67 protein-coding genes, 1 tRNA gene and 1 other RNA gene (1 of these 69 cut by a window edge) are annotated in these 81,415 nt (G+C 40.5%); 33 read left to right on the top strand and 36 right to left on the bottom strand.

Translation table 11 applies throughout. From position 1 onward, the window contains the following. Window positions 1–1,451 precede the first annotated feature (1,451 nt). The 6 genes from BUA96_RS02530 to BUA96_RS02505 form a co-directional block, all read right to left on the bottom strand. Window positions 1,452–3,641: a xanthine dehydrogenase family protein molybdopterin-binding subunit gene (locus tag BUA96_RS02530; protein WP_072980017.1), complete on the bottom strand. Its 2,190-nt coding sequence runs from the start codon at window positions 3,639–3,641 to the stop codon at window positions 1,452–1,454. Further along, a complete protein-coding gene (locus BUA96_RS02525; protein ID WP_072980015.1) occupies window positions 3,641–4,618 on the bottom strand; it encodes an FAD binding domain-containing protein in 978 nt (325 codons plus the stop codon). Before BUA96_RS02525 ends, BUA96_RS02530 begins: the two co-directional genes overlap by 1 nt. Before the next feature lie 4 nt (window positions 4,619–4,622). Next, window positions 4,623–5,090 (bottom strand): (2Fe-2S)-binding protein, encoded by a 468-nt coding sequence (locus tag BUA96_RS02520; protein WP_072980013.1) that lies wholly within the window; start codon window positions 5,088–5,090, stop codon window positions 4,623–4,625. A gap of 147 nt (window positions 5,091–5,237) precedes the next feature. After that, window positions 5,238–7,700 carry a DNA ligase D gene (gene ligD, locus BUA96_RS02515; RefSeq protein ID WP_317041283.1) on the bottom strand — a complete coding sequence of 821 codons (2,463 nt, stop codon included), beginning with the start codon at window positions 7,698–7,700 and terminating at the stop codon, window positions 5,238–5,240. After that, complete coding sequence (gene ku / locus BUA96_RS02510; RefSeq protein WP_072980011.1) at window positions 7,669–8,445, bottom strand: non-homologous end joining protein Ku; 777 nt, start codon at window positions 8,443–8,445, stop codon at window positions 7,669–7,671. Before ku ends, ligD begins: the two co-directional genes overlap by 32 nt. 885 nt (window positions 8,446–9,330) lie before the next feature. After that, complete coding sequence (locus BUA96_RS02505; protein WP_072980009.1) at window positions 9,331–9,813, bottom strand: YqiA/YcfP family alpha/beta fold hydrolase; 483 nt, start codon at window positions 9,811–9,813, stop codon at window positions 9,331–9,333. 182 nt (window positions 9,814–9,995) lie between these two features. Between BUA96_RS02505 and BUA96_RS02500 the strand changes: the two genes are divergently transcribed. The 4 genes from BUA96_RS02500 to BUA96_RS02485 all read left to right on the top strand — a co-directional run bounded on the left by BUA96_RS02500 (window position 9,996) and on the right by BUA96_RS02485 (window position 18,331). Further along, on the top strand, window positions 9,996–10,946 hold the full coding sequence (locus BUA96_RS02500) for a glycoside hydrolase family 43 protein (protein WP_394365238.1): 951 nt from the start codon (window positions 9,996–9,998) through the stop codon (window positions 10,944–10,946). A 1,648-nt stretch (window positions 10,947–12,594) separates the two neighbouring features. Beyond that, complete coding sequence (locus BUA96_RS02495; RefSeq protein WP_084673030.1) at window positions 12,595–15,759, top strand: SusC/RagA family TonB-linked outer membrane protein; 3,165 nt, start codon at window positions 12,595–12,597, stop codon at window positions 15,757–15,759. Between the two features lie 11 nt (window positions 15,760–15,770). Next, on the top strand, window positions 15,771–17,615 hold the full coding sequence (locus BUA96_RS02490) for a RagB/SusD family nutrient uptake outer membrane protein (RefSeq protein ID WP_072980007.1): 1,845 nt from the start codon (window positions 15,771–15,773) through the stop codon (window positions 17,613–17,615). Between the two features lie 44 nt (window positions 17,616–17,659). After that, window positions 17,660–18,331 (top strand): DUF3823 domain-containing protein, encoded by a 672-nt coding sequence (locus tag BUA96_RS02485; RefSeq protein ID WP_072980005.1) that lies wholly within the window; start codon window positions 17,660–17,662, stop codon window positions 18,329–18,331. 1,138 nt (window positions 18,332–19,469) lie between these two features. Here BUA96_RS02485 and BUA96_RS02480 read toward each other — a convergent pair. Continuing rightward, the gene (locus BUA96_RS02480; protein ID WP_072980003.1) at window positions 19,470–20,474 is read right to left on the bottom strand and encodes an amidohydrolase family protein; all 1,005 of its coding nucleotides are present in this window, start codon (window positions 20,472–20,474) and stop codon (window positions 19,470–19,472) included. Between the two features lie 100 nt (window positions 20,475–20,574). Between BUA96_RS02480 and BUA96_RS02475 the strand changes: the two genes are divergently transcribed. The 6 genes from BUA96_RS02475 to BUA96_RS02450 all read left to right on the top strand — a co-directional run bounded on the left by BUA96_RS02475 (window position 20,575) and on the right by BUA96_RS02450 (window position 25,500). Continuing rightward, window positions 20,575–21,939, top strand: a complete 1,365-nt coding sequence (locus BUA96_RS02475; RefSeq protein ID WP_072980001.1) for a Gfo/Idh/MocA family oxidoreductase — start codon at window positions 20,575–20,577, stop codon at window positions 21,937–21,939. A 183-nt stretch (window positions 21,940–22,122) separates the two neighbouring features. Continuing rightward, on the top strand, window positions 22,123–22,686 hold the full coding sequence (locus tag BUA96_RS02470; RefSeq protein WP_072979999.1) for a TetR/AcrR family transcriptional regulator: 564 nt from the start codon (window positions 22,123–22,125) through the stop codon (window positions 22,684–22,686). A gap of 58 nt (window positions 22,687–22,744) precedes the next feature. After that, complete coding sequence (locus tag BUA96_RS02465; protein WP_072979997.1) at window positions 22,745–23,311, top strand: carboxymuconolactone decarboxylase family protein; 567 nt, start codon at window positions 22,745–22,747, stop codon at window positions 23,309–23,311. Between the two features lie 502 nt (window positions 23,312–23,813). Continuing rightward, window positions 23,814–24,377: a Crp/Fnr family transcriptional regulator gene (locus BUA96_RS02460; RefSeq protein ID WP_072979995.1), complete on the top strand. Its 564-nt coding sequence runs from the start codon at window positions 23,814–23,816 to the stop codon at window positions 24,375–24,377. A 71-nt stretch (window positions 24,378–24,448) separates the two neighbouring features. After that, window positions 24,449–24,778, top strand: a complete 330-nt coding sequence (locus BUA96_RS02455) for a DMT family transporter (protein WP_072979993.1) — start codon at window positions 24,449–24,451, stop codon at window positions 24,776–24,778. 194 nt (window positions 24,779–24,972) lie between these two features. Further along, a complete protein-coding gene (locus tag BUA96_RS02450; protein WP_072979991.1) occupies window positions 24,973–25,500 on the top strand; it encodes a GNAT family N-acetyltransferase in 528 nt (175 codons plus the stop codon). 141 nt (window positions 25,501–25,641) lie between these two features. On the opposite strand, the gene BUA96_RS02445 is transcribed toward BUA96_RS02450, so the two are convergent. Beyond that, window positions 25,642–29,328, bottom strand: coding sequence for a glycoside hydrolase family 2 TIM barrel-domain containing protein (locus BUA96_RS02445; RefSeq protein ID WP_072980453.1), 3,687 nt, complete (start codon window positions 29,326–29,328; stop codon window positions 25,642–25,644). Window positions 29,329–29,651: 323 nt separating this feature from the next. Here BUA96_RS02445 and BUA96_RS02440 point away from each other — a divergent pair, with 323 nt between their 5' ends. From BUA96_RS02440 to BUA96_RS02425, 4 genes are all read left to right on the top strand, one after another. Next, window positions 29,652–30,734 carry a sensor histidine kinase gene (locus BUA96_RS02440; RefSeq protein WP_233430593.1) on the top strand — a complete coding sequence of 361 codons (1,083 nt, stop codon included), beginning with the start codon at window positions 29,652–29,654 and terminating at the stop codon, window positions 30,732–30,734. Then, on the top strand, window positions 30,727–31,404 hold the full coding sequence (locus BUA96_RS02435) for a response regulator (protein WP_072979989.1): 678 nt from the start codon (window positions 30,727–30,729) through the stop codon (window positions 31,402–31,404). Before BUA96_RS02440 ends, BUA96_RS02435 begins: the two co-directional genes overlap by 8 nt. Before the next feature lie 242 nt (window positions 31,405–31,646). Continuing rightward, entirely contained in the window at window positions 31,647–32,000 is a 354-nt protein-coding gene (locus BUA96_RS02430; protein ID WP_072979987.1) for a hypothetical protein, read from the top strand. 4 nt (window positions 32,001–32,004) lie between these two features. Beyond that, window positions 32,005–33,342 (top strand): TrkH family potassium uptake protein, encoded by a 1,338-nt coding sequence (locus BUA96_RS02425; protein WP_072979985.1) that lies wholly within the window; start codon window positions 32,005–32,007, stop codon window positions 33,340–33,342. A 110-nt stretch (window positions 33,343–33,452) separates the two neighbouring features. Here BUA96_RS02425 and ssrA read toward each other — a convergent pair. Next, window positions 33,453–33,853: a transfer-messenger RNA gene (gene ssrA / locus BUA96_RS02420) on the bottom strand. A 39-nt stretch (window positions 33,854–33,892) separates the two neighbouring features. Next, window positions 33,893–34,720 (bottom strand): GIN domain-containing protein, encoded by an 828-nt coding sequence (locus BUA96_RS02415; protein ID WP_072979983.1) that lies wholly within the window; start codon window positions 34,718–34,720, stop codon window positions 33,893–33,895. Window positions 34,721–34,868: 148 nt separating this feature from the next. Between BUA96_RS02415 and BUA96_RS02410 the strand changes: the two genes are divergently transcribed. Then, window positions 34,869–36,083 carry an NAD(P)-dependent oxidoreductase gene (locus BUA96_RS02410; protein WP_072980449.1) on the top strand — a complete coding sequence of 405 codons (1,215 nt, stop codon included), beginning with the start codon at window positions 34,869–34,871 and terminating at the stop codon, window positions 36,081–36,083. Here BUA96_RS02410 and BUA96_RS02405 read toward each other — a convergent pair. The 9 genes from BUA96_RS02405 to BUA96_RS02365 all read right to left on the bottom strand — a co-directional run bounded on the left by BUA96_RS02405 (window position 36,062) and on the right by BUA96_RS02365 (window position 44,205). Continuing rightward, a complete protein-coding gene (locus BUA96_RS02405) occupies window positions 36,062–36,448 on the bottom strand; it encodes a ribosomal maturation YjgA family protein (RefSeq protein WP_072979981.1) in 387 nt (128 codons plus the stop codon). The two genes, BUA96_RS02410 and BUA96_RS02405, sit on opposite strands and share 22 nt — an antisense overlap. A 3-nt stretch (window positions 36,449–36,451) precedes the next feature. Then, window positions 36,452–37,129: a DUF1361 domain-containing protein gene (locus BUA96_RS02400; RefSeq protein WP_072979979.1), complete on the bottom strand. Its 678-nt coding sequence runs from the start codon at window positions 37,127–37,129 to the stop codon at window positions 36,452–36,454. A 9-nt stretch (window positions 37,130–37,138) separates the two neighbouring features. After that, window positions 37,139–37,960: a hypothetical protein gene (locus BUA96_RS02395; protein ID WP_072979977.1), complete on the bottom strand. Its 822-nt coding sequence runs from the start codon at window positions 37,958–37,960 to the stop codon at window positions 37,139–37,141. A gap of 66 nt (window positions 37,961–38,026) precedes the next feature. Further along, on the bottom strand, window positions 38,027–39,403 hold the full coding sequence (creD, locus tag BUA96_RS02390; RefSeq protein ID WP_072979975.1) for a cell envelope integrity protein CreD: 1,377 nt from the start codon (window positions 39,401–39,403) through the stop codon (window positions 38,027–38,029). A 53-nt stretch (window positions 39,404–39,456) separates the two neighbouring features. Then, on the bottom strand, window positions 39,457–39,750 hold the full coding sequence (locus BUA96_RS02385) for a winged helix-turn-helix domain-containing protein (protein ID WP_072979973.1): 294 nt from the start codon (window positions 39,748–39,750) through the stop codon (window positions 39,457–39,459). Between the two features lie 57 nt (window positions 39,751–39,807). Continuing rightward, window positions 39,808–40,446 carry a hypothetical protein gene (locus tag BUA96_RS02380; protein WP_072979970.1) on the bottom strand — a complete coding sequence of 213 codons (639 nt, stop codon included), beginning with the start codon at window positions 40,444–40,446 and terminating at the stop codon, window positions 39,808–39,810. A 139-nt stretch (window positions 40,447–40,585) separates the two neighbouring features. Further along, window positions 40,586–41,443, bottom strand: coding sequence for a universal stress protein (locus BUA96_RS02375; RefSeq protein ID WP_072979968.1), 858 nt, complete (start codon window positions 41,441–41,443; stop codon window positions 40,586–40,588). Between the two features lie 2 nt (window positions 41,444–41,445). Next, window positions 41,446–43,056, bottom strand: a complete 1,611-nt coding sequence (locus BUA96_RS02370; protein WP_072979966.1) for a BCCT family transporter — start codon at window positions 43,054–43,056, stop codon at window positions 41,446–41,448. Between the two features lie 12 nt (window positions 43,057–43,068). Next, the gene (locus tag BUA96_RS02365; RefSeq protein WP_072979964.1) at window positions 43,069–44,205 is read right to left on the bottom strand and encodes a hypothetical protein; all 1,137 of its coding nucleotides are present in this window, start codon (window positions 44,203–44,205) and stop codon (window positions 43,069–43,071) included. Window positions 44,206–44,350: 145 nt separating this feature from the next. Here BUA96_RS02365 and BUA96_RS02360 point away from each other — a divergent pair, with 145 nt between their 5' ends. The 3 genes from BUA96_RS02360 to BUA96_RS17345 all read left to right on the top strand — a co-directional run bounded on the left by BUA96_RS02360 (window position 44,351) and on the right by BUA96_RS17345 (window position 45,965). Then, a complete protein-coding gene (locus BUA96_RS02360) occupies window positions 44,351–44,695 on the top strand; it encodes a DUF1801 domain-containing protein (protein ID WP_072979962.1) in 345 nt (114 codons plus the stop codon). Window positions 44,696–44,807: 112 nt separating this feature from the next. Next, complete coding sequence (locus BUA96_RS17350) at window positions 44,808–45,494, top strand: acetyltransferase domain-containing protein (protein WP_206633735.1); 687 nt, start codon at window positions 44,808–44,810, stop codon at window positions 45,492–45,494. 30 nt (window positions 45,495–45,524) lie between these two features. Further along, entirely contained in the window at window positions 45,525–45,965 is a 441-nt protein-coding gene (locus tag BUA96_RS17345) for an acetyltransferase domain-containing protein (protein WP_206633736.1), read from the top strand. 106 nt (window positions 45,966–46,071) lie between these two features. Here BUA96_RS17345 and BUA96_RS02350 read toward each other — a convergent pair whose 3' ends face one another. Both BUA96_RS02350 and kdsA read right to left on the bottom strand, forming a co-directional pair. Next, window positions 46,072–47,976, bottom strand: coding sequence for a TlpA family protein disulfide reductase (locus tag BUA96_RS02350; protein ID WP_072979960.1), 1,905 nt, complete (start codon window positions 47,974–47,976; stop codon window positions 46,072–46,074). A gap of 208 nt (window positions 47,977–48,184) precedes the next feature. Next, on the bottom strand, window positions 48,185–49,000 hold the full coding sequence (gene kdsA / locus BUA96_RS02345; RefSeq protein WP_072979958.1) for a 3-deoxy-8-phosphooctulonate synthase: 816 nt from the start codon (window positions 48,998–49,000) through the stop codon (window positions 48,185–48,187). A 279-nt stretch (window positions 49,001–49,279) separates the two neighbouring features. Here kdsA and typA point away from each other — a divergent pair, with 279 nt between their 5' ends. The 6 genes from typA to BUA96_RS02315 all read left to right on the top strand — a co-directional run bounded on the left by typA (window position 49,280) and on the right by BUA96_RS02315 (window position 56,033). Beyond that, entirely contained in the window at window positions 49,280–51,076 is a 1,797-nt protein-coding gene (gene typA / locus BUA96_RS02340; protein WP_072979956.1) for a translational GTPase TypA, read from the top strand. A gap of 133 nt (window positions 51,077–51,209) precedes the next feature. Further along, window positions 51,210–51,551 (top strand): hypothetical protein, encoded by a 342-nt coding sequence (locus BUA96_RS02335; protein WP_072979954.1) that lies wholly within the window; start codon window positions 51,210–51,212, stop codon window positions 51,549–51,551. 97 nt (window positions 51,552–51,648) lie between these two features. Further along, window positions 51,649–52,650 (top strand): GNAT family N-acetyltransferase, encoded by a 1,002-nt coding sequence (locus BUA96_RS02330; RefSeq protein WP_072979952.1) that lies wholly within the window; start codon window positions 51,649–51,651, stop codon window positions 52,648–52,650. Continuing rightward, window positions 52,647–53,747, top strand: a complete 1,101-nt coding sequence (locus BUA96_RS02325) for a DegT/DnrJ/EryC1/StrS family aminotransferase (RefSeq protein WP_072979950.1) — start codon at window positions 52,647–52,649, stop codon at window positions 53,745–53,747. Before BUA96_RS02330 ends, BUA96_RS02325 begins: the two co-directional genes overlap by 4 nt. Beyond that, entirely contained in the window at window positions 53,740–55,032 is a 1,293-nt protein-coding gene (locus BUA96_RS02320) for an O-antigen translocase (RefSeq protein WP_072979948.1), read from the top strand. Before BUA96_RS02325 ends, BUA96_RS02320 begins: the two co-directional genes overlap by 8 nt. Beyond that, the gene (locus BUA96_RS02315; protein ID WP_084673028.1) at window positions 55,026–56,033 is read left to right on the top strand and encodes an acyltransferase family protein; all 1,008 of its coding nucleotides are present in this window, start codon (window positions 55,026–55,028) and stop codon (window positions 56,031–56,033) included. The genes BUA96_RS02320 and BUA96_RS02315 overlap by 7 nt, the downstream gene beginning before the upstream one ends. Here the strand turns inward: BUA96_RS02315 and BUA96_RS02310 are convergent. Next, entirely contained in the window at window positions 55,957–57,153 is a 1,197-nt protein-coding gene (locus BUA96_RS02310) for a glycosyltransferase (RefSeq protein ID WP_072979946.1), read from the bottom strand. The two genes, BUA96_RS02315 and BUA96_RS02310, sit on opposite strands and share 77 nt — an antisense overlap. Between BUA96_RS02310 and BUA96_RS02305 the strand changes: the two genes are divergently transcribed. Next, window positions 57,122–58,291 (top strand): glycosyltransferase, encoded by a 1,170-nt coding sequence (locus BUA96_RS02305; RefSeq protein WP_072979944.1) that lies wholly within the window; start codon window positions 57,122–57,124, stop codon window positions 58,289–58,291. The two genes, BUA96_RS02310 and BUA96_RS02305, sit on opposite strands and share 32 nt — an antisense overlap. Beyond that, window positions 58,284–58,673 carry a sugar 3,4-ketoisomerase gene (locus BUA96_RS02300; protein WP_084673025.1) on the top strand — a complete coding sequence of 130 codons (390 nt, stop codon included), beginning with the start codon at window positions 58,284–58,286 and terminating at the stop codon, window positions 58,671–58,673. Before BUA96_RS02305 ends, BUA96_RS02300 begins: the two co-directional genes overlap by 8 nt. Here BUA96_RS02300 and BUA96_RS02295 read toward each other — a convergent pair. Genes BUA96_RS02295 through BUA96_RS02280 form a run of 4 tightly spaced genes read right to left on the bottom strand, consistent with a single transcriptional unit; the run spans window position 58,663 to window position 61,783 of the window. Further along, window positions 58,663–59,592, bottom strand: coding sequence for a glycosyltransferase family 2 protein (locus BUA96_RS02295; RefSeq protein ID WP_072979940.1), 930 nt, complete (start codon window positions 59,590–59,592; stop codon window positions 58,663–58,665). The genes BUA96_RS02300 and BUA96_RS02295 overlap by 11 nt on opposite strands. Further along, the gene (locus tag BUA96_RS02290) at window positions 59,579–60,460 is read right to left on the bottom strand and encodes a glycosyltransferase family 2 protein (protein ID WP_262490496.1); all 882 of its coding nucleotides are present in this window, start codon (window positions 60,458–60,460) and stop codon (window positions 59,579–59,581) included. The genes BUA96_RS02295 and BUA96_RS02290 overlap by 14 nt, the downstream gene beginning before the upstream one ends. Before the next feature lie 22 nt (window positions 60,461–60,482). After that, window positions 60,483–61,094: a hypothetical protein gene (locus BUA96_RS02285; protein WP_128755711.1), complete on the bottom strand. Its 612-nt coding sequence runs from the start codon at window positions 61,092–61,094 to the stop codon at window positions 60,483–60,485. 5 nt (window positions 61,095–61,099) lie between these two features. Continuing rightward, window positions 61,100–61,783, bottom strand: a complete 684-nt coding sequence (locus BUA96_RS02280; protein WP_072979934.1) for a cell division ATP-binding protein FtsE — start codon at window positions 61,781–61,783, stop codon at window positions 61,100–61,102. A 233-nt stretch (window positions 61,784–62,016) separates the two neighbouring features. On the opposite strand from BUA96_RS02280, the gene BUA96_RS02275 reads away from it, so the two are divergent. The 3 genes from BUA96_RS02275 (at window position 62,017) to BUA96_RS02265 (ending at window position 68,563) form a co-directional block, all read left to right on the top strand. Beyond that, a complete protein-coding gene (locus tag BUA96_RS02275; protein ID WP_072980445.1) occupies window positions 62,017–65,037 on the top strand; it encodes a tetratricopeptide repeat protein in 3,021 nt (1,006 codons plus the stop codon). A 43-nt stretch (window positions 65,038–65,080) separates the two neighbouring features. After that, window positions 65,081–66,829 carry a TonB-dependent receptor gene (locus tag BUA96_RS02270; RefSeq protein ID WP_072979932.1) on the top strand — a complete coding sequence of 583 codons (1,749 nt, stop codon included), beginning with the start codon at window positions 65,081–65,083 and terminating at the stop codon, window positions 66,827–66,829. A gap of 99 nt (window positions 66,830–66,928) precedes the next feature. Continuing rightward, entirely contained in the window at window positions 66,929–68,563 is a 1,635-nt protein-coding gene (locus BUA96_RS02265) for an amidohydrolase (protein ID WP_072979930.1), read from the top strand. A 3-nt stretch (window positions 68,564–68,566) separates the two neighbouring features. Here BUA96_RS02265 and BUA96_RS02260 read toward each other — a convergent pair whose 3' ends face one another. From BUA96_RS02260 to BUA96_RS02230, 6 genes are all read right to left on the bottom strand, one after another. Further along, window positions 68,567–69,208: a hypothetical protein gene (locus BUA96_RS02260; RefSeq protein WP_072979928.1), complete on the bottom strand. Its 642-nt coding sequence runs from the start codon at window positions 69,206–69,208 to the stop codon at window positions 68,567–68,569. Window positions 69,209–69,365: 157 nt separating this feature from the next. Beyond that, window positions 69,366–70,286, bottom strand: coding sequence for a YeiH family protein (locus tag BUA96_RS02255; protein ID WP_072979926.1), 921 nt, complete (start codon window positions 70,284–70,286; stop codon window positions 69,366–69,368). Window positions 70,287–70,356: 70 nt separating this feature from the next. Then, window positions 70,357–71,241, bottom strand: coding sequence for a LysR family transcriptional regulator (locus tag BUA96_RS02250; protein WP_072979924.1), 885 nt, complete (start codon window positions 71,239–71,241; stop codon window positions 70,357–70,359). A gap of 287 nt (window positions 71,242–71,528) precedes the next feature. Beyond that, entirely contained in the window at window positions 71,529–72,653 is a 1,125-nt protein-coding gene (locus BUA96_RS02240; RefSeq protein WP_072979920.1) for a lactonase family protein, read from the bottom strand. A gap of 156 nt (window positions 72,654–72,809) precedes the next feature. Beyond that, a complete protein-coding gene (locus BUA96_RS02235) occupies window positions 72,810–73,610 on the bottom strand; it encodes an MBL fold metallo-hydrolase (protein ID WP_072979918.1) in 801 nt (266 codons plus the stop codon). A 72-nt stretch (window positions 73,611–73,682) separates the two neighbouring features. Beyond that, the gene (locus tag BUA96_RS02230) at window positions 73,683–74,144 is read right to left on the bottom strand and encodes a GNAT family N-acetyltransferase (protein ID WP_072979916.1); all 462 of its coding nucleotides are present in this window, start codon (window positions 74,142–74,144) and stop codon (window positions 73,683–73,685) included. 129 nt (window positions 74,145–74,273) lie between these two features. Between BUA96_RS02230 and BUA96_RS02225 the strand changes: the two genes are divergently transcribed. The 3 genes from BUA96_RS02225 (at window position 74,274) to BUA96_RS02215 (ending at window position 76,462) form a co-directional block, all read left to right on the top strand. Further along, window positions 74,274–75,449 (top strand): trans-sulfuration enzyme family protein, encoded by a 1,176-nt coding sequence (locus BUA96_RS02225; protein WP_072979914.1) that lies wholly within the window; start codon window positions 74,274–74,276, stop codon window positions 75,447–75,449. A gap of 56 nt (window positions 75,450–75,505) precedes the next feature. After that, window positions 75,506–76,222: a bacillithiol biosynthesis deacetylase BshB1 gene (bshB1, locus tag BUA96_RS02220; RefSeq protein WP_072979912.1), complete on the top strand. Its 717-nt coding sequence runs from the start codon at window positions 75,506–75,508 to the stop codon at window positions 76,220–76,222. A 164-nt stretch (window positions 76,223–76,386) separates the two neighbouring features. Continuing rightward, a tRNA-His gene (locus BUA96_RS02215) sits at window positions 76,387–76,462 on the top strand. Between the two features lie 59 nt (window positions 76,463–76,521). Here BUA96_RS02215 and BUA96_RS02210 read toward each other — a convergent pair. The 4 genes from BUA96_RS02210 to BUA96_RS02195 all read right to left on the bottom strand — a co-directional run bounded on the left by BUA96_RS02210 (window position 76,522) and on the right by BUA96_RS02195 (window position 79,608). Beyond that, window positions 76,522–77,061 carry a DUF1697 domain-containing protein gene (locus BUA96_RS02210; protein ID WP_072979910.1) on the bottom strand — a complete coding sequence of 180 codons (540 nt, stop codon included), beginning with the start codon at window positions 77,059–77,061 and terminating at the stop codon, window positions 76,522–76,524. Beyond that, complete coding sequence (locus BUA96_RS02205) at window positions 77,058–77,666, bottom strand: GNAT family N-acetyltransferase (protein WP_072979908.1); 609 nt, start codon at window positions 77,664–77,666, stop codon at window positions 77,058–77,060. Before BUA96_RS02205 ends, BUA96_RS02210 begins: the two co-directional genes overlap by 4 nt. A 93-nt stretch (window positions 77,667–77,759) precedes the next feature. Beyond that, window positions 77,760–78,806, bottom strand: a complete 1,047-nt coding sequence (locus tag BUA96_RS02200) for a M28 family metallopeptidase (RefSeq protein WP_072979906.1) — start codon at window positions 78,804–78,806, stop codon at window positions 77,760–77,762. A gap of 100 nt (window positions 78,807–78,906) precedes the next feature. Beyond that, complete coding sequence (locus tag BUA96_RS02195) at window positions 78,907–79,608, bottom strand: HAD family hydrolase (protein ID WP_072979904.1); 702 nt, start codon at window positions 79,606–79,608, stop codon at window positions 78,907–78,909. Window positions 79,609–79,775: 167 nt separating this feature from the next. On the opposite strand from BUA96_RS02195, the gene BUA96_RS02190 reads away from it, so the two are divergent. Then, window positions 79,776–81,415, top strand: partial view of a DUF7379 domain-containing protein gene (locus BUA96_RS02190; RefSeq protein ID WP_072979902.1) — the 5' portion only. The gene runs 3,640 nt beyond the window's last position; the window shows 1,640 of its 5,280 coding nt (coding positions 1–1,640); the start codon lies at window positions 79,776–79,778; its stop codon lies beyond the right edge, outside the window.

The raw sequence follows: 81,415 nt of genomic DNA, 5'->3' as shown, positions 1-81,415 counted from the left end.
GATACAATTCTTTCGCACGAGGGTGCTCCAGAATCACTCGAAGTGACCGTGCGTTGCGTATTTGTATTTTGTACTTCTGCCTTTGTACTTTAATATTGAATAACAAATCAGCAATAACAAACAGCAGAAATAACAACTGTCTACTGTTTCCTATTCCGTATTTCTCGTTTGTTATTCGTTGTTTAGGGTTTACTGCTAACTGCGACTGTATCCTGTTTACCGTTTACTGCCCACTGCTGAATGCCCACTCCTGAATTTAAGCCTTATGCTCCCACAGTGAATCCATAATGAATCTACACTGAGTCCACACTTGCCCACAGTATTTGTGGTTAAAAGTAGTTGGAGTATAGTTTGAAAAGGGGTGTAGTACGTTGAAGCATTGAATATGAAAGGCTTCAACGAGGTGGTCCATAGTCTCCTTAAATAAGGTGCTATGTCTAGACCTTGATTTCATACTCTATCATGGCCTTTGCCTGGGCTTTGAGTGGGGGATGCCTAGCCTTTGATTTTGAGGTGTTTTACTACTAATCGTGTTCTTTACTAGTACTAGTTCGACCAACAGTATTACATGGCACAAGCGCAGCGGTTTGCTATCCGCAGGCAAAGGTGTTTGCGTAGTTTTCAAGGATCTAAAAATAAGCCTAGTCCCGATAGCTATCGGGATTGTTTTTTTTTGGCGATGCAAAAAAGAAAGGAGTATGAATAAAAGTTTATTTTTAAATCCATGTTCTGTTCATTTTCTTTACTCGTCTAAAGAAAACGAACCAAAAGAAACGACGCCCTCGTTTAGGAATTTTTTGCCTTATCAGGCAAAAACCGTCTTGTCAGCTCCGCGTCGCTACCGCTCCTGTCCTTCGGAGCTTCCTTCATCTATTCTGAACCGAGGGAGTTTTCGTTTCGTTTAACCCTTCGGGTATGTATAAGAACCTTCTCAAAGGTGTTCAGTCATCTCGACTAGTCCCGAGAGCTATCGGGAAGATCCATAGGTTGCTAACTCTCTTCTCCTGCGGGAGAAGGGCTGGGGATGAGGGCTTTTAACAAAGCGCTCACCAGATGTGATTTCTCCCGATTGTCGAAATGATTGTGATTCCTCATTAACACGCGATACAATTCCCAATCTTAATTGGGACCGGCAGCGCGGTAACGTTGAAAAGAAGCAAACTGAAAACAACAAACTGCCAACCGGGACTACTGACTTCATATGACTTCTCGATACAATCCTCTCGCGCTTTGGCGCTCCAGAATCACTCGAAGTGACAATACGTTGTACTTCTTACTTTGTACTTCTTATACTTTCAAAAGTCTTAGCTCTTTTATCTAACTTTTCAATACTTTAGAAACAGAAAACTGCCAACTGAGACTGCCTATTACAGAAGCACTGGGGATGAGGGGGTATGAGGAAGCGCACACCAGATATGATTGCTCCCGACGTTCGTATACGAACGAGGTGGTTAGACTTCTAAAACATCATCCAAGAGCATAGGAAGCTTTCTCAGTCTTTTTCCGGTAGCGTCAAAAATAGCATTGCTTATTGCTGCGGCGAGGCCTACAATTCCAAGTTCTCCTACACCCTTGGCACCCAGCGGATTCACTTTGTCGTCATGCTCTTCCACAAACTCCGTGTGTATATCGTGTATATCTGCATTTACTGCAATATGATATTCAGCGAAGTTGGCATTCATGACCCGCCCATACCGGGAGTCTACCATTCCCTCCTCACGTAGGGCCATCCCCAAACCCCAGATCATCGATCCTAACAATTGATTTTCAGCAGTTTTAGGATTGATTATTTTACCCGCTGCAGAAACATTGACAAGGCGGGGCACTTTTATAATCCCTAATTCCTTATCAACTGTAACTTCAACCATCACACAACAGTGGGCATAACCCGAATGGGTGTCTTGACCATCCGCAGGTGCTTCACTATGAGCGATGCTTAATTCATCCTTGGAAGCCTGCTGCATAATTTCCGTGAAAGCAAAAGTTTTAGAACCATATTTTAGCTTAGCATCTTGAAACGAAATAGCTTCAAAAGCTACCGCTTGATATTCAGGATTATTTCGTTTCCATACATCAAAGATTCGGTATTGAAATTTTTCACAAATCGCGGCGACCGCCGATCCTACGGACGAAACCGTCCAAGAGCCACCTTCTATTGGGGAGTCTGGGAACGCCGTATCTCCCAGCTTAAATTTTATTTTGTCTAGAGATACCCCCAATTTGTCTGCGGCGATCTGAGACATGACGGTATAGGTTCCGGTGCCAATATCTGCAGTGGCACATTTAATGGTAAATGTACCCATCTCATTCATACTCAGAGCAACGGAAGCAGGTTGTTGCAATGCTTCCCAAGAACCTGTGGCCATCCCATAACCCAAAAGCAAGTGTGGGTCAGTTTTAGCTAGACTTTTTCTATTATTCCAGTTAAACACTTCCTCACATCGAGCATAACAAGCCTTCAGCTCTTTGCTGGTGAAGGGTTTGTTTTCATTCTGATCATAATCTACATAATTTTTACGACGAAATTCCAGCGGATCAATGCCCGCCTCGTGGGCAAGTTCATCTATAGCACATTCTAAGGCATAAACCCCAGAGACGCCACCAGGCGCGCGCATATCGAGAGGGGTATAACTTTGTACAGGTGTTAATTCATATTCTAAATTTACATTATCGCATTTGTATAGGAGTCCAGACCAGTCTACAATAGTCTCGTTAAAATCTTCAAATGTAGAGGTCTCTCCTACAGTTTTATGGGAAAGCGCTGTTAGTGTACCGTCTTTTGAACATCCCAATTTCATGGTGTGAATGACTTCTGGCCGATATCCAAAACTGAACATTTGCGCCCGTGTCATAACCATTTGCACATTGTGTTTTAATTCTAAAGCAGCAAGGGTTGCCATAAATAACTGGTACTGTGGGCGAAGACCGGAGCCGAACGCACCGCCTACAAAATCACTTTTTACCCGAACTGAATCTGCGCCAAGGCCAAACACACCCTTTAGATATTTTAGTGAACTAGCAACCCCTTGTATTTTATCATAGACCACGATGTTACCATCGCTATTATATTCAACGCTTGTGGCGTGAGGTTCCATCGGATTGTGGTAGTTGCGCGACTGTCGGTATTCGCGAATGATGGTATAGTCGGAATTTTTAAAAGCTTTTGTAAAATCCCCTCTGTTTTTTGCCGGTTCCGGAGCGCGATCGGCGCTGGCATTTTTGAGGTTCTCCGCTAAGCTGCCTTTAAATTTCTTCTCTTCGTAGGTCACTTTGATCAGCTTAGAAGCATAGCGTGCCTGTTCAAAGCTTTCAGCAACGACTAAGGCAATAGGTTGACCATTATAAAGTATTGTATTGTTATAAAAAGGTCGAAATGGCTTTCCGGGAGGGGCTAGCGGATCGGTATAGTCAACTTTATTCTTTAAACGCTCTGGAAGATTTAAGTGCGTAAAAATAGCTTTTACCCCTTCAAAAGCCTCTGCTGCCGTAGTGTCTATGGCGGTGATGCTTCCACAGGCAATGGTGCTTTGTAAAACGTAGGCATGGTAAAATGGAGCAGCGATATCCGCAGTATAGGTCGCTTTTCCGGTTACTTTTTGCGGACCGTCGACTCGGGTTTGTTTGTTACCTATATTGAGCATTATGATGGATTTAGAGCGCTGTTTAAAGCACGTACGATAGCACGTTTAACCAGCAAGATTTTAAAGTCATTGGTTCCGAAACTCTGGGCACCTTGAATTAATCGTTCTGCGAAGAATTGAAAGTTATCGGTAGAAGCCACTTTACCAATCATTTCTTTTTCTACTTTTTTTAGCTTCCAGGGTTTGTGAGCGACACCGCCTAAAGCGACACGGATGTCTTCAATTTTACCCTCGGAAACTTTTAAGCATGCGGCAACAGAGATGAGTGCAAACGCATACGACTCGCGGTCACGGATTTTTAAATATTCAAAATGGTCTGAGAACCCTTCCGTGGGTAATTGAATATGGGTTATGAGATCTCCGGGTTCCAGATTATGGTCTTTTTCTGGATGATCTCCCGGAAGTCTGTGTAGTTGGTCAAAGGGAATCACGAGGGTTGCTCCCTTTCGCAACACATGAACTTCAGCTTCCAAGGCGGCTAAGGCTACACACATATCTGAAGGGTGCGTGGCAATACACGACGCTGAAGTACCTAAAATAGCATGGATACGGTTAAAGCCGTTAATTGCGGCACATCCGCTTCCCGGTTCACGCTTATTACAGGGCATTGCGGTATCGTAAAAATAATAACAGCGTGTGCGTTGCAGGAGATTTCCCCCATTTGTAGCCCGGTTACGCAACTGAGCGGAAGCTGCGGAAAGGATGGCTTTGTGAAGCAGAGGATACGTCTTTTTTACGGCGGAATGATAAGCCGTATCTGCATTGGTAACCAATGCTCCTAGTAATAAACCCTCATCAGATTCTTCGATTTGAGCGTAAGGCAACTTTCCGATATCTGCAAGACGATCGGGTTTTTCCACTCCATATTTCATCAAGTCTATTAAGTTAGTTCCGCCGGCAAGAATCGTAGAATCTCGTAAGGTTGTACCTGAAGCGAGATCCTGGGTTGATAGTCGGGTGTATTGAAATGGTTTCATAGGTTTAGGATTCTTTGTAAATGCGGCGAGCGGCTTTCGTTAAATTCTTATAGGCGGCACAACGACAAAGGTTGCCACTCATCCAATCTTTGAGTTCTTCTTCAGAATTGATTTCCCCACGGTTTCGCATCGCAATGGTAGAGCAAATTTGTCCGGGAGTACAGAATCCACATTGGTACGCATCTTCTTCTATAAAAATCTGCTGTTCCACGCTTAAATTGTCGGCTGTTCCAATACCTTCAATGGTGGTGATGTCTTTGCCATCAAGACTCACCAAAAGGCAAAGGCAAGAATTTACACTATTACCGTCAACAAGAACAGTGCAAGCACCGCACTGGCCGTGGTCACACCCCTTTTTTGTGCCAACGAGTTTTTTATGATAGCGCAGATAGTCAAGTAGTGTGGTCCATGGTTCAATACTAATTTTAACGGGTTTTCCGTTTAAGGTAAAATGCACAGGATTTGTATTCATAAAAAAGCAGTTGGTTTGTCAGTAAAGTAATACCTTATATGGTAAGGCTAAGTATCCTCAATTTACCGGGATATCTCAGGATATACTGTTTAAGTATTCTTAAATAACAAATTATTAAGAGATGTAATATATTTCTAAAAATATAGGTTATGCCGTATCTAACTTTTTAAGGGCAGCAGCCATATCAATACCCATTCCTAAAACTCCAGCAAATAGATCGCCCTGTTCTGCTAGACGGTCGAGCATTGTTTTTATGGTAAACTGATTGATTTGTAGTCCCGCCTTGACTTCCTTCCACTCTAGAGGAGCAGAAACCGTTGCTCCGGGTTTGGGTCTGACACAATAGGGGGCGGCAAGTGTTTGCCCTTTTCTGTTTTGCAGATAGTCCAGATAAATTTTACCTTTTCGGTCTTTAATCGTACGGGCCATACTGCTAAGCTTAGGAACCTTTTCCTCCACATACATACACAGCAATTTGGTGAAATTACGAGCTTCGGCATAACTGTACTGTGCCGCCAACGGGATGTAGATGTGTAAACCACTCGAACCAGAGGTTTTGCAAAAACCTTGAATACCTGCCTGATCTAAAATTTCTTTAACCGCCTGCGCTACAGTGATAACTTCTTCAAAGGTATTGGTGTCTGAGGGATCAAGATCGATTATGGCATAATCGGGTTTCTCTAATTTACCTACTCGCGAATTCCAAGGGTTGATTTCAATACATCCCAGATTGGCCATATACAGCAATCCGGCTTCGTTTTGGCACAATAGGTAGTTAATCATGCGGTCAGAAGATTTAGAAAATACGGAAACCGTATCCATCCACGCCGGAAGATGATCATGGTCTTTATGGTAAAAACCTTTTTGGTCAATTCCGTCTGGATGCCGGTGTAAGCTCTGAGGCCTGTCTTTGAGGTAGGGCAACATATATTCGGAAACCTGAATATAGTAATCTATTAGGTCATACTTGGTGAAGCCGGAAGCAGGCCAATATATTTTTTCCAGATTGGTGAATTTAACTTGGTGTCCGCCTACGTCTAGACCTGTTTCAGCGCTGGATTGTGTTTGCTTAGCTGCGGAATGTGGTTTCTGAATATGAATCTCATGCGGAATCTTATCGTTCCGAAGACCTTTATAAACCGGATGGCGCATGATACGGTTTGACGTCCATTCGGAAAAGTGAACTTCACAAATTAACTGCGGACTTGTCCAGTTTGGCTTTCGGCCCTTCAGGTTTATCTTTTTACCAAAGGGGTTTTCAGCTACCCCTAGTTTTTTCAACTGCTTCATCAGCCAATGTTGCTCTTGAGTGTTAAACCCGGAACCACAATTGCCCACATATTTCAGTTTGTCTTCAGCATACATACCTAGAATCAGACTCCCAAACAGTTTACCGCTGCTATCTGACTCGGTATACCCGCAGATCAGAGTTTCTTCGGTAAGCCTATGTTTGATCTTAAGCCATTTTTCAGAACGGTATCCCGGTGTATAGGTTGATTGTTTATGCTTAGCGATGACGCCTTCCATTCCCGCATCAACAGCCTTCTTATAGAGTGCAGCACCCATATCCTCAATATGAGAGCAATACAGGGTAGATTCACATCCTGCGATGACTTCCGGAATCAGACTTTTACGATCTAAAAGGGGGAGGTTGAGCATGTCATGCCCATTGAGGTGGAGCATATCAAAAACATAATAGCGCAATGTGCCTGACGTAGTATGTGTATAATTCTGCAACGCCTGAAACTGCGGTAAGCCCTCAGCATCTACGATGACCACTTCACCATCCAGAATGGTATCATGCTCAACGCTCTCTAAATCCTGTTTTAGTATGTCAAACGTTGTTGTATAGTTGATCCCGTTTCGCGAATGCAGATGAACCTTCCCATCCTTAATATGTGCCAGAACCCGATAACCGTCCCATTTGAGTTCATATACCCACTCGGGATCATTAAATATCGTTTTAGTAGTGGAGGCCAGCATAGGCCGAATAAATTGAAAGGGGGTGAGTTTTTGGGTAGGGACCAAAGTGGTGTCTGATGCTGGGTCACGGTTTGCAAGTAACTCTGCATCGTAGTGTAAATTGGTAGCATAAGAATCTTGTTTTTTAATGAGTAACCAATGATTATCAGCATTTTTTCTTTTGGTATGCACCAGAGCGAAGGTTCCTTTTATCTTGGTGCCAAAAAAAAGAAGTTTTAAGTCGCCTTTTTCAAACTGTTGCTTCAGGGCATCCTCGGGATATCCGGGTGCTATGGTATAGGTGCCTTCATCCCAAATGGTCATTTTCCCGGCGCCATAATTCCCTTTTGGGATAGTGCCTTGAAAAGTTAGATAGCGTATAGGATGATCTTCAGTCTGCACCGCAAGGCGCTTGTCTGCAGGATTGAGCGAAGGACCTTTGGGCACAGCCCAACTTTTGAGCACCCCATCGAACTCTAGCCGCAGATCGTAATGCAAACGAGAAGCCCGATGCCGTTGAATGACAAAACGACCCGCTGATTTAGAGTGGATGTCTGCAGCGGGTTCTGGAGTTTTGCTAAAGTCCCTTTTACGTTTATATTCCTCCAGCCCCATATCAGGAAGCTTTGTTTTTTTTCTTTTTCTCAAGACTGGCTTTTAGCTGTGCCATTAAATCTTTTGCGGGTGTGGGTTTAGTTTCAAATTTTTGAGGTTCTTTAACTTTTCCGGTAGATTTCGACTTAATAATTTTCATCAACTGGTCGTTGTATACGTCTTTGTATTTGGTCAAGTCAAAGGCCTCGGTGTAATTTTCAATGAGCGAGATGGCCATATCCACTTCTTTTTTACTCACTTTAGTTTTAGATAATTTAAGTTCTCCAGGATCGCGTATCTCGTCTTCAAACCTGATCACGTGTAAAACCAAAGCAGCGTTATAAACACCCACCAGACTAAGATGTTCTTTTTGACGCATCACAAATGTACCCACACCTAATTTTTTAGTTTTTTTCAATGCGTTGCGTAGCAGGTTGTACGATTTGCCTCCTTCTTTCTGTGGTTCGAGAAAATAAGGTTTTTTAAAAAGAACATCGGCAACTTCGGCCTCGTCAATAAATTCCTCGATATCGATGGTTTTGCTTTTTTTGAGGTTGGCTTGTTCAAAGTCTTCCTTTTCAAGCACTACATAACCATCATCCTGCTTGAAACCTTTGACAATATCTTTCCATTCTACCTCTTTTCCAGTGTCTTCATTAATGCGTTTGTAGCGTATACGCGCATTGTCGTGGCGGTCGAGCATATCTAGATCCAACTTACGGTCCTCCGAGCCGGAATACATTTTTATAGGTATGGAAACCAAACCAAAACTTATTGAACCATTCCAAATTGAGCGCATAATAGTTTGTTTAAAATCAGATTATTTAAGGTAGATCATTTAGAGGAAATTTGATTGGAGCATTTGTTAATAGTATTTGAATTAAGGAATATTTAACGCAGGTTTGCAGCGTCTGAGGGTTGTAGCGTTTTTAAATACATTATAAGCCATCCATCGCCCGATACTTAACAAGAGGAAGGTTGGTATTTATGTTTTAAAAGGGATAAGAAATATCTTTTGAACTGGTGAATGCCTGCACAGCAGGGCAGGGGTGGTTCTAGTACAGTTGCGGCAACACCACCCCGTCAGCTTTTGCACACTGCGTGCGCTTCGCTGCCACCCCTCCTCAACGAGGAGGGGAGCTGATCGCGTTGCATACGGGTAGTAATTTACAATTCCAAAACTCATAATTCAATTCCTTATATATATTGAGGCAGGAAGGATCAAAACGTTAAGCTAATATAGATAGCGAAACAAACTCCCTTCTCCTGCGGGAGAAGGGCTGGGGATGAGGGCTTTTAACAAAGCGCTCACCAGATGTGATTTCTCCCGATGGTCGAAATGACGATTAAGTCATATTTCACATTTCTACTTTCATATTTCAAACAGCAATCAGCAAACCGTAAACTGAAAACAACAAACTGCCAACCGGGACTACTGACTTCATATGACTTCTCGATACAATCCTCTCGCGCTAAGGCGCTCGAGAATCACTCGAAGTGACAGTGCGTTGCTTATTTGTATTTCGTATTTCCCCAATCCCGAATAACAAATCAGCAATAAAAAATAACCCAATAGCCCTTGCCAACTACGTACCACGACAAAAGTTTCAGCCGTGGAGGCCGGATAAATCATTTCCGGTGTTCGGAGATCATCTAAGAATAAGGAATACATATTAGGCAGCGATCATAAGTCAGTAAAGAAGCGTTGCACCGCGGTTTCAAAAGTAGTAATCGGAATGCGGTGCGCCAAGCCTTGTTGTATGCTGATGTGGTAATCACAGCATAAAGCTTGCTTGCTTAGGATTTGCAAGGTTTGTTTCGGTGGAACTACAGTGTCCTCGGCGCCTAACACGAGCATTTTGGTTTGTGATGGTGGATCAAAATCCATGCGTTCTTGTTCAACCGGGCGTGCTGCCAAAGCCGGATTGAAGAGCAAGGCTTTACAGTTCAATGCATTTGATAGATAATAGCCCATATAACCGCCCATACTGCTTCCGATAATCCGATCTATATTATGATCTTTAAACTGTTCATAGATCAAGTGCATACAATTAGATTCGTTACGATAATCGAGTTGTGGCGCATACACAGCCCCATACTGTTCTAAGATACTGCGCTTGGGTTGGCTCAAGCTTCCGTCTAATCCGTGAAGGTAAAGAATGTTCATAGGTTTATTTTAGATTATAAAGGTAGTATGAGGTAGCGTCAGAACGCGTCGGTTTTACAGGTCGCTTTGAAAATAATTCATAGAAAGCTATAGTCGAACCTAAGGATGCTTAAAAGAAGTCCCTAAGATCTTGCTGTAAGAAGTTTATATTTACAAGTAGCTAATTTAAAAATTCAAAACCAGTGCCTTTGTCTATCCGTTTTTGCCTTATAGTTCTGTTGCTTGTAAATTGTGCAGTTGTTGCTCAACAACCGGCTGATGACATCCTTTTGGCAGACCCAACGATCTTTGAAGAGGATGGTATCTTTTATCTCTACGGAACCAAGGAGGATGCGGCAATACCGGGAGCCGGATTTTTAGTGTATACGTCAACCGACTTGGAATACTGGTCGGGTCCGGCGGGAGCAACGGACGGTTATGCATTTAAGAAGGGAGCCGGTTTTGGGACCAAAGGCTTTTGGGCACCGCAGGTGTTTAAGCATAAGGAACGCTATTATATGGCGTATACCGCCAACGAGCAGATCGCTATCGCAACAGCTGATAGTCCGTTAGGACCTTTTACCAATTCCGGAACTGCTTTAGCAGCATCGGTAAAGCAGATTGACCCGTTTGTGTTTTTTGATGGTGGAAAAGCCTATTTGTATCATGTGCGTCTGCAAGAAGGCAACCGCATTTTTGTTGCTGAGCTGACGGAAGATCTTTCAGCTATTAAAACCGAAACACTAAACGAATGTTTACACGCCACCACAGGTTGGGAAAACACACAAAATACCGATTGGCCGGTTTCAGAAGGTCCTACTGTATTTAAAAAGGGAACAACCTATTACTTGATGTATTCGGCAAACGATTTTAGAAATCCTGATTATGCGGTAGGCTATGCCACAGCAACCCATCCGTTGGGGCCTTGGACAAAGTATAAAGGCAATCCCATAATCAGTGAAAATACTACTCAACAACCGGGAATAGGTCACGGCGATCTCTTTACAGATCAAAACGGAATGCTGCGCTATGTGCTACACATGCATAACTCAAAGAATCAAGTTGGTCCACGTAAAACCGGTAGTGTTCAGTTGCGTTTTAAAGACGGCATACTTGAACTTGTGCCTGATAGTTTTAAACAGATAAAATTGTAAATAGGAATCGCGGTTGCAACGTAATACGATGTGATTTCTCAACTGTGCGTGTTCATCAACGCGGGATACCATTCCCAATCTGCATTGGGACAAGTGATGAGAGATTTTCGTATTAATGTATTACTATCAGCTTGATACATTTTTGCTTTAAATCATGTTCATTCATTTTCTTTGCCATTACTAATTCGACTAACAGCATTACAAAGCACAACAGGTGCATTCCTCTCCCTGCGGTCGTCGGATGCAAAAAAGAAAAGACCCTTTTTCTTAGGTATTTTGCCTTATCAGGCAAACCGCAAGAAGGCTCCTAAATTTCTTCCAAGGCTTCAGAAATTCTTAACGGAGCCTTCTCGCTATACTGAAGAAAAAGAACCCTAACTCTTCGAGTATGAATAAGAACATTCTCAAAGGTGTGCAGTCATCTCGACGAGTCCCGATAGCTATCGGGAAGATCTCACTAGCAAAGAAGCTCCCTTCTCCTGCGGGAGAAGGGTTGGGGATGAGGGCTTATGACAAAGTGCGCAGCAGATGTGATTTCTCCCGATGGTCGAAATCACGTTTAAGAGGTATTTTATATTTCTACTTTCGTATTTTTAATTTTATCCAATCCTTCGGGTATGAATGCATATAACGCCTATGAATAAGAGCTGTCATGCTGAACTCGTTTCAGCATCTCATCAGCAAGGCTTCTCTCCCGAAAGCTTTCGGGATGCGCTCGAAGTGACAGACCCCTGCGTATTTCAAACAGTAAACCCTAAACTGAAAACTGCCACTGCCTACTGAACTCGTTTCAGCATCGCATTACAAGGATTATTAATAATAGAATACAACAGCTCCCCTCCTTTTGAAGGAGGGGAAAGCCCGCGCAGCAGGGCAGGGGTGGTTCTAATACAGTTGCGGTAACACCACCCTGTCAGCTTCTGCACACTGCGTGCGCTTCGCTGCCACCCCTCCTCGTTGAGTAGGGGAGCTGATCGCGTTAGAGGTGGAGATAGTTGTGCAACTCTAAAATATGTGATACAATTCCCAATCAACACGCGATACAATACCCAATCTTCATTGGGACAGGCAGCGCGGTAACGTTGAAAACAACAAACTGCCAACCGGGACTACTGATTTCATATGACTTCTCGATACAATCCTCTCGCGCTAAGGCGCTCGAGAATCACTCGAAGTGACAGTACGTTGCTTATTTATATTTCGTACTTCTGACTTTGTACTTTAATACGGAATTATAAATCAGAAATAACAAACAGTATAATAATTATTGCATACTGCCACTGCCTACTGCCTACTGAATTCTGAACTCCGTATTTAAAAAAGTCTTAGATACGCATTCCCAAATAATAAATCACAAACCACGAATAACAGAATAAAAACAAAAGCAGCCTTGAAGTCATAAATCGTTTTCGGATTACAAATGTTAAATGAACACTTAAAAATTAATCTTGGAGTGTTTTTTTAAGACTAAAACGTTAGAAACCCAATAAAATTAACACTTCGCGATAATTTGTGCCCTAGGAGTGAACAATTAATACCCGTTGAAAATGGCGCAAGTTTAAGAACATTGTAACGATAAAATTAACGCAATCGTTTTCTTGTGGAATCGATTTTCACAGAAGACATCTTATTACAAAACTTTTAGTGTATGTATAACGTTTTAAAAAATCCTAAGCGCTTTCGGCTGAGGTATCTTTTTTTACTTTGCCTGTTTACGGCATTTGCTCAAGCGCAGGATCGGCAAATTTCAGGAACTGTTTACGACGATACCGGTATGCCGTTGCCGGGGGCTTCGGTCTTGATCAAAGGCACTTCTAACGGTACAGTAACAGACTTTGACGGTAAATTCAACCTTAGCATCTCCAGTACTTTAGCGGATGGGGTATTGCTTATTTCGTATGTGGGCTATCAACCACAAGAATTGCCGGTAACTGCTGAAGATACCTATGAGGCGACCTTAAAAACGGATGAGGAGGCATTGGATGCTGTAGTGGTTGTAGGATATGGGACCAAGAGAGAAAAGGATGTGACCGGGGCGATCAGTACGATTGACACAGAAGATATCACCCGAACCACCTCTACCACAACTGCCGGAGCTTTAGCCGGTAAGATCCAAGGGGTTTCGGTACGTGCGCAGGATGCACGCCCGGGGCGTGGTGCTCAATTGGAGATCAGAAACCTTGGGAATCCGTTGTATGTGATAGACGGAGTGCCTTACGGCGGAGATATGGGTCGCGACTGGGTACAGTCTACCGGGAATTCGGGGAACGATATGTTTAATTCCTTAAACCCTGAAGATATTGAGAGTATCACGATTCTTAAAGACGCCTCTGCTGCGGTTTACGGAATGCGTGCTGCAAACGGTGTTGTTTTGGTAACTACTAAAAAAGGAAAAAACAACGACAAACCGCGTATCAGTATCAGCAGTTACTACGGTTGGCAAAACCTTACGCGCTTTCCAGAGTTGGCTAATGCAGCACAGTACACACGCGGACTTGTAGAGGCGGCGCAAAATGAGGGTAGAGATCCTAACACTGTCTATACGCCAGAGGAATTACAGAAATGGCAAGAGGGTACCGAACCGGGATACCAGAGTTATGATTACTATGACTTTTTAATGCGGGATAATGTGCCACAGTCGCACATCAATGCCAGTGTTTCGGGAGGTACGGACAAAACCAACTACTACCTTTCTTTAGCGAACACCAATCAGAAAGCGCTGCTGGATGACTTTGGTTACGAGCGAACCAACTTGCAAGCTAATATTGAATCTAAGATCGCTAATAGCGTAAAAGTTGGTGCGCAAATAAGCGGTAGATTAGAAGAAACCCGTGATGTAGGACTACCCGGTGGGGATGGTTATTTCTCTGCTATTTTAGGCGTGTTCAGTAACCTGCCTACGGTACCTCCATATGCTAACAACAATCCGGAGTATCCTAATCAAACTAGAGACTTTGCCCGTAACCCGGCCTTGTTTAAGAGAGATATCGTAGGGTATAAAGACAATTTCGCCCGCAACTTGAACGTCAACCTATTTGCGGAGTATGAGTTTGGTTTCGGACTGAAAGTTCGTGGAACACACTCTTACAATTTCAGCAATAATAAATTTGATGGGTTCCAGTACACCTATGATGTGTACACGTATGACGAAGCCAATGATACCTACAATGCGACCGGTGGTGCAGATGGAGGTTGGAGGTTTCAAACCGAACGGGAAGACATCAGTACTTTCTCGCAGATCAAACTGGATTATGCTAAAACCATTGGCGATCACAAGTTTTCTATTATGGGGGCTTTTGAACGTTCAGACTTTGAGCAGGATTATTTACAATTAGGAACGAATCCTTCTAACAACTATTTGCCTTTATTGGAATTTGATCAACTGAACTCGTTTGCAGACAGCTGGAATTATCAAGCGCGTGCAGGATATATTGGTAAGCTCAACTACAGTTATAAAGATAAATATCTGGTAGAATTATTGGGTAGATACGATGCATCATACCTGTATCCGCCGGGTGAGCGCTGGGGATTCTTCCCTGGGATTTCTGTAGGTTGGCGTATTTCTGATGAAAAATTCTTTGAGCCTCTTACCGATGTCATCAATGACCTGAAGATACGTGCTTCAACCGGTCAAACCGGGCAGGAGCAAGGCGTAGGGATGTTTGACTACATAGGTGGCTATACTTGGAATAACGGTAACGCCGTGCTTGACGGAAACTATACCACCGGTTTAAGACCTCGTGGTTTACCGATCACCAATCTATCTTGGGTGACCAATACCAACTCGAATATTGGTGTAGATCTCTCCATGTTCAAAAATAAGCTGACCCTTACGGCAGATGTCTTTAGAATTAGAAGAACCGGGGTGCCGGCGCCGCGTTATGATGTGTTGTTGCCCAGTGAGGTAGGCTACACCTTACCGAACGAAAATCTTAATGAGAACGGTTATAACGGAGCGGAAGGAATCATCACCTATCGCGGAAGCATCAGTAATGATTTTCAATTTTCTGTAAGTGGAAATATGACCTACTCAAGGTATAAGAATATCTCAACCTATAAACCGCGTTTTGGAAACTCGTATAACGAATACCGAAACTCTATCGAAGACCGCTGGGGCGGTGTATGGTGGGGCTATCAGGTGGTAGGCCGCTTTGAGTCTGAAGACCAGATCAACAACTACGAAGTGAATATCGACGGGCAGAACAATCAAACCTTATTGCCGGGAGATTTTATTTATAAGGATGTGAACAATGACGGCATTATCAATTATATGGATGAGCGCCCTATAGGATACCCAACCAATTGGTCACCTATTCTTTCTTATGGTGGTACGATAAGTATGAATTGGAAGAATATTGACTTTACGGTAGATCTTGCCGGAGGTTCTATGCAGTCGTGGTTTCAGGATTACGAACTTAGAAATCCGTTTCACGCGGGTGGAAACTCACCGGCCTATTTACTTACAGACCGCTGGCATCGTGCCGATCCTTATGATCCCAACAGTGAGTGGATTCCCGGAAAATACCCTGCATTGCGTAATGGTAACGTAGGTCCTAATGCCCGTAACAGTGACTTCTGGCTGACTAACGTATGGTTCTTACGCCTGCGCAATATTGAGCTGGGCTATACCTTCCCAGAGAGCTGGGTGTCTAAGATCAATGCAGATCGTTTGAGACTTTATGTGACCGGTTCTAATCTGGTTTCCTTTGATAATGTAAAGGAATACGGTATTGACCCGGAGATCTCAGCAAGTGGCGCGGTGGTTTATCCGCAGCAAAAAACAGTGGTAGTTGGTGTTAATCTTACACTTTAAAAAAAATGACAATGAAAATTAAAATAGTACACTTTTTATGTTTAGCCATGCTTGTCGCGTGCTTTAGCTGCGATAATGACGGTTGGCTAGAACGTGATCCAAAAAATATAATCGACGATGACCAGTTATGGAACGACCCCGAGTTGGTCGTATCCCTTCTGGCCAATTATTATGACCGTATTCCCTCTATGCACGGCGTGTTTTATTCCGGTGGAATGGCCGAAATAGACGATGCGATGTGGTCAGGACACTTTGATCAAAACTGGCGCAACGACTTTCAGTATGGCAATGATTACGGTCGGTATTGGGACTACACCTTTATTCGCGACATCAACTTGGCGTTAGAAAATCTGGAAGAATTTGGTACAGAAATCAGTGATACCCAAAAAGCACAGTTTAATGGAGAGCTTCGGTTTATACGCGCAATGGTTTATTTTGAAATGGTAAAGCGTATGGGCGGGGTGCCGCTCGTGACGGAGCAGTTGATTTACGACTATAGCGGGAATCCGGAATATCTACAGGTGCCACGTGCTAAAGAGTACGAGGTCTATGATTTTATCTTTGAGGAGATGGAAGCCATTAAAGGTAATTTGAGTGGCAATGAAGGAAGCCGTACGCGTGCCAACCGTATTACTGCCTTAGCTTTAGAAAGTAGAGCGATGCTTTACGCAGCTTCTTTAGCGAAATACAACAATCTGATGGATACGCCTATAACGCTTCCGGGAGAAGAAGTAGGAATTCCTGCGAGTATGGCTACGGGCTATTATGAGAAGGCTTTGGCTGCCTCTCAAGAGATCATTGAAGATAGCGGTTATGCGTTGTACAATCAGAATGCCAATAAGCAGATGAATTTTTATGAGATGCTTATGGATAAAGCCAGCAGCGAGATCATTTTTGCTAAAGATTATGAGACGAGTCTAAAAACACACGGATTTACTTTTGAGAATATTCCGCGTAGTTTAACTGATGATAACGAATATCCTACTAATCTTACTCCATCGTTAAATCTGGTAGAAAGCTTTGATTACTTAGACGGCTCAGACGGAACTTTAAATATTGAAGATACAGATGGAACTCCTATTGTTTACGATGAGATCACCGGTATTTTTGATAATAAAGATGCACGTCTTTACGGAACGGTGATCTACCCGGGTACTGAGTTTGGCGGTTCGCCGGTAAAATTACAAGCGGGTGTAGCCGTTTATCAAGAAAGCGGAGCGTATGAATTGCTAACAGCACAAGAATTAGGAAGTACGTATGATGACGGCGGATTGTTCACCGGTGCAGATGGCCCGCAGGACAATGCACAGTTTGTAAGCAACACCGGGTTTTATATGCGTAAGTTTTTAAGTGATGCTTCCGGAGCGAGTTTACGTGGGGTAGCATCACAAAACTGGTGGCCGTGGTTTAGATTGGGAGAGATCTATTTGAATGCTGCAGAAGCCGCCTTTGAGCTCAATCAGCCTGCCGTAGCAACGGGTTATATCAATACGTTACGGGAGCGTGCCGGTTTCCCTGAAAACAGTATTGCAACCGTAACGCTTCAGGATATTCGTGAGGAGCGCCGTACCGAGTTGGCTTTTGAAGATCATAGATTCTTTGATCTTAAGCGCTGGAGAATTGCGCACGAAGTATGGGACGGTGATGAGTCTAATGAGAATGCGGTGGTTTATGGCGTGTTTCCATATCGCATCGTGCGTCCGGGACATCCAGACAATGATAAATACATCTATCAAAAGTTACGTCCAACGCGTTTTAGAAGAGCGCGCTTATTCCGCTTTGCGAATTACTACGCCTCTATAGATCAAGGCGTTTTGAACAACAATCCTAAATTGGTTAGAAATCCGTTTCATTAAGAAGTCCGCTTCTTAAAAGGAGTTCTTTTTTTAAAATGAATTTTATGAGAAAAACAATAATATATAGTTTCATCGCGCTTAGTGTGGTGCTTACGGGCTGTGAAAAAGATAATTTTGACGAACCGGCTGCTATACTTGAAGGCCAGATCACTTATGATGGCGCACCGGTGAGTGTACGTTCTAACAGTGCCGAACTTGAGCTTTGGCAAGATGGGTATGCCCTAAATGAATTTATTCCGGTATATATCGCTCAGGACGGAAGTTATTCCGTCAGTTTGTTTGATGGAGCATATAAACTGGTCCGTAAAGGGGGCGACCCTTGGCAGCCGCAACTTACAGACACCATTGTCATCAATGTAAACGGAAGAACCGAACTTGATGTACCGGTCACTCCGTACATTACCTTAACCGATGCCAGTTATACTGTTTCGGGAAGTTCGCTCTCTGCCGATTTTCAGATCAATCAAGTAGTATCCGGCAGCGAGTTGCAGGAGGTATTTGTATTTATGAGCAACTCGGTTCTTTTAGATCGAAATATCAATGATTATGCGGAAGCACTACCGGTAGAAGCACTTTCTTTTGGAAGCCCGGCATCGGTTTCTGTTAGCATTCCGGAAGATTTACAAAATGCAGAATATGTTTTTGTACGTATTGGCGCACGCTCTTCAAATTCAAATGAATTGATCTATACCCAAGCAGAGAAAATCGAATTGTAAGTACAACATTTTAAAATGCTTTAATCCCTGTAAGCTTTTGGTTACAGGGATTTTTTATGGGGGCTATTCAAGGATCGGATTTCGTAAGATTGAAGTTATAGTATGCGATTACATACGCGCGATACCATTCCCGATATGCATTGGGACAGGAAGCGTGAGGTTTTTGTACGAACTTATTATGTCATTTTGATATGTTTTCTTTCAAATCACGTTCTGTTCATTTTCTTTACTTGTCTAAAGAAAACGAACCAAAAGAAACGACGCCCTCGCTTAGGAATTTTTCGCTATCGCGAAAACCGCCTTGTCAGCTCCGCGTCGCTATCGCTCCTGTCCTTCGGAGCTTCCTACGTCTATTCTGAACCGAGGGAGTTTTGATTTCGCGTAACCCTTCGGGTATGAATGTGTGTAACGCTTATGAATAAGAGCTGTCAAGCTGTCCCGATAACCATCGGGATCGTTTCAGCATCTCATCAGCTAGGCTTCTCTCCCGAAAGCTTTCGGGATGCGCTCGAAGTGACATTAGCGTTGTGTTTTGTATTATAAAAAGCAAACTCAAAACAATAAACCCTAAACAGAAAACTGCCCACTGCCACTGACTACTGAACTCTGCATTTCATATTTCTACTTTTGTATTTTACATTTTATCAAACCCTTCGGGTACGAGTAGAAATTCTTTTCACAACAGTCAGTCATCTCGACGACTTCCGATAGCTATCGGGAAGATCACACAGGTTGCTAACTCCCTTCTCTTGCGGGAGAAGGGCTGGGGATGAGGGCTTTTAACGAGGCGCACACCAGATGTGCTTTCTCCCGATGGTCTAAATGACTGTACTGCTCATAAACACGCGATACCATTCCCGATATGCATTGGGACAGGAAGCGTGAGAACGCCTTAGAATAATAAATCATGAATAATGAATAGCGCAATTGCCCACTGCGAACTGCCCTTGCTGACTGCAAAAAGCTTCTCTCCCGAAAGCTTTCGGGATGCGCTCGAAGTGACAGTACGTTACTTATTTATATTTCGTATTTCTGACTTTGTACTTTAATGCGGAATAATAAATCAGAAATACAAAATAATGGCAAACCGCCCACTGAGACTGCCTAATGGTACTGCTCACTTTCTGCATTTCTTCTATTAAAAATTCGCTTGGTGAAGGTCTAGCTTGTAGGTGGCTACGGCGTTGCTGTAAAAGATTTTTTTTAAGACAGGTTGCGGCAGGTTTAAACCTTTAAAGCTTCCGGTGAATGCAGGAGCTTCCATAATATGGTCTGTGGCAAAGAACTCCCAGTGATACTGCCAAAGTTGTTCGAGTTTGGCGGCAATAGCTTCCGCAGAAGTACTTCCGTCATCAATAACATCGGTGCCGTAAATGATGCGATCCTGATAGTCTATAAAAAACTGCCGGACTTTTTCCCAATCCTGCATCGCTTGCAACTGTACGTGGCAAATGCGTTCGGCAAGATCTGTTTTAGTGTTGGGAAATCGGTCGAGCCGCTTAGCGACCTCGTCGAGATCATATTCCATACTAAACAAATGCAAGCCTACATAGTTCAACTTTGGATAGCGTTCTAACACCCGGTCCCGTGCGGCCATATGTGTTTCGTAAGACGGATAGTGCTTGTTTTTAAACATATGGTATTCGGGATGCGCAGCAAAATAGTTCCGGTCAGAAGTGACAGTCATTTCTTCCAGCGGTAACCAGCAATTACGCGGTTCGCCTTGATGGTTGATCAATAAAATACCGGCATCGCTCAAGTATTGAAAGATAGGATCAAAACGCGCATCATCAAGCAAAACAAAATTCCCTTGCGCGTCTTTCAGGTTTTCGTCCATCCCAATATTCTTCCAGATCTTAACGCCTTTAGCACCGGCTGCAATTCCCGCTTTAATTTGTTCCATAGCGTGGGGAAGCCAGCGGGGGGTGTTCCAATATTGAGTATCAAAGGAGGTGATAAAAAACGAACGCTGCGCACTTTTGTTTAGGGTAGTGATCATCTCTTGTTGCGCTTGGAGGTCAATAAAGAAAGGAATATCAGTATTGATGGAAACGAAATACGCATCGTACTGCGCTGCCAGTTGAAGCTTGGCCTGCGTATTGGTATTAAGATGAACGTGAGCATCGATAAAAGGGCGTAACATAGGTTTAGGTTTAGCAGGGTTTTGTAGGACCGAAGGAATGTTTTAATTTAACAAAGATACGAGTAGCAATGAAGCATGCTCCAATGTCAAACTAAAATCTATGAATTCCAGAAGAACGTTTATCAAAGGAACTGCGGTGGTTGGAGCGGGAATAAGTCTTGCTCCGCATTTGGTTTTTCCACTAAATGCAAAGCCTTTGGCCGAAAAATTAAAACTGGGTTTTATCGGGGTTGGTTTAAGAGGAACCAATCACTTAAACAATGCAATGCGACGAACCGATACGGAGATCACTGCGATTTGCGATATTGATCCTAAGCGCATTGAGATTGCTTTAGACCTGATTCAAAAGGATGGGAGAAAGAAGCCTTTGGTCTTTGGAAAGCATGAAGAAGATTATTTAAACCTTTTGGATTCAAAAGAAGTAGATGCAGTAATCATTGCTACGCCGTGGTTGTGGCATACCAAGATGGCCGTGGCGGCGATGAAAGCCGGGGTATATGCTGGCTTGGAAGTTTCGGCATCACAGACTATCGAAGAGTGTTGGGATCTGGTGAATACGCACGAAGCGACCGGCACGCATATGATGTTTTTGGAGAATGTGAATTTTCGCAGAGATGTGATGGCCGTGCTCAATATGGTAAAACAACAGGTTTTTGGTGAAATGATTCACTACCGTTGTGGCTATCAACACGACCTTAGAGAAGTGAAGTTTAATGATGGGAAACAGCCCTATGGCGGTGGTGTAGAATTTGGTGAAAAAGGAATCTCTGAAGCAAAATGGCGCACCAAACATTCGGTGCATCGCAATGGCGATACGTATCCCACACACGGGGTCGGACCTATCGCGGCAATGGCTGACATCAATCGGGGTAATCGTTTTGTGAGTATGACCGCCAGTGCTACCAAAACTGTAGGACTGCATAATCATATTGTAGCACAAGCAGGTGCAGCGCATCCTAATGCCAAAATCAAATTCAAGCAAGGCGATGTGATCACGTCTACCATAGCTTGTGCTAACGGAGAAACTATCATTGTGACGCACGACACCAATTTGCCCAGACCTTATTCGTTAGGATTTAGGGTACAAGGCGCAAATGGATTATGGGAAAAGGATGGCGACCGAATCTACATCGAAGGCAAGTCTGAGCCGCACCGCTGGGATGATGCACAGGAATGGTTGACCCAATACGATCACCCGGTCTGGAAAAAGTATGAAGCAGAAGCCACCGGAGCCGGTCACGGCGGGATGGATTATTTTGTGATGAAAGCTTTTGTAGAGTCGGCGCTCGCTAATGTAGCTCCTCCTATTGATGCTTACGACGCAGCAGCCTGGAGTGCGATTACGCCACTTTCTGAAGCCTCGATTGCCAATAATGGCGAACCGCAAGAATTCCCTGATTTTACACGAGGGCAGTGGGTTGCAAGAAGTCCGTACAACTGGATGAAGGAGGAGTATGGGGAGTGATAGGAAAAGGCTGTTTATGAAGTTGGCAAGCTAATTTCACTTACCGAATTAGCCTCAGTCGCGCAAATATAGCGGCCTGCCCATACGTCTAGATATTTAAAAAGAAAACAAAAAACTTAATACAAGGTTAAAATCTTTCTTATTTCTAAACGATTGGTTAGTTTTGTGCAGTAGTAAAAGAAAATGGCTAGACTAAAACAATATAACGAAGAAGATGTGCTTTTTAAAGCAATGAATCTGTTTTGGAAGAATGGGTTTGAGGCAACTTCAGTTAAGATGCTTGAATCTGAGCTTGGTATCAATAAATTTTCGATCTATTCTAGTTTTGGAAGCAAAAATGGACTTTTTTTAAGTAGTTTAAAGTGTTATAAAAAAGAACTGTTTAAGCTGTTAAAGCCCCTAGCAACTGATGGGGTAGGAGCTTCAGCCATTAAAAACTACTTTTATGATTTTATCGAGTTTTCAAAGGAGAAAGAGTTTGGAAAAGGTTGCTTAATTACGAATACCGCCAATGAAATGAATGCGAATACAGCCTTAGATATTAAGAACTATATCAACTCGTTTACAATGGATGTTAAACAAGTTTTTGTGGAGGTATTGAACCGAGATGCGCAGATAATGAAGGAGCATATTCCTGAAAAGGCAGATTATTTATTATTAGCGATGTTCGGGCTTTCTTCAGCAAGTAAAATGTTTAATAGAAGCCAATTGGGAAATTTTATCGAATATACATTTAAAACTATATAACTATTTTTTTAACCTATTTCTAAACGATCGTTTAGAAATAAAATTTAATTTTATGACTATGAATAAGAAAGAAAACACAGCAAGCTTAGAAATATTTGATATCAACACTGCTAGTGAAAAAAGTAAAACATTGCTTCAAAAATCTAAAGATGCTTACGGGTACATTCCTAATTTACACGGTGTTTTAGCCGGGTCACCTAATCTTTTAGAAGCCTATCAAAATCTGCACGAATTGTTTGCCAATTCCTCGTTTAATAAAGAAGAACTCACTGTAGTATGGCAAACGATAAATGTGGAGCACGAGTGTCATTATTGTGTACCGGCGCATACAGGAATTGCTAAAGCTATGAAAGTAGACGACGCTATTATCAATGCGCTAAGAGACCAATCTGAATTACCAACAAAAAAGTTGCAGGTATTGCACAACACCACATTAGCCCTTACGCGGAATCGCGGCTATATTTCTGAAGAAGAATTGAATGCGTTTTATGAAGAAGGTTATACGCAACGCAATCTTTTAGATATCATTTTAGGTTTGTCTCAAAAGGTTATTAGTAATTATACTAATCATATCGCTGAAACGCCTTTAGATGATGCTTTTCAAAAATTTAGCTGGTCTAAATAATAGTACAGATCATAAAAGCACAGCCAAATAGGATAATACCATTGTGGTATTTACTTTGAAAATCCTTGATTGAAAAATCAGGGATTTTTCAATTTAAGAATTCGTGAGCTTTGTCCATCAGGTTTTTACTTCCACAGTAAAACGGAACACGCTGGTGTAATTCTTTGGGTATTTTATCCAATATTTTTCTAAATCCGGACTGGCGACGTTTGATTTTCAAAAGGTAGCAACGCAAAACAAACTTGATTTTTGTACCAACATCCTGAATACCGAATCATTTATCAATGCCTTTAATACTGATTTTTACTATGTTCAGAGCAGTTATCAGTTGCGCCCCAGTCAGGTCTTGGTTACTTTGAAGTTTGCTTTGTAAACTTGGTGAATAATCTTTCAGATACGAGAATGTTGATTTTTGAATTATGGCTTAATTTAGATTGCTATTGGACTACTAAATCAATAAAACAAACCAGCATCATTAGAATCCTATACTGTTTTATAAGAAATGGACATTGATAAAATACTCGACAAAATCTACCCAATTAGGACATTGTCTAAACTCAAATTAATAGAATGTTTTAAGGAAGTTAGACACCCTAAAAATCATGTTATTATTCATTCAGACAAGGTTGAAAAGGACGTTTATTTTATCAAAAAGGGAATTGCTCGAACTTTTTCTGATTTTCTTGATGGTGAAGTTACCATTGCTTTTGGAGAAGAAGGGGATACCATTATTTCGTTAAAAAGTTATATTCTCAATCAGAGCGGATATGAAAATATAGAATTACTAGAAGATTGTGAACTGTATAAAATCAGTGTAGCAAAACTTCAAGACTTATTTTCAACGGATATTCATATAGCTAATTGGGGAAGGAAATTTGCAGAACAAGAACTTATAAAAGCCGAACAACGATTTATATCTAATCAACTTGGAACCGCAACCGAGCGTTATCTTGAGCTTTTGAAAAAGCACCCTACATTACTGCAGAGGGTTTCACTGGGCCTCATTGCATCTTATTTAGGAATAACACAAGTGAGCTTAAGTAGAATAAGAGCCAATATCAAGTAAGATCGTTTTTTATCATTTGTTAAATTTTTCTACACCCTGTAAGTAGAACTTTGCGTAAAAGTCAAAGGATTATGAATTGGGTAATTTTAATAATTGCGGGGCTGTTTGAAGTAGCCTTTGCTTTCTGCTTGGGAAAAGCAAATGAAACCTCAGGAAATGAAATGTATATATGGTATTCAGGTTTCTTAATAGCCCTTGTAAGTAGTATGTTGCTTTTAATGAAAGCAACCCAAACCTTACCCATAGGTACTGCTTACGCAATTTGGACCGGAATTGGGGCTGTGGGGACTGTTTTGGTAGGGATTATAATTTTTAAAGAGCCAATAACGCTTTTAAGACTACTTTTTTTAACCACTCTAATCGGTTCAATTATAGGTCTTAAAGTGGTTTCTCCGCATTAGGAGCAACAGTTTTTAACAGCCGAAAGCAAATAACCTATCATTATGAAAAAACTACTATTAACGGCATTAACAAGATCGGTAGTATAAGTGACTTAACACGATTACGATCAAGAAGAAAATCTACAAAGCAGTCAATTGATTATAAGGAATAGGGCCTCGTAAATAGGTAGAACAAGATTTTAAATAGAATAAAAATGCAACATATAACCATACGAAAGATTACAGGTGCTGATGTCATTGAGTTACAGCGAATAGGGAAGCAAACTTTTTCAGAAACTTTTGCGTCGGTAAATAGTGAAGAAAATATGCGGGAATATTTGTCAATAGGGTTTGCTAAAGAAAAGCTACTGATTGAACTAAACAATCAAAATTCTGAATTTTACTTTGCAGAGGTTAATGGTAAAATAATAGGTTATTTAAAGATCAATATGGGGTCTACTCAGACCGAAATTAAAGATGAGCAAGCTTTAGAAATTGAACGTATCTATGTTTTAAAGGAATATCAAGGAAAGCAAATAGGGCAAATGCTTTATAACAAAGCAATCGAGTTGGCAAGAGCAATGCAATTGAAGTATGTGTGGTTAGGCGTTTGGGAAGAAAATTTAAGAGCAATTAGATTTTATGAGAAAAACGGATTTAAAACTTTCGATAAACATGTGTTCAGACTAGGTAGTGATGAGCAAACTGATATTATGATGAAGCTCGAACTAAAATACAGTTAGTCAATACCAACGCACAGAATCTCAAACTAGTTATTTTAGACAGAATTAGATCTAAGAAACGCCCAATTCTGTCTAAATATTAGTGAACAAGATGCTCATCAAGTAATCTAAGTATTACTCTTTTTTAGAAAGCAAAGTATTTTAAGGTTCTAAGGGTGCAATTGTAAAAGAATAGCTAAGCGTCTTATTAGCTGGGATACGATATTTTTCTAAGGTAATAGGGCCGCAAGTAGCATTACCTACACCTTCTTGCAAGCAATCTAGATTTAAAAAGGTTTGCGGTTTTTGAATCGTATTGAGCATAAAGTCGTGCTTTGCGTTCCATAAACTGGCATCGTCATAATGAAGTGCACTAAATGATAATTGATTGTTGGATTGTATTTTAAAACCGCTGTTGGTTTTATCGGTCATTGTTATCCAGCGTATGTCTTCGCGATTTCCCATACTCTGTGACCGTGTATAATGTTCAGAAGCAAAATCATTAACATTTAGATTATAAATACCTAGTTGAGCTGCAGTTTTACGATCCTGGTAATTTTCGTGCGGCCCACGTCCGTACCATGATACTGCCTCCAGATCTGGATTCACTTGCATCTGTAAGCCTATGCGATGTATAACCTGCTCTGCGGGTGGAGTTTCAAAAATACCATCTATAGCTATCGTACCATCTGCATACACTGTATAGCTCAGTTTGTATGGAATTTTAGTGTTTTTATCATTGTCAAGAGTCGCGTAAACTTCAGTTAAGATATGCACGCCAGTATTATTTTTTAAAACTTCATAATCAAACTTTTGCAAGTCGTATTGGGTCGAATAGTAATTTTGATCAGCATACTTATCATTACCAATACTACGATACCAGTTAAGCTTAAGTCCGGCATTCTTATAGATCACGGGTTTATTATTGTATACTAAATCAGTTATGATACCTGTAGTGGTATCTATGCTCGTGCTAAATGAAGCTCCTTTAATAGTCAAATACTTATCATTTTTAGAAAGTTCTATAGCTCCAAGAATCTTATCTTCGGGAGTATACTTATAAATGGGTTTAGAAGTTAAAGCTATTTGTTCTTCAGCAACAACATGTCCTTTTTTTGCCCACGGTGTATTTTGAGCTAGAGCAAATTGTACATTAATTAAATATTCAGCTTGTTCCTTTCGATTAAAGTCTAACGGAATTTTAAGCTGTCCTTTTTCATTAGGTTTTAAATCAAGTTTGGCAAGCTCTCCCGATTGTACGAGTTGGCCGTCTTCTAAGAGCTTATAGGATATATCGAACGTATTTAAATTTGTAAAGTCATACTTATTCTCTACCAATAAAAGGCCTTTGTCTAAATTTTGAGGCTTAACTTTAATGTATTGATATACTTTTTTAACTTCCTTTAGCTTGGCGGTTGCTCCACGATCTGGAGTAATAATACCATTAACGCAAAAGTCAGCGTCATTAGGAGTGTCATCAAAGTCACCACCGTAATAATATATTTTCTCAGGATCTAAAGTAGGATCTGTTTTTTGATAAGCAATAGGAACCGTACCCTTGGTAGAACGTTTGTTTTCTAGCGTGGTATGATTCCCTTTAAGTGGTATGGGACGATTAATAGATTGATCTACCCAATCCCATATGCAACCACCTATTAAGCGCTCAGAATCGTTTTCAATATAAGTCCAGTATTCTTGTAAATTACCCATAGCATTACCCATAGCGTGAGCATATTCACAAATAAAATAAGGCTTTTGCGTGCCATTACGATCCATTTTGCGCATACCTTCTAGACTAGGATACATTTGGCTATCCATATCAGCCGAAGAGCTTCGACCTTCATAATGCACGGGTCGGGTAGGGTCTATAGCACGTGATAATCGAGCGATAGAATCAAAATTAGCTCCATTGCCCCCTTCGTTACCCATAGACCAAAACAAAATCGAAGCGTGATTTTTATCACGAGCGATCATACGTTGTACGCGATCTTTGCAAGCTGGTACCCACGACGGATTGTTGCTTATGTTGTGATTACCGTGATTTTCAATATCCGCTTCGTCCATAATATAGAGTCCGTAGTAATCATATAAAGCATAACTACGGGGTTGATTGGGGTAATGGCTGGTACGTATCATATTTATGTTGTTCTGTTTCATCAGTTCAACATCTTTGATAATGGTATTTAAGGGTACTGTACGACCATATTTAGGGTGGGATTCGTGTCTATTAACCCCCTTAAAAAACACTTGCTCATTATTTACATAAACACGATTGTTTTTAATTTCAATTTTTCGGAAACCAAATTTTGAGGAAATTACCTCCGTCACCTGATTGTCTTCGTTTTTTAATACGAGTATAGCCGTGTATAGTTCTGGAGACTCTGCCGACCATAATAAAGGCTTATTTACAGTACCTTCTAAGGTTAGTTTTTGCTTGCTCTGCTGTTTTATAGACTTGATCATAGCAGTGCTAGTAAGTACAGAAGAGCCGTTGGGAGCCAATAGTTGAAGTTCGACACTGCAAGGAGCACTTGTCGTTTTAGATACATTGCTAATTTCTATATTCGCTGAAAATCGAGACGAAGTAAGCGCCGATTGCAAAAAGTCTGCCTGTAATTTATAGTCGCGTATATGCACCTGCGGAGTAGCAAATAAGTAAACATCTTTATGTATGCCACTCATTCTAAACATATCTTGATCTTCGAGATAGCTTCCGTCGGTCCATCTAAAAACTTGCACTGCAACTTCATTTTCTCCCGGGTTGAGATACTTTGTGATGTTAAACTCAGCGACATTATTTGCCCCTTGACTATACCCCACTTTTTTTCCATTAATCCAAATAAAGAAACCACTATATACGCCATCAAAATGGATAAAGATTTCTTTCTCATTCCAGTTTTTTGGGATACTAAATGTTCTTTTATAAGACCCAACAGGATTTGTCTCTTCTGCATTTGTATAACCTTCTTTAGCTTGTATAAATGGAGGGTTATTTTTAAAAGGATAGGTGATGTTGGTGTATATTGGAGTGCCATACCCATACATTTGCCAGCAAGCCGGTACTGGTAATTCTTCCCAAGTAGAGGTGTCATAGTTTTCCTTAAAAAAATCAAGTGGGCGCTCAGTGGTATTTTTTACCCATTTAAATTTCCACATTCCATTAAGGGAATGATATAAATCAGAATTAGATGCTACCCAAGGTTTTTGATAGTATAAATCGCTTTGCAAAGCAGCTACAGATGAATAAGGAATATAAGTAGCGTGACCTTCTTCTTTATTTATGCTGAAAATGGTTTCATTTTCCCACTCGTTTTCTCCTCGTAGCGGTTGAGGTTTGGGCATTGGGAGTTTACTGGGTTTTAAAATCCATTCTTGCTTTACGTCAGGTAGCTGCATAAGTTGTAGCTCTCCCTTTTTATTTTTTACCGAAGCTAAGTACATCCCAGTGTTTTTCTGAACTATATAATAGCGTCCATTATCAAGAGGTTTAAGTTCCCATTGTTGATTGGGGTTGTGGCTGTCGGTGTCCCAAAGAATTACAGGGTTGCCATCGCTTGAACCACGGTTAAAGTTATCGATGCCTTTATGAGTAAAAGGGTTGCTTATACTGTATGTATTATCTTGAATTTTGTAAAACTGCCAAGCTTGGCTTTTACTCACCTTTTCTGTCTTTTCTAAAAACAAAAAGGTCTCATTTTTAGCATCGTCAAGACTACTTATCGCAAGACCATCTACATTTTGTAATGTAAATAATGTACTAGACAAATCGTTTTTAGCAGTAGGTGCACAAGCTAAGAACAGGCAGCTTATTGCTAGCCCAAGAATTTTAGTTGTTTTCTTAAAGTTCATGATTGGTTGCTTAATCAAGTTACAAGATTGAAAAGGTGTAGATTAGTAAATTTAAATCAAACTTAATAAAACGTTTTAGTTGTTCTGCTTATTTTAAAAGTTTTCTTTAAAGTTTATTCTTAAATTGAACGAGGTTTTATATTGAATGAGTAGATTAATTATTTAATATTTAAAAAAAAGTAGATGTAGTAACTTCGCTAATAATGAAAACCTATACGCTCTTAAAGCACCATTAATTTTTAGATAAAATAGCTGTATAGCCAAGTTTTCTTATTTAACATTGTCTTTTCTAATGGCAGTAACGGAATCAAACTATATCATCGTTGTTAATTTTAAAAACTAGGGTTTATAGCCAAAGAACACAATACTTTATTGCTCTCATCGCAGTGCTGTTGGTTGGTAGTATTTGCTTTCCGTTTGCCGGATTGATAGGGTATAGGGCTGTGGCACTAATCTTATTGTTGGTAGTTTCACTCAATGCGATTTTGTTTGATATTCTGCCGGTGATGCTTTCAGCACTGCTAAGCGCCTTGTTCTGGAACTTCTTTTTCATTCCTCCTATATGGTATTTGCGAATAGCAACTCCAGAAGATGCCTTAATGTTTTTAATGTATTTTGTTATTGCTTCTATCAATGCGGTGCTTACCTACAAAATAAGGCAGGTAGAGCGTAATGAAAGAGATCAGATAGAAAAGGAAAAAGCAATTAAGCTTTACAATACACTTCTTAGTTCACTTTCTCACGAACTTAGAACACCAATTGCAACCATTATAGGCTCTTTGGATACCCTACGAGACCAGCAGATTAAGCTCTCTACAACTAATCACGAAGCTTTATATACAGAGATTGAAATTGCAAGTTTTCGTTTGAATAGGCAAGTAGAAAACCTTTTGAGTATTAGCAGGCTAGAAGCAGGTTTTCTTCAGCCTAAATACGACTGGATAGATTTGAACGAGCTTATTTTTAAAACAGTCAAGCTTAGCAAGGATGATGGTTTTACACACCAAATTTTAGTGAATACTCAAGACGATATTCCACTAGCTAAACTTGATCCCGGACTTTTAGAACACATTCTTTATAACTTAATTCATAACGCCCTTCAGCATACCCCCAAACAATCAATTATTACGATAGACCAAACGATTAGTTCAACTCATTGTATAATTACAATTTCAGATAATGGATCAGGTTTTCCGGAACACGAGATTGATAAAGTCTTTGAAAAATTCTATCGTATTGCCAATACATCGGTAGGAGGAACGGGATTGGGCCTTTCTATAGTAAAAGGGTTTACTGAAGCTATGAATGGAAAGATATATCTAAAAAATAGGAAACAGGGTGGTGCGCAATTCACATTAGAAATTCCTTGCGAATTCTCTGATAGTTTAAATTTGGAGCATGAATAAGGCTGAAATACTGGTAATAGATGATGAACCACAAATTAGAAAGCTTCTTCAAATCAATCTGGAGAGTCATGATTATAAAGTACTTAAAGCCTCAACTGCAAAAGAGGGCTTAATCTTAGCAGCGAGTCATCCTCCAGATTTGATTTTACTGGATATAGGCTTACCAGATAAAAGCGGTCATCAGGTACTTCAAGACTTACGCGAATGGTATACTCAGCCTGTCATCATTCTTTCGGTAATTGATAGTGAAGATGATATTATTGCAGCCCTAGATAATGGAGCAACAGATTATTTAACCAAACCTTTTCGAACAGGTGAATTATTAGCAAGAATTCGGTCGGCACTTCGAAGATCTAACCAATCAGAAAATAATGCTGTTTTATCAATTGGTAATATTACTCTTGACCTCGTCGCAAGGTCTGTAACGCGTAATGATATACCCATTAAACTTACCGCTACAGAATATAAATTACTTTGTCTATTCGCTAAGAATGAAGGGAGAGTTTTAACTCACCAATATCTTCTTAAAGAAATTTGGGGTATGGGTTACGTGACAGAAACACAGTACTTACGCGTATTTGTAGGTACGCTTCGTAAGAAAATTGAAGAAGACGCTAATAATCCTTTACATATACTTACAGAAAGTGGCGTAGGTTACCGTTTTCAATAATCTTTATAAAATCTTTATTTCAGTCTAGCCAACTTTGATTTTTTACTTATCAGTTTCCCTTGAACTTTGTGTTGTAAATAACACAGTAGAAAATAGGGAGTAATCTTCTTAACAGATACTTGATTAAAAGGATCGCTGAAAACAGTCAGCACCTCTAAATAATCCATAAACTGTTTAAGACGTATTTCTAGTATTCTACGACAAAACCTAACTGACTTTTAAGAGGTCCTAAAAGGTGTTTTATGTCGAATAGATTAATCATATCTGAAAAAATAGCACATACGCTTATACAAGTCTGCCAAGATGTTAAAGAATTCTTACGCTTGAGTGAGTTGCACGCAGAGCCAGTTAAAATCAATCTAGGACTTGCTCTGTTTTCTGAAGAATCTTCCGGAGGGATCATCGAGTTTCTAAACACTGAAAATAAGACTGAGTTCATAAATAAAACACAGTTGATAATAAAGCATGTTGAAATGTTGGGCAAGCACTACAAAGAGCTCATCGGAGACCCCGGTCATAAAGATAAAATTCAAGCACAACTTTACGAACTCAAATACCATTTACAAGAACTAATTATGGAGGTTCAAGCAATCTAATACTATGAAAAATCTATTAAAAAGATACCGTAAATTTCAATTAAGATTATCACCACAGCAAAACTTACTGTATGGTTTTTTAACCTACACAGTATTAGGTTGGACTTTATTATGTATACCTTTTTTTCATAAACAAACCATTTCTGCTTTAGATAATTTATTCATAGCCACCTCGGCGATCTCAACCACAGGATTAGTTACAGCAAGTGTCTTTGATACTTATAACGGGTTTGGCCAATTTGTGGTACTGCTATTATTTCAAATAGGAGGTATTGGGTATATGACCTTTACGTCGTTTATATTATTATCCAGAAAAAGTCCGCTTACCCATTGGCATCAACGCGTGCTTAGTGCAGAATTTACCATGCCCAAAGGTTTTGAAATTAAAGACTTTTTAAAGTCTGTAATCATGTTTACGCTAATTATAGAAGTGGTAGGAGCCTTGTGTTTTTATATCGCATTCACGCAAGCAGGAGTTGATCACAACTTTGCAATTTGGAGCAGTATTTTTCACAGTGTTTCGGCATTTTGTACGGCAGGATTTGGTTTGTATAACGATAGTTTCGAGCAATTTGCAGGGAACACTTCAATAAACATAATCATATCAACACTTGCGATTTGTGGCTCTTTAGGATTTATAGTAGTGACAGACCTATGGAATAAGATTACACGGAAATCTCATCAAATTACTTTTACAACCAAAATCATATTTGCAGCTATTACACTCTTGCTTATCCTTGGAACTTTAGTCATCTACTTTTTTGAACCTACAGTAGTTGCTTTCGAAGAAAATAGATTGATGGCTTCCTTTTTTCAGTCGATGACAGCACTTACGACGGTTGGGTTTAATACATTACCTATAGGTAGTTTCTCACTAAGCGCCTTACTTATCACAATCTTACTAATGTATGTGGGAGCCTCTCCTTCAGGTACCGGTGGTGGGTTAAAAACAACCACATTAACTGCTTTAATCGCGGTGATCTGGAATCGAATACGTGCGAATAAGCAGGTGACATTTTTTGGGAGAGTAATACCAAAAGAGCGTCTTTCGGTGGCAACTTCAACCTTTATTCTCTATGCGACAGTTCTCTTTGCGGCTACTTTTTTACTGACCTTGACAGAGGACTTGACTTTGGAACAAATACTTTTTGAAACAACTTCTGCAATAGGAACCGTAGGTTTGAGTACAGGCATCACCGGCACTCTAACATTCTGGGGTAAAGTAGTACTTATCTTTGTAATGTTTGTTGGTAGGTTGGGGATACTGACTTTTGGCTTAGCCTTGCTCGCAAGACGCAAGAAAATAACCTCAGTAGCAGCAGAAGGTGATCTTGCAGTTTAAGTAGCTGATAATGCAACTATTTTATTTAGCTGTTGTAGAATTCTTGATACGATCTTTTAGAGACATAAAAAATCCTGCTCAGATACACCTGGCAGGATTTTTAACGTTTTCTGTGGAGTCGGGCGGGTTCGAACCGCCGTCCAAACAGGCAACTCAATAGCTTTCTACACGTTTATTTGCCAATTGGTTTTCGTGCAACAGCCGGTCGGCAACTACCAACTGCTACCTTATTCTCGATTAAGTTTCACCTACTCATCAAGACCCTGAGCAGGCTATGTTTACTTTTTCGGTACCTCTTGATGAAACGCCGTAAACCAAGGCTTTTCAGAGGCATCATGGTCTCACACCTTGTATGAGATTAAGATAACCGTACTATAATTCGGGTTATGCAGCCATGGCGTAGTTATTCTCGCCGTTTAAAAAGTGTGAAACTTGAGATTTACGAGCTATGTCCCAGCGCTCGACGTGCTTACTACTCAATTAGACCCGCTGTCAAAACCAAATCGACCCCATTGCTAGTAATCCTCAAAATTTGAGGGCTGCAAAGTTACTATTTTTTATTGATTTGCGCATCATCATTAAGTGCCTTTACGCTAATGTCTGGTTTGCCATACACATTGATAACCGCTTTATCTTGAGCAAAAACCGAAAGACTTTCTTCGGCACTAACAGCAGCATTAGAACGATCGCTCAATGTCGCCGAAGCATTCTTACTATCAAAATCATCTCCTTTATAATCTGCTTTTCCGGTTAGCGCAAGATTTAAACTAGCCGTCTTACCACGTGGATTAAATTCTGCCGAACCACCCATTGTTACTCGAGCAGATTGCGCGGTGAATTTCCCTCTAAGATCAGTGCGATCACTCATTTTAACCTCGAGTTGCTCGGTACGAATATTTAATTGTCCATTGGCGTTTTCTCTTAAATTGATTTGAGATTTCGTCGTAGTCAGATTTACATCAATTTCAGATGAAGATGCCGCAGTGACTGTAAACTCAGGAACTTCGATCTGCCCCGGAGTTTCAAGATCACTATCATTTTTTAGGATGACATGCTTCGGGTTTTGTAGTTTTAAATATACCGAAAGCGCTTTGGAACTGGTCACTTCCATATTGGTGCTAATACGCAACACACTATCAGTCACTTTAAAATCAACCACACTTACCAGATTGCGGTCTGTGGTTAGAATATAATCGTTGCTTTGTGCCTGAACCAATTCCACCTGAATTTCATCATCTATTTCAATGGTATTGATTCCCGTTTGCAGTGTTCCGTTTACAGAAATCACATCGCGATCTCCTTTAATTTTAGATTTGTTTGCTCCACAAGAGCTTAAGATCAGGGCGCATACGACACCCAAACCAACTAGTTTTTTCATAAAAATTCTTTTGTGAGAATATACCTCAAATTGCGCGCAAGATTAGCCAATGTCTTATTAAAGCTTTGCTAAGGACCTATTAAAGTTCAATTAAAATAGGTTGAAGATTCTCTTTGTAAAATTGTATTTTACACCAAATATTACTTTTATGGCTCCTCTAAAATTTGCTTTATTACGAGAACGTAAAACCCCGCCAGATCGTCGTGCGGTACTTTCGCCTATTACCATGTCTAAGGCGCAAGAAGCTTTCCCCAAAGCCTCCTTCATCGTTGAAGCTTCACCAATACGGGTTTTTCCTGATGTGGCTTATGAGAAAGCAGAATTTGAGGTTAAAGAAGATATTTCTGAAGCCGATGTGATGCTGGGCGTTAAAGAGGTGCCTATCGAGGCCTTAATCCCAAATAAGAAGTATTTTTTCTTCAGTCATACGATTAAAAAACAACCCTACAACCGGGACTTACTCAAAGCGGTTTTAGAGAAAAATATCGAACTCTACGATCACGAGGTGATTACCCGAAAAAGTGGACTGCGCCTGATAGGTTTTGGTCGATATGCCGGGCTCGTTGGTGCTTATAATGCGTTTAGAGCCTATGGTAAAAGGCACAAAACATTTGATTTACCACCCGCCAACACGCTTACCGATGTTAGCGCGTTGATTGCACAGCTAAAGAAAATTGAGCTTCCTGCGATTAAAATCTGCCTTTCCGGAAGTGGGAAAGTTGCTGGTGGCGCACAGGAAATTCTGGAGGCTATGGGCATTAAAAAAGTGACCATTGAAGAGTATCTCACTAAAGAATTTAAAAAACCGGTGTATTGTAAAATTGGGGTGATGGATTACGCAAAGCGGAAGGATGGCGTAAAAGGCAGCCTTGCACAATTCATCAAAGATCCTACGGGTTACGAGACGAACTTTTTGCGTTTTGCTAAAGTAAGTCAGGTGTTTATCGCCGGGCATTTTTATGGCGACGGTGCGCCGTACTTATTCACCCGGGGAGAAGCCAAGTCCGAAGATTTTAACATTGAGGTTATCGCTGATATTTCGTGCGACATTGATGGTCCCGTGGCTTCTACTTTACGTGCTTCTACGATTGCAGATCCTTTTTATGGCTACGATCCGCAAACGGAGAAAGAAGTCGCTTTTGATGCTCCGGGAGCGATTACCGTGATGGCGGTTGATAATCTGCCGTGTGAGTTGCCTAAAGATGCCAGTGAAGGTTTTGGTGAACTCTTTGTAGAACGGGTTTTACCTGCATTTTTCAATGACGATAAAGACGGGATTCTCTACCGTGCACGAATGACCAAAGATGGTAAACTTACCAAACGCTTTAGTTATTTGCAGGATTATGTAGACGGGAAAGAATAGCGCTTATGCAGCACTACTTCTGTGATCCCGGCGCATGTGATTCCGAGTAGGTACATCAGTAAATCTAACCACGAGAACTGACTGCCTAAAATTAGTGTTGCAAACTGTTTATATTCCTGCGGAAAAAATCTTGTTAGGTCAACCAATTGCAGTAGTTCTATCGCAAAAGCGATTGCGAGCGTGAGTACTAATCCCGTTTTTACCGAAGGTTTCAGGGTGCTCATCAACAAACAATACAATAACATCACAACAAGAAAGTCACCCAGATAAGCTCGAATAAAACCTGTTTTTAAAAAGTTCGCAATTGCGATTTCTACACCTAAAAGAAGAAGAAAAAGTAAGAAATAGATTCCGCGTTTAGGCATAGTTCAAGAGGTATACGATTTGGTTAGTAGCCCATTTTGTTGCCACATTTTAAATAGGAAAAAAAAGAAGTTTAAAAAAATTCCAAACCCTAGAGTGAATAGCCAGACAGATTTGTTCTCAATAGGATTGATGAGATAGTGACCAATGGTGCTGAAAACATCCAGCGGATTGGTGATCAGATCCCAAGAGTTGAAACGAACCACCCGCCCCAGATAAATCCCGAAACCGCATAAGATCAAAATGCCTGCGGTGAAAATATTCAGCCTAGCTTCAGCTATTTCAGGTTTAAAAAGTTTACGCACTTCTATCAAGGATTGAAAGCCAAAATACAGACTTAAAAGCGCAAATACAGCAATTGTGATTCCGTCATAAATAAACCAATTTAACGGACTGTAAGCCAAATGAATTAAATCGGTAATAACATACGGTGCGTTGGGAAGAAAAAGCAGCCAAAGCACAAGTAAAGCATATTTTAGAACTGAGTTGATGTGTAATCTTTTATGCTGTAAATACCACGCGATCCCTAACGGAACAAAAGCAAGGAATAGATTCCATATCAAAAAGAGGCCAAAGAAATCGTGTGTGGTTTTAATGCGAAAAACTAGCAAGCAAAAGCAAAGCAGTAAGGCACCAAAAAGGTATTTGAGCGTATCGTATTTAGTAATAATAAAGTCTTTCATACTATTTATTTAAGGAGAAGAAACAGGAGGATTTCCGTTGTTTTTGTTTTGATCAAATTCGGTAATACATTCTTCTAGCGGTTTACCTTGATTGTGAATGCAGTTGCAAAAGTCAAAGCTCGCTGCATTTTCTTCGAGCTCTGCCGGGAGGCGTGTTATGCAATCATTGTACGAATTGCGTGGCATAATCTCATAGATTCGGTTAGTGCTTAGCAGTGTCAAAAAGGCGATCAACAGTACCATTCCCACAAATACAAACGGAAATTTTTTACTGATCGCAGGATTTTTAAAGGCGGCAATTCCGGGAGTGAAGCGCAGCGGTTGATCGGGTGCAAGCGTACTGGTTTCAGAAACTTCACTAGCCTTAAGCGGCGCATTATAGTTCAGTGCTTTAGACGGAAGCGGTAAAATAAATTTTAAGCGCTCGTAATTGTATAGCAGAATGTACAAGTTCGCCAAGACCATTAAAGTTGAAGTAAATAGTGAACCTTCAAAACGTACCGCCCACGACAATACCCAGATATTGAGAATAATGGGGAAGTAGAGCAATCCGCCTAAAACAACCGTACGTGGAATGATTAACAGTATTCCCGCTATAATCTGAATAACTCCAATAAACGGATAGTAAAAGCCGGTATGGTGTAAGGCTTCCAAGTACGCGCCCATAGGATGTTTTATTGAAAGTCCGCTTGCAAAGCGCTCGTCAATGATCTTTACGTAACCGGCAAGCATAAAGCCTAATGCCAATGTATATCTGCAAAACAAATAGAACAGCGCGTGCCAAAAGTTTCGGCGCACGTGAATGTAAAAACGGGTAAAATAGCTTTTCATACTTCCGCGTAATTAGTAAGCGCAGCAACTTCCGGTAGGAGCCACTGCGCCCAGTTTTGCTCTAAATTAGGAATTCCAATCAATTTTTCTAGAGGTAAACATCACCAGAGCGAGAATGGTAAACAGTCCTAGACTGCCTACTAACAGTGCATATTGTTCAAGTTGAATGATCACATAGATAAAACCATAAAGTAGCGTCAGCGCTGCCGCGATAAACAGCGCAAATTTTAAATGTTTTAGAATACTATAGGTGTAAAGCGAAATGAGCACGATCACCATACTCCCCGAAATAAGGTAGGCGGTGAGAAAATTACTGTGTTCGGTCAGGGCAATAAGTAAGGTATAAAAGAGAACCAGCGCGATCCCGATCATTAAATACTGAAATGGGTGAATACCTATTTTACTCAAGGTTTGAATCATAAAGAAGATCAGAAAGGTCAAACCAATAACCAGAAAACCATACTTGGCCGTACGCTCACTTTTTTGATAATGATCAACAGGGATCATAAAATTCACACCAAAAGCATAAGCAGTAAGATTGGGCAGCGTATTGAAGAACTGTTGTGAAAAAGGTCTGTTGATGTCTAGAACATTCCATTTAGCATTAAAACCTGCTGCGGTAAATTTATCAGTGTTATGGGGTAAAAAATCGCCTATGAAACTGGCTGTTTTCCAAGTAGAAGTTATTGTTGCCGAGGTACTTTTACCTATGGGAACAAAGCGAATTTGCTCACTTCCGTTAATTTTTAAGTCCATTTGAAACGGAATTTTTTCTTCTTGCGGAACATCTTTTGTTTTGAGAAAAGCACTTTGCACCAAATGTAGTGGAACTTCATCAAGCGTTCTGTGCGCAGCAGCACTATCATATTGCGAAACAAAATCATATGCACTAGTTCCCATCTTAATTCTTACGGCTTCTGAAACACCTTTTAGGTTTGAAGTTTTGAGAATGATTCGGGCGTTCTCCCACTCAATATCTTCTGGTTGCACACCGGCTTCTGTAAAATCAGGCATACTAAAAGTGCCTTCAAGAGCGGCAGTGGCACTAAACACAGTAGTTTTATAAATGCTGCGGTTACGCACTTCAGGATTCACAGCGCTCTTAATGTCTAAGGTTTCCGGGAAGAAACAGGCATAATTGGTTTGGGTAACGGTTTCGGTGGTTAGGGTTTGTGTCTCGGTATTTTTAATCGCTTTTTCGGTATAGGATTTATACGGAATTTTAAGAATAGGCCCATACACCAGGAGTTCTTCGCCCCATTTGTCATTGATCTCAGCGATGACCTCTTGTTGACGCCGGGCGCGCTCTTGTATCAATTCTTGTACAAATACAAGCGGAATGATAAGAACTAAAGTTAGGAATCCAACCATCGCCATACGGGCTGTGATCGAAGTTTTGATCCACTGAACAATTTTGTTTGAAGGTGTTTCTTGATGTTGCATAACTTTTGAATAAAGTACTTTGAAATTCAAAGTTGATTGATAAATAAAAAAGGTTAGGGGTTGATTAATTTTTCTAAAGCTTCTATATGTTTTGAAAATGCCTCGCGGCCTGCAGTTGTCGTACTGTAGCGTGTATTGGGTTTTCGGTTAATGAATGATTTTTTGACCTTGATGTATGCCTCTTTCTCTAACGCCTTAGTATGGCTAGCGATGTTACCGTCAGTAGCACCCAGCAATTCTTTCAGCATATTAAAATCGGCATATTCATTCACCATTAGAATGCTCATGATGCCTAATCGCACCCGATGATCAAAAGCTTTATTAATATGTTGAATGATGTTTTTCAAGGCTGAAGCGCTTCTTTAAAAATTGAATTGGTTTAGATCAAAAGGCGTCTGTTGCAATTACTTATCGTATTTGTTGTAAAGTATGATTCCGTAAATGATATGAAAAATTCCGAAGCCAAGCGCCCAAAAGTAAATACCGAAACCTATAAACTGCGTGGCCACTAGACCGATCATCAGATTGGCTAATCCCAGATATTTAATGTCTCCTACGGTAAATTTACTGGCATTTAGTAGCGCGAGACCGTAAAAAATGAGTGTGGTAGGCGCAACCAAACCTATAAATTCATATTGCAACAATACTAAGCAGAATAAACCACCTGCCACTAGCGGAACAGCAAAATTAAAAAGCAATCGCTTAGAAATCGGATTCCATAACTGCTCGTTACGTTTTTTTGCTTTTTTAATCGTAAAAAAAGCTCCTGTCAAAAGAGCTAATGCCAGCGTAAGCAATGCTGCCAGCATAAGGTCACCAATCGCATCATAACTCAGCAAAAACCGACCGATGGCTTTGCCCGCATTGGAGTTCGCTGTATACGCACTTACTTCAGCAATTCTAAAATGGGCATAGGTTGCTGCCACCAGAGCATAAATTCCGGCTAGGATTCCTGAGAGACCGCTTAGCGACATAAAACGAGAGGAACGGCTCATCATCGTTTTGATCTCAGAGATATCATTTAAATAGTCACGATCTTTCATATAAAGTACTTTGAAATACAAAGTAAATGTATTTTTTCAGATTACGCAATAAAAAACCTCTTGGATACAAGAGGTTTTTTGGGAGTTGCTAAACCATTATTTTTTCCCAGAGCTACTGAGATTTCTCAAAACCAAAAGCTTACTTTACCACCAGCAACGGACAGCTGAAGAGTTCGTCAAACAGTTCTTCGGTTAGACTGCCAATGAGTAGTGACGAGATATTATTACTACCTTTATCAGATAGAATAAGCAAATCTGGTTTTTGCTTTTGAAGCTCTATTTGAAATTTATCCCCAACACTTTTATCTTTTGCAAAAAGCAACTGACTATGGTCAGGAGCAGGGGAGGTAGACTTTTTAAAGAATTTAGCAGACTTCTGCTCAAGATGCTTTTCAATCTTTTTTACAGCGTCCTCACTGCTCACGTATGGCGAAAACTGCATCGGTACATGGTAAATGTGCACAGCACTTAGTTGCGTAGAAGGTTGGTGACGTAAATTTTCAGCAAATGCAAACGACTTTTTAGATGGATTAGAAAAATCGGTACCTACCCACAAATTATCTAACTTCAGTGGCGCCGCTTCAGGAACACTTAGAATGCTGCATTTTAACAAGCGAAGCAGTTTTGAAGTGACGACACCCGTTCCTTCTTTTGCCGGTTTATTGCCCACAATAGTCAGATCTATCTGGTATTTATTAACGATATAATGAATCAGCGATTCTGTGTTAGAATCTTCAGAGATCAACACTTCCCAGCTCATACTGCCGGTAAAGCGTTCTTCAATTTTATCATTCAACTCATCACCGATGAGTTGGTCAAGGTTAAGTTTGCTTAACTCTTCTTCAAAAAGGGCTGAGATTTCATATTTCTTGATATTATGAACGAAATAGACGTGCTCAACGTTAAGTTTTTCGGCTAAAAACGCACTGTATTCAATAAGGTGATTGTCTAGTGCTGAAAGGTCAAGAGCGACCAGTATATTCTTAATACGATCCATAATTATTCGGTTTTATTTCTGCGTGCAACAATCTCTTTAACGACTTCTTCATAATCATCCATTTGTTTTTCAGATTTTTTCTTTTCCAGTTTCTGAAGATCTTCTCGCAAGCCTTTGTATAAGGAGTAGCACATTATGAGAAGAATAATGGCGAAAGGCAAGCCGGTCACAATAGTAGCTGTTTGTAAGGCTTCGAGTCCGCCACCTATTAAAAGCACGGCGGCTACGGTGCCCTCTGTTACCGCCCAAAAAATGCGTTGCCCTACCGGAGCTTCAATTTTTCCGCCTGAAGTTAAACTGTCAACTACCAGCGATCCGGAGTCTGATGAGGTGATGAAGAATCCTGCGATAAGAATAACAGCTACAATGTTTATGATCATCGACAGCGGGTAATCTTCAAAGAATACAAAAAGCGCGGTTGCGATATCATCTTTCACCGCCGATACAATTGTCATATCACCGCCTAAAGCCTGCTGAATCGCAACACTACCAAAAGATGACATCCAGAAGAAGGTCACTAACGATGGAACTAGCAAAACGCCGAGAATGAATTCACGTATGGTTCTTCCTTTAGAAATACGTGCGATAAACATCCCCACAAAAGGTGACCAGCCAATCCACCAGCCCCAATAAAAAACGGTCCAGTCGTTTTGCCAAGAGGTTCCGCTAAAGGTTTCACTCCATGTAGAGATCTTCAAGAAATTAAAGAGATAGCTTCCGGTGTTTTCCACAAAAGATCTAAAAATAAAGAGCGTGGGCCCTAAGATTAGCGCAAGAAGTAGTAGTACTACTGCTACGCGCATATTCCATTCACTCAGAATACGTACCCCTTTATCAACACCAAGAACTACAGATGTGGTGGCAACCAATGTGATACCGGCAATTAAAAGCACTTGCGTAAGTATTCCGTCAGGGAGACCAAAAACGTGATTAAGTCCGCTCGCGATCTGTTGCACTCCAAAACCTAAACTTGTGGCTAAGCCAAAAAGCGTAGCGAGTACCGCAAAAACATCAATAGCATCGCCTATTTTTCCGTGGATTTTATCGCCTAAGAAAGGATAAAAGATAGACCGGATGGTTAAGGGCAAGCCGCGGGAATACGTGAAGTAGGAAAGGGCAAGACCTACAAGCGCATACACGGCCCAAGCGTGAAAACCCCAATGTAAAAAGGTGAAATTCATCGCTTCTTGAGCCGCTGCGACTGTGTTGGGTTCAGCCGTAGGCGGACTCATTAAATGTTTGACGGGTTCTGCAACGCCAAAGAATAACAGGCCAATTCCCATCCCTGCACTAAAAAGCATTGCAAACCAAGACATCGTCTTAAATTCGGGTTTTGCCTTTTGCCCACCAATTCTGAGTTTACCGTATTTCCCTAAAGCCAGATAAACCAGAAAAATGAGAAACAAGTTGATGGTTAGAATAAAAAACCAGTCGGCTTTTTCAGCAACTGCGTGCTGGATGTCTGCAAATATCTTTTCGGCTTTCTTCTCATAAATAAGCGTCAATGCAATGCTTATGATGATAAAAATAGCCGAAGTAAAAAACACCGGTCCGTTGACTTCGAGTCCAAAAATTGATTTCTTTTCGTCGCTTCGTGTAATTTTTTTTGCCATAAAATGATTCGGTTAAAAATAGTATCCAATATTTATGTTAAAACGGGCCTCCCATTTCGCATCGAGATTTCCGGTAGAAAAATCATCAATAAAGTTTCCGCCCAACCAAGAGTGATTGTAGCCGGCAGCATAATCAATGTAGGTGTACACCTGACCTGCGGTCACTAAAACGCCGGTCACATTTTGAAAAGAATCTGTAAACTCTTGTTCTTTTTTCTGCATATACCCAAAGTCGTTATAAACTTCAAGCTGTGAGATAGGTCCCCAATTGACCTTAAAGGTTTTTGAAAGCGCCGCGGTGTACATATTAAAATCGGCTGCTACCTCATAAGGTGTTCCGTAGGCTCCCATTTGTACAATGGCATTAGATTGCCCTGTTTCGTTCTCAGGATTATGCGCAACGGTAATCGCTTCGGTTTTAAGATTCCACGAATTGTAATCTACCTCATAGTGCAGCGCCAGCGCATAGTGATTTCCGTTAGTGTCAGTATCTATATTATACAAACTTCCGTATTGACCAGAAAATCCAATGCGGTGTTTAGCGGCATTACCTAGTTTGCGCACAAGTTTCAGGTTAAACTGATTGGTCTCTTTATTTCTGCCTACGATATCATAGGAGTACCTGCTAGAACTGTTTTCTACATCACCACCAAAGTTGAGCTCTTCGGCATTTTTAAGAAACGCAACGGCGTAGTCCCAGTTTGCTCCGGTATGCACATATTTTAAACCCATATCGTGATCATCCTCAAGACCTGCGTAATAAGTAATATTGAAAAACCAGTTGTGTGAATTGTACTGCTTGATCCCAAAAGGCACATAAACCAGACCGGCATGTACTTCGTTTTTTTCAGAGAATTTGTAGCCCACCCAACCTTGTTTCAGGAAGCCGCCGCCAAAAGCATCAGAATACAAGCGGTATTCGGCATTGAGAAAAACCTTTTTATAAGAAGCTTTAGCGTTTATGCGGAACATATCGTAACCCAGTTCGCCACCTTTTGTTTTTTGTTCTTCCTTCCAAGAAGAATAGATATAATTGAAGCGTAATGCACCTCCCAGTTCTAGTTTTGGTTTATCTTTATTTTGGCCAAAACTCAAAAACGGAAACATAAAAGTGCACAGCAGACTTGAATAGATGTAGTTTTTAATCATTCACAATTGGATTAGGGATTTTTGTAGAATTGGAAAAATAGACGGAAATTTTAGAAAAGACCGTTCAAAATCACCTAATTAATAGTTTTTTAATGTTTTTGAAAGATTTTTTTAAGGTTTTCACAAGTTTTAAAATCCAGATGGTATGAATCCGGCAGCGCATTATATTCTTTCTAAACCAGAACCTTTTAAAAGTATTTTACTGCAATTGCAGTTACTTGTAGAACATACGGTGCCCGAAGCAGAACTGCTGTACAAATGGCATTTGCCATTTTATTATTTGAATGGAAAAATGTTCTGTTTTCTGAATTTTAGAAAGCGTTTTGTAGACCTGAGTTTTATCTATGGAAACGAATTGATCGATCTTGAAAAGCATTTGGTTGCCGGTGAGGGGAGAAAAAGATTACGCTCGCTGCGTTTTGATATCACCGAAGCTATTGATGCAGAAGTGGTGATTTCATTTTTAGAACAAGCCAAAAAGCTACGCTAAATACAGCCAGCGCCACACATACTACCGAAACATTTTTAACAAAGACTTCGTGACATTTGTCAAAGGCTAAGCCTGATTTTTACGGTAGTTTTGCGCTACCTAAAACTGACTTATGACCCCTGAAAATGCTTTAAACGCCAAAAGCAAACGTATACACGCAATAGACATACTACGAGGTTTGGTAATTCTCCTGATGCTGGTAGATCATACCAGAGAACGTTTTTTTCTGCACGAGCAAGTGACCGATCCTATGCAAATTGATGCGACAAGTACTTCGTTATTCTTTACGAGATTGACTGCGCATTTTTGCGCTCCCATTTTTGTATTTCTAACCGGATTATCCGCGTGGTTGTATGCGCATCCGCGTCAAAAGCCACAACGTTCTGCAAGTGGCTTTCTTTTTAAACGCGGTCTGTTTTTAATTCTTTTAGAAGTTACGCTCATCAATTTTTCTTGGTTTGGCAGCTACCAAGCTTTGTATTTACAGGTGATGTGGGCGATAGGCTTAAGTATGATCGCTTTAGCACTCCTTGTTAAAATGCCGCGTTATCTCATAGGAGTTTTAGGTTTACTAATAGTTTTTGGTCACAACGCATTGACACCCATTAGCTTCACGCCAGAAGAGTGGATGTATCCTATTTGGACAATTTTACACGATCGCGGTTATTTGATTCAAGATGCGATGATACCGGTAAAAATTTCATATCCTTTATTACCGTGGATCGGTGTGATCGCGGTGGGTTATTTCGCCGGCCCCGTTTATGATGCTGCATTACAGGTACAGCAACGCTATAAGTGACTTTTAGGTGTAGGAGTTTCGAGCTTGATTTTGCTGCTCATTCTGAGAGGTTTTAATATTTATGGTGAAACGCTCCCTTGGGAGCAACAGCAAACTGTTTTAGAAACTGTAAGCTCTTTTCTCAACTTTACTAAATACCCACCTTCGTTAGATTTTATTCTTCTTACGCTAGGAGTAGGGGCTTTACTGCTTTATGTATTTGAGCGTTTTGAGCATCGCTGGATGCTTGTGCTAAAAACCTTTGGTTCGGTACCTATGTTTTTTTACATAGTGCATTTGTATGTGTTGTTACTTATTTATGTTGTAGGAGTACAATTCTTTGGTACAAATAAAGGCGATTACCTAGGCGTTGATCACGTCTGGATGGTTTGGGCGATAGCTGCTGTATTAGCCTTTTTACTTTACTGGCCTACCAAGTGGTTTTCAGCATACAAAAAAGCGAGTAGCGCTACGTGGATCAAATATTTTTAAAATGGAAACCCCGGTGCAAATAGCTTTTGTACCGGGGTTTATTGGTAGTTTAGGATTTGGACTCAGAGGTAATTATAGCTGAGGAAGTAATTATATAAGTTGTCGCTTATTGCCCACTAGCTAGTGCGATCATCATATCAAGTTCTTCAACCAGACCGTCTGTATTGCCATCAAAGCCTACGGCTTTAAACTTGATTTTTCCGTCTGGGCCTAGCACAAATTTCGTTGGAATTCCGTCAACTTCATAAGCAGAAACCACATCATATTCCCGACTTCCTTCTTCTTTGGGCGTATCCATAAGCACGTTAAAGGTGTATGCATTAGAGGCGATAAAATCAGAAACTCCTTTTTCACGAGCCTCGCCGCTGGTGCTTTCCCAAGTATCTATAAATAAGAATTCAACCTGATCGTTATCAGCATATTTAGTCACTGCTTTTTGCATTCCCGGGAACGAGATTTTACACGGTCCGCACCAGGTTGCCCAGAAGTCAAGTACCACCGTTTTTCCTTTAAGATCCGTCAGTGCGATTTCTTCACCATTTAAATTCTTCAGGTTAAAGGTTGGTGCTTCCTCATCAATCATTTCTTTTTTCAATTCGGCTAAAGCATTATCGTGCGCAATTTTTTCGAGTCCACTCAAATAGTTTTCAAAGTCTTCATCTTGCTCTGAGGCTGTATATGCGGTCTTCAAATATTCTTTAGTAGCACTAGTTCCATTGCCGTCTTTGATGTATTCTGTAGCTTTTTCCACCACTTTATCATATTGCTCATCAGCAGTCAAGAATTGTAAGTAGCGCTCAGTCACGTCTGCGGTTGCGCGGTCTGCAACGGCTACTTCCTGAGCAGCGATTGCTTCTTTAACCTTTCCTTGTTTGAATAAAATCAGGCCGTAGGTGTCAGAATACATCGCTTTAGTAGAAGCTAAGCTCTTTTCAAACTGCTTTGCAGTATAATAATCAGGTTTATCTGATTTTTGGGCATCGATGATGTCTAGAGATTGTTTTGACATAGTTTCCGCAACTTCTAACTCTTCACCATTTTCGGCACGTTCCCAAGCTAGATTATTCAAGATGGAAGCCTTAGACATATCATCAGAAGCTTTATCCATATACTCTGTATACGCTTCAATATTCCCATTTTCTAAAAATGTGGTCGCAATCGTACGATATAAAAAGTCTTTCTGAGTCCCATCGGCTCCGGAGTTTTCATTAAAATCATCTAGAATTTCTAACTGTTCATCCACACTTTTTGCCTGACGCATTTGAGAGACATAATTGTTGAGCACCCAAGTGTTTTTAGGATATTCCGTTTTTAAAATAGCTAATAACGAATCTTGAGCCGGTTGATCTTTTTTAAATTGAGCCAGTCTAAAAAGGGTTGTATAATCCTTTTCGGTAAGTGTTTTTCCAGAATACGAATCAATAGTTTTTTGAGCTAGCGTATTTGCTTGTTCAGCATCAGAACGGCTCATTAAATAGATTTGTGGCAACAGCCAGTCTTCACTGCTAGCGGCGTCATTTTCCAAAGCTTGAGTGTAAGCTGCTAAGGTTGAATCAGATTCCGTTTTGATTCCGTAATAACTTCCTCGGCCGGAGATGTAATGAGCAATGGCCACTTTTGAGGAAGGAAGCATTTCCCCCTCAGCATCATAAAGATTTACCGTATACCCCTTTTCGCCATTGGCTTCATATTCTTCCCCATTCTTAAAGTGAAAGATCAAACCATCGGCAGAATCCGGTATTTTGATAGCATCGGTAAAACGCTCACCATCTTTAACCAAATTGAGGTCTACAGGATACGCAGATGAAGCCACGGTATACACATAAAATGCTTCAGGAACCAACGAATCTTTTGAAGTGTAGGCTATTTTTAGACTATCACCCGGTGAAGGTTTGGTTTCTGAAAGTTCAAGATTACCAATGCTAAGCGGAGTTTCTTTAGGTTCGTCTGAGCAAGAAAGAAGGCTTAAAGCAGTAAAGGCCAAAAATGCCGAAAGGCGTAAGTGTTTCATAATAATGTCTTTTGATTGTACTTAAATGTACTAAGAATTTAGTTTACTGGTGATTCTCTAAATTTTTAATTTTCAATACCTAATGCCGAAAGGCCTTGGATTTTTAGAATTTGGCAAAATAGGACCGAAAAAATAAAGGTTCTACAAAAGCAGCGCTTTTGAGAACCTTTTAATTATTAAATATATATTATGTTAAAACCGAAACTTTTTAGTCGATCACTACTTGGCGTATCGCAACGAGCTTGGTCAACAGGCCTTCCAATAAACTTAGGTCAAGCATATTAGCACCATCACTTTTTGCGTTTTTAGGATCAAAATGCGTCTCGATAAACAAACCGTCAACTCCGGCAGCGATACCCGCTTTGGCCATTGTACCGATTAATTCCGGGCGACCGCCGGTTACGCCGCTACTTTGGTTAGGCTGTTGCAAACTGTGCGTAACGTCAAGCACGGTGGGAGCATAACTTTTCATAGTAGGAATCCCCCTAAAATCAACGATAAGATCTTGGTAGCCAAACATCGTTCCGCGGTCTGTGATCCAGACATTTTCATTGCCGGTATCAGTCACTTTTGTTACAGCGTGCTTCATTGCTTCCGGACTCATAAATTGTCCTTTTTTTAAGTTGACCACTTTTCCGGTTTCTGCGGCTGCGACCACAAGATCAGTTTGACGTACTAAGAATGCCGGGATTTGAAGCACATCTACATATTCTGCAGCCATTGCGGCGTCCTCATTTACGTGAATATCCGTTACGGTAGGAACATCAAAAGTCTCTGAAACTTTGCGTAAGATCTTCAGTGCTTTTTCATCGCCAATTCCGGTAAAGCTGTCAATTCGGCTACGATTAGCTTTTTTAAAACTTCCTTTAAATACGTAAGGAATTTTCAGTTTATCGGTAATGCTAACGATCTCTTCAGCGATGCGAAGTGCCATCTCTTCGCCTTCGATCGCGCAAGGCCCTGCAAGCAGAAAAAAGTTGTTACCGTCAGTGTGTTTTATTTTGGGAATATTTGAAAGTTTCATCAGTATAAATTTAAGCGGTAAAGATACGGCTTTGTAGAAGATTATGTTTTTGTTGAAAATGCATTTCGAAAGGTCTCTTTTACAGGTGAGAATTAGTACTTGAAGATTAAAGGGATAAAACAAGTTAAGCCAGCATTAAAAAATGGTTGTATTTTAACCTTGAAAATCAAAATATTAGCGCTTTTTCTAAGCTTTTTTAAGACCTCAAAACATTATAGGAATAAGTCGCTTATAATCCATTAATTACCACTATATTTGCGCCCTTAAAATAAGGCCTCTATGGATATTAAAAACATTGCGATTATCGCGCACGTTGACCACGGTAAGACTACTTTGGTAGACAAAATTATGTACCATTGTCAGTTGTTTCGTGAAAACGAAAACACCGGTGACCTCATTCTTGATAACAATGATCTTGAGCGTGAACGTGGTATTACCATTACTTCAAAGAACGTTTCTGTAACCTATAAGGATACTAAGATCAATATCATTGATACTCCTGGTCACGCCGACTTTGGTGGTGAGGTAGAGCGTGTTTTAAATATGGCAGACGGGGTTTTACTACTTGTAGATGCCTTTGAAGGTCCTATGCCACAAACGCGTTTTGTACTTCAAAAAGCGATTGACTTAGGGTTGAAGCCTTGTGTGGTGATCAACAAAGTTGATAAAGAAAACTGTACGCCAGACGAAGTGCACGAGAAAGTTTTTGACTTGATGTTTGAGTTGGGTGCAGAAGAGTGGCAGCTAGATTTCCCTGCAGTTTATGGTTCAGCAAAGAACAACTGGATGAGCGAAGACTGGCAAAAGCAAACTGAAAATATTGAGCCGCTTCTTGATATGGTAATGGAGCATATTCCTTCGCCAAAAATTGAAGAAGGTACGGTGCAAATGTTGATCACTTCTTTAGATTACTCTTCATTTACCGGTCGTATCGCGATTGGTCGTTTGCAGCGTGGTACGTTAAAAGAAGGAATGCAGGTTTCACTTGTAAAGCGTGACGGAAGCATTAAAAAATCACGTATTAAAGAATTACACACTTTTGAAGGTCTAGGTCGAATTAAAGTGGCTGAGGTTCAGGCAGGAGATATTTGTGCGCTAGTAGGTCTTGAAGGTTTTGAAATTGGTGATACTGTTGCCGATTTTGAAAATCCTGAAGCGCTTAAAACCATCGCAATCGATGAGCCTACGATGAGTATGTTGTTTACGATCAACGATTCGCCTTTCTTCGGTAAAGACGGAAAGTTTGTGACTTCACGTCATATCAAAGATCGTCTGACTAAAGAATTAGAGAAAAACCTTGCATTACGTGTAGAGGAGACAGACAGCGCCGATAAATTTATGGTTTACGGTCGTGGGGTATTGCACTTATCTGTTTTGATCGAGACGATGCGTCGTGAAGGATACGAACTGCAAATCGGTCAGCCACAGGTAATCATTAAAGAGATCGATGGTGTTAAATGTGAGCCGGTTGAAGAATTAACGATTGACTTACCGGAGAATGTTTCTGGTAAAGCGGTTGAATTCGTAACCTTGAGAAAAGGGGAGATGTTGAGTATGGAAGCTAAAGGTGACCGTATGGTTTGTGAGTTTATCATTCCATCGCGTGGTATCATTGGTTTACGTAATCAATTATTGACTGCAACCGCTGGTGAGGCAATTATGGCACACCGTTATAAAGAATATCAGCCATTAAAAGGAGGTATTCCTGAGCGTTTAAATGGTTCACTAGTTTCTATGGAAAAAGGTACAGCAATCCCTTATTCTATCGACAAACTTCAGGATCGAGGTCGTTTCTTCGTTGATCCGGGTGAAGATATTTATGAAGGTCAGGTAATTGGTGAAAACTCACGTCAGGATGATATGACCGTGAACATCACAAAAACCAAAAAACTTTCTAACGTACGTTCTTCGGGTGCAGATGACAAGGCTAAAATTGTTCCTGCGATCAAATTCAGCTTAGAAGAAGCCTTAGAATATATTCAAAAGGATGAGTACGTTGAAGTAACGCCAAATCACTTACGTTTACGTAAAATTTTGCTTACTGAAAACGAGCGCAAGCGCAGCAAAGCCATCTAAGCGCTAGCAAATAAATGACAGAAAAAGCACTTCCATAATTGGGGGTGCTTTTTGTTTTTACAGCATATTGTGTGTTAGTACGCAACCTTTTACGTAGTTTATCATCTAGTTGATGAACAACAAACCAGAACAGATGAAATTTAATTTTTTTGCAGTACTCGCTAGTCTTTTAATACTATGTGCATGTAATGCTGATGATACGGAGATTACCACGACAACTGCAGCACTTCAAGTTGCGATAAATGATACACTAATTGTCGCGCAGCGGGATTCAGCACCTATAGAAGGTGGTCGCGAAGTAAGCGTTCAACCGGAACACGGCGAGGTTTTGCTTGATGCTTTTACTATTAAATATGTTCCCGGTGTTGATTTTACAGGAGAAGATTATCTTGAAGTGACCAATAAAGCATCTAACGGAGATGCTAATTTTTACATCACTTCCATAGATAAATATACCATCACAGTTACCGAGTAGTAAAAACTATTATATACACGTAAAGCACCTTTTAAAAGGTGCTTTTTTGTTTGCTTCAAACGGAGGTTATTTTTGTATTTTCCCTTAAAATTTCACGTTGTCACAGTATCAGATCATATCATATTCCCGGGAATATAAATCGCGTTGGGATCGTTTTGCCGCTTCTCTAAACGGAACCTATAAAGGCTCAAAAAATACGTCTTTTTTGTTTCAGCGGGATTTTATGCAATACCATCAAGACCGCTTTGAAGATTTCAGTTTATTGATCTTTAAGGATGAAAAACTACGTGCTGTTTTGCCGGCAAATAGAGTAGGAGCTACGCTTTATTCGCATCAAGGTTTGACGTATGGCGGACTCGTTTTAGATGCCGAAATTAGACTGAAAGAAGTCTTGGAGTTATTTAAAGAACTTCTTGGTTTTCTTTCGCAAAGCGGAATCGAAGAGCTCGAACTTAAAATGCTACCGCAATTTTATCAGGAGTTGCCGGGAGACGAACTGGATTACTTTCTTTTTCTCACCGAAGCTAAACTCATTAAGGCTGAGACCACAGCGGTAATCGATTACCGCAATCGTATTCCATTGAATAGTTCGCGAAAAAATGCGGTGAATCAAGCTGTCAAAGCCGGATTTACCATCCAAAAAACAACTGACTTTGAACCCTTCTGGGACCAAGTGCTGATCCCAAATCTCGAAGCACAGCACGATGCCGAACCCACACATTCTTTAGCAGAAATTACAACGCTTGCAAAGCGTTTCAAATACAATATTCATCAATTTCAAGTGCGAGATGCGCAAAACCAACTTTTAGCAGGCGCGACCATTTTTGAAACGCAAGTGGTGGCGCACGTGCAATATATTTCAGCAACTCCTGAAGGTAAAAAACAAGGTGCTTTAGACTTCTTATTTCAGCAGCTGATAGAGTTTCATTTTTCTCATAAATGGTATTTCGATTTTGGTACTTCAAATGAGCAGGCAGGAACTAAACTCAATGCTGGCTTGCAGTTTTGGAAGGAAACTTTTGGCGCACGCACCAGGATTCAGCGTACCTATAGGTTGCAGACGAAGAATAGCTTTAAACTTGAAAATGTTTTGTTATGATTCCATTTTTAGATTTAAAGAAACTCAATGCGCCTCATAAAGAAGTGCTCACGGCTGCTTTTAAAAATACGCTGCACCAGGGCGATTATATTCTTGGTGAGGCCGTAACCCGGTTTGAACACGAGTTTGCTCACTACTGCGGTACCAACTACTGTTTAGGAACGGGCAATGGTCTTGATGCGCTTCAATTGATTTTCGAAGGCTATAAGTACTTAGGAAAACTGAAGGAAGGCGACGACGTTTTGATGGCGGCCAATTCGTATATCGCGACCGTTCTTGCTGTAATACACGCGGGTTTAAAACCGGTTTTTGTCGAGATTGAAACCTCCACCTTTAATATGGATCTAGAGCAGCTACCCGAGCCTAATTCTTCTGTAAAAGCAATCTTGATCACGCATTTATATGGACAACTAGGCCCGGTAACAGTTGTTGCGGCTTATGCTCAAAAGCACAATTTATTGTTTATCGAAGATGCGGCTCAAGCGCACGGAGCTACTTTGGATACCAAGAAAGCAGGAAGTTTTGGCGATGCGGCAGCGTTCAGTTTTTACCCTACTAAAAACCTGGGTGCATTGGGAGACGGCGGAGCAGTAACTTCTAATGACGAAACTTTGATAACTCTTATTAAAAGCTTGCGCAATTATGGAAGAACCTCTTTTGCTGAAAATAGTTATGCCGGTTTTAATTCGCGTCTTGATACTTTACAAGCGGCTTTTTTAAGTGAAAAACTGAAAAACTTGAATGCAGAAAATCTGCAACGCAGAGCGATCGCAACACGTTACCTAGCAGAGATCACCAATCCGAAAATCACTTTGCCGTTTTGGGATACTTCAGCGCAGCACGTTTTTCATCTCTTTGTCATTCTGGTAGAAAACCGAGATCATTTCCTCAGTTATTTAAAAAAATCTGAAGTCGGTTTTGGAGTGCATTATGCGATTCCGCCGTATCAACAAAAAGCTTTGAAAGCCTATAATCATTTGAACTTTCCGCTAGCCGAAAAGGTGGCTCAAACCTGCGTGAGTATTCCTTTGAATCCAACTTTAAATGCTGAAGAAGTAACTCAAATCATCAGCATTTTAAATCTGTATAATGCTTAAGTTTTTACGCCAACTTATCACACAAAACGTATTGCTTAAAGTCAGTTCGTTTAATGCTATGGGTGTTGGTGTACGCTTGGTTTGCGGACTAGTATCTTCAAAACTAATCGCTTTTTATTTGGGGGCCTCCGGGATGGCGGTGCTGGGCGATTTACGCAATTTTATAAGTTCGTTGCAAAGCATCGGGCAATTGGGCATCAGCAACGGTGTGATCAAATACAGCGCCGAATTCAAAACAGATAAAACCCGGTTACAAAAACTGATAAGTACGGTTTTGAAAGTCGGTTTTCTAGCTTCGGTATTTTTGGGTGTTTTGCTATTTTTTACGGCTTCAGTCATCAATACCCAAGTTTTTAATGCTGAAATAAATTACACCACGATCATTAAGGTATTTGCAGTGGTGCTGCCGTTTTTTACACTCAATGCCTTAATGCTTAACATCATCAACGGCATTGGCAATTACAAAAAGGTAATTCTGATCAACAGTATCACCAACGTGGCTGGTGTAGCACTTAGCGCAATTTTAATTATTAACTATCAGCTTTATGGGGCGATGCTCGCCGTGGTGCTAAGCGCGGGTATTGGTTTACTCATTACCCTAAGCACTGTTTTGAAAAAGCGAAGTCTTTTTAGGGAATTGCTTCAAGAACAGATTGATGGCTCTATGCTTAGAAGATTAGCTTCTTACGGCGGAATGACCCTGTTTTCTGCAATTGTTTCTCCTTGGGTGTACATTGCGATTCGCCAAGAAATCATTGCAGTTGACGGACTAGCCAATGCTGGTTATTGGGATGCGATGCTCCGGTTGTCTGATTATTATTTGATGTTTGCGACTACCTTGCTTACACTTTACATTTTACCGAAACTGTCTGCTGCGATATCAAAAAAGGAATTCAGAGCTGAAGTATTTCGGTTCTACAAGACGTTTTTACCACTATTTGGAGCGGGATTGATCGTTCTGTTCTTTATAAAAACCTGGATTATCCGGTTGGTTTACAGCCCTTCTTTCTTAGGTATGCAGCCTGTTTTTATCTGGCAGTTGGCGGGTGATTTCTTTAGAGTCGCAAGTTTGGTGATCGCCTACCAAATGCTGGCAAAAAATAAATTCTGGCTTTTTATAGGTACACAAGTGCTCTCGCTGAGTATTATTTATTTTAGTAGCGTCTTCTTTATTCAGGATTACGGTTTTGTGGGCGCAGCAATGGGGCATTTGCTGAGCTATGTGCTTTATTTACTGGTATTATTGTTTATTTTTCGAAACGCTTTATTCGGTAAGTTGTGTTAAAATCTCTGGCCTCATTACGATTTGTTTTCGCTTTTTTGGTGTTTTTACATCATATAGACGTGCTGCAGGATGCATTAGGTCACGCCTTTTTTTACGCGTTAAGTGGTTTTATCCTGTCTTATGTGTATGCCGAACGCTTCGCGGAACAGAAAATCAGTTTAAGCCGGTTTTTAAAATTGCGCTTAAGCAGATTATATCCGCTTTATGTGTTGACTTTGTTGGCTGCGGTTCCGTTGAGTTTGGGATTTTTAGCGAGTAATGCAGAACAGTGGATGCTTCAGTTTGTGGCAAATTTGTTTATGTTGCAAAGCTTTATCCCAAATGCCGAATATTACTTTGCATTCAACAGTTTGGGATGGAGTATTTCAGATTTATTCTTTTTTTATACGCTGTTTCCCGTGTTGTTATGTGGATTCAGAAAATATACGCATCGAAGCATTTGTGGCCTTTTTAGCTTATTTTTTCTACTCATTTTAAGTTTGATGTATATCATTCCACAGGAACTGCAACACTGGTTTTTCTACATCAATCCGTTGCTGCGGCTTTTTGATTTTGCTTTAGGAATGTTGCTGTATCAGCTTTTAAAGAAAGCTTCCTTCGGAAGGTTCGATTCGAGATTTACTTGGTATGAAAGTGGGTCGCTTGTACTGCTTGTGATCTTTTATACTTCCGCAGCTCTTTTTCCGAAAGTACTAAGATATTCTGTGTATTACTGGTTGCCGATGTTGGCTGTGATCGGAGTTTTTGCGCAGCAGAAAGGTGCGTTGTCAAAACTGCTTTCAAAACCGGTATTTCTCTTTTTAGGCAATCTTAGTTTTGGGTTTTACCTCTGGCATCAGCTTATTTTGAGATACGCACGCCGCGCTGTGAACCATTTTGAAATCACACTTGCAGATTGGCAATTTTACAGTATGAGTTTTATGCTCATTCTGCTGGTTTGCTATTTTTCGTATCGCTTTTTTGAGCTTCCGATGAAGCAGAAACTGCGTCGTCATTTTTAATACTGTTCCACGCGCTAACATAGTGTTCAGCGACTTCTAAATGGTTGTGATGTTCTTGAACAAATCGCTTAGCACGTGTTCCTATTTCAGCGATTCGTTGGGGGTTAAGAATAAGTTCTTCCAAGTCTTGAGCAATTTTTTTAGCATCCGGAATGGTGTGAATCGCAACGCTATTGGGCGCTACTTGGTAACGCTCACAAAACGAAGCTCCGGCGCCGGTGAACACCACTTTTCCTTGAGCCATCGCCTCCAAGGCATTATAACCTTGATCTTCGGCATAGGTTTGATCAAGTATGATATCTGCTTTGCGGTAAGACTCTAAATACTGTGCATAAGGTAAACTAGTTACGCAAATGATTTTAATGCGATCACTGAATTTTTTCCGAATGATGCACAAAGCCGAGTCAAAATAATAATTACCCTTTTTATAGTAATTACTTCGATTAACCCCATGAAAAATAACGATTCGGTTTTGCTTTTCTGGCTGGTTACGGCTGAAGTTATTCAGATTTACCGGATTTGGAATCAAACCATAATAATCTGTTCGACCTTTATAAATAGGGTGATAATCCAGATCTGTGCTGATGACCAAATCTTTCAGCTCAAATACGAATTCGTGATACTTCTTGTGTGTCGCAGTCAAGTATTTTTCGCTGTACGGAAAGTCGATATCCGGGTGTTGTAAAATGGGATGATGCGCTAGTTTATCAATGTTATTTAAGTAAATGTAATCATCACCACAAGCTAAAATTACCAATTTAGTGGTAAGTTGACGTAGACGTTTTACGATGCGTTTTTCAATAAAATACGGCGTTTTAAAAGGATATTCATTAATAAGCTGAATGACGTCAAATCGGGTTTGATCAACCAACCAATCGAGGACGCGATAACCTATTTCTAGTGTAGCAAGATCAAATTTGGTCAATTCAAAAATACCTTTTCTAAGTGTTTGCAAAAGACGACTGCCTTCTATGCGTTTTGCTTTAATCAGGACATCTGAAGGTAATTTTTTAAACGCATCACCGGTACTTATGAGGGTGACTTCGTGCCCATTTGCGAGTAATCCTGCCTTCAGACTGTTATGTAAATTGCTGTATTCTCCTACTAAAAGAATTCTCATAAATGCGCTACATTTAAAGCTAAAAGATACACAAACTCTGAAATCAAAACCTCAAAATATCTGTATTCTCGTTGAATCACTCGCCGGCGGTGGTGCAGAACGTTCGGCGGCTTTGTTGACGCAAATGCTTACTGAAGCAGGTCATGCTGTACATCTGGTCACGATCACCGATAAAATTGGTTATGAGTTTTCAGGTAGGCTTTATAATCTGGGGAAATATAAGAATGCAACTAACGGCGTCTTCAATAAGTTAAAACGGTTTCAGCATTTTAAAAGATACCTGTACGAGCAGGAAATTGATGTTGTTCTCGACTTTAGAATGCGTCGCAATGCGTTAAAGGAATATTGCATTCAGCGGTATTTGTATCCGGGATTTAAAGTCGTCTTTATGGTGCGCAGTTCACATTTGAACTATTATTTTCCGAAGCCCGACTTTGCTGCCAAGAGACTATTTAAAGAAGCGGGAATCTGTGTGCTTACTGAGGCTATGAAGCAGTCTATTGAGCAGCGTTTCGGTTTTCAAAAAATTAAGGTGATTCCCAATGCGATTAATGTATCTGCTTATCAGCAGGACTTTACTTCTCCTGACGATGTAATTCGGCCTTATATTTTAGCAAGTGGAAGATTACAAAAAGGGGTGAAGCAATTTGATAAACTCATCGAAACCTATGCAAAAAGTGAATTGCCAAAACTAGGAATTGACCTGTATATTTTGGGGCAAGGTGAAATGCTTTCAGAACTTCAGCAACTTGCCGAAGATTTAAAGATTGCTGATAAGATTATTTTTAAAGGCTTTGTAAAACATCCTGAACCGTATGTAGCCCATGCGCTTTTTACGGTTTTGTGCAGTGCTTTTGAAGGTTTTCCGCGGGTGATCTTAGAAAGTCTCGCGTGCGGAACTCCGGTAATTGCAATAGATTGTCCTACCGGTCCGCGTGAACTTCTTGATGGGACTAATGGGATTCTGGTTCCGCATCAGGATTTTGAAGCTTTAAAGGAGGCGATGAACAGGCTGGCGCTTGATGAACCCACAAGAAACCGATTTAAAGCTGCTAGCCAAAAGAGTATTCGTAAGTTTGACATCACACAAGTGACCCCGCAATGGCAAAGCTATCTCAACGCGCTGTATGATGATTAAACGCATAAAACTCCCTAAAATAGAAGATCGAAGAGGTAATCTTTCGGTGCTGGAAAAAGACATATTGCCTTTTGAGTTCAAGCGGGTGTACTATTTATATGATGTGCCTAGTGGTGCTTCTCGTGGCGGTCACGCACACCGGGAGCAGAGCGAGTTTTTGATCGCACTTTCGGGAAGTTTTGATGTGCTTATTCATGATGGAACTAAAAAACAAACCTACACGCTCAATAAACCTGATGAAGGTTTGTTGATTCCTAATGGATACTGGCGCGAATTGGACAACTTCTCGAGCGGAGGTATTTGTCTCGTGCTCGCAAGTGCTGTTTTTGTCGAAGCAGATTATATACGGGATTTCGCTGAATTTCTTCAGTTTAAAAAGTAGTAAGTCTGATTCCTTTTTTAAGTAAAAACACTTTTATTTTTCTGATACTAATCAACAGGAAGCGCGGTGCATTTAGCAATAAACGTTGCTTACTATTCAAAATGGAAGGGTCTAGTTTTGCTTTAAGTTTTTTAAACAGATCCAGACGACCTTCAGTTTTATAAAAAATACACAGGAAATAACGTTTGGTATGAATGTAAATATGTAAGGATTGATGATCGGGATGTGCCCTTAAGAGTTGCCCAAACTTTGGGACTTGCAGATCACTTTTATTCAAACTGCTGATTTGACCTGCGACTCCCGTGCGGTAATGACAGGTTATTTTAGGATCATAAGCCATTTTAAACTGAAGGTTAGCCCTGATCAAAAAATCAACATCTTCAGAATAGGTCGTTGCTTCATTAAAACCGCCAAGAAAGTTGAAACTTGCTTTTGTAAATGCTAGTGTACTGGGAATCACCAAAGGTTGATACAGACTTTCGGTAAAAAAATCAGTGATTTGGTAAGGCTCATGTTGAGCAGTGTTTATTTTTGGTTTTACCGTTTTTCCGGAGTTGAAAAGTTCGCAATACCCGGTAGCAAAAAGCTGCGCATCCGGAAAATTTTCAGAGAGTTTTACAAGGTGTTCCAGATGATCGGGCAACCAAAGATCGTCAGCATCAAGAAGCGCGATGAGTTCGTTTTTAGCAGCTGCAACACCGCGATTCCGGGTTTTTGATAGTCCGTGATTTTCTTGATCAATGATGCGTATGCGTGCATCTTTAAAGCGCTGCATAACTTTCAGACTGCAATCAGTAGAGCCGTCATTGATAAGAAGAACTTCAAAATGTGTGTAGGTTTGCTTCAGTACAGAAGTAATGGTTTCCGCCAGATAAGCTTCTTTGTTAAAAACCGGAATGATGATGCTAATTGCTCTCATCTTCCAAAGTTAGCTTTAAATAATAGCAAAGGCGGTACAGGTCAAAAAGTCTCAGACTGGGATTGTTTCCGCAGAGGTTTTTGAGAATATGATGCTCGTACGTTTTAAAAAGGCGCAGTATTTTATGCTGAAGGTTTCGTTTTACTACCTGCTGGGCTACACGTTGTAAAGGCCTATAATTTCTAGGCATTTTTTCTTCGTGTTCTAAGCGCACCAAGGTTTGTAAAGCTTGATGCGTTTTTAATACATAAGAAGCCGAAGTTTCTAAACCAAAATGCGTCGTAGGATTGTTTATATGTAAAACCGAAATCTGGTGCTGCTCCAGACGATGAGCGAAATAAGGGTCTAAGCCATAGGCGTTTTCTTCGGCGGGATTGTATTTAAGAAAAACCGATTTGTCAATCAATAAATGCTGACTAACCAGCGATAAGTAGGGCTTTTTTTTGCGCTTGGAAACCGACCGGCCTTCGCGGCTTTTTCCGTAAGTGTAGTGGAGTGCGCGTTCGGGATCGGGTAGAATTTTGGGATACGCGATTCCGCCAAAAATCACTTGCGCACGGCCTAGGTTTTGTTCAAAGATTTGAAGAAAGTCAGATTTTGTGGGCAGTACATCTGCGTCTAAAAAAAGCAAATTATCGTACAATGCATTTTCCGCAAGAAAATGCCGTGTTGCCGTTCTACCACGGTTTTCGTGGAATACGGTATAAATGCACTGATTTTGTTCTGCTAGTAGCGCATTTGCTTTCTGAATTTCAGCATCTGTAGAAGCATCATCAGCTATACGAATCTCAAAGGCAATCTGTAATTTTTCGGTCTGGGGGATCAGGCGCTTGATCAAATCGTTTAGCGCAACATTATAGACGGGTATGAGAATGGAAAGTGCGATAGTCTTAATGTGCTTGAACGAGGTCTTCGGTTAACTTCCAGACCCAGCTTTTAGAATATTCACCCAAACCGCTTTTATAATGCCCTGAAGGATGTACAACCGTAAAACTTCCGCAGGGATAATGATACTTAAAAAACAGTCGCTCAATGATTTGATTTTTGTCTTCTGTCCAATTGGCTTTTCTCCATTTCTTTAAGCCCTCATCATTTTTATAAATGTAAACAGTATTAATATCAGCTATACGATTGAGTTTACGTTCCATTTCTTTGTACCATAATTTTCTTGTACCAAAATTTATCGATCCTCTATCATTGCAAGTGTCAAGCCCCGGATAATAAATAATAGCAAGCATTTTATCACGTTCTAAAGTCTGCCCTGTAATTTCTTCAAGATGCGCGTAGAGGCTTTCAACTTGTTGCAGCGTGTCTTCCTGCGTTCTTAAAATGAGTTTAGTAACGTTAGGAATGGAGGTTTCAATAGCAAAATAGTTTCTGCCCTTGTAATGCTGTTCAAGATCACGCTCTGAAATGAGTTGATTGTTATAGTCCATATACTTTTGCTGTGCTGTTGCAGTCAGGCAAAACAAGATCAGTATGGAGAACACAATCTTGGGCATAGGCGCTAAATCGTCTTTTGTACGACTTCAAAGATTTTATTGCCGTCGCATTTGAGTGTTTTAGAAGGGTATTTTAAAAGCAATGCATAGTCGTGCGTCGCCATTAGAATGGTATTTCCGTTTTTGTTGATTTCTTGCAAAACGCCCATTACTTCTACAGAGGTTTGCGGATCGAGGTTTCCGGTTGGCTCATCGGCAAGAATTAATTCCGGGTCGTTCAAAAGCGCACGCGCGATAGCCACACGTTGCTGCTCACCACCAGAAAGTTGGTAAGGATATTTAAAGCCTTTGGTTTTCATTCCTACTTTATCCAGCACCTTATCGATTTTGTCGTCCATCTCGCTTTGATTTTTCCAGCCGGTAGCTTTTAAAACAAATTTGAGGTTTTCTTTTACGGTGCGATCATTTAGCAGTTTAAAGTCTTGAAATACAACACCTAGCTTTCTGCGTAGATACGGGATTTGCTTTTCTTTTAAAGTCGTCAGGTCAAAGTCTACAATGGTTCCTTGACCTTGCTGTAGTGGAAGATCACCATACAGGGTCTTCATAAAACTACTTTTACCGCTTCCGGTTTTACCTATGAGGTACACAAATTCGCCTTTATTGATCGTGAGGCTTACTTCAGAAAGAATAAGGCTTTCACGTTGAAAAATCGAGGCGTTTTGAAGTTGCAATACCGGTGTAGACATAAAAAAGCTTCTAATATTTGACAATTAGCTAACGTCAAAAGTACAATAACTATTTCATTTGTATAGTAGCTTTAGAGTCTATTGAATTGGCGGGTGAATTTCCTAAAAGGAAGTTCTTTTTAAGAAGCCTACTGTAGATATAATTATCCTAGTTTTGTAACGTTATTAACAGTAGTCACTTGTTAAAAAACCTACTTTTGACCGTGCTGCTTTTGCAACTTAACTTAGAAAATATGATCAAGAAATATGCCTGTATAGGGCTCCTCACGCTGCTGACCTTGCCGGTTCTCACGGCACAGCAGTCTGCCGCATTTACTAACGATCTGGCAAAATACAACAAAGCGCTCTCGCTGTATAACAGCAAACAATACCTCGCAGCGCAAACACTTTTCAACGAAATAAAACAGGAAGCTAAAGATCCCACGATCAAGGGAGATTGTGCCTATTATATCGCAAATGCTGCCGTGCGTCTCAACCAAAGTGGAGCAGATGCGGCGATGCAAAAATTTGTTGAAGAATACCCTACGAGTACCAAACGTAATTCTGCTTATAAAGATGTTGCCGATTACTACTATGAGAATGGGAAATATTCGGTAGCTAAGCGCTGGTATGAGCAAGTAGACCTGTCAAGATTGAATTGGAGCGAATTGGAGCGTTTCAATTTTAATATGGGTTACATTCATCTTAAAACCAACAGGCCGGAAGAGGCTAAGGTATATTTCAGCCGTGTGCGTAATTCTGAAAAGTACGGAGCGCAGGCGAAGTATTATGAAGGTTTTATGGCATATGAGAATGATAATTATGAAGAGGCAAGTCAGCTTTTTGAAGAAGTTGAAGCCGAAGAAGGAACCCGCGAAGACCTGAGCTATTTTAAAGCCGACTTGAATTTTAAGCAAGGTAATTTTGAAGAAGCGATCAAGCTGGCTAAAGAACAACTGCCTACTGCAAACCGTCTCGATCAATCGGAGTTGAATAAGATTATTGGAGAGAGTTATTTCAACTTAGGCCAATTTGATGAAGCGCTTCCGTATTTAAAGGAATACCGTGGAAAACGTGGAAAATGGACGAATACCGATTATTACCAATTAGGTTATGCCTATTACAAGCAAGGCGATTATGACAGTGCAATTGGGGAGTTCAATAAAATTATTGATGGAAAAAACAGCGTTGCGCAAAATGCCTATTACCACCTTGCCGATGCGTATTTACAAACCGGAAAAAAGCAGGAAGCTTTAAACGCGTTTAGAAATGCTTATCAAATGGATTTTGAGCCGAAGATCAAAGAAGATAGCGGACTCAATTATGCCAAGTTAAGTTATGAGATCGGGAATGCGTATGAGCCGGCTCCGCAAGCCATTGGTAACTATTTAGAGCAATATCCTGACACTCCTGAGCGTCAGCAATTGCAAACCTTATTGATCGACTCATACATCACTTCTAAGAATTATGAAGGAGCGATGGAACTCATTGAGAACAACCGCAATTTTGAAGATAAAGTAGCCTATCAAAAAGTGGCTTTTTACCGCGGAATCGAACTTTATAATGACGGCGATTATCAAGAGGCCATCATCAATTTTGAAAAATCTTTAAGTGAACCACGCACTCCGGAGTTCACCGCACGCGCATTATACTGGAAAGCCGAAAGTGAGTACACCATTAATCGTATCGATGATGCGTTGTTGACGTTTAAGCAGTTTGAGCAAAACAGTGCGGCGCGAGCATTACCAGAATATGACAACCTCGCTTATAATTTAGGCTATGCCTATTTCAAGAAGAAAAACTACAATCAGGCGACAAAATATTTTAGTCAGTTTACGACCTCGGGAACCGATGATAATGTGAGAAAAATGGATGCTTTTATGCGTTTGGGTGATAGTCACTTTATCGAAAGTGAATACTGGCCTGCGATGGAAGCTTACAATGCCGCTATCGCAATGCCTGGTGGAAATAAAGACTATGCGACTTTTCAGAAGTCTATAAGCTACGGTTTTGTAGATCGCAACGCACAAAAGATCGAAGGCTTAAGCAACTTTGCTAATATGTTTCCGCAGTCGAGCTACAGAGATGATGCGTTGTACGAATTAGGAAACACCTATGTTGCAACAGGTGATAATGAGCGCGGTATTCAAGCCTATGATCGCTTAGTGCGGGAGATTCCAAAAAGCAAGTTCGCTGCAAAAGCCCAGCTTAAAAAAGCGCTTATTTATGACAATACCGGTAGAAGTGATCAGGCGTTGAATTTATTCAAGCGTGTGGCTCAGGACTATCCAGGAACGCCAGAGGGTGTGCAGGCAGTAGCTTCGGCAAAACTTATTTATATAGACAAAGGTCAGGTTGATGAATACGGAAGATGGGCCAATACCCTAGATTATATTTCGGTTGAAGATTCAGAATTAGATGATGCGGCTTTCTCTTCAGCAGAGCAGCAATTGGTAGGAAGTAACAACGCACAGGCAATTCAGAATTTTGAAAAATACTTGAGAGAATATCCCAACGGACAACGTGCGATGGAAGCACATTTTTATCTTGGTCAACTTTATTTTGGTCAGAATGAATATGCAAAAACAAAGTCGCACTATAAATATGTGATCGACAAAGAACGTAGCGAGTTTACCGAACAAGCCTTGGCACGTTTAGGTCAGGTGTATTTAAGTGAAAGTAATTATGCTGATGCCGTTCCTGTTTTAAAACGTTTAGAGACCGAAGCAGATAGCGCACAGAATGTGATTTTTGCGCAAAGCAACTTGATGAAATCCTATTACGAATTGCAGCAATATGCAAATGCCGTAAGTTATGCAGATAAGGTATTAGCTAATTCAAAAATCGATAACAAAGTAAAAAGTGATGCACAAGTGATCATTGCCCGAAGCGCGATGCAAACCGGTGATGAAAGCAAAGCAGCAACCGCTTATGCTGAGGTTTCCAAAATTGCAACCGGAGCCTTAGCAGCAGAAGCTTTATACTACGATGCTTATTTTAAAAATAAGAATGGCGATTATGCCGGTTCTAATACTTCGGTACAAAAATTAGCTAAAGACTATAGCGGTTACAAAGAATATGGCGCTAAAGGTTTAGTCCTGATGGCTAAAAACTTTTATGAGTTGAATGACGCCTACCAAGCGACTTACATCTTAGATAATGTGATCACCAATTTTACCGATTATCCGCAAGTTGTGGCTGAAGCGCAACAGGAACTTAAGCGCATTAAAGCAGCAGAGTCTAAAACCAACTCTTCTTTAGAGGAAGGTAATTAATTCTGTAGCTATGCGTAATCAACCTATAATTAGAAAATCAGTTATGATTCAAAAGATAAAATCAATTTTTACATTCAGTTTTGTGCTCGCCGGAATCGGGTTTGTACACGCTCAGGAAAAAGATAATCTGGGCACCGAAGTCGTAAATGTTGTAAAACCCTATACGCCAGAAATTGGTGATGCGTTTAAAGTTAAGGCGACGCCGGCGCTTAATGATTCGGTAAATACGGCAAAGAAAAAAGTGACCTATGGTATTTTTTCGGTGCCGGTTGCTTCGACATTTACCCCTGCAAAAGGTAAAGCTGCTCAAGTAGAAAAGGCAAAGCCGGTCAAACTTTATGATAATTATGTGCGTTTAGGTTTTGGTACCTATACCACCGCTTTGGCCGAATTTTACAGCAATTTTGAAATCGATCGCGATTCTAATTTCGGAATCTATTTAAACCATAACTCGTCTCAAGGCGATATTGATGGCGTGGTGCTGGATAACCAGTTTTATGATACTGATCTGAACCTAAACTATACCTCACGAAACCGTGATTTTAATTGGTACACTGATCTTGACTTAGGGCATAAATTGTACAACTGGTATGGGCTTGACGAGTTTGTTTCGGCGTCACCAACTTTGGTTCAAAATATTGATCCCGTGCACAGCTATTTTCAGGCAGGATTAAGTGGAGGTATTGAGTTTAATGAAGGTTTTTTTGAGGGCGCAACTGCTCGTGTAGGATACTTTGGAGATTCTTACGAGTCGAGCGAAATCAGAGCAGTAATTGCTCCGGAGTTTATGATCCCGATTACCGATCAGAAAATCAGTATTGATCTTAATCTTGACTATTTAAATGGAAGTTTTGACCGCAATTACCAGAATTCTGAGGCTATTGAGTATACACATCTTATCGCAAGCGCAAATCCTAGTTTGCAGATCTTTTTAGATGATCTTACGCTTGATCTTGGGGTAAATGTAGCTGCAGATCTTAATCCGGATGCAGATGAGACTGATATTAATATTTATCCTAGTGTGCAGGCTTCTTACAATGTAGTTGACGAGTATTTTATCGCTTACGGTGGTCTTGAAGGTGGCTTAATCCAAAATAGCTATCAAGAGCTCGCTACTGCAAATCCGTTTGTTTCACCCACATTAGATTCCCTTTCTCCAACTGATCAGAAATATGATCTTTTTGCCGGAATTAAAGGGAAATTAAGCAGCGCAATGAGCTATAACTTGCGCGCGAGTTATTTAGCGGAAGATAACCGTTTGCTCTATAAAAACAATTACAGGTCAGTAAGTGAAGCAACACTGGCCGGCGCCGAAAATTACCAGTATGGCAATTCATTTGGCATCGTAAATGAAAACCTCAAAACGCTTTCGATTTTTGGAGAACTCAATTTTGATGTCAATAGCAATTTAAAAATGCGCATCAATGGGGAGGCCTTTAGTTATACTACAGATCTAGAAGAAGAAGCCTGGAATTTACCTGATTTTCAAGCCTCATTCTTTGCAGATTATCAGATTGATGAACACTGGTTTGCCGGTGTAACTTTATTCTATGTTGGTGCTCGTAAAGACCAGGTAGATGTGCAAACAAGCTCAATAAGTTCTAATCCACAGTTGGTTGAATTAGAAAGTTATTTTGATGCCAATGCACACGCCGGTTATCGTGTGAACGATCAACTTTCCTTTTTCGCACGGGTTAATAATGCCTTAGGTAACAACTACCAGCGCTGGGTAAACTATCCGGTACAAGGGCTGCAAGGTATGGCGGGCGCTACGTACCGTTTTGACTGGTAATACTTTTAGGACTTATGAATTTTAAAAACTCCCTTTTTAGGGAGTTTTTTTGTTTTACAAGATGATGTCTTAATTTGTACATTCGCCAAAAATTTGACTATGCGCGCTATACTTTTAGGTTTTACCATTTTTACTTTATTGCTGAGTTGTGATCAAAAACCGACTGATAAAATGGAAGTAGATTCTATTTTTTACAACGGAACGGTTTACACCGTAAATACTGATTTTTCTAAGGCGGAAGCTTTTGCGGTAAAAGACGGGAAGTTTGTCGCAGTAGGGCTAACGGATTCTATTCAGGCAAAGTATAATGCAAAAGAAACGGTTGACCTCAAGGGTAAAACCGTGCTTCCGGGATTGATTGATGCGCATTGTCATTTTTATCGCTTTGGCGAAAGTCTTCAGAATGCAGATTTGGTGGGAACTACAAGTTACCAAGAGATCCTAGAACGCCTAGTAGTTTTTCACGAGAAAAAACCTTCCTCTTTTATTTTTGGTCGCGGTTGGGATCAAAACGATTGGGCGGTTAAGGATTTTCCGAATAAATCAAAGTTAGATTCTGTTTTTCCTGATACTCCTGTTGCTTTACAGCGTATAGATGGTCACGCGCTTTTGGTGAATCAAAAGGCTTTGGAACTGGCTAAAATAGATAAGAATACACAAGTTGAAGGCGGTGAGATCATCAAAGAAAATGGTAAAGTAAGCGGCGTACTCATTGATAATGCAATGGATTTAGTTTACGCAGTAATGCCAAAATTAAGTCGGGAGCAAAGCATTCAGGCTTTAAAAGATGCGCAACGTTACTGCTTTGATTATGGTTTGACCACGGTGAATGACGCAGGACTTGATCGTGCCACCATTATGTTGATCGATAGTCTTCAGCAAGCAGATGCCTTGAGTATGCGTATGTATGTAATGATCAGTAACAGTCCGGAAGATGTGGATTACTTTATAGAAAACGGAATTTTAAAAACCGAAAAGCTCAATGTACGCTCGGTAAAGGTGTATGGTGATGGTGCTTTAGGTTCGCGTGGTGCCGCGTTACGCGCGCCGTATTCTGACCGCCACGATCACTATGGAGCGATGGTTACTCCGGTAGAAGATATCAAAGCCTTGGCAAAAAAGCTTGCCGCAACAGATTTCCAGATGAATACCCACGCGATTGGAGATTCTGCAAACACAGTGATCTTAAACGCTTATGCCGAAGCTTTAGAAGGTCAATCTGATCGCCGCTGGAAAGTAGAGCATGCGCAAGTTATTTCACCGGATGATTTTAATTATTTTGATGATAATATTTTACCATCTGTACAACCTACCCACGCAACCAGTGATATGTATTGGGCAAAAGACCGTTTAGGAGAGCGTAGAATGAAAGGAGCATACGCCTATAAAAAACTGCTTGACGAAGCCGGAATGATCGCCTTAGGTACCGACTTTCCTGTAGAGCAGGTAAATCCATTTTACACGTTTTATGCCGCTGTAGCTCGAAAGGATCTAGAGCATTACCCGCAAGACGGATTTCAGAAAAAAGATGCGCTTTCGCGTGAAGAAACCCTGCGCGGTATGACGATTTGGGCTGCTTATTCCAATTTTGAAGAGAAGGAAAAAGGCAGTATCGAAGCCGGTAAGTTTGCAGATTTCATCGTGATGGATCAAGATATCATGACCATCGAAGAAGATGCTATTCCTGATCTGGAAGTGAATCAGACTTGGTTAGGCGGAAAGCAGGTAAAATAAGTATTAGATGCAGCTATTTTTAGCGTAGGAGTAAACAGCTCTGTCTAACTCAGTAATTTTACCATCTGCATCAATACGCAAATGAACTTGGTCACTTTGGTATGGAAGACAGCCACTTACAAGTTCAGAAACTAAAAGTTCAAAGTGATCATCAGTTGCCTTTATAGCTCCTATTTCTTTAATGTCTAAACTGTGAAAATAACCGTTAGCGTTAGCCCAAAGTATTGCCTCAGAACGGGTGTCTATCGTGCCTAAAAATGTCAATAATTGTTCCGGCGTATTTAGGATAGTGTTGTTATCGCCATGTTGAAATTTGATGTATAAAAAGCAATAGGAGGGCAGACAGCTTCCGGCGAAACCAAACGGAGTTTCGAGCATGTTGAACGATTCAATACACGCATCAGTATTTGACGCATTCACACAAAGACTTCCCTCAGAAACGATGAGCTCTTCATTGCCAGGGGTATCAAAAGAGTACAACAGCTCATAGTAATCGTAAGCAATATTTGTAGTAAGATCGGCATAGGGAAAACGCTCAGTGATCGATTCAAACTGAGACAGATCAACGTTTATAGCTTCGTCTTCACTGCATCCTAAGCTTATCAAAAGAATTAACAAGAAGAGATAATTGTAGATTTTTTTCATAAGTAGACATTTTCAATCATATCAAAATTTGCGCTTATTTATATGATGTTCAGTTGCTTAAATGGTTGCGTCGCTAATGTGATTTACTCAATAATCCGGATTAAAAACTTAAAAAGCTTCATACAGAATTTTACCATACCGAGAAAAAAATACTACTTCAATACAGAATGAACAACAGCGAAAACGTAGCAATAAATATCCATAACACTAAAGCTAACGCCACAGGTTTGAGTCCGATGGTTTTAAAATCTTTCAACGAAATGTTGATACCTATCAATAGAAGCGATACAAGCAATAATCGTTTGGATAGCAAGACTAATCCTTCGGCCCAACTTTCGGGTAGGAGGTGATAGCTGTGCGCTAAAATGGCTAGTACAAAGAAAATGATAAAATAGGGGATGCGCACACGTTCGTTTTTCGTCTTAAAATAAAACATAGAGAACACCGCCATTGGGATGATCCACAACGTACGGGTAAGTTTTACGGTGGTTGCAATTTTGAGCGCCTCTTCGCCATATTGCAAGGCTGCACCAACTACAGAACTGGTGTCATGTATCGCCACAGCACACCAGATACCAAATTGCTCTTGACTCAAATGAAATGCGTGCCCCAACACCGGGAAGATACATAACGCCATAGCATTCAGCATAAAAACTATCGCTAGTGAAACGCTTATGGTTTTTGCATTGGCTTTGATCGCAGGACTGATCGCGGCGATCGCGCTTCCGCCGCAGATCGCCGTTCCTGAGGTGATCAAATGGCCCAGACGCAAATCTATTTTTAAATATTTGGTCAATATAAATCCCAGAAAGACCGTAAGAACGATGGTACTCAACGTTAGACTGAAACCTTTGCTTCCGGTGGCGATGGTTTCAGAAATAAACATTCCAAAGCCCAGCCCGATCACTGCAAATTTGAGCAAGTAATTTATAGCCTGATGCTGCTTTTGCCGGTAGGGTGTTTTGAAAAATAGATTGAATAGAAAACCGGCAATTAAAGCTAATGGACTTGTAAAGGCCCCGCTTAGTGCTAGTAGGATCAATGCGAAGAATATAAGCTTAGAATAACGACTTTTCATATCAATAATTTGACACAAAAATACGTTGACTGAAATGCCTTTGAGGAATCTTATTTGTTCTTATAGATAACTAAAAGTTATTTCTATTTTGAATGAAGCGCTCCAGATAATCTATATTTTTAGAAAGATAACCCGTGCGCCGTACAAAGTAGAACCAGCGCTCAATACTGAAGTTTTTAATATCTATGATTTTGAGACGGTTATTCTTTAAATCGTCTGCCACCGAATGAATAGAGAGCAGCGCAAAGTGTTCAGAATGGTATAAAAAGTTTTTAATGGCTTCAGTGCTGTTAAACAAAATATTGCGATCAATAGACTTGATCTGGTGTTGTTGTAAGAATGAATCAATAACCTCCCGTGTTCCAGAGCCTGATTCGCGTGAGACCAACGGTAAATCTTTTAATTTTTTCAATGCGATCGCATTTTCTTTAACGCTGGTATTTGCGGCATTGGTCACCAACACGATCTCGTCCTTTAAAAATTTAGTGTACGATAATTTGTTGTTGTTGGTATTGCCTTCGGTTATGCCAAAATGAATTTCTTCATCTAAAATAAGCTTCTCAATATGTTCAGTATTAGCAGCTCGAATACTAAACTTTGTTTTGGGAAATCTTAAGTTGAATTGAGCGATCACTTGGGGAATCACATAGTCAGACAATGTGGTGCTCACTCCCATATCTATGGCCTCAGGAAAGGCTTCATTTTTATGCGTGAATTGCTCATCCATTTCCGCATAAATGCTCAGGATCTTTTGCGTATGAATGAGAAATGCTTTGCCTTCTGCGGTAAGTTCAATGGCATTGCGTTTGCGTACAAAAAGTGTGGTCTTAAATTCTTCTTCAAGGCTTTTGATCGCTTTAGAAACTGCCGGTTGCGAGAGATAAAGTTGTTCGGCGGCCTTTGTAAAACTCAAATGCTTTGCCACCACTTTAAAGATCTGAAGTTTTGTACGCATATTTTTTCAGATTGCTAAACGACCCAACTTTTTCCAACAAGCATCCAAGAGATCAACGTTTGTTTTTTACCTGTTTGGGAATCTATTTTATGAATTCGCGGTGTTAAGAATACAGTGATTACCGCGCACGTTGCAGCTTTAACTGCGCCCTCAAAACTTGGAAATAACCATTGTAGCGTATACCAAATTCCTATGTAGCAGATAAAAGATGCAAGTAAGCTTAGAAATATAACCGTAAAACGATTCATGGTTGTAAAATTTTGTTTCAGATAAGATAAAAAATAGATCTAATCAAACAAAATACACACAGGTTTAGGAGCAGCAATTTCAGAAGCATACGTCAATAATCCGGTTTCAGGATCTCTGGTATAGGATACCAAATTATTGCTGTTTTGATTCGCCACGATCACAAAATTTTGATCTGGTGTAATCTGAAAGTTTCTAGGATCTTTTCCTTTGGTAGGCTCGTTAGCGATTAATGAGAGCGCCCCTTGATCATCAACTTCTAAAATAGCGATACTGTCGTGTCCGCGATTTGAAGCATAAATAAACCTACCATCATCGCTGATGTGAATATCTGCTGCTTTGCTGTATTCAGAAAATCCCTCGGGTAATATTGAAGTAACTGCTAAAACGCTGTATTGACCATTTTCTTTACCCACCTGTGCAATGGTGTTGTCTAGTTCGTTCAAGACATAAATAAATCCGTTAGCAGGATGAAAAACCAAATGTCTTGGGCCCGCACCTTCCGGGAAGTCCAGCTTCTGATTTTCTGCTGGTTCTAATTTTTGAGTTTCATTATTGATCTTAGAAAACCATAATTGATTGGTTCCTAAATCAGCCGAAACAATTCCGCTTCCGTCAGGTAAAAACCATACAGAATGTGCGTGTGGACCTTCTTGACGATCGGTGGTTCCTTGACCTTCATGTTGTTCTACATCTAAAAGCGCAGAAAGGCTGCCATCTTTTTCATTCAGTTTTAACAGGCCTAAGTTACCGCCACTATAATTGGCTACCAGAACATCATTATTCTCATTAAGCGTCACAAAACAAGGGTGTGCACCGCCCGTTTCGGTTTGCGATAGTTGAACCAAACTGTCATTTTTAACCTCGAACGAAGTGATCATTCCGGGGTCGTCTTCATTAACAGCAAGCAGCGTATGCTTAGTAGCACTCAAAGCCAAAAAAGATGGATTAGAAGTCGTTGCGACCAGTACAGGTTTTGTAAAGGTGCCGTCGTCTTCTATACCGGCTTTGTAAATCCCTTGACTTTCACCATCAGTATAAGTGCCTAGATAAAAGGTTGTGCGCGGGGAAGCGGCGGTATCAGTCATATCAGTTTCAGATTTCTTTTCGGTGTTTTTACAAGAAAGAAGGGTACACAAACTTAGTCCCAACAGTGCTGCTTTCATAAAAAATTGTGCTTTTAGTACGTGCGTAATTGCATTTTAAAAGTACTGCTTTTATAGGGTAAATTGATGTAAACCTACAAATAACACGTGTTTGGTATTACAATTTTTTTGGCCTTGCCAAAAAGATATTATGCGCGAGGCGTTAATTGAGGTCGTTTACTCGGCCCCGTTGGGATACCAATCTAAAATGATCACTTCTGTACCCACATCAGCAGAATCTACAATACCTTTAAATTGATCTACATCGCTCAAACCATTTTGACCTCTAAAATGATATGGGTAAGCTTCTTTGGGTTTGAAATCTATGACCGCATCAGCGGCGCTAGTGACCGGCATCGTGTACGGGAGATTCATACAAATAAAAGCTTTGTCGATATCTTTCAAATTGCGCATTTCTGGGATGTCTTCAGTATCCCCTGAAAAATAGACGCGCATTCCATCTTTTTCAATAAGATAACCATTTCCGCGGCCTATGGTATGAAACTGCTTGGCTTCCTCTCTAAGATTATACATTGGGATCGCGGTAAGCGTGTAACCATCCCAAGTTTGTGTTTCGTCATTAGCGATCACAGTCACTTGCTCTTTGATCGCACCTTTTAATTGGTCAACTACTGCTTGTGGTGCAAAAATAGTCGTGCTACTATCAGCAACAGCGGTTAGGGTTTCTTCGTTAAGGTGATCGCCGTGAATATCAGTAATTAGGATCACTTGAGGTTTTGGCTTGTTTTCAAAAGCTTTGGTACCACCCACAGGATCAATGTAAAACACGTCTTCGCCAAAATCAAAAATAGCAGTGGCGTGTTCAATAGGTGTTATATTAAACTCAGCTTCGGTGGTTGCTTCAGTGGTCATCGTGGCTTCTTCTGAAGCTAATGAAGACTCATCTTCCGCTTTATTTTGATTCTTACAACTATATAGTGTGGTTATTGCTAATGCAACTAAAACTAGATTTTTCATAATAGGTATTATAGGTTTCTACCTAAAGGAAAAAAGAATCAAGCTGAATTTGTATTAAAGAATTTATAAACTTTAAAACCGGATCTCCATTTTAATGTCGGCACGGGCGTAGGGATTGGGATGCTCTAGCGGAATTTCTTCAAAACCAAATTTACGATAGAGATAGATCGCATTTTCTAGTTTTCGGTTAGAATATAGCAGGAGCCTGTCTAAGCCTTTTTGTTGTGCAAAGTCAAGCGTATAGCGCAACAATTGCTGTCCTATTTTTTGCCCGCGAAGGCTGGCATCTACTGCCATTTTAGTCATCTCAAAAATGCCGTGTTCATCGGGCATAAGGGCAACCACCCCAACAACTTTTTGATCTTGAAGCGCAACAAGAATTTCTCCACCGGGTTGAATTATAAAGCGATCGGGATCACTCAAAACCTCGTCGTCGTGCGGTTCTACCACAAAAAACTGTTCCAGCCAATGTAAATTAAGCTGTTTGAAAGCTTGGGCATAGTTAGGCTGGTAAGTATCAAAAATTAGTTTCATAGGATAATTTAGGAGCGCAAAGTACTACAGAAGCACATGCTGACTGCATTTTTAAAACGAATTCAAGCATACACCTCCAATTGTTCAATAGGCTTTTTGTAAATTCGAAGCAGACAAAATAACCCTATTATGGCCGATCGAAAATTAGGTTTAAATACCATTTGCACTCACGTGGGTGAGGTTGAAGATACACAGTTTAAAGGAGCGATCTCTCCAATTTATATGTCTACATCGTATGCATATGAAGATGTTGAAGTCAAACGTTATCCGCGTTATTTTAATACCCCTAACCAAGAAATGTTAGGCAAAAAAATTGCTGCATTAGAAAGCACAGAAGCAGGAATGATCTTTGGCAGCGGAATGGCGGCAGTAAGTACCACATTGCTTGCTTTTTTAAGTGCTGGCGATCATATTGTGCTGCAAAAAACGCTTTACGGCGGAACGTTTAACCTCGTGGAAGAAGAATTCTCTAAAATGGGAATCGAATATACCTTCACTTCGGGTCTCGAGCAGGCCGATTTTGAGGCTGCTATTCAAGATAATACTAAGGTGATTTATATTGAAACGCCATCAAACCCCTTGATGACTGTCACTGACATGCAAATGGTGGCCGACCTTGCTAAGGCTAAGGGAATCGTTACGATGATAGATAATACGTTTGCCTCTCCGGTAAATCAGAATCCGGCAGATTTTGGGATCGATATTATGATTCATAGCGCTACAAAGTATATGGGCGGACATAGCGATATTCTTGCCGGTGCGGTCGCTTGTTCAGAAGTGCATATGGATAAGATCTGGAATAAAGCTAAAAACCTGGGTGGAAGCTTAAGCGAATTTTCGGTATGGATGTTAGAGCGTAGCTTAAAAACCTTGGTACTGCGCGTAAAGCAGCAGAATAAAAATGCGAAGAAACTGGCCAAATGGCTTGATCAAAACGGACATGTGAAAGCGGTTTATTATCCCGGATTAAAAACACATCCTGATCACGCGTTGGCTAAAAAACAAATGCGAGGCTATGGTGGAATGCTATCTTTTGAACTTTCAGATGAGTTAGATGCTGCTGCGTTTATGAAAGAATTAAAACTGATCAAACCTTCTATGAGTTTAGCGGGAGTAGAATCGACCATTCTTTCGCCTACGCAAACTTCGCACGCCTTGTTAAGTGCTGAAGAGCGCGAAAATCAAGGAATCGCAGATGGTTTATTGCGTTTTTCGGTGGGGATTGAAGAAAAAGAAGATTTGATCGCAGACCTTAAGCAGGCTTTGGAGAAAGTGGTGAAAGACAGTTTGAATTTTAGCATATAAGTTAGGTTCGCTGCAGTGCATCGACAGATTAGGGATCATTATTAAAAGCAACACAATTGAAATTAGATATACTTGCCATTGGCGCGCATCCTGACGATGTAGAACTGTCGTGCAGTGGTGTTCTTGCAAAAGAGGCCAGTCGCGGAAAGAAAACAGGAATTCTAGATCTTACACGAGGCGAATTGGGCACACGAGGTTCGGCAGAAATACGAGATCAGGAAGCTGCGACGGCAGCTAAGATCCTAGGTTTAAGCGTACGCGAAAACATTGCTTTAGCTGATGGTTTCTTTACAAATGATAAAGAATCGCAGCTGCGCATTATTGAGATCATACGCAAATACCAGCCGGAAATCGTGCTGTGTAATGCGGTTGATGATCGGCATATTGATCACGGTAAAGGGAGCAAATTAGCGAGTGACGCCTGCTTTTTAAGTGGTTTGAAAAAGATTGAAACCATTCTTGACGGTAAGACTCAGGAAGCTTGGAGACCTAAACACGTGTATCATTATATTCAATGGAAAAACTTGCAACCTGATGTTGTGGTAGACATCAGCGGCTTTATGGATGTTAAGATGAAATCTGTTCTTGCGTATGCGTCACAATTTTATGATCCCAATAATCCAGATAATAATACGCCTATATCAAGCAAGAACTTTCAAGATAGTGTCAAATACAGAGCACAAGACTTAGGCAGACTTATAGGAACAGACTATGCCGAAGGTTTTACTGTGGAACGCTATCCTGCTGTAGATTCAATTTTTGATTTGATCTAAAATTTTTTAAATAAATGTATTGCTCATAATGCAGATTTACATTACATTTGCACCCGCATAAATCGCTAGCGAAATATGCATTTAAATGGTGGTTGTAGCTCATCCCGATAGCTATCGGGAGGTTAATGCGCCAAGTCAAGATAAAACTTGATAAAATAATAAATGGTGGTTGTAGCTCAGTTGGTTAGAGCGCCTGATTGTGGTTCAGGAGGTCGTCGGTTCGAGACCGATCTTCCACCCGAAAGTAAAGATCCTCACAGCAATGTGGGGATTTTTTCGTTTATACTCTCCCTACACTGCTATTCTGAAAGCGTAATCAACTTCATCACCGTTTTCCAGTTCCGAGTCGTGGCGTTGACTTTAAGTTTTTTCTCAAACAGAGCGTTAGAGAGTTTGGTCTTATGGTATTTCCCGGGAATGTTTAAATAAACGAATGTGTTTTGGAGATGGAATTGATCTGGAGAAAGATCAATTTCTTGTAAGGCTTCGGCAAGCGATTTCTCAGGTACTTTATTTAAAAAGCTAAGATGCAACTGTGTAAGGGGAGGAGCTTCGGTAGCAAACGGATTATTCTTTACAGCGTGTTGAAGCGTTTCTGCTGTCAAGCAAATCACAGGAACTTCAAAACCAAAACGTTCTAAAATGCCATTTTGTATCTTTAGCGCAAGTTCCGCAGTGTTTTCAACAGGACTTTTAAAAATGATATTTCCGCTTTGAATATAGGTTTTAACTTGCCCAAAACCCAAATCGGTCATCAATTGGCGCAGCTCAGCCATTGGAACTTTTCGGTGACCGCCTACGTTTATTCCGCGTAATAATGCAATTTTTGTTGAGCTCATAAGCCGCAATTATAGGTAAGCATTTTATAGTCCAAATTTTTCTTGACGCCGTGCCATTCTGAATTAGTTATAGAAAACACAACCGTGTCTCTGTAACTTCCATCTGCATTAATACGGTGATTGCGCAACACACCATCCTGTTTTGCGCCCAGTCTGGCGATGGCTGCGCGCGATCTAAGATTAAACCAGTCAGTTACTATTTGAACAGCGATACAGTTAAGTTGTTCAAAGGCATAAGCAAGTAATAAGCGTTTGCAGGCGGTATTCACACCGGTGCGCTGAACACTTTTTGCATACCAAGTGTAGCCAATTTCCAGTCGTTTATGCTGCGGTTGCATACCATAGAACCGTGTACATCCTATGATTTTTCCGCTTTGCGCATCAATTACGCTAAAAGGATATTCTTCCCCTTTTTCTTGTTGTTCAAGCGCAGTGGCGATAAACGCATCTATGGTTTCAGCCGAAGGCACCGAAGTGTACCACAACTCCCATAAACTTCCGTCAGATGCTGCGGCGAGCAAGCCATCGCGATGCTCACGTTTTAATGGTACAAGTTTAACTGTGGCATCTTCTAATTCTAACGGATGGGCAATCCATTTTTGCATAACCTGTGGGTTTTGATTCTAGTTATAAAACTACTTCATAAGCATAAAAAAAGCCTCTAAAAAGAGGCTTTTGTATCTGGTAGTGCTTCGTAATTAGGGTGCTTTATCAACGATGATGCGATCTTCGCGATTCGCCAGTTCCCAAGCGGTTAAGAAAACGAGCTGTGCGCGTTTTGCCAGCATTGGGTAATTGATCTTATCTGGTGTGTCAGTCACCTTATGGTAATCCTCGTGGGTTCCGTTAAAATAGAAGATAATAGGTACACCTTGCTTAGCAAAGTTGTAGTGATCAGAACGGTAATAAAAACGATTAGGATCGTTCTCATCATTGTAAGTATAATCAAGATCAATGTTCATATATTTATTATTCACGGCAGTAGAAATACTATCTAACTGTGTGCTTAACTTATCTGAACCTATTAAATAAATGTAATTTTCGTTGTCTTTGTGTGCATCGTCAACACGGCCAATCATATCAATATTTAAGTCAGCCACAGTATTTTCAATAGGGAAAATTGGGTTTTCTGCATAATAGCGCGAACCGTAAAGTCCTTTTTCTTCTCCGGTTACGTGCAAGAAAACAATAGAGCGCTGTGGTCTGTAACCTGCTTCAACAGCTTTGTTAAATGCTTCGGCAATCTCCAGAACACCAACTGTTCCAGAACCATCATCATCAGCACCATTAAATACTTCACCATCATCACGTACCCCTACGTGATCTAAATGCGCAGAAATAACAATATATTCTTCTGGTTTAGTACTTCCTTTTATATAGGCCACTACATTTTCTGAAGCTTTGATCCCGCTTCCGGCTCTGAAAAAACTTTCAGGAACAATCTGAAAATACGAGTCTTCTAGCGCAGATGGAATATCCTGATCGATATAGTAGTCTTTAAGATAAGCTACCGCCTTCTTTTGTCCCGGTTCACCGGTGTTACGACCTTCAAATTCATCTGAAGCATAAACGTAAAGCATTTCTTTTAACTCATCTGCAGTAATACTTTCGGCATACGGCATAGGGTCAACATCGGTAAGGGTGACCTCTTTACCAGAATGATTTGAAGATTCGGTCATTTTTGGGCCGCAATTTACCAGCATAACACTGGCAAGAACGCCGGCCATATAAACAATTTGTTTCATAGGTACTTTTAATTAAAGCGTTAAAAATACGCTTTTAGTAAGGTTGTTTTTATTTAAATGAAAAGATTTTACAACGAGTAGCGCTGATATTTTAGTTTCTTTAAAACTGAAGGTAAAACGCTCCATCATCTGACTTTGTAAGTTGAATGTTTTTATAATCGGTCATAAAGTGTTGAATCTTAGAAATACGCTCAAACTCGTCAGGAGTGTGTGTAGTGTTTAAGATCACCGATTGTGCTTTTCCGTTGGCAGCTGCTTGAGCTCCGGTAGGACTGTCTTCAAAGATCACACAGTCTTTAAGATCAACCTGAAGCCGCGCTGCAACCATCTCAAATACTTGCGGATCCGGCTTCCCGCGATCTACCATATCAGAGTGCACCACAGTTTGAAAATACGGTTCAAGCTGTAGCGCTTCAACGGCAAATTCAGCATTTTCTTTAGGAGCTGCAGTACCAATTCCCATTGGGATTTTTAATGCTTTTGCGGCATCTAAAAATTGCTGCAGTCCGGGAAGCATTGTGATTTGATCTGCATAGATCTCTCGATAGGCAGCTTCTTTATCCCAAGCGATCTGTGCGATTTCTTCCGCATTAAAACGGTCACCAAAAAGGCGCTTAATGATCTCGTTGTTCACGCCGTGAATGTCACGCTTTACTTCGTCTAGTGTCATTTCTAGACCTAGCTCTTTGAGTTTCTTTTGCCAAGCGCGATGGTGAATCATCATATTATCGATCATCGTCCCATCCATATCAAAAATGAGTGCTTTGACCGCTATTTTATCTGGGGTTTTGGTGGTTTTCAAAGTTTATATTTTTAGTAATGTGCTTCAAAGATAATGAGAATGAAACAACTCTAGTTACTACTGCATTTCCCCCTTTGGCTGAGGGGTGTTTGCCCCTAAATTCGATAGCTAAGTTTTTGGCTATTAGGCTTTTGTTACATTTATAATGCACTTAAAACTAACGTATTATGATCAAGGCCATAGTTTATGGGACAGAGAGCGCTCCCGCCCAAAAACAACTTTCAGGTATTTATGCTGAATTTGAAATTGTAAAAAGTGTTGAATTGGCTAAAAATAGGGCATCGGGCAAGGCGATTCCTTTAGATCTTGATGATGATGCTATCATTCAATTCACTTTTTCAGACGATACCGAATGGATAGGTAATGCGTTAGACATTCAGGAAATTTACAATACACCTTTGAATACCTCACGCTCTGGTGAGGCATTGGTTTTTGAAGCCAAACTTGTAGAAACGAGTCCGTCTCGCGGAATTGTAAGTGAAGTGATCATTAAAGCGCTGCACCTGCTCAAACCTAAAGCAGCAGCGATCGCCGCTGAGGAAACAGCAGCAGTATTGGCCGAAGCTTATGATAAAAAGGTAATGCCGCAACCCGGTGTTTTTAAGATGGATGCTACATTTCAATATCTGCCTGTTGCTAAAGTTGATAAGCAAACTACACCATATTTACTACTGATTCACGGCACACTTTCTAACACCTTTGCTGCATTTTCTGATCTGCGAATAGGCGCCAATCCTATCTGGGATCAACTGTTGCAAGAATATGCCTCCGGAATTTTAGCCTTAGAGCATCGTACGCTTTCGGTTAGTCCTATTCAGAATGCGATAGACTTTTTAGAGTCGATAGATAAAGGGATTGATCTGGATATTTTAAGTCATTCCCGCGGCGGACTCGTTGCTGATATTCTCGCTAAATGCGATCGACGCAATCAGATAATTGGGTTTAGCGATCTCGAGTTGGGAATGATGCTCAGAGAGGATGACAGCACGCATAAATTGATGGTGAAGCTGAATAAGCTTGCTCAAAAAAAACAAATTCAAATACATAAAGTAATACGCGTTGCTGCGCCGGCAAGCGGGACGACCATCTTATCCAGACGACTAGATCACTTTTTAAATGTGATTATGAACGCAATGGGCCTCGCAATAGGTGCGCAGGCTAATGTGCTTTACACTACTGTACGCTTGTTTTTGCTAGAGGTGGTTAAACAAAAGGCCAATCCTGAAGCTATGGCGGGTTTGTATAGTATGGTTCCTGATAGTGCATTTCAAAAAATGCTCAATTACTCCGCTAATCCTGTAGAAAGCGATCTTTATGTGATCGCAGGAGATGCAGAGGCAGGTGGATCTTTAGTAGATACGCTTAAAGTGATTTTGGCCAATCTGTTTTATTGGAAAGCTAATGATCTGGTGGTAGATTCCAACCGAATGGAGCAAGGTGCACCGCGCTTAAACGGCATCAACTACTTTCTTTCTAAAAATGCAGCAACCAATCACTTTAATTATTTCAGAAATCAAAATACGTGTGATGCTATTCTGCAGGCAGCGATCACGCCACCGGGTGAACTTGCAAATTTCTTTATTAAAAAACGCAATATTTCGGGGAGCAGGGGCGTACTGCTGGGCTTGCTTTCTATGAAAGGTGTGCATTATGAAAAGATTAGCGGAACAAAACCAATCGCACTGTTACTCCCGGGAATTATGGGATCTAGTCTTGATCATAATGGAAATCCTCAATGGATTGATTTTAGAGAACTGAATCGCGGCGCAATCAAAGATGATTTAAGTATTAAAACCGAAGATGTTTC

Origin of the sequence: Leeuwenhoekiella palythoae (assembly GCF_900130045.1) — a bacterium.
In the GTDB taxonomy this organism is placed as follows: Bacteria; Bacteroidota; Bacteroidia; order Flavobacteriales; family Flavobacteriaceae; genus Leeuwenhoekiella; species Leeuwenhoekiella palythoae.
The sequence above is the reverse complement of the archived record's forward strand: the minus strand, read 5'-3'. Positions and strand labels throughout refer to the sequence as shown.

Coding starts and splice junctions, on each gene's coding strand:
- BUA96_RS02320 (WP_072979948.1), top strand. CDS start 53,740: ATGCTTAAGTTTTTACGCCAACTTATCACACAAAACGTATTGCTTAAA.
- BUA96_RS02350 (WP_072979960.1), bottom strand. CDS start 47,976: ATGAAACACTTACGCCTTTCGGCATTTTTGGCCTTTACTGCTTTAAGC.
- creD (WP_072979975.1), bottom strand. CDS start 39,403: ATGCAACATCAAGAAACACCTTCAAACAAAATTGTTCAGTGGATCAAA.
- BUA96_RS02205 (WP_072979908.1), bottom strand. CDS start 77,666: ATGCAAAAATGGATTGCCCATCCGTTAGAATTAGAAGATGCCACAGTT.
- BUA96_RS02270 (WP_072979932.1), top strand. CDS start 65,081: ATGATTCAAAAGATAAAATCAATTTTTACATTCAGTTTTGTGCTCGCC.
- BUA96_RS02250 (WP_072979924.1), bottom strand. CDS start 71,241: ATGCGTACAAAACTTCAGATCTTTAAAGTGGTGGCAAAGCATTTGAGT.
- BUA96_RS02240 (WP_072979920.1), bottom strand. CDS start 72,653: ATGAAAGCAGCACTGTTGGGACTAAGTTTGTGTACCCTTCTTTCTTGT.
- BUA96_RS02285 (WP_128755711.1), bottom strand. CDS start 61,094: ATGCCCAAGATTGTGTTCTCCATACTGATCTTGTTTTGCCTGACTGCA.
- BUA96_RS02425 (WP_072979985.1), top strand. CDS start 32,005: ATGAAAAATCTATTAAAAAGATACCGTAAATTTCAATTAAGATTATCA.
- BUA96_RS02455 (WP_072979993.1), top strand. CDS start 24,449: ATGAATTGGGTAATTTTAATAATTGCGGGGCTGTTTGAAGTAGCCTTT.
- BUA96_RS02335 (WP_072979954.1), top strand. CDS start 51,210: ATGAAATTTAATTTTTTTGCAGTACTCGCTAGTCTTTTAATACTATGT.
- BUA96_RS02300 (WP_084673025.1), top strand. CDS start 58,284: ATGATTAAACGCATAAAACTCCCTAAAATAGAAGATCGAAGAGGTAAT.
- BUA96_RS02505 (WP_072980009.1), bottom strand. CDS start 9,813: ATGAACATTCTTTACCTTCACGGATTAGACGGAAGCTTGAGCCAACCC.
- BUA96_RS02295 (WP_072979940.1), bottom strand. CDS start 59,592: ATGAGAGCAATTAGCATCATCATTCCGGTTTTTAACAAAGAAGCTTAT.
- BUA96_RS02450 (WP_072979991.1), top strand. CDS start 24,973: ATGCAACATATAACCATACGAAAGATTACAGGTGCTGATGTCATTGAG.
- BUA96_RS02485 (WP_072980005.1), top strand. CDS start 17,660: ATGAGAAAAACAATAATATATAGTTTCATCGCGCTTAGTGTGGTGCTT.
- BUA96_RS02435 (WP_072979989.1), top strand. CDS start 30,727: ATGAATAAGGCTGAAATACTGGTAATAGATGATGAACCACAAATTAGA.
- BUA96_RS02380 (WP_072979970.1), bottom strand. CDS start 40,446: ATGAAAGATCGTGACTATTTAAATGATATCTCTGAGATCAAAACGATG.
- BUA96_RS02530 (WP_072980017.1), bottom strand. CDS start 3,641: ATGCTCAATATAGGTAACAAACAAACCCGAGTCGACGGTCCGCAAAAA.
- ku (WP_072980011.1), bottom strand. CDS start 8,445: ATGCGCTCAATTTGGAATGGTTCAATAAGTTTTGGTTTGGTTTCCATA.
- BUA96_RS02395 (WP_072979977.1), bottom strand. CDS start 37,960: ATGAAAAGCTATTTTACCCGTTTTTACATTCACGTGCGCCGAAACTTT.
- BUA96_RS02230 (WP_072979916.1), bottom strand. CDS start 74,144: ATGAAACTAATTTTTGATACTTACCAGCCTAACTATGCCCAAGCTTTC.
- BUA96_RS02265 (WP_072979930.1), top strand. CDS start 66,929: ATGCGCGCTATACTTTTAGGTTTTACCATTTTTACTTTATTGCTGAGT.
- BUA96_RS02430 (WP_072979987.1), top strand. CDS start 31,647: ATGTCGAATAGATTAATCATATCTGAAAAAATAGCACATACGCTTATA.
- BUA96_RS02360 (WP_072979962.1), top strand. CDS start 44,351: ATGAATCCGGCAGCGCATTATATTCTTTCTAAACCAGAACCTTTTAAA.
- BUA96_RS02370 (WP_072979966.1), bottom strand. CDS start 43,056: ATGGCAAAAAAAATTACACGAAGCGACGAAAAGAAATCAATTTTTGGA.
- BUA96_RS02415 (WP_072979983.1), bottom strand. CDS start 34,720: ATGAAAAAACTAGTTGGTTTGGGTGTCGTATGCGCCCTGATCTTAAGC.
- BUA96_RS02495 (WP_084673030.1), top strand. CDS start 12,595: ATGTATAACGTTTTAAAAAATCCTAAGCGCTTTCGGCTGAGGTATCTT.
- BUA96_RS02225 (WP_072979914.1), top strand. CDS start 74,274: ATGGCCGATCGAAAATTAGGTTTAAATACCATTTGCACTCACGTGGGT.
- BUA96_RS02475 (WP_072980001.1), top strand. CDS start 20,575: ATGAATTCCAGAAGAACGTTTATCAAAGGAACTGCGGTGGTTGGAGCG.
- BUA96_RS02410 (WP_072980449.1), top strand. CDS start 34,869: ATGGCTCCTCTAAAATTTGCTTTATTACGAGAACGTAAAACCCCGCCA.
- BUA96_RS17350 (WP_206633735.1), top strand. CDS start 44,808: ATGACCCCTGAAAATGCTTTAAACGCCAAAAGCAAACGTATACACGCA.
- BUA96_RS02280 (WP_072979934.1), bottom strand. CDS start 61,783: ATGTCTACACCGGTATTGCAACTTCAAAACGCCTCGATTTTTCAACGT.
- BUA96_RS02480 (WP_072980003.1), bottom strand. CDS start 20,474: ATGTTACGCCCTTTTATCGATGCTCACGTTCATCTTAATACCAATACG.
- BUA96_RS02210 (WP_072979910.1), bottom strand. CDS start 77,061: ATGAGCTCAACAAAAATTGCATTATTACGCGGAATAAACGTAGGCGGT.
- BUA96_RS02260 (WP_072979928.1), bottom strand. CDS start 69,208: ATGAAAAAAATCTACAATTATCTCTTCTTGTTAATTCTTTTGATAAGC.
- BUA96_RS02525 (WP_072980015.1), bottom strand. CDS start 4,618: ATGAAACCATTTCAATACACCCGACTATCAACCCAGGATCTCGCTTCA.
- BUA96_RS02490 (WP_072980007.1), top strand. CDS start 15,771: ATGAAAATTAAAATAGTACACTTTTTATGTTTAGCCATGCTTGTCGCG.
- BUA96_RS02375 (WP_072979968.1), bottom strand. CDS start 41,443: ATGGATCGTATTAAGAATATACTGGTCGCTCTTGACCTTTCAGCACTA.
- BUA96_RS02520 (WP_072980013.1), bottom strand. CDS start 5,090: ATGAATACAAATCCTGTGCATTTTACCTTAAACGGAAAACCCGTTAAA.
- BUA96_RS02460 (WP_072979995.1), top strand. CDS start 23,814: ATGGACATTGATAAAATACTCGACAAAATCTACCCAATTAGGACATTG.
- BUA96_RS02275 (WP_072980445.1), top strand. CDS start 62,017: ATGATCAAGAAATATGCCTGTATAGGGCTCCTCACGCTGCTGACCTTG.
- kdsA (WP_072979958.1), bottom strand. CDS start 49,000: ATGAAACTTTCAAATATTCCCAAAATAAAACACACTGACGGTAACAAC.
- BUA96_RS02400 (WP_072979979.1), bottom strand. CDS start 37,129: ATGAAAGACTTTATTATTACTAAATACGATACGCTCAAATACCTTTTT.
- BUA96_RS02470 (WP_072979999.1), top strand. CDS start 22,123: ATGGCTAGACTAAAACAATATAACGAAGAAGATGTGCTTTTTAAAGCA.
- BUA96_RS02310 (WP_072979946.1), bottom strand. CDS start 57,153: ATGAGAATTCTTTTAGTAGGAGAATACAGCAATTTACATAACAGTCTG.
- BUA96_RS02255 (WP_072979926.1), bottom strand. CDS start 70,286: ATGAAAAGTCGTTATTCTAAGCTTATATTCTTCGCATTGATCCTACTA.
- BUA96_RS02445 (WP_072980453.1), bottom strand. CDS start 29,328: ATGAACTTTAAGAAAACAACTAAAATTCTTGGGCTAGCAATAAGCTGC.
- BUA96_RS02235 (WP_072979918.1), bottom strand. CDS start 73,610: ATGAAAAATCTAGTTTTAGTTGCATTAGCAATAACCACACTATATAGT.
- BUA96_RS02325 (WP_072979950.1), top strand. CDS start 52,647: ATGATTCCATTTTTAGATTTAAAGAAACTCAATGCGCCTCATAAAGAA.
- typA (WP_072979956.1), top strand. CDS start 49,280: ATGGATATTAAAAACATTGCGATTATCGCGCACGTTGACCACGGTAAG.
- BUA96_RS02465 (WP_072979997.1), top strand. CDS start 22,745: ATGAATAAGAAAGAAAACACAGCAAGCTTAGAAATATTTGATATCAAC.
- BUA96_RS02365 (WP_072979964.1), bottom strand. CDS start 44,205: ATGATTAAAAACTACATCTATTCAAGTCTGCTGTGCACTTTTATGTTT.
- BUA96_RS02200 (WP_072979906.1), bottom strand. CDS start 78,806: ATGAAACAAATTGTTTATATGGCCGGCGTTCTTGCCAGTGTTATGCTG.
- BUA96_RS02405 (WP_072979981.1), bottom strand. CDS start 36,448: ATGCCTAAACGCGGAATCTATTTCTTACTTTTTCTTCTTCTTTTAGGT.